101 protein-coding genes, 1 tRNA gene, 3 pseudogenes and 1 riboswitch (1 of these 106 cut by a window edge) are annotated in these 113,080 nt (G+C 62.3%); of the genes and pseudogenes, 54 read left to right on the forward strand and 51 right to left on the reverse strand.

The features are described 5' to 3' along the window. On the forward strand, positions 1-1,434 hold a 1,434-nt coding region (locus tag NKI05_RS20490), incomplete at its 5' end, for a type I secretion system permease/ATPase (protein WP_352793029.1). Beyond that, the gene (locus NKI05_RS20495; protein WP_352793031.1) at positions 1,421-2,734 is read left to right on the forward strand and encodes an HlyD family type I secretion periplasmic adaptor subunit; all 1,314 of its coding nucleotides are present in this window, start codon (positions 1,421-1,423) and stop codon (positions 2,732-2,734) included. The genes NKI05_RS20490 and NKI05_RS20495, both read left to right, overlap by 14 nt. Before the next feature lie 277 nt (positions 2,735-3,011). On the opposite strand, the gene NKI05_RS20500 is transcribed toward NKI05_RS20495, so the two are convergent. After that, entirely contained in the window at positions 3,012-3,242 is a 231-nt protein-coding gene (locus NKI05_RS20500; RefSeq protein ID WP_031202508.1) for a hypothetical protein, read from the reverse strand. A 534-nt stretch (positions 3,243-3,776) separates the two neighbouring features. On the opposite strand from NKI05_RS20500, the pseudogene NKI05_RS20505 reads away from it, so the two are divergent. From NKI05_RS20505 to NKI05_RS20515, 3 genes and pseudogenes are all read left to right on the forward strand, one after another. Next, positions 3,777-4,004 (forward strand): annotated as a pseudogene (locus NKI05_RS20505) (helix-turn-helix domain-containing protein); the annotation flags it as partial. 75 nt (positions 4,005-4,079) lie between these two features. Further along, a complete protein-coding gene (locus tag NKI05_RS20510) occupies positions 4,080-4,316 on the forward strand; it encodes a hypothetical protein (protein WP_023687371.1) in 237 nt (78 codons plus the stop codon). Between the two features lie 23 nt (positions 4,317-4,339). After that, positions 4,340-4,804: a PIN-like domain-containing protein gene (locus NKI05_RS20515; RefSeq protein ID WP_352793034.1), complete on the forward strand. Its 465-nt coding sequence runs from the start codon at positions 4,340-4,342 to the stop codon at positions 4,802-4,804. Between the two features lie 14 nt (positions 4,805-4,818). Here NKI05_RS20515 and NKI05_RS20520 read toward each other — a convergent pair whose 3' ends face one another. Further along, entirely contained in the window at positions 4,819-5,187 is a 369-nt protein-coding gene (locus tag NKI05_RS20520; protein WP_084566736.1) for a sunset domain-containing protein, read from the reverse strand. Between the two features lie 779 nt (positions 5,188-5,966). Here NKI05_RS20520 and hxsD point away from each other — a divergent pair. From hxsD to NKI05_RS20540, 4 genes are all read left to right on the forward strand, one after another. Next, positions 5,967-6,299: a His-Xaa-Ser system protein HxsD gene (gene hxsD / locus NKI05_RS20525; protein ID WP_023672253.1), complete on the forward strand. Its 333-nt coding sequence runs from the start codon at positions 5,967-5,969 to the stop codon at positions 6,297-6,299. Then, a complete protein-coding gene (gene hxsB / locus NKI05_RS20530) occupies positions 6,292-7,749 on the forward strand; it encodes a His-Xaa-Ser system radical SAM maturase HxsB (protein ID WP_352793037.1) in 1,458 nt (485 codons plus the stop codon). The genes hxsD and hxsB overlap by 8 nt, the downstream gene beginning before the upstream one ends. Before the next feature lies 1 nt (position 7,750). Further along, positions 7,751-8,917, forward strand: coding sequence for a His-Xaa-Ser system radical SAM maturase HxsC (gene hxsC / locus NKI05_RS20535; RefSeq protein ID WP_352793038.1), 1,167 nt, complete (start codon positions 7,751-7,753; stop codon positions 8,915-8,917). A gap of 112 nt (positions 8,918-9,029) precedes the next feature. Further along, positions 9,030-9,584, forward strand: coding sequence for a PH domain-containing protein (locus tag NKI05_RS20540; RefSeq protein ID WP_023672256.1), 555 nt, complete (start codon positions 9,030-9,032; stop codon positions 9,582-9,584). Positions 9,585-10,245: 661 nt separating this feature from the next. On the opposite strand, the gene NKI05_RS20545 is transcribed toward NKI05_RS20540, so the two are convergent. From NKI05_RS20545 to NKI05_RS20555, 3 genes are all read right to left on the reverse strand, one after another. Further along, complete coding sequence (locus tag NKI05_RS20545) at positions 10,246-10,482, reverse strand: hypothetical protein (RefSeq protein ID WP_352793040.1); 237 nt, start codon at positions 10,480-10,482, stop codon at positions 10,246-10,248. Positions 10,483-11,846: 1,364 nt separating this feature from the next. Next, positions 11,847-12,038 (reverse strand): hypothetical protein, encoded by a 192-nt coding sequence (locus tag NKI05_RS20550; protein ID WP_031202512.1) that lies wholly within the window; start codon positions 12,036-12,038, stop codon positions 11,847-11,849. A gap of 135 nt (positions 12,039-12,173) precedes the next feature. After that, positions 12,174-12,383: a hypothetical protein gene (locus NKI05_RS20555; protein ID WP_023672260.1), complete on the reverse strand. Its 210-nt coding sequence runs from the start codon at positions 12,381-12,383 to the stop codon at positions 12,174-12,176. 58 nt (positions 12,384-12,441) lie between these two features. On the opposite strand from NKI05_RS20555, the gene NKI05_RS20560 reads away from it, so the two are divergent. Beyond that, on the forward strand, positions 12,442-12,627 hold the full coding sequence (locus tag NKI05_RS20560; RefSeq protein ID WP_023687381.1) for a Y4oE-related protein: 186 nt from the start codon (positions 12,442-12,444) through the stop codon (positions 12,625-12,627). 529 nt (positions 12,628-13,156) lie between these two features. Next, positions 13,157-13,309 (forward strand): GNAT family N-acetyltransferase, encoded by a 153-nt coding sequence (locus tag NKI05_RS20565; protein WP_352496840.1) that lies wholly within the window; start codon positions 13,157-13,159, stop codon positions 13,307-13,309. Between the two features lie 377 nt (positions 13,310-13,686). On the opposite strand, the gene NKI05_RS20570 is transcribed toward NKI05_RS20565, so the two are convergent. Continuing rightward, complete coding sequence (locus NKI05_RS20570; protein WP_156935977.1) at positions 13,687-13,917, reverse strand: DUF3072 domain-containing protein; 231 nt, start codon at positions 13,915-13,917, stop codon at positions 13,687-13,689. On the opposite strand from NKI05_RS20570, the pseudogene NKI05_RS20575 reads away from it, so the two are divergent. The 4 genes and pseudogenes from NKI05_RS20575 to NKI05_RS20590 form a co-directional block, all read left to right on the forward strand. Beyond that, positions 13,840-14,549 (forward strand): annotated as a pseudogene (locus NKI05_RS20575) (NADP-dependent oxidoreductase); the annotation flags it as partial. The gene NKI05_RS20570 and the pseudogene NKI05_RS20575 sit on opposite strands and share 78 nt — an antisense overlap. A 207-nt stretch (positions 14,550-14,756) precedes the next feature. Next, positions 14,757-14,987, forward strand: a complete 231-nt coding sequence (locus NKI05_RS20580) for a hypothetical protein (protein ID WP_352793043.1) — start codon at positions 14,757-14,759, stop codon at positions 14,985-14,987. A gap of 118 nt (positions 14,988-15,105) precedes the next feature. Further along, the gene (locus NKI05_RS20585; protein WP_352793092.1) at positions 15,106-15,216 is read left to right on the forward strand and encodes a hypothetical protein; all 111 of its coding nucleotides are present in this window, start codon (positions 15,106-15,108) and stop codon (positions 15,214-15,216) included. 154 nt (positions 15,217-15,370) lie between these two features. Further along, a complete protein-coding gene (locus NKI05_RS20590) occupies positions 15,371-15,655 on the forward strand; it encodes a PilZ domain-containing protein (RefSeq protein WP_084566741.1) in 285 nt (94 codons plus the stop codon). Positions 15,656-16,052: 397 nt separating this feature from the next. On the opposite strand, the gene NKI05_RS20595 is transcribed toward NKI05_RS20590, so the two are convergent. Beyond that, the gene (locus tag NKI05_RS20595; protein ID WP_352793094.1) at positions 16,053-16,799 is read right to left on the reverse strand and encodes a Crp/Fnr family transcriptional regulator; all 747 of its coding nucleotides are present in this window, start codon (positions 16,797-16,799) and stop codon (positions 16,053-16,055) included. A 479-nt stretch (positions 16,800-17,278) separates the two neighbouring features. On the opposite strand from NKI05_RS20595, the gene NKI05_RS20600 reads away from it, so the two are divergent. Continuing rightward, positions 17,279-17,608: a patatin-like phospholipase domain-containing protein gene (locus NKI05_RS20600; RefSeq protein WP_023687386.1), complete on the forward strand. Its 330-nt coding sequence runs from the start codon at positions 17,279-17,281 to the stop codon at positions 17,606-17,608. Positions 17,609-18,147: 539 nt separating this feature from the next. Here the strand turns inward: NKI05_RS20600 and NKI05_RS20605 are convergent. Both NKI05_RS20605 and NKI05_RS20610 read right to left on the reverse strand, forming a co-directional pair. After that, positions 18,148-18,879 (reverse strand): DUF3616 domain-containing protein, encoded by a 732-nt coding sequence (locus NKI05_RS20605; RefSeq protein ID WP_023816207.1) that lies wholly within the window; start codon positions 18,877-18,879, stop codon positions 18,148-18,150. Beyond that, on the reverse strand, positions 18,846-19,232 hold the full coding sequence (locus NKI05_RS20610; protein WP_023816206.1) for a hypothetical protein: 387 nt from the start codon (positions 19,230-19,232) through the stop codon (positions 18,846-18,848). Before NKI05_RS20610 ends, NKI05_RS20605 begins: the two co-directional genes overlap by 34 nt. Positions 19,233-19,591: 359 nt before the next feature. Between NKI05_RS20610 and NKI05_RS20615 the strand changes: the two genes are divergently transcribed. After that, on the forward strand, positions 19,592-20,731 hold the full coding sequence (locus NKI05_RS20615; protein ID WP_023816205.1) for a glycoside hydrolase family 25 protein: 1,140 nt from the start codon (positions 19,592-19,594) through the stop codon (positions 20,729-20,731). A 70-nt stretch (positions 20,732-20,801) separates the two neighbouring features. Here NKI05_RS20615 and NKI05_RS20620 read toward each other — a convergent pair whose 3' ends face one another. Continuing rightward, a complete protein-coding gene (locus NKI05_RS20620; RefSeq protein WP_023703408.1) occupies positions 20,802-21,059 on the reverse strand; it encodes a DUF982 domain-containing protein in 258 nt (85 codons plus the stop codon). A 497-nt stretch (positions 21,060-21,556) separates the two neighbouring features. Between NKI05_RS20620 and NKI05_RS20625 the strand changes: the two genes are divergently transcribed. Then, positions 21,557-22,015, forward strand: coding sequence for a hypothetical protein (locus tag NKI05_RS20625; protein ID WP_023669674.1), 459 nt, complete (start codon positions 21,557-21,559; stop codon positions 22,013-22,015). Positions 22,016-22,104: 89 nt separating this feature from the next. Here the strand turns inward: NKI05_RS20625 and NKI05_RS20630 are convergent, their stop codons facing one another. Continuing rightward, positions 22,105-22,314, reverse strand: a complete 210-nt coding sequence (locus NKI05_RS20630; RefSeq protein ID WP_023669673.1) for a DUF768 domain-containing protein — start codon at positions 22,312-22,314, stop codon at positions 22,105-22,107. Between the two features lie 28 nt (positions 22,315-22,342). Then, a complete protein-coding gene (locus NKI05_RS20635; RefSeq protein ID WP_023669672.1) occupies positions 22,343-22,504 on the reverse strand; it encodes a hypothetical protein in 162 nt (53 codons plus the stop codon). 148 nt (positions 22,505-22,652) lie between these two features. On the opposite strand from NKI05_RS20635, the gene NKI05_RS20640 reads away from it, so the two are divergent. Next, positions 22,653-23,405 carry a pseudouridine synthase gene (locus NKI05_RS20640; RefSeq protein ID WP_023816204.1) on the forward strand — a complete coding sequence of 251 codons (753 nt, stop codon included), beginning with the start codon at positions 22,653-22,655 and terminating at the stop codon, positions 23,403-23,405. Between the two features lie 22 nt (positions 23,406-23,427). Here the strand turns inward: NKI05_RS20640 and NKI05_RS20645 are convergent, their stop codons facing one another. Together NKI05_RS20645 and NKI05_RS20650 are read right to left on the reverse strand one after the other, a co-directional pair. After that, entirely contained in the window at positions 23,428-24,009 is a 582-nt protein-coding gene (locus NKI05_RS20645; RefSeq protein WP_023703410.1) for a histidine phosphatase family protein, read from the reverse strand. 138 nt (positions 24,010-24,147) lie between these two features. After that, the gene (locus NKI05_RS20650; protein ID WP_023816203.1) at positions 24,148-25,482 is read right to left on the reverse strand and encodes a dicarboxylate/amino acid:cation symporter; all 1,335 of its coding nucleotides are present in this window, start codon (positions 25,480-25,482) and stop codon (positions 24,148-24,150) included. Positions 25,483-25,712: 230 nt separating this feature from the next. On the opposite strand from NKI05_RS20650, the gene NKI05_RS20655 reads away from it, so the two are divergent. The 3 genes from NKI05_RS20655 (at position 25,713) to NKI05_RS20665 (ending at position 29,450) form a co-directional block, all read left to right on the forward strand. Continuing rightward, a complete protein-coding gene (locus NKI05_RS20655; protein ID WP_023816202.1) occupies positions 25,713-27,572 on the forward strand; it encodes a sensor histidine kinase in 1,860 nt (619 codons plus the stop codon). Next, positions 27,569-28,918, forward strand: coding sequence for a sigma-54-dependent transcriptional regulator (locus NKI05_RS20660; RefSeq protein ID WP_023669667.1), 1,350 nt, complete (start codon positions 27,569-27,571; stop codon positions 28,916-28,918). Before NKI05_RS20655 ends, NKI05_RS20660 begins: the two co-directional genes overlap by 4 nt. Positions 28,919-29,102: 184 nt before the next feature. Then, complete coding sequence (locus NKI05_RS20665; protein WP_032885862.1) at positions 29,103-29,450, forward strand: hypothetical protein; 348 nt, start codon at positions 29,103-29,105, stop codon at positions 29,448-29,450. A gap of 17 nt (positions 29,451-29,467) precedes the next feature. On the opposite strand, the gene ggt is transcribed toward NKI05_RS20665, so the two are convergent. The 3 genes from ggt to NKI05_RS20680 all read right to left on the reverse strand — a co-directional run bounded on the left by ggt (position 29,468) and on the right by NKI05_RS20680 (position 34,850). Next, positions 29,468-31,207, reverse strand: a complete 1,740-nt coding sequence (gene ggt, locus NKI05_RS20670; RefSeq protein ID WP_023726816.1) for a gamma-glutamyltransferase — start codon at positions 31,205-31,207, stop codon at positions 29,468-29,470. 140 nt (positions 31,208-31,347) lie between these two features. Further along, positions 31,348-32,640, reverse strand: coding sequence for an L-rhamnose catabolism isomerase (gene rhaI, locus NKI05_RS20675; RefSeq protein WP_023726817.1), 1,293 nt, complete (start codon positions 32,638-32,640; stop codon positions 31,348-31,350). Positions 32,641-32,747: 107 nt separating this feature from the next. Continuing rightward, positions 32,748-34,850, reverse strand: coding sequence for a bifunctional rhamnulose-1-phosphate aldolase/short-chain dehydrogenase (locus NKI05_RS20680; protein ID WP_023703415.1), 2,103 nt, complete (start codon positions 34,848-34,850; stop codon positions 32,748-32,750). 182 nt (positions 34,851-35,032) lie between these two features. Between NKI05_RS20680 and NKI05_RS20685 the strand changes: the two genes are divergently transcribed. The 7 genes from NKI05_RS20685 (at position 35,033) to NKI05_RS20715 (ending at position 42,162) form a co-directional block, all read left to right on the forward strand. Beyond that, a complete protein-coding gene (locus NKI05_RS20685) occupies positions 35,033-35,836 on the forward strand; it encodes a DeoR/GlpR family DNA-binding transcription regulator (RefSeq protein ID WP_023669662.1) in 804 nt (267 codons plus the stop codon). 48 nt (positions 35,837-35,884) lie between these two features. Next, positions 35,885-36,880 (forward strand): rhamnose ABC transporter substrate-binding protein, encoded by a 996-nt coding sequence (gene rhaS, locus NKI05_RS20690; RefSeq protein WP_023669661.1) that lies wholly within the window; start codon positions 35,885-35,887, stop codon positions 36,878-36,880. Between the two features lie 84 nt (positions 36,881-36,964). Next, complete coding sequence (locus tag NKI05_RS20695; protein WP_023736115.1) at positions 36,965-38,506, forward strand: sugar ABC transporter ATP-binding protein; 1,542 nt, start codon at positions 36,965-36,967, stop codon at positions 38,504-38,506. Further along, positions 38,503-39,480, forward strand: coding sequence for an ABC transporter permease (locus tag NKI05_RS20700; RefSeq protein ID WP_023745314.1), 978 nt, complete (start codon positions 38,503-38,505; stop codon positions 39,478-39,480). Before NKI05_RS20695 ends, NKI05_RS20700 begins: the two co-directional genes overlap by 4 nt. Then, complete coding sequence (locus NKI05_RS20705; RefSeq protein WP_352793052.1) at positions 39,477-40,472, forward strand: ABC transporter permease; 996 nt, start codon at positions 39,477-39,479, stop codon at positions 40,470-40,472. Before NKI05_RS20700 ends, NKI05_RS20705 begins: the two co-directional genes overlap by 4 nt. Further along, the gene (rhaM, locus tag NKI05_RS20710) at positions 40,472-40,789 is read left to right on the forward strand and encodes an L-rhamnose mutarotase (RefSeq protein WP_023715347.1); all 318 of its coding nucleotides are present in this window, start codon (positions 40,472-40,474) and stop codon (positions 40,787-40,789) included. The genes NKI05_RS20705 and rhaM overlap by 1 nt, the downstream gene beginning before the upstream one ends. Continuing rightward, entirely contained in the window at positions 40,786-42,162 is a 1,377-nt protein-coding gene (locus NKI05_RS20715) for an FGGY-family carbohydrate kinase (RefSeq protein WP_023816199.1), read from the forward strand. The genes rhaM and NKI05_RS20715 overlap by 4 nt, the downstream gene beginning before the upstream one ends. On the opposite strand, the gene NKI05_RS20720 is transcribed toward NKI05_RS20715, so the two are convergent. Next, positions 42,163-43,989 (reverse strand): alanine racemase, encoded by a 1,827-nt coding sequence (locus NKI05_RS20720; protein ID WP_023816198.1) that lies wholly within the window; start codon positions 43,987-43,989, stop codon positions 42,163-42,165. Positions 43,990-44,135: 146 nt separating this feature from the next. Between NKI05_RS20720 and NKI05_RS20725 the strand changes: the two genes are divergently transcribed. Beyond that, complete coding sequence (locus tag NKI05_RS20725) at positions 44,136-44,345, forward strand: hypothetical protein (RefSeq protein ID WP_023745309.1); 210 nt, start codon at positions 44,136-44,138, stop codon at positions 44,343-44,345. 7 nt (positions 44,346-44,352) lie between these two features. Here NKI05_RS20725 and NKI05_RS20730 read toward each other — a convergent pair whose 3' ends face one another. Together NKI05_RS20730 and galE are read right to left on the reverse strand one after the other, a co-directional pair. Next, the gene (locus tag NKI05_RS20730) at positions 44,353-45,603 is read right to left on the reverse strand and encodes a D-amino acid dehydrogenase (protein ID WP_023816197.1); all 1,251 of its coding nucleotides are present in this window, start codon (positions 45,601-45,603) and stop codon (positions 44,353-44,355) included. Between the two features lie 104 nt (positions 45,604-45,707). Continuing rightward, entirely contained in the window at positions 45,708-46,703 is a 996-nt protein-coding gene (gene galE / locus NKI05_RS20735) for a UDP-glucose 4-epimerase GalE (RefSeq protein ID WP_023816196.1), read from the reverse strand. Positions 46,704-46,982: 279 nt separating this feature from the next. Between galE and hemA the strand changes: the two genes are divergently transcribed. Next, the gene (gene hemA / locus NKI05_RS20740) at positions 46,983-48,260 is read left to right on the forward strand and encodes a 5-aminolevulinate synthase (RefSeq protein WP_023699526.1); all 1,278 of its coding nucleotides are present in this window, start codon (positions 46,983-46,985) and stop codon (positions 48,258-48,260) included. 18 nt (positions 48,261-48,278) lie between these two features. Here the strand turns inward: hemA and NKI05_RS20745 are convergent, their stop codons facing one another. Together NKI05_RS20745 and mscL are read right to left on the reverse strand one after the other, a co-directional pair. Next, positions 48,279-49,445: a pyridoxal phosphate-dependent aminotransferase gene (locus NKI05_RS20745; protein WP_023806884.1), complete on the reverse strand. Its 1,167-nt coding sequence runs from the start codon at positions 49,443-49,445 to the stop codon at positions 48,279-48,281. Between the two features lie 159 nt (positions 49,446-49,604). After that, positions 49,605-50,024 (reverse strand): large conductance mechanosensitive channel protein MscL, encoded by a 420-nt coding sequence (gene mscL, locus NKI05_RS20750; RefSeq protein WP_023681933.1) that lies wholly within the window; start codon positions 50,022-50,024, stop codon positions 49,605-49,607. 251 nt (positions 50,025-50,275) lie between these two features. Here mscL and NKI05_RS20755 point away from each other — a divergent pair, with 251 nt between their 5' ends. Then, positions 50,276-53,779: a PAS domain-containing hybrid sensor histidine kinase/response regulator gene (locus NKI05_RS20755; RefSeq protein WP_023806885.1), complete on the forward strand. Its 3,504-nt coding sequence runs from the start codon at positions 50,276-50,278 to the stop codon at positions 53,777-53,779. Positions 53,780-53,883: 104 nt separating this feature from the next. Here NKI05_RS20755 and NKI05_RS20760 read toward each other — a convergent pair whose 3' ends face one another. Then, positions 53,884-54,543 carry a response regulator transcription factor gene (locus NKI05_RS20760; RefSeq protein ID WP_023806886.1) on the reverse strand — a complete coding sequence of 220 codons (660 nt, stop codon included), beginning with the start codon at positions 54,541-54,543 and terminating at the stop codon, positions 53,884-53,886. A gap of 133 nt (positions 54,544-54,676) precedes the next feature. After that, a complete protein-coding gene (locus NKI05_RS20765; protein ID WP_023816195.1) occupies positions 54,677-55,111 on the reverse strand; it encodes a hypothetical protein in 435 nt (144 codons plus the stop codon). A 105-nt stretch (positions 55,112-55,216) separates the two neighbouring features. Between NKI05_RS20765 and NKI05_RS20770 the strand changes: the two genes are divergently transcribed. Then, on the forward strand, positions 55,217-55,567 hold the full coding sequence (locus tag NKI05_RS20770) for a DUF952 domain-containing protein (protein WP_023669645.1): 351 nt from the start codon (positions 55,217-55,219) through the stop codon (positions 55,565-55,567). Then, positions 55,564-56,634 carry a quinone-dependent dihydroorotate dehydrogenase gene (locus tag NKI05_RS20775; RefSeq protein ID WP_023740731.1) on the forward strand — a complete coding sequence of 357 codons (1,071 nt, stop codon included), beginning with the start codon at positions 55,564-55,566 and terminating at the stop codon, positions 56,632-56,634. Before NKI05_RS20770 ends, NKI05_RS20775 begins: the two co-directional genes overlap by 4 nt. On the opposite strand, the gene NKI05_RS20780 is transcribed toward NKI05_RS20775, so the two are convergent. Then, positions 56,631-57,968 carry an MATE family efflux transporter gene (locus tag NKI05_RS20780; RefSeq protein ID WP_023746699.1) on the reverse strand — a complete coding sequence of 446 codons (1,338 nt, stop codon included), beginning with the start codon at positions 57,966-57,968 and terminating at the stop codon, positions 56,631-56,633. The two genes, NKI05_RS20775 and NKI05_RS20780, sit on opposite strands and share 4 nt — an antisense overlap. A 217-nt stretch (positions 57,969-58,185) precedes the next feature. Here NKI05_RS20780 and NKI05_RS20785 point away from each other — a divergent pair, with 217 nt between their 5' ends. Beyond that, a complete protein-coding gene (locus tag NKI05_RS20785) occupies positions 58,186-59,088 on the forward strand; it encodes a histone deacetylase family protein (protein ID WP_023816194.1) in 903 nt (300 codons plus the stop codon). 67 nt (positions 59,089-59,155) lie between these two features. Here the strand turns inward: NKI05_RS20785 and NKI05_RS20790 are convergent, their stop codons facing one another. Then, on the reverse strand, positions 59,156-59,419 hold the full coding sequence (locus tag NKI05_RS20790) for a DUF6460 domain-containing protein (protein ID WP_023696688.1): 264 nt from the start codon (positions 59,417-59,419) through the stop codon (positions 59,156-59,158). A 180-nt stretch (positions 59,420-59,599) separates the two neighbouring features. On the opposite strand from NKI05_RS20790, the gene NKI05_RS20795 reads away from it, so the two are divergent. Then, positions 59,600-59,673, forward strand: a tRNA-Gly gene (locus NKI05_RS20795). 4 nt (positions 59,674-59,677) lie between these two features. Here the strand turns inward: NKI05_RS20795 and NKI05_RS20800 are convergent. Next, the gene (locus tag NKI05_RS20800) at positions 59,678-60,685 is read right to left on the reverse strand and encodes a LysR family transcriptional regulator (protein ID WP_023681942.1); all 1,008 of its coding nucleotides are present in this window, start codon (positions 60,683-60,685) and stop codon (positions 59,678-59,680) included. 289 nt (positions 60,686-60,974) lie between these two features. Here NKI05_RS20800 and chvE point away from each other — a divergent pair, with 289 nt between their 5' ends. The 4 genes from chvE (at position 60,975) to araD1 (ending at position 66,210) form a co-directional block, all read left to right on the forward strand. Next, positions 60,975-62,045 (forward strand): multiple monosaccharide ABC transporter substrate-binding protein, encoded by a 1,071-nt coding sequence (gene chvE / locus NKI05_RS20805; RefSeq protein WP_023681943.1) that lies wholly within the window; start codon positions 60,975-60,977, stop codon positions 62,043-62,045. Between the two features lie 152 nt (positions 62,046-62,197). Next, positions 62,198-63,730 carry a multiple monosaccharide ABC transporter ATP-binding protein gene (mmsA, locus tag NKI05_RS20810; RefSeq protein WP_027049369.1) on the forward strand — a complete coding sequence of 511 codons (1,533 nt, stop codon included), beginning with the start codon at positions 62,198-62,200 and terminating at the stop codon, positions 63,728-63,730. After that, positions 63,727-65,013, forward strand: coding sequence for a multiple monosaccharide ABC transporter permease (gene mmsB / locus NKI05_RS20815; RefSeq protein ID WP_023669637.1), 1,287 nt, complete (start codon positions 63,727-63,729; stop codon positions 65,011-65,013). Before mmsA ends, mmsB begins: the two co-directional genes overlap by 4 nt. A gap of 201 nt (positions 65,014-65,214) precedes the next feature. Then, a complete protein-coding gene (gene araD1, locus NKI05_RS20820; RefSeq protein WP_023669636.1) occupies positions 65,215-66,210 on the forward strand; it encodes an AraD1 family protein in 996 nt (331 codons plus the stop codon). Positions 66,211-66,253: 43 nt separating this feature from the next. Here araD1 and NKI05_RS20825 read toward each other — a convergent pair whose 3' ends face one another. Further along, positions 66,254-67,024, reverse strand: a complete 771-nt coding sequence (locus NKI05_RS20825) for an ABC transporter substrate-binding protein (RefSeq protein ID WP_023669635.1) — start codon at positions 67,022-67,024, stop codon at positions 66,254-66,256. Between the two features lie 101 nt (positions 67,025-67,125). Further along, on the reverse strand, positions 67,126-68,220 hold the full coding sequence (locus tag NKI05_RS20830) for a 2'-deoxycytidine 5'-triphosphate deaminase (protein ID WP_023681946.1): 1,095 nt from the start codon (positions 68,218-68,220) through the stop codon (positions 67,126-67,128). 140 nt (positions 68,221-68,360) lie between these two features. Next, a riboswitch (SAM riboswitch) is annotated at positions 68,361-68,438 on the forward strand. Positions 68,439-68,495: 57 nt separating this feature from the next. Between NKI05_RS20830 and NKI05_RS20835 the strand changes: the two genes are divergently transcribed. Continuing rightward, positions 68,496-69,686, forward strand: a complete 1,191-nt coding sequence (locus tag NKI05_RS20835; RefSeq protein ID WP_023669633.1) for an O-succinylhomoserine sulfhydrylase — start codon at positions 68,496-68,498, stop codon at positions 69,684-69,686. Positions 69,687-69,697: 11 nt separating this feature from the next. Here NKI05_RS20835 and NKI05_RS20840 read toward each other — a convergent pair whose 3' ends face one another. Further along, a complete protein-coding gene (locus NKI05_RS20840) occupies positions 69,698-70,849 on the reverse strand; it encodes a ceramide glucosyltransferase (RefSeq protein WP_023669632.1) in 1,152 nt (383 codons plus the stop codon). Positions 70,850-71,070: 221 nt separating this feature from the next. Here NKI05_RS20840 and apaG point away from each other — a divergent pair, with 221 nt between their 5' ends. After that, a complete protein-coding gene (apaG, locus tag NKI05_RS20845; protein ID WP_023669631.1) occupies positions 71,071-71,463 on the forward strand; it encodes a Co2+/Mg2+ efflux facilitator ApaG/CorD in 393 nt (130 codons plus the stop codon). A 185-nt stretch (positions 71,464-71,648) separates the two neighbouring features. On the opposite strand, the gene NKI05_RS20850 is transcribed toward apaG, so the two are convergent. From NKI05_RS20850 to NKI05_RS20860, 3 genes are all read right to left on the reverse strand, one after another. Continuing rightward, the gene (locus tag NKI05_RS20850) at positions 71,649-72,680 is read right to left on the reverse strand and encodes an Hsp33 family molecular chaperone (RefSeq protein ID WP_031195623.1); all 1,032 of its coding nucleotides are present in this window, start codon (positions 72,678-72,680) and stop codon (positions 71,649-71,651) included. Positions 72,681-72,788: 108 nt separating this feature from the next. Further along, positions 72,789-73,700, reverse strand: coding sequence for an ornithine carbamoyltransferase (gene argF, locus NKI05_RS20855; RefSeq protein ID WP_023669629.1), 912 nt, complete (start codon positions 73,698-73,700; stop codon positions 72,789-72,791). A gap of 18 nt (positions 73,701-73,718) precedes the next feature. Further along, positions 73,719-74,918 (reverse strand): aspartate aminotransferase family protein, encoded by a 1,200-nt coding sequence (locus NKI05_RS20860; RefSeq protein ID WP_023681950.1) that lies wholly within the window; start codon positions 74,916-74,918, stop codon positions 73,719-73,721. Between the two features lie 358 nt (positions 74,919-75,276). On the opposite strand from NKI05_RS20860, the gene NKI05_RS20865 reads away from it, so the two are divergent. Next, a complete protein-coding gene (locus NKI05_RS20865) occupies positions 75,277-75,795 on the forward strand; it encodes a GcrA family cell cycle regulator (protein ID WP_023669627.1) in 519 nt (172 codons plus the stop codon). Positions 75,796-75,892: 97 nt separating this feature from the next. Here NKI05_RS20865 and NKI05_RS20870 read toward each other — a convergent pair whose 3' ends face one another. The 3 genes from NKI05_RS20870 to NKI05_RS20880 form a co-directional block, all read right to left on the reverse strand. Continuing rightward, a complete protein-coding gene (locus NKI05_RS20870) occupies positions 75,893-76,900 on the reverse strand; it encodes a magnesium and cobalt transport protein CorA (protein WP_023692534.1) in 1,008 nt (335 codons plus the stop codon). Between the two features lie 93 nt (positions 76,901-76,993). Beyond that, positions 76,994-77,716 (reverse strand): phosphate signaling complex protein PhoU, encoded by a 723-nt coding sequence (gene phoU / locus NKI05_RS20875; protein ID WP_023696693.1) that lies wholly within the window; start codon positions 77,714-77,716, stop codon positions 76,994-76,996. A gap of 115 nt (positions 77,717-77,831) precedes the next feature. Further along, entirely contained in the window at positions 77,832-79,097 is a 1,266-nt protein-coding gene (locus NKI05_RS20880) for an ATP-binding protein (RefSeq protein WP_023726832.1), read from the reverse strand. 102 nt (positions 79,098-79,199) lie between these two features. Between NKI05_RS20880 and ppk2 the strand changes: the two genes are divergently transcribed. Next, a complete protein-coding gene (gene ppk2 / locus NKI05_RS20885; protein WP_023711408.1) occupies positions 79,200-80,105 on the forward strand; it encodes a polyphosphate kinase 2 in 906 nt (301 codons plus the stop codon). 201 nt (positions 80,106-80,306) lie between these two features. On the opposite strand, the gene NKI05_RS20890 is transcribed toward ppk2, so the two are convergent. Continuing rightward, positions 80,307-80,945: an acyl-homoserine-lactone synthase gene (locus tag NKI05_RS20890; RefSeq protein ID WP_023681954.1), complete on the reverse strand. Its 639-nt coding sequence runs from the start codon at positions 80,943-80,945 to the stop codon at positions 80,307-80,309. 275 nt (positions 80,946-81,220) lie between these two features. After that, positions 81,221-81,952 (reverse strand): helix-turn-helix transcriptional regulator, encoded by a 732-nt coding sequence (locus tag NKI05_RS20895; RefSeq protein WP_023669621.1) that lies wholly within the window; start codon positions 81,950-81,952, stop codon positions 81,221-81,223. Between the two features lie 296 nt (positions 81,953-82,248). On the opposite strand from NKI05_RS20895, the gene NKI05_RS20900 reads away from it, so the two are divergent. Continuing rightward, positions 82,249-83,064, forward strand: coding sequence for an ABC transporter substrate-binding protein (locus tag NKI05_RS20900; protein ID WP_050586840.1), 816 nt, complete (start codon positions 82,249-82,251; stop codon positions 83,062-83,064). A gap of 59 nt (positions 83,065-83,123) precedes the next feature. Here NKI05_RS20900 and NKI05_RS20905 read toward each other — a convergent pair whose 3' ends face one another. Beyond that, positions 83,124-83,537: a tellurite resistance TerB family protein gene (locus NKI05_RS20905; protein ID WP_023688697.1), complete on the reverse strand. Its 414-nt coding sequence runs from the start codon at positions 83,535-83,537 to the stop codon at positions 83,124-83,126. A 156-nt stretch (positions 83,538-83,693) separates the two neighbouring features. On the opposite strand from NKI05_RS20905, the gene NKI05_RS20910 reads away from it, so the two are divergent. Beyond that, entirely contained in the window at positions 83,694-85,343 is a 1,650-nt protein-coding gene (locus NKI05_RS20910; RefSeq protein WP_023732412.1) for a lysine--tRNA ligase, read from the forward strand. On the opposite strand, the gene NKI05_RS20915 is transcribed toward NKI05_RS20910, so the two are convergent. The 8 genes and pseudogenes from NKI05_RS20915 to NKI05_RS20945 all read right to left on the reverse strand — a co-directional run bounded on the left by NKI05_RS20915 (position 85,306) and on the right by NKI05_RS20945 (position 94,740). Further along, positions 85,306-86,178, reverse strand: a complete 873-nt coding sequence (locus tag NKI05_RS20915; RefSeq protein ID WP_023688698.1) for a thermonuclease family protein — start codon at positions 86,176-86,178, stop codon at positions 85,306-85,308. The genes NKI05_RS20910 and NKI05_RS20915 overlap by 38 nt on opposite strands. Before the next feature lie 8 nt (positions 86,179-86,186). Beyond that, positions 86,187-86,837, reverse strand: coding sequence for a S24 family peptidase (locus tag NKI05_RS20920; protein ID WP_023681959.1), 651 nt, complete (start codon positions 86,835-86,837; stop codon positions 86,187-86,189). A 304-nt stretch (positions 86,838-87,141) separates the two neighbouring features. Beyond that, positions 87,142-87,302, reverse strand: a pseudogene (locus tag NKI05_RS32270) (thioesterase family protein); the annotation flags it as partial. A gap of 11 nt (positions 87,303-87,313) precedes the next feature. Beyond that, on the reverse strand, positions 87,314-89,533 hold the full coding sequence (locus NKI05_RS20925) for a 3-hydroxyacyl-CoA dehydrogenase NAD-binding domain-containing protein (protein ID WP_023681960.1): 2,220 nt from the start codon (positions 89,531-89,533) through the stop codon (positions 87,314-87,316). Positions 89,534-89,556: 23 nt separating this feature from the next. Continuing rightward, positions 89,557-90,765: an acetyl-CoA C-acetyltransferase gene (locus NKI05_RS20930; RefSeq protein WP_023669613.1), complete on the reverse strand. Its 1,209-nt coding sequence runs from the start codon at positions 90,763-90,765 to the stop codon at positions 89,557-89,559. A gap of 31 nt (positions 90,766-90,796) precedes the next feature. Further along, positions 90,797-91,966 (reverse strand): acyl-CoA dehydrogenase family protein, encoded by a 1,170-nt coding sequence (locus NKI05_RS20935; RefSeq protein ID WP_023681961.1) that lies wholly within the window; start codon positions 91,964-91,966, stop codon positions 90,797-90,799. A 232-nt stretch (positions 91,967-92,198) separates the two neighbouring features. Further along, on the reverse strand, positions 92,199-94,007 hold the full coding sequence (locus NKI05_RS20940) for an acyl-CoA dehydrogenase (protein ID WP_023726837.1): 1,809 nt from the start codon (positions 94,005-94,007) through the stop codon (positions 92,199-92,201). 274 nt (positions 94,008-94,281) lie between these two features. Further along, a complete protein-coding gene (locus NKI05_RS20945; protein WP_023669610.1) occupies positions 94,282-94,740 on the reverse strand; it encodes a MerR family transcriptional regulator in 459 nt (152 codons plus the stop codon). A 479-nt stretch (positions 94,741-95,219) separates the two neighbouring features. On the opposite strand from NKI05_RS20945, the gene NKI05_RS20950 reads away from it, so the two are divergent. From NKI05_RS20950 to NKI05_RS20965, 4 genes are all read left to right on the forward strand, one after another. Next, positions 95,220-99,206 (forward strand): peptidoglycan-binding protein, encoded by a 3,987-nt coding sequence (locus NKI05_RS20950; protein WP_023816192.1) that lies wholly within the window; start codon positions 95,220-95,222, stop codon positions 99,204-99,206. 193 nt (positions 99,207-99,399) lie between these two features. After that, positions 99,400-100,323 (forward strand): sulfite exporter TauE/SafE family protein, encoded by a 924-nt coding sequence (locus NKI05_RS20955; protein ID WP_023669608.1) that lies wholly within the window; start codon positions 99,400-99,402, stop codon positions 100,321-100,323. Further along, complete coding sequence (locus tag NKI05_RS20960) at positions 100,323-101,114, forward strand: TIGR02186 family protein (protein WP_023688703.1); 792 nt, start codon at positions 100,323-100,325, stop codon at positions 101,112-101,114. Before NKI05_RS20955 ends, NKI05_RS20960 begins: the two co-directional genes overlap by 1 nt. 174 nt (positions 101,115-101,288) lie before the next feature. Next, the gene (locus NKI05_RS20965; RefSeq protein WP_023816191.1) at positions 101,289-102,545 is read left to right on the forward strand and encodes an Hsp70 family protein; all 1,257 of its coding nucleotides are present in this window, start codon (positions 101,289-101,291) and stop codon (positions 102,543-102,545) included. Positions 102,546-102,549: 4 nt separating this feature from the next. On the opposite strand, the gene NKI05_RS20970 is transcribed toward NKI05_RS20965, so the two are convergent. Beyond that, positions 102,550-103,449, reverse strand: coding sequence for a LysR substrate-binding domain-containing protein (locus NKI05_RS20970; protein WP_023699495.1), 900 nt, complete (start codon positions 103,447-103,449; stop codon positions 102,550-102,552). A 279-nt stretch (positions 103,450-103,728) separates the two neighbouring features. Between NKI05_RS20970 and NKI05_RS20975 the strand changes: the two genes are divergently transcribed. The 3 genes from NKI05_RS20975 to NKI05_RS20985 are packed head-to-tail and all read left to right on the forward strand — an operon-like array spanning position 103,729 to position 108,326. Continuing rightward, entirely contained in the window at positions 103,729-106,659 is a 2,931-nt protein-coding gene (locus tag NKI05_RS20975) for a molybdopterin oxidoreductase family protein (RefSeq protein ID WP_023816190.1), read from the forward strand. Next, positions 106,656-107,384 (forward strand): 4Fe-4S dicluster domain-containing protein, encoded by a 729-nt coding sequence (locus tag NKI05_RS20980; protein ID WP_023681970.1) that lies wholly within the window; start codon positions 106,656-106,658, stop codon positions 107,382-107,384. Before NKI05_RS20975 ends, NKI05_RS20980 begins: the two co-directional genes overlap by 4 nt. Before the next feature lie 3 nt (positions 107,385-107,387). Further along, complete coding sequence (locus tag NKI05_RS20985; RefSeq protein ID WP_023816189.1) at positions 107,388-108,326, forward strand: dimethyl sulfoxide reductase anchor subunit family protein; 939 nt, start codon at positions 107,388-107,390, stop codon at positions 108,324-108,326. 12 nt (positions 108,327-108,338) lie between these two features. Here the strand turns inward: NKI05_RS20985 and NKI05_RS20990 are convergent, their stop codons facing one another. Further along, positions 108,339-109,217 carry a LysR substrate-binding domain-containing protein gene (locus tag NKI05_RS20990; RefSeq protein WP_023816188.1) on the reverse strand — a complete coding sequence of 293 codons (879 nt, stop codon included), beginning with the start codon at positions 109,215-109,217 and terminating at the stop codon, positions 108,339-108,341. Positions 109,218-109,311: 94 nt separating this feature from the next. Here NKI05_RS20990 and NKI05_RS20995 point away from each other — a divergent pair, with 94 nt between their 5' ends. Beyond that, complete coding sequence (locus NKI05_RS20995) at positions 109,312-110,283, forward strand: quinone oxidoreductase family protein (protein WP_023726842.1); 972 nt, start codon at positions 109,312-109,314, stop codon at positions 110,281-110,283. Positions 110,284-110,287: 4 nt separating this feature from the next. Here the strand turns inward: NKI05_RS20995 and pdeM are convergent, their stop codons facing one another. Both pdeM and NKI05_RS21005 read right to left on the reverse strand, forming a co-directional pair. After that, positions 110,288-111,004, reverse strand: coding sequence for a ligase-associated DNA damage response endonuclease PdeM (gene pdeM, locus NKI05_RS21000; protein WP_023816187.1), 717 nt, complete (start codon positions 111,002-111,004; stop codon positions 110,288-110,290). Then, positions 111,001-113,080, reverse strand: the 3' portion of a protein-coding gene (locus tag NKI05_RS21005) for a ligase-associated DNA damage response DEXH box helicase (RefSeq protein ID WP_245261941.1). Its footprint extends 425 nt past the window's final position; the window shows 2,080 of its 2,505 coding nt (coding positions 426-2,505); its start codon lies beyond the right edge, outside the window; it ends in the stop codon at positions 111,001-111,003. The genes pdeM and NKI05_RS21005 overlap by 4 nt, the downstream gene beginning before the upstream one ends.

Genomic DNA, 113,080 nt, shown 5'->3' on the forward strand with positions numbered 1-113,080 from the left:
GGGCTCGTCGTGCTTGCTGCGGGGCTTTATGCGTTCCAATGCCTGCTCGACATTTTGCGCGCCCGCGTGCTGCTGCGGATTGGCGAGCGTTTCGACGGACAGTTTTCCGGACGCGTTCACGATGCGATCGTTCGCCTTCCGCTTTCAACGCGCATGCCGGGCGACGGCTTGCAGCCGCTTCGCGATCTCGACAATGTTCGCGGCTTCTTAGGTGGAAACGGTCCGACAGCGTTCTTCGATCTGCCATGGATGCTGTTTTATCTTGGCATTTGCTTCCTCCTTCATTTCTGGATCGGCATGACGGCACTTATCGGGGCGGTCGGTCTCACATCTCTGACACTCCTTGCCAACACTCTCTCGCAAGGGCCGATAAGCGATACCGTTGCCCACAACATGGCACGCAATGGCCTGCTGCAAGCAGCGCGATGTAATGCCGACTTGCGCCTGCAGGTGCAATCGGCCATTCTTACCGTCGGTGCGTACCTTGTCGTCAGGCAGGAGGCTACGGCCGGGGTCATGATTGTCAGTTCGATAATGATGGGGCGTGCGCTGGCTCCGGTCGATCTGGCCATTTCAAGCTGGAAACCCTTCCTCATTGCGCGCCAGAGTTGGGCGCGGCTGGAGGACCTCTTGGAAAGGGTTCCTGAAACCGCTCCTGTTGTGCCTATGCCTGCACCTGAACGCGAACTGCGCTTGGAAGGCGTGACAATCGTTCCGCCCGGCGAAAGCAAGCCGACCGTGACCGGCATTGCGTTTGCCATTCAGGCGGGAAGCGCACTCGGGGTCATCGGTCCATCGGGTTCGGGCAAGTCGACACTCTCGCGCGCCATCGTCGGCGCATGGACGCCGGTCGCCGGGAAGGTTCGCATTGACAGCGCAAGCCTCGATCAATGGGACCGGGAAGCACTAGGCCGTCATATCGGCTATCTACCACAAGGTGTTGAACTGTTCGACGGCACCATTGCCGAAAACATTGCTCGTTTTGAACATGATCCTGACCCTGAGGCTATTGTCGCCGCGGCAAAAGCAGCGGGCACGCACGAACTGATCCTCCGATTTGAGCACGGATACGAAACTCCGATTGGTGAGGTCGGATCGGCACTTTCCGCCGGGCAGCGCCAGCTTATCGGTCTTGCCCGTGCCCTTTATCGAGACCCTTTCCTTGTTGTGCTGGATGAACCCAATATCCATCTCGACGCGGAAGGCGAAGCTGCAGTCGCTAAGGCGATCGCCTCCGTGCGCGAGCGCAAGGGCATTGCGGTTGTTGTCTGCCATCAGCCGAGCGTCATCCGCGCCGTGGATTTGGTGTTGGTGATGGAAGGTGGACGGCAGCGATCATTCGGTGCGCCTTCCAAAGTCCTGAAGGCCATCGAGTCTACGCAGGATAACGTGGCAGAGCGCGCTGACATGGAGGATACCGGTGTCCGGCATTGATCAGAACAATGACGTTTCAAGCTCCATTCGCCGCCACCTGGTGGCGGGCCTTCTGGCGAGCGTGATCTTTGTGGGAGGAGCCGGAGCCTGGGCGACCTTCACGAATCTCTCCGGTGCGGTTGTAGCGTCCGGACACTTTGTCGTCGTTTCCTATGTCAAGAAGGTGCAGCACCCGACTGGCGGGGTGGTGGGAGAAATCCTTGTGCGCGAAGGCGATAAAGTAAAAGCCGGCGACATCCTCATGCGGCTCGATGCCACCCAGGCGCGCGCTAATCTCGCCATAGTCACCAAGCGGCTCGATGAGCTGGCCGCCTACCTGGCAAGACTCGATGCTGAGCGTGACGATCTCGCGGAAATCCCCTTCCCGGACTGGCTACTCGCCCGAAGAGATGTTCCGGACGTAGCTTCGGCAATAGATAGCGAGACGTTGCTGTTCGAATTCCGCAGGCAATCCCGCGACGGGAAGCAGGCGCAATTGGCGGAACGCATTACTCAATATCACCACGAGATCGAAGGACTCAAGGCGCAGGAAATTGCTTGTGAAAAAATGATCCAGGTTCTCCAAAAGGAAATTGCTGTTCTAAGTGGGCTGCGCAACCAAGGCATTGTCTCGGACCAACGGTTGAACAGCCTGAAGATCCAGGTTGCCACTTTCGGTGGCGAACGCGGTGAGAAGATCGCAGATCAGGCACAGACGGCAGCCCGCATAGCCGAAACGCGCCTCCAGATCCCGCAGATCGATCAGGATTTCAAGTCGGAAGTGGGCCAGGAGCTCAGAGAGGTTCAGGCGCAGGTCGGGGAGTATGTTGAGCGCAAGGTGGCGGTTGAACAGGAACTGCGGCGGATCGATATCGTCGCGCCGCAGTCAGGCACCATTCAACAACTCGCAGTTCATACGGTCGGCGGAGTGATTACGCCCGCCGATCCGATCATGCTAATCGTGCCGGAAGGCGACGATCTTGCGCTTGAAGTACGAATCACCCCGAAGGACATCGACCAAATCCAGCTTGGTCACAAGGCCGTGCTGCGGATGTCAGCCTTCAATCTGAGAACCACGCCGATATTGAACGGATATGTCAGCCGGATCGCAGCGGATCTGGCGACGGATGAAAAAAACGGCATTTCGTACTACCTGGTGCGCCTGTCGGTTCCGCAGGCGGAACTGACGAAGCTCAAGGGCCTGACGCTCGTGCCCGGTATGCCGGCCGAAGCAATGGTCCAGACGGGCGAGCGTACGGCGCTTTCCTATTTCGTGAAGCCGCTGTCGGACCAAATCAGTCGGACATTCCGGGAGGAATGAAATAACCCACCAGAATATATTGTTGGTATTTCTGTTGGTTGTCCGCAGGCCATGTGCGTGGTAAGATCTGAAAGCACAGACATTTCCTACTTGCCCCTGGGCACCACTTGTTTCTGTAATATTCAGCTCATGTTACACCATGTAGCAACTGAGTATCCTTGGTTTCCGACGGTTTTTACTGATGCGCGGCTGATGGACGCGACATGAAACGCGACATGAAAAACCCGCCACCAGCAGCAGCGGGCTGTTCGTTTCTCTTCTGCGGAATGAAAGTCAGTCAGTGCCGCGTGGCTGACATCGCCTCGAACATATCCCAAGCCGCATCTCGGTTTCGGTGCTTGCCGGGAATGGGGACCCAGCACTGCTTCGCAAAGATCCGAGCTTCTAGATCGTCGTCAGGATGCGTATCGGTGACAAGCGCCGCCCAGTCCCACTTCCGGGCTTCGCGGCGCATCACGTCGACCACAAACCAGCCGGAAGGCGGTCGATCACGTTCGGTCGTTCGCATGGCAGTTTCCTTCTGAACGAAAGATCATTGCCGTTCACTCAGCGGCCTGAAGTCAACGCCGACAGTCTGCAAGACGAGCAGCGCACGCGTGGCTGGCGAGGGCACCGTTTCCCATGTCGGGCTATAACTCTCGGTCATCGTAGCGGGAAATGGTAATGCGCCGCAAGAGTGTTGCAGGGCACGAGGGCTGTTTGGCGGTAGGGGTTGCGCTCGCCAGGGTAGATGTCGCGCATAAGCAGCAGACGTTCGAAGAACAGCCACTCACTGTAGGCTTGCAGCAGTTCCTCCTGGGAGGGCAGAGGCGCCGGTTGCGGCGAGACATGCGCCGCGGCCGCGCCTCTTATGCCCGGAATAGAGGCGATGGCACCGAGCAGGGCGCGGGAAAATCTTCTAAGGGAAGGCAGCGGCCATAGCTTCGCCGGCCTCCAGAAGAGGGGTGTTAGGCATTTGGGTCTGCATTTGCGATAACGTTGCACTAATGGTATAAGGCTGCACGTATCGTACAGTCGCACTTTAATGTAAGGTTTAACTAAAATGAAAATTTCGCCATCTCAATGCCGGGCAGCCCGGGCGCTTGTTGGATGGTCGCAGGATCAGCTGGCAGCGGCCTCCCAGGTGGCCAAGACGACCATTGCCAATTTCGAAGCTGGCAAGCGGACGCCATACGACCGCACGTTGGTCGACCTGCAGGCCGCTCTGGAGGCTGCCGGGGTTGAGCTCATTCCGCAGAATGGAGGAGGCGCCGGCGTGAGGCTCGCAAAGCCGTAGCCGGGCCGGCGCTTGCGTTCGCGCTCAACCGGCGCGAAGCTGCCTTTTGAGGAACGGGAGGGCATACGTATGGCAATCAGCTATCGGGCGACGACAACGATCCGGCTCAACACGGATGGCATATGGGGTGCTTGGATGTTGATCGTGTCTCCGCTGGTGCAGGCGATTAGCTGGTACTACTATTTTGCGAAGCCGGACTATGGATGGCTCGGCCTTATTGCCCTCACCAGCGTGACAGTGCCCTGCGGCTTCGTGCTGCTACTGATCGGCCGCGACTATGACAGTATCGTCGGCGAGACGAACTGACGCCTCGCCGATGGATCGGCGCGATGCCCAAGGACAATACGTCTGGCATGCAGCGGGGGGAGGAAGACCTAGGCTGGCGCGTCCCGATGGGCTTTGCCGCGTCGCTCTGGCTGCATTCCTGCTTGGAAGGCATTGGCCCGACTACTCGACGATCTGCCGAGATGGCCAAGGCGGCGCCATTTGCGCCGGAGAATGGGATCGGCGCGGATGTGGCCTGGATCGGCCAGCTGAGCACGGAGGGGCGTTGGATCGTCATCTCTGGTGATCGACGCATTACCCGGAACAAGGTCGAATATGCTGCATTTCGAAGCTCTCGGCTCGTCGGGTTTTTTCTTTCGAAGGGCCTCTACAAGGCTCCGGTCGTCAAGCAAATGGAGCGGCTACTCGCCCTTTGGTGCACGATCGAAAAGCAATCGGAAATTGTCGCGGGCGGCGCGATGTTCGAACTTCCAATAAAGAGCACGCGCATCGAGCAACTGAAGGTGTAGTCTAAAGGCAATCGCTACACTTTCGCTTTCCGCCAGCCCGCCCACCACGCTTCCCATTGTGAGCAGAACCAGCGCTCTCCTCGAGCTGGGTTGACGCGCGTAGCAGAGTAATATTCCTGCCCCGGCATATGGTAGATATGCTCGCCGCGCTCGTTAATGTTGCCCTTGATATCGCAGCCCGCCTCGCGGACAGCCGCGTTGCTGGCCGACGAATCGCCGCCATGGTGAACGCGCGGCAGCTCGTGCCGATCGTCGCCGACTGCAAGATAGCCCGCGGAAGTCGCCCCGAGCATCACCAGAACGGCGGCGAGACGATAGCGGAAAAGCGAGCGCCACCAAGGCCGTCGCCTCTCCAACCTCCTGGCGTGAACAGAATTGCCCATGATCCCTTCCCCGAGGCGAGAATGCATCGTCTGAAGCCCGGAGTCCAGTATCAGGCCGCAGCGCTGTAGCCCGCTTCCTTGATGCGGCGCCCGAGACGCTACAGGCGCGAGACATGGTCGGCATGACCGCTTCCCTCCTGATGGTGGCGCTTGGCGCCTGGCCCTATCGCTCCCGTGAGAGTAGGCCAGGAGGTCAGGAAGCGTGGCATGTAGGACTATGGTCCGCGTTGCGGCGAACCCCACCAAGCGGAGATCGCCAATGGCCCAGAACCAAACCTTCCGAACAGCTTTCTCGGGCTGAAATCCGAGCGCTTTCTGGCGGCAGCCGAAGCGGCTGCAAAAGAGCATCGTCGGGCCGCTTCTGCGATCGATTGCGCTCAGAAGACGGAAACCCGTCAACTCCACAATACAAGTATTTGGCCCGGAACATTAGTGGTCCCTTAAGCACTTCTCCACAATCGGTACTTGTCCGGCTTGGCGCGTTTTGCTAATGAGTCCGTACAAACGGGGGTTTGGATAATGTCGAAACGCAATTTCCTGTCACCAATGGCCTTGTCGGCCACGATGATTCTCGGCGGCCAAGTTCAGGCTGCAGTCCTTGTCGAATCGGCAAATCAGCCTTCGACCAAGCTCGCTGAAGCTGGCACTGTCCCGGCGGACCTCGGCTACGGTGAGGTGCTAGACCGCTCAAATGGTACGGACGTTATCATGGCGTACCACACCAGCCATTCGAGCCATGCTAGTCACGGGTCTCACTGCTCTGGCTACAGCTATTGTTGATGGCGGACACCCCTCGCGAGAGCGAGCTCGTCCAGACTGCCCAAGTCAAGTTTGATCTGTCAGTCTTCAGCCTCGACTGTGTAAAGCGCGCAGCGTATCGGGTAACCGGCAACGCTGCGGTTGAGATCACGATCGAGGGCGGCTTCGCAGTATGCACGATCAACTTCAGCAAGGCGGCCGCGCGAACTTCGGCCGACGCAGCGGTAGAAAGACTGCGGCTAGAGGTCTTGGATCAGGACCTGCGTAGCAGCATCGCCGCCGAAACCGCCACTGTTAGAAACGCGATACTGGCGCTTGCGTTTTCCAGATCGGGCCTGCAGTCCGATGACTAAGTTTGCTCCGGCAACTGAGTTCCAACGACCGTTGGACGACACTTATCAGCTCGCGTACTTCCGTTTTTCCCAGTTGGACGACGAGCGGTATGTGCTGACCAACCAAGCGGGCGAATATCTGGTATTGCCGCGCGCCGTGCTGGCTTCGTTTATCAGGCACGAGCTTCCCAGCACACACCCCGCCTACTCCCGCCTGCGCAGCAGGCAGTTCCTCTTTGATGCATCCTCCAATATCGGCAAGGAGCTGCTGGCGCTGAAGGTTCGGACCAAGGCAAGAAGGCTTGAGAACTTCACCTCCCTTCACATCATGGTCGTGTCTTTGCGGTGCGAGCACTCCTGCCCCTACTGTCAGGTATCTCGCCAAAGCGAAGATCGTTCAGCCTTCGATATGTCAGAGGAGACTGCCGAGAAGGCGTTGGCGCTCATTTTCCAGTCTCCAAGTCCGGCTATCAAGATCGAGTTCCAAGGCGGCGAGCCGCTTCTGAATTTCCCGTTGATCCAACACGTCGTGCATCGGGCTGAAGCGATCAACAAGGTCGCCGGGCGGTCGCTGCAATTCGTCATCACGACGAATCTCGCCGTCATCACCGACGAAATCTTGGAATTCTGTCGCGAGCACAGGATTCTAATTTCAACGTCGCTCGACGGACCGGCCACTCTTCACAATGCGAATCGACCGCGCCCGGGAAAGAACAGCTACGAATTGGCTGTGGCAGGTATCCACAAGGCCAGACTGGCTCTCGGCCATGAACGCGTCAGCGCACTTATGACAACGACCAAAGCCAGTCTTCCACTGGCGCGCGAGATCATTGACGAATACGTGCGGCTAGATTTCCCCGGAATATTCCTTCGGCCGCTTTCCCCTTACGGCTTCGCGGTCAAGACGAAATCCTACGCAGCCTATGACGTGGACCGCTGGCTCGATTTCTACTTCGACGGGCTGAATTACATCCTGGAACTGAACCGTAACGGCATTCCTTTCAAGGAGTTTTACGCGGCCACCATCCTTACAAAGATGCTCACGCCTTTCGAGCCAGGATATGTGGATCTTATGAGCCCGGCAGGCATCGGTATCTCCGCCGTTGTCTATAACTATGACGCCAGCGTCTACGCGTCCGACGAAGCACGAATGTTGGCCGAAATGGGCGACAAGACATTTCTGCTCGGGAATGTCCACGAAAACACGTACGCGGAGATTTTCGGGTCCGACGCTCTCCTCGATCCTATCGAGCAATCTTTTGCAGGCTCCGTACCGATGTGCGCCGACTGCGCTTACGAGCCGTTCTGTGGCTCCGATCCAGTATTCCATACCGCAACGCAGGGCGACTTTGTTGGCCTCAAAACGCGGTCGGGATTCTGCAATCGCAATATGTCGATCTTCAAGAGGCTGATCGACCTTATGGAGAGGGACGTTACCGCCCGAGAACTCTTTCTAAGTTGGGCGAATTAGGATGTTGCGACTGAGTGGCTTCGCTGCGTCAGCAAGCGTCGGTGATTTCTCACAGCGAGTGGCACTTAGGCTCGTGACGGGCCAAGCTGACCAAGCGCCTAACCGAGAACATGATGCGTATCTTTTCAAGGGGCAGACGTTTCATCCTGAATGCCAGTGGGTTGTCACCTTTGAGGAGCATCGGCCGGAAGCTGAGCGACTGTTTTCAGACCGACGACTAGTCGTTCTGCCCCACGAGTTCGACTACCTTAGCGAAGGAGACGTCATCCGCTTTGTGCCGGATCGGAAGGCAGTGCGTGTCCTGTTCAGAAAGGATGCCAACGCGAACTATTTCCTCGTAACGGAGCGGTGCAACCACCTGTGTTTGATGTGCTCCCAGCCACCCAAAGACGTTGATGATCGCTGGTTGGCGAGGGAGATTTTGGATGTGCTGCCCCTGCTGCCCGTAACGACCCCGTTTCTCGGGATCACTGGCGGTGAGCCAACGCTGGTGGGTGAGGACTTTTTTGACATTTTGTCATCAGCTCGTGACCACCTTCCGTCTACGCCGGTTCATATTCTTTCCAATGGCCGGACATTCAAGGATCGGCAATTCGCAGAGCGCTATCAAGGGATTGGACATCCTAGTCTTTCGGTCGGCATACCGATCTATTCCGCCGACCCGGAAGTTCACGACTACGTGGTTCAGTCCAAAGGCGCCTTCGATGAGACCGTCCGCGGGATCATGAACCTGAAGGCCGTCGGGGCTGAGGTTGAGATACGAGTTGTCGTTCACAAGCAGACCTATGAAGGTCTCGTCGACCTGTCAGATTTCATTTTTAGAAACCTCACCTTCGTAGACCACGTGACGTTTATGGGACTGGAGATCACTGGCTTCACAAGGGCAAATATGGATAAGCTCTGGATGGACCCGTACGACTATCGAAGTGAGTTGCGGGCGGCTGTGCAATATCTGGCTGCGGCTAGGATCAATGTTTCAGTCTACAATCACCAGCTCTGTCTTCTTGATGGCTCTATCCACAAGTATGCAAAGCGATCGATTAGTGACTTGAAAAATGCGTACATGAACGAGTGCACAAGCTGCTCCAAGCGCGCCGAATGTGGTGGCTTCTTTTCATCTAGCCACCTTGCACGAAGCTCCCATATCTCGGCGTTTCAAACAAAATAGAACATCAGATTGGTTGAAAATTACCAAAGCCGTTCGCCCGGTGGGATAACCTAGCCTAAATCTTAGAAATACAATCTGTGCGCTGCTGACTCGGATAGCGATTGGAGAGAATATGACCTTCGATTTTAAAAATGCGTCCAAGGCGGAGCTTCGAATTGAGTATAAACGTATCGCCGATGAAATCGGCGACGATCAATTTTTTACAAAGAAAGAGCTAAATCACCTTCCGGAGATTCTTTCAGACGGTGAGCAGGTATTGGCATTCACTTCTGGGCTCATGGACGGCGACACGTGGCTCATCACCCTGACAGACCGACGTATCATCTTTCTCGACAAAGGAATGATCTACGGCCTGAAGCAGGCCAGCATAGGCCTTGACAAGGTAAATGCTGTTAGCGGCAAAACGGGGCTCATCTTTGGTTCGATCACCATCGAAGACGGAGCTTCGCAGCGGCACATCAGCAACGTTTGGAAGAAGACTGTTGTCAAATTCGTCAATAAGGTTAGGGATGCACTGGAGCAGAGAAGGCAGCCAGCTCCAGTCTACAATCAACCGCAGGGTACCGACGTGGTGTCAATGCTTGAGCGTCTCGGCGCTTTGAAGGCGAACGGAATCATCACAGATCAAGAATTCGAACAGCAAAAAAGAAAAATACTGGCGGGATAATGGAATTTATATGGGTCGTTGTCGGGATTATACTCTTCGTCTCTATTTATTTTTGCGTCGGCATCACCCTGCGCGTCATTTGGGAGTGGTGGATACTCGTTATGTCGACCCCATCGCTTTTTGCGGCAGCTCTGCTGTACGGGTGGATTGGTGCACTTGTATCCATAAGCCTTTGGGCCTGGACGCTTACCTTGAATAACTCGTGGCACTCGAGTGCGGTATATTTCAGAGGCGCAGATTGGCTTGATAGGCGGTTTAATTTCAAGGATACCTAGCCGCTGCGGTTCCTTGCGCCCAGAGCCGTTATGACTGTTGGCGGGGCTTTAGTTTTTTTGTCGAGGAAATTCAATGAAAGTAAACGTCATCGGATTGACGGCAGCATTTCTACTCGGCTGCACCGCTTCCGCATACGCTGATTGCTTGGGTGAAAGCGACTACAGGGTCTGCACAGATTCCTATTCCGGTACGAATGGGGATCAACATGTGAGATCGTACGATACCGAAGGGAATAACTATTCGATTGACACCGAAACTCTTCGCTTACCGAACGGAGGCCAAGAGGTCACCAGTAGCGATAGCGAAGGAAACTCCTACTCCATTCGCTCCTGGACAGACAGAACCGGAACTCATTCCGTGGACACTGAAGGCAACGAATGCACCATCACGCCATCAGGTACGATGATTGGATGCGGGGAATAGGTGCGATGCGATGAAGAAGTTCGGCGTCTTTGGCTGCACTGGTTGCGTAGCCGCCATTGTCATAGCGTGGCTGCTCGGTGTGCGCATATTGGTAGTTCAACCGATCGGAGCCATTCCTGAGGGTGTAACTGCCATAGTATATGGGGTTCCGGATCTGCATCTCGTTGACAGTCCGGATGCCATCTGCCAACGAACCCAAGGGGGCGTCAGTCTCCTATGTAGAGGAATGACAGCTGCGGCAATTGCCAACCACGGCAAGATCCTTGCTCGGCTACCCTACAGCGAGATGCTTTTTCGTCTTAGCGGCGCTCCCGTTCTTGACCGGTAAGCCGGACGGCTTTCGATTTGCGCATATGTTGTTGTTGCACATCAGGGTATACCTGGAAGTGACACCAAAGCGTCGGGTTCAGCAGGGTTGCGCTGGGCAGCCCGGTCAGCGTCCGACACTTGCGGACGCTCCGTTATAAGACATTCCCTCTTCCTCTCGGGGGCGCGCGCGCCACTGTTCGACCCGCTCGTCGACCCATCCTACGGATGGAGGCCAGGACTTCGACTTGCTGGCCGTTTATGGACCGGCCGCTGGGTTGCTTTTCGGCATCGGCACACCAAGAAGCTTTGGACGCCTACGAGGTAGTGGCAGCTCGCTGAAGCGCCTAGCTCGCCTAATCACTTCGGATAAGATCGTCGTAAAGCGAGAGATATACGAAGCTCCGCCAAACGGGGGGTGCGGCTCGCAGCAGCAACAAATTTGCATCAGGCTTCACGGAAGCTCTTGAAAAGATTGCCGGGCGCAAAGACCATACCCCGCCGTGGGACATGGCCGTGCAGTTGGGGGGTGCTTGTGAGGCCCCACTCTGCCTAAGATATAGGCATATTAGCAAACGAGCAAATTATCTCGCAATGCCACCTTGAAGGCTCAACCGCGAAGCCAACTTAATTCCGAGAGAGCGGACGGAACTGGTGAGCGCTTTGTCGAACCCCGGAAGCAGTGAGCATCTTTGGGCTTCGGACCTTGCCGACCTGCGCAAGGAGTTTGGAAAGTTTCGTCAAGAGCGCGGGACAACGCCCCTTGAGTGGGACGAGCACACCAAGCTGTTCCTTGAAGAACGACGGGAACGCCGCCGGGAACCGGATTTGTCCGAGCCGTTGGGGAATGGCTAGGCTAGCGTCGCGATCATCATTCACCTTCCGACGTGGGGGTCTTGTTGTCAGCCCTATGCACACACCCCCCCGGAACTTTTGCCGGGTCGCCGTGTTCGTTGGTGATGACGAAAATTGTTGACCTTGGACCGCCTAAGCCCGGCAAGCCACATGACGCTGACTGGCCGGAGCATTTCCATGCGTGCCCCATCTGCGGCCAGCAGGTCGACCGACACGACTTCCGGCAGGTGATGTGACACGAGCAGCCCGATCACGAGCCGCTCGATCTCAACCAATAAAAAGCCTGCCGCCCTTCCGGCCGCGCGGGCGGACGACAGAGACGTCACACCGCAAGCCTCACCAGCAATGGAACAATCGGCCATCACCGTCGCGGCCCTGAGGGTACCCAGCCGCAGGAGGGTCCTAAAGCCGCACAACCTTGTCGAGATGCAGGCGTATCCGCTGGCCTTCCGCGAAGGCCAGTGCGAACGATTCCAGGGCAAATGAGCGTGAAATTTCCTGGTCAGTTTCAATGACGCGGACGACCCATTCGCCACTGGCTCCGACCACTTCCACGCAAGGCGCGGCCTTGCAGATTGGCACCACGTTGCCCATCACGTCCTCCCTACGAAAAGCAATGGCGAGTCGACTTAAAACCGTCGTAGCCGGTAGATCTATAACAAATTGCATGTTCGGATCGGAAGAACCAACCTGGATGGGCAATACGACCGGGGGCTAATGCCACTTCGGTCAGGCGAACCCTCCGGGGAACCTCCCGTGAGATAGCCTCTGCTTCAGGTCGTTGGCATTCAGGATGGCGGCCAGCTCTTCGGCATACTCCATGTCGGGAAGGTCGACAGATGGGTGGCCCGCTACAATAGCCGGCAGCCCGGTGAACACGTCGAATACCGTCCACGTCCCATCCGGTTCCTGCCTTTCGTCGTACCGCAGAGTTGCCATGAGGGGATCATATAGTCACCCTTAGGTGTTGGGAATATTTGGTCCACGGAGGCTCGCGATGCGGAGCGCTGAGTTCGCCGCTTTGAAGATTGCCAATCTCGTCGACAGAGATCAGGCCGCTCAATCTGCGATCGAACTTTATGGGATGGAAGCACCGACCGCCGTGGCGCACTGCGCTTTGGAGGCGCATTTCGACGGTCGACCAGATGACTACCGCTTTTGGTGCGATGTCTTTCCCAACTGAGAAAACCAAACTGACGGAACTTTGCCGCAGCATCTTGTTCGGTCGCGCATGGCTAGAATAGCCGACCTTGGACCGCCTATCCCCGGCAAGCCACACCAACCGCAGGACGGTGACTATCGATTTCACGCATGCCCGATCTGCGGTCAGCAGGTCGACAAACGCGATTTCCGCCAGGTGATGTGGCACGAGCGACCAGATCACGATCCGCTTGAACTGGATCAGTGAGGCAGGAACAACTTGGCAGCCTTCAGGGCCACGTCACACTAGGAAGGAAAGGCCGGACCCTTTGCCGCCGGCCGGTGAACCTTGTGGTTCCAAATTCGTCCTCGACCTTCGCAGTGGCTGCATCGCCCGTAATGTCGAGCGATGCGACTGCCCAGTTGGGGCTGGTGTTCGGCGGCAAGGCCGCACTCATCACCTCGCCGACATAGGCATCGACACTCAGCCATGGAGCTCGAAGAGATCGCGGCTATCTACCCGTTCTATCAGCAAACCGGGTATGGGCGGAAAGTGGGCGTAGGCCGACCATGTGGTTGTCGACGCCGAGATGCGCAGTGCTGGTATCGGCGCCAAACTGATGGGGCGGATCGAGAAGGAAGCAGCGCGTTTCGGCTGCGACATCACCCGCATCTCGATACGAGCGCACACACAAATTCTACAGCCTAAACGGTTAGGCCGATGATGCGCTCGTTCTGGTCAGCCACTGAGTGCGTGGGCCGAGGCAGAGTTCCCACAATATGCTGCGCACAAAGTAGCGACAGAGCGGGCCTAGAAGCGACATAGCGCCGGGTGTGAACGCGAACGCAGCCGGCGCCCGAATGCGTTCAGCGAGCGCCGTCGCGTCCACCTTGCCTTTCTTTGACGGCCCTGTGTTCAGCTTCCCACGGCAACGCGTGGAAGTCGGGCTGGTGCCCCGCTTCACGGTAGCCAGCCTGAGTGAGTAACTTGCTTTGTCCCGCTCCACAACGCAAACAAACGGCGGATTCCCCAAGCACCTATAAACGCCTACAGCTTTTTCCATGCGACAGGTGTGCTGCGGGTGCTCGAAGATGTCGTCCTTCATTGCGATGACAGAACAGGGAGCGAGGACAACTCTTTTTTTGATTGCAGAGAGAGTCTGGGCGGGCTTCTTAGCGCGTCGATTCGCTTCGAGGCCTCGGCTTTGCTTAGATCTTCGGCGTAGCTTCTGTCGTCGCCCGCCTGCTCACATCTGGTGTGGTCACTGCGCTCGGCTACGGCACCACGGGGCTTTCTATAGGTCAGCGGGTGTTCGGCCTCGCGGACTGGCATCGCGACGGCACCCTCGCCGAGTATGTTGCCATGGAGGCCCGTAACCTCGCGCCGCTGCCCGGCGATGTCGACTTACGGTGGGCGCTAGCCTGCCGATCTCCGGCCTAACTGCATGGCAGGGGCTGTTCCAGCATGGCCGCATCAAGGCCGGGCAGAGCGTTCTCGCGCATGGCGCTGCCGGTGCCGTCGGTTTGATGGTGGCGCAGCTTGGCAGGGAGGCTGGAGCCTATGTGATCGGCACCGGGCGTGCTGCCGACCGCCAGAAAGCGCTCGACTTCGGTGCAAATGAATTCCTCGACCTCGCAAAAGACACGCTTGAAGATGTAGGCAGCGTCGATCTGGTGTTCGATGTCATCGGCGGCGATATCCAGAAGCGATCCGCAACGCTCGTCCGCGTCGGAGGTATCCTTGTCACAGTCGTCGGACCATCGGACATTCGAGCTGCCGATGGCCTGACCGTTGACTTCGTCGTCGAGGCTGATCGCCCTCAGCTCTCTGAGATAGTGCAGCGGATCCGCGATGGACGACTGCGGACGAACATTGGCAAGGTTTCGAGCTTGGATGATGCCATCGGCACCTTCAACTCAACGGACCGACGCGCAGGAAAGACGGTTGTCCGCGTTCGTCCGTGAGAACTTGGGAGAGGAGGCCGGTCCTCTCTCCGTATGGCCGCCTCTGGCAGCTGACACGGTGAGGTGCAAATCAGCGCCTGTCGCGGGATTTAGCCATCGTAGGGCGGTGTTTGCGGGAACCTGCTTTGTACGTTTCCGACTCTTGCCTTTTTCGGAAAGTGACCCACAGAATAGCTGATTGAGGTTCTATCTCTCTGGGAGGATGGGATGGACATTCAAGCACCTGTTCGGCCTGCGCAGCAAACGGCCAAGGAGCTGGTCCGCGAGGTCCTGTTGGGCTCTCAACCCGGCGACATTATTTCCGTCAAAGCGACCATTGTAGCGGTCCGTGAGCGCGGCGGCGATCTTCTCGAAACTGACTGCCAGTTAGTCGAAATGATCGTCAAATCAGCCTCCGTTTGCGGACTGTTCATCGCCTTTGACGTTCGAGAGGCGTGATGCCCCACCGTTGGTTCAACCCTCCAGTTTTTGTGAAGACTGAGCGCCCGGGGCTTACCGGGTTGATGCCGCCGCCGAGGAGCTCCTAAAGTGGTCCAATCGTGGCCCCAAGTGGCGGCTGGCGGCCGAGGCTTGCCTATCTGCGATGGATGGCAAAATGCCGGGTAATGACTTCCGGCTGCTGTTCGAAGCCGCGGCTGATGAAGAGGAGATGCTGCTGCCGGATTAACAACGCTATACGACGAGACCATTCGGGTCTGTTCGCGTTGCGAATTCACCGGCAACGGGCATCTATGCCGTCCGGCTACCGAGCGACGCCCCAGATGGACAGTTGTTCGCCGGTGGGCGTACCATAGGGCCGGGGGGTGACCGATGGAGGTCACATGGTTGATGAAGAGCATCGCCGCGAACGGAGGCAGCGGGTGCTTAAAGGCGCCTCAATCATCAGCGGAATTACAAACTCCGAGATCAGTTGCACCATTCGGAACCAAAACAGTGGCGGAGCTGAGCTCAAAGTCCCGGTGGAATCGCGTGTCCCTGAGCGGTTCGTGCTTTACGTGCCGACCGACGGCGTTGCCTACCAAGCAGTCCTGCGGTGGCGCAGGAACGACCGAATTGGGGTTCAATTTACAGGAACGTTGCCAAAGCCGCGTCTCCACTATGGCTAAAGCGGATGCCCGGGATGCACAGACTCGGGAATTTGGACTCCGGCGCTCCACACGTGTTCCATGGCAGTCATACTTTAGAGGTTACCCCCCGGCGAACCTTCGCTTCAGGTCGACATGGTCAGAAGGCTGAAGATCACGGGAATATTCCTCGTCCAGATAGTTAGCCAGACGCCCACGCGCTGCGGGGGTACCCAGTGAAGACATCAAACACCGTCCCGCTTTCGGCGGGTTCCTTCCTCAGGTCGTAGCTTTGGGAAGCCATGCCGTCACTAGGTAAGTCTGCGGTCCAGTTCTCAAGCAGTGATCGACATTCCTGTTGGAATGCGGGTTCTACAGCAGATTCGGTTTCAAGGATCGCGAGGGGTTGGCTCAATGCATCATGAACGACCCAGCATTCTCAGAAACCGGCACCCGTCTGCGCAGCCTTATCGTGCAGATAGGTAGAGTCAAAATCTGCGGCGCGAACGAGCCCTGCCCAGTCGGGCGCATGAAAACGCGAGCCAAGGGTAGATATCAGACCGTCGCGTCGAAGGTCCTGAAGCACTCGGTTCACGTGCACGGAGGAGAGGCCTAGTGCGTCGCCAAGTGCAGCCTGCGTTATCGGGAGATAGGCCACATTATCTTCAATGCGACCGACCGAGCGAAGGCGGACAATAAGTTCGCAAAGAATGTGAGCCATACGCGAGTAGGCGTCGCGCCTTCCGACGTTGGTGACCCACTCTCGATAGATCGCCGCGTCGATCACAGTGGAGCGCCAAAACACTCTCGTTATCGAAGAGTGCTGGTCGCAAATGGCGCGAAGATCGTCGTGCCGCATGAAGCCCACTCGAGAGGGCATCAGAGGGGTGAACGTGCAATCCATGACCGACAAATGCAAACCATGCAGGTCGGGAATGTCGCCCGGAACAAAAAAGGAGGATATCTGACGCTTGCCCTCCCCGGTTAGTTTGGTCGACCCTATCAAGCCGTCAAGAACGACGAAGGAAAGGCTCGGCTTATCGCCCTCGCGCAGAATGTCTTCGTTGGCCTGATATCTCTTCTCCTGAATCGAGATGTTCCCCAAGGTCGCAATGTCTGATTCTGCGAGTTCCGAGATGGCTTGGAGCTTGCGGATCAACATTTTGAAAGAAGGATCATGTGCCATCAAGAACCTGTTCGTGTTTGCTCTCAACTTTTAGTTGGCGCTAATGTTCCCGCTGCCTAGGGAGACGAAGGCCAATGGTCAGTGCGTCGATGATGCAGGCAAAGTTCAGCTGTCCTCAATCCTTTTCGCCTGCCGCACCCTGTTCGAAACGGCTGGATCACAACCTGCTTTCCACCGGATTAACGAGTGCTATTGCGCGCCAGGAACCTTAAGAGTTCGCAGCCGTTCAACTGATGGGGCGCACGAAGCAGGCTTTCAATGTCATCGGGTTCCGTGCTGTTCGTGGAGACGTCGAGAACTCTCCGGGAGGCCGGGTTCGAGGTGGTCGCCGGCTTAAGGGGCCTTGAAGCGATTGGGACTTTCGGTCGTGAGCCGGAGCGAGTTGTGGCTCTCCTGACAGATATCAGACTTGGGGACGGCCCAAGCGGGTGGGATGTGGCCCGGCACCTCCGAGGCGCCGATCCTACTATGCCAGTTATATGACAGCGTTGGTCGATGCCATGGCCTGCTACGCAATTGACCGACATCAAATCGACATCCTGTCTCTCGGCTGCGTTGAATTGGAGTTCGCCTTCACCAAGGGCCAAATCGCCAAGGGCGGTATCAGGCACTGGCGCGAGATCATTTCTGCCGCCATGCGCCTGCAAAGCCAGAATGCACTGGGCCAAGCTGGGCTGCTGGTAGGACGAGACCGTCTACTACGCGTCGACGGAGCACCTATGAAGTCTAATCCGATCGACCTCGACGACTACACCCGGTCCGCCGCAGAGTTACCTGTTTATTGCTGCCTCACTGGTCAAGCAACATGAGGAACGGCTGGCGGCGCTTTTCGCTGCGCCGCGTCCACCCTACAAAGCGGTGTATGGGCCAAGGTCTCAGGACCCGTAAATAGCCACCTGTTCTTCGCACGATGTCGGCTTTCAGAAACCGCCTAAAGCGATCCCGATATTGGGCGCAATGGCCATCCGTTCTGATTAAGTCGTCTTGGCCAGCCGTGGTCTTCACTCGACCCCGCATGATGAGGTATGACCAAGAAGGATGTAGACTCAACCGGAAGAGACAAGGTGCAGGTGCAAGGCATTGAGAGAAATAGCAGGAACCGAACCAATCCACAGGAATATTTTGTTGGTATTTATGTTGGTAGCAGATGCGGAAACATTCCCCTAAGTATCTGAAAGCAAAACGGGATTTTCTTCACTTGAATTCCGCCTCTGGGCACCATCACCCTAGGGTCCATTCCGGACACATAGCTGAGCAATGCCTCCGCGCTGCACATCGCGGTGTCAGCGCCGCCAGTGAGTTGAACTCCGCCTGCAGCCATCCGAAACGCCGCGCCGATTAGCGCCGGTTATTTCAGTCCGAACTCGACCGGCGTCGGCTGACCGCCGGCCGGCCCATCGAACAGCAGAAGCGCGCGCAGCCTGCCATCGGCCTCGCCGAGCGGCAGCAGCGCTTCCGGCTTGATCTCGGCGCCATAGCCTTCGAGATCGAGAAGCTTATCGGCCTGATCGCCATCGGAGAACACTGAGTAGTCGCCGAGCTTGATGGGCTGGCCTTCGGGCGGGTCGTTGACGGGACCGGCGAGCACGAGCAGCTTTCCCTGATAGGCGAGAAGATCGCGCACGCCGCGCGCATGTCCCTCGCCGTCGACTCCGAGTTCCAGCTTCAGCAGGGTCGCGCCGCCCGGCCCGTGATCGAACAGCATGCCGAGCGGCACCGACAGGATGACGGCCCGGTTGCCCTCCAGAACCGGCCCGCGCAGCCCCGCCAAAAGGGCGCCGTCGCGCACCGCCACGCCCTCTATGGTGAGGCCGTTTTCCTCAAGCGGGCTTTGGGCGAAGGGCGCGAGCTCGGGCTGGGCGCGCACGATTGCCGGCAGTTCCGTCGATCGCCTCTTTTCCGGCTCGGCCATGAGCTTGCCGGTCGTCATATCGATCGAATCGGGCGCAAAGCGAATGCGGAAAATCTCACTGCTCGCCATGACCCTCGCCTCGACCTCGGCGGCGGCGTCGACGCCGGATTCATGGCGCGGCCGGCCATGTGAACCTATGACATAGAAGGCTCCGCCGGCGAAGGCCACGCCCTCGGCGTCCAGTTCGAGAGGCTTGCCGACGAAACTTCGTCGATCAGCCGCACGAAATCCCCGGCGATCAGCTTACCGTCCTGCAGGATGATGATCTGTGCCCCTTGCGTCTCGTCATCGGCAATGAGGCAAAGCCGCGGGAAGCCACTTTCCGTCGCGCAGGCAATGCCGCTCACATCCTTGGAATTCTTGCTCTCCGATCCCTCGAGATTCTTCGGCTTGCCTGTCAGCTTGCCCTGGATCGTCCAAGGTTGCGGAGCCTGCGCAAGCGCCGCTCCGCTCCAGCCAACCGCCAGGCACGCAGCCACAAGCGAGGCGCTTAGTTTGCGAGAGTCAATCGACCATGTCATGGCGCTCAATCCATCCGCCCGCCCGTCAAGAACATGCCAAACGCGCGATGCGGCACAGCCGTCGGGAACGGGTGGAGCAGACGATTGACTTGCTTTGTCCGTTTTGAACAGCTTCTTCCGAGCGCGTCGTATTTAAACGGGATCCTGCGACGCACTTCAAGTCTTTGTCTCGATACACGCTCAATTCCTTCCATGGCATTCAGGTATTTTCGAAGACGCTGAAATAGCCACTGGATTTTTACAATAGATCAAAGTAACCTTCTCCTGTCGGCTTCTCACTTTTGAATGATCGTTGTCTATTTTCGTGCGGCGCAGTAGCACTGTGCTGGGCAAATTCTGATATTTATGGAGGCACTGGCATGTCAGGCATTGTGCGCGTGTGGATTTTTGGAATGTCGGTGCTTTTCCCGATCGCCATGAATTCGCCGAGTGCCGCGAAATCGCTCGAATGTACCTATGAGGGGCAGGCTGGCGTCGATGGCAGCCGGCTTATCGAAATCAACACAGAGCATTCGAACTATTCTTACCAGATGGTCGCATCAAACCCCGAAGATCTTGAGGCAGAGGGCAGCACTTCCTCTGACGCCACATTCGTTGAACTGGACGGCGCCCTCGCCGCTCTCGTTCATGTGAAAGGTTTGATGCAAGCGGGCGAAATCACCACCGAGACGCCGGCCCTCACAATTTTTTACGCCGGAGCGGACGGTAAGTTCGTGGAGGTGACGGACGGGGCCATCGCCAAGGGTACCTGCGTGGCCGGCAATGGCGAGGAGGCTGCACGGCAAGAGGCGCCTTCCGATACTTCTGATCCTTTTTCAGCGCCTTGGGAAAATTCGCAGAACGCAATCGTGCTCGATCCGTTCAAGGGCAACGGCATCGTCTGGCACAAAGTAAAGACGGACCGGCGCGTCGCCGCGATTATTCACAAGGCGACGCAGGGGCTCGGCAGAGATTCCGCATATGCCACCCGCAAAGGCGAGGCAAAGGCGCTCGGTCTCAAATGGGGCTCATACCACCTCCTGACAAAAAGCGACGTTGACCGGCAGATCAGCAACTACCTCCAGGTGGTCGGAAACGATACGACAGAGACCCATGCCGTTGATGTGGAATGCCTTTCCACGTCCTCAGACTGCCAGGATGGAACGTTCAAGGTCACTTTCGTGCAGATCGAGAGCGCGCTTCGCAGGATGAAGTCGGAGACTGGACGGTTTCCGCTGCTCTATGTGAACCATTCCGTCGCCAAAGAGCTCTCCCGCCACTGGCACGGCTCGACCGAGTTCGGCGGCGTCCCGCTTTGGTATGCACGCTTCAAGCGGCACGTAACCGACTTCCCCGAAGGGCCTTGGCACGGCTACACGCTCTGGCAATTCTCCAGCGAGATAAACTGCTCTGCTGCTTCCTGCCCATACCGAGTACCGGGGACCGACCCTGACATGGACCTAAATGTCTACGGGGGGACCGTTGCGGCACTTCAGGCAGCGTGGCCTCTCGATCATTGAGTAGGCCGGGAAGCCACGGCCTGTGCCCCACAGCACGATTTGAACTGACTTGAGCGGTGGCCGCTCAAGCCTAGGCGTCGCGTTCAACGAGGATATCGGCCTCGATCGCCGCATTGACGAAGGCAGCGCGGGCATAGTGCGCCTCTTTCAGGCCTTCGAGAACGCCGAGGCAGGCCTTGCGGGCGGCGACGTGATAGCGGCCCGTCTTCGCGGGCCAGCGGTTCATCAGGATGTCGGCGGCCTGCGCCACGCGCTCCACCTTGTAGATGGTGTTTCCGGACCTGCCGAGCGCCACGCGAACCGGCTCATCGACATGCTGGTCTTGCATGCTTCCCCTCCCGAACGCGATCGCGAGTCAATTCGGCATGCACTGAAATGGTTCCAGAAACGAAAGAAGCCCGCCAGCCTGAGCCAGCGGGCTTTCTGTTGATCAGCAAGTCTCGCGCTCAGTGGAGGTCTATATCAAGTCTCGTCAGTGGATGGCGGAACGTCAATGGTTCCGCCGCCACCTGACGTAGGCGAAGCAACATGCGCCGCAAGTTTGCCCTTCCGGTGCAGGACCGGCTTTTCGTATACTTCTTTCATTGAAATATGCCCCAAGGCCCAAACGCCCGGCGCAACCCGCGCCTCCATCAGCCCAATGTCAAGCAAATACGAAAACCGGCGCAACGCGAATGACAGGCTTGCAGCGATAGGAGATGGCGGCGTCCAACATTTGCCGCCCAATGAAATCACTTTGCGCCCATCGGCCAAATGGCGGATTCGCTTTGCTTGGTGATCCCCTCCACCTAGGGCAAACTGCCTGCCGGGGCTGCAGGAGGAGAAATGCGAGCACGCGCAGCTACGATCGGCGATCTCGAAAGTGTCTTCCGTGATCTGTCCACGCGGATGTCGGACGAGTATGTGGCCGCCGGCAAGGACAGCAAGGTCGCCTACGACAATCTGATGATGAATTTGAAGGAAGGCCGAGCGCACGCGCTGGTCGAGGGCGACAAGACGGTGGCGATCGTCGCCTGGCACGAGAACAGCGACGCCGCCGACACGCTGTTTGCCGCGCAGGAGGGTTTCTTCAGCGCCGCGACGGTCCGCTTCTGCAGGCGCCACATCCGCCACATTCAGGCGCTGGCCGGCAACCTTCCCATCCACTCGCGCAGCTGGCTGCAGCGGGCCGACGTCGGCAAATGGTTCCGTGTCATCGGTTATGTCGAACGCGGCCGAGAGAACGGCGCCACTGTGTTCGAATTGCCGCCGGCACGGGGAGCGTCAGCTGCGCGGGCTGCCTAGGGCTGCGCACCCACGGATGCCATCACGGAAAAGCCCCCGCCAGGATGGCGATGGGCCAATATCGCCTGCAATGGGCTCATATCGGGGGCTCAGATATCGGGCTGATCCAGCGCCTCGAAAATCACCCGTTCCAGCGGACCGAGATCCTCTTCGATCTCGCTGACCTCAAGGCCTAAATGCCGAGCATCCAGGGCAGCTCGCGTGGTTAGGGTTCGAGCCGTTGCCTTGTCGGCAGGCAGTTCGCCCGGCAGGTGCTCGTGGATCCAGCCCTGCAGGAAATCAACGCCGCGCTCGCTCATCGATTTATCCCTTCCCTTATCTGGGGGATCATTCCCCCAGAATGACCCCAGAAGCGACGATCTGAGCCGTCAGGCTGGTGAGCCTGCCTCGCTTCACGAGCGTCGGCTTTTGGTAGATTTTCTTCATGGCGGTGCCTTTCGCGACAAATCGCTCGTCGGCAACAACGTCCGTCGCGGGGCAGCGTTCCATGGCGGGCTGTTGAGCCCGACCCCCTGACACATCGTATTTGAGAACAGCCCCGCTCCCGCGACCCGTGATGTTGATGCCGCGGCAGGTTGCGAAGCCAATGCGGGGCGTGGCATTTGTCGATGCCGATCATTGGGATGGCAAGCAGGACATGGCACGGCCACCAGACATCGCCCGACACCAGGCCGCCAAGGCAGGCGTTAGCCTGAACCGGGCGCTTTCCAAACTCGGCCTGTGTTCGCGCAAGCAGGCCGAGCTGCTGATAGCCGAAGGGCGCGTGCGGGTTGGCGGCAAGGTGGTGCGCGATCCGTCGCTGCGTGTCGATCTCGGCCGCGACCGCATCGCTGTCGACGGCGAGCAGATCGTCGGCGAGGCAAAAGTCTACCTGATGATCAATAAGCCGCGCGGACAGGTCACCACGCGCGATGACCCGCAGGATCGTGGCACCGTCTATAACTGCCTGGTGGAACTGGAGTTGCCTTTCGTGTCGCCGGTCGGCCGCCTCGACAAGGCCAGCGAAGGCCTGTTGCTGATGACCAACGACACGCGCTGGGCCAACCGCCTGCTCGATCCGGCCTCGCATGTCGCCAAGACCTATCATGTCCAGATCGGCACCGCGCCCGACGAAGCGATGCTGGCGCGCTTTCGCGACGGAGCGATCGTCGACGGCGAACTGCTGACCGCAAGTTCGATCGAACTGCTGCGCAGCGGCGGCCGCACTGCCTGGCTGGAAATCGTGCTCGACGAGGGCCGCAACCGCCAGATCCGCCGCCTGCTCGGGGCATTCGACATCGAGGTGCTGAGGCTGGTTCGGGTGGCGATCGGCGGTTTGCAGCTCGGCGAACTCGCCAAGGGCAAGGCGCGGCATCTGACATCGGAGGAATTGGCGGTGCTCGCGCGTTAAGAGGCAGGCTTGCCGCGAAACCCTACTTCTGGTTCCACCTGCGTATCACCGGCTCGCTCAGATCGTGCTCATAGCCGAGGATGCTGAGGCTCGCGGTATCAAGTACGAAGTGCGCACCGCCTTCGGGTGGCAGACCGAGCCAGCGCGCGGCCAGCACGCGCAGGAAATGCGAGCTTGAAAACACCAGCACATTGCCCTCGATTGCCCGCAGCCCGGCGATGATCCTGTCGGCCCTGGCGCCAACATCCGCTACCGACTCGCCGTCGGGACAGCCGTCACGGAACAATTGCCAGCCGGGGCGCTGCACAAGAATCTCCTTGGTCTTAACGCCCTCATAGGCGCCATAGTCCCATTCCTGCAGGTCGTCCTTCTTGACGGCAGCAGCGCCGAAGCCGGCAAGCGTGCAGGTGCTGAAGGCGCGCTGCGACGGGCTCGACCACACCGCCTGGAAGGACAGATCCTTGAGCCGGTCCGCCACGCCGCGAGCCGCCGCCTCGCCCTTTGGCGTCAACGGTATGTCGGTGCGGCCGGTGTGTTTTCCCGAAGCGCTCCACTCCGTCTCGCCGTGACGGACCAGATAGATCTCGGGGTATGCACTGCTCATTCGCCGGCCTTTCGGTTGAAAACCGCCGACATCCTAGCCGGGAAGCTTTGGCCAACACCAGCCGCCATGCGCGCCAAAACAAAAGGCCGCAACGGGCGAACCGGCTGCGGCCTTGTGGCGAACGTCTGCGTTCAGTAATCAGGCGGGCTGCAGATCGCCCGACAGCGCCAGGTCGGCTTCCTCGGACAATGTGCCGGCCATGGCGGCGGCGAACTTGGTCTGGTCGAGTTCGCCTTCCCAGCGCGCCACAACGATCGTCGCCACTGCATTGCCGACGAAATTGGTCAGCGCTCGGCATTCCGACATGAAGCGGTCGACGCCGAGGATCAGTGCCATGCCGGCAACGGGTACCGTAGGCACGACAGAGAGCGTGGCGGCCAGCGTGATAAAGCCGGCGCCGGTGATGCCGGCGGCACCCTTGGAGCTCAGCATGGCAACCAGCAGCAGCAGGATCTGGTCGCCATAGGTGAGCGGCGTGTCGGTCGCCTGGGCGATGAACAGCGCCGCCAGCGTCATGTAGATGTTGGTGCCGTCGAGGTTGAAGGAGTAGCCGGTCGGGATGACCAGGCCGACCACCGAGCGGTTGCAGCCGGCGCGCTCCATCTTGGCCATCAGGCCGGGAAGAGCGGCTTCCGAGGACGAGGTGCCGAGCACCAGCAGCAGCTCTTCCTTGATGTAGCGGATCAAGGCGAGGATCGAGAAGCCGTTGTACCAAGCGACAGCGCCGAGCACGACCAGCACGAAGAGCAGCGACGTCAGGTAGAAGGTGCCGATCAGAAAGGCGAGGTTGGCAATCGCGCCGATGCCGTATTTGCCGACGGTGAAGGCCATGGCGCCGAAGGCGCCGATAGGGGCGGCCTTCATCAGGATGGCGACCAGGCGGAAGATAGGCGAGGTCAGCGCCTGCAGGAAATCGACGACCGGGCGGCCGCGCTCGCCGACCAGAGCGAGAGAGATGCCGAACAGCACCGAGAAGAACAGCACTTGCAGAATGTCGCCTTGCGCGAAGGCGCCGGTGATGGTGTCGGGGATGATGTTGAGCAGGAAGCCGACGATGGTCGTGTCATGCGCCTTCTCGGTGAAGGTGGCGACCTTCGAGGGGTCGAGCGTCGCCGCATTGATGTGCATGCCGGCGCCCGGTTGGACGACGTTGGAGACGACCATGCCGACGACCAGCGCCAGGGTCGAAAAGACCAGGAAATAGATCATCGCCTTGCCGGCGACGCGGCCAACCTTTTTCAGGTCGGAGACGCCGGCAATGCCGGTGGTCACCGTCAGGAAGATGACCGGCGCGATCACCATCTTGACCAGCTTGATGAAGGCATCGCCGAGCGGCTTCAGCGAAGCACCGAGTTCGGGATAGAAATGACCGAGCAGCACGCCGGCGGCGATCGCCGTCAGGACCTGCACGTAGAGATGACGGTAAAAGGGTAGCTTGCCGCGCGGTTCGGCGGCAGCGAATGCTAGCTGCATGACGTCCTCCATGGCGCCCCGATCGAAAGCTCGACCTCCCGGGGCAGTTGTTTTCCGCAGCCTTGCGACTGCTGTATTGGTCACTGCAACTGCCGTGCCAGACTGTGCGGCATACCGCAGCCATTGATTTTGTTGGGTATTCGTCCGATCGAGGCTGCTGCCGCTCAACGCAAGTGCGGACATCCGCATGACTGAATTGTGCTTTGTGCGAAATCATGCACAAATAGGGAATGCTGCAACGCCCTGCCGCGGTCCTGTCGCCGACGCCCGAGCAACTCGGCAAACGCGCGCGTCGCGCCTGGCTGCTGTTTGCGGCGATCGCGCTGGTGATCGTTGCCACGGCGCTCACCGGCGCCGGCCTCTACGCGCGCCGCGCCGAGGTCGCGGCACTGGCGGCGCAAGGCCGCACCGATGCCAATCTGAAGGTTGCGTTGCTGCGCGCCGTGCTGGAAAGCCCGCGGGCGCTGCCGCTGCTCTTGTCCGAGGACCAGCAGGTGCATGACGCCCTGCAGAACAAGGGCGCTGTCACGATCGACGTGCTCAACCGCAAGCTCGAAGGGCTGGTCTCCGGCACCAAGGCTTCGGTGCTTTACGTCACCGGCGTCGACGGGTTTGCGATCGCCTCCAGCAACTGGCGCGAAACAACCAGCTTCGTCGGCAACGACTATGGTTTCCGCGCCTATTTCTCCGGCGCCATGCAATCGAGAACGGCCGAATATTTTGCGCTGGGCAACATCAGCAAGCGCCCGGGCCTCTATATTTCGCGTCGCGTCGGCAATGCGGCGGCACCGCTCGGCGTCGTCGTCGTTAAGATGGAATTCGACCAGCTTGAAGCCGACTGGCATGAGGCCAACCGGCCGGCCTATGTCAGCGACGACCACGGCGTCGTGCTGATCACCAGCGTGCCGTCCTGGCGCTTCATGACCACCGCGCCGCTGACCGGCCCGGTGGCTGCCACCATCCGGAGCAGCCAGCAATTCGGCAACGCGCCGCTGATCCCCTTGCCGATCACACGCCCCGAGGCATTGAGCCCTGACGTGTCGATGGTGCATGCGATAACACCGGGCGGCAGCGATGCCGAATATCTCAGGCTTTCGACACTGGTCCAATCGACGCCATGGCGGCTCGATTATCTCGTGCCGGTCGAAGCGCCGATCGCGGCTGCGGTGCGTGAGATGCGGCTGCTGGCGCTGGGCGTCGTGGTGCCGTTGCTGGCGCTGGCCGGCTATCTCCTGTGGCGCCGTCAGTCGGCGCAGATGCGCATCGCTGCCGAACAGGCAGCGCGCATCGAGCTTGAGCGCCGCGTCGTCGAGCGTACGCATGACCTCAGCCTGGCGCGCGACCGGCTGCAGGCCGAGATCACCGATCACCGCAGCACCGAAGCCAAGCTGCAGGTCATGCAGCAGGAATTGGTGCAGGCCAACCGTCTTGCTACCCTCGGCCAGGTTGCCGCCGGGGTCGCGCATGAGATCAACCAGCCGGTGGCGACGATCCGCGCCTATGCCGACAATGCGCGTGTGTTCCTGGAGCGCAAGCAGACCGCCTCGGCCGAGGAGAACCTTGGCGCGATTGCCGCGCTGACCGAGCGCATCGGAGGCATCACCGAAGAGTTGAAGGTCTTTGCCCGCAAGGGGCGCACGGCAGCCGAACCGGTCGAATTGCGCGGCGTCATCGAGGGCGCCGTGGTGCTGCTCAGAAGCCGCTTTGCCGGTCGGCTGGACGCACTCGATATCACGCTTCCGCCGGTAACGCTCAAGGTGATGGGCAACCGGCTGCGGCTCGAACAGGTGCTGATCAACCTGTTCCAGAATGCGCTGGAAGCGCTGGACGGGCGCGACGGCGCCAGGGTGCAGGTGTCGGCCCAGGAGACGGCCGACGGCGTGGCGCTTGCCGTCGCCGACAATGGGCCGGGCATTTCGCCTGCCATCCTCAAGTCATTGTTCACGCCGTTCAACACCTCGAAGGAAAAAGGCCTCGGGCTCGGCCTCGTCATCTCGCAGGACATCGTCGCCGACTATGGCGGACGCATCGAGGTGGCGAGCGACCAGGCCGGCACGCGCTTTACCATTCACCTCGCCAGGGCAGCATGATGGACACCGCACCGGTCGTATTGATCGACGACGATAGCGAATTGCGGAGGGCCACGCGGCAGACGCTGGAACTCGCTGGTTTTTCCGTCTCGGCCTTTGCGGTGGCGAACGAGGCGCTGGCCGGGCTCGACGCCAATTTTCCCGGCGTGGTGGTGTCCGACATCCGCATGCCCGGCATTGACGGCCTGCAGCTCTTCGACCGCGTCTTGCAGCTTGATGCCGACATTCCGGTAATCCTGGTCACCGGGCATGGCGACATCGCGGTTGCGGTCAAGGCGATCAAGGATGGCGCCTACGACTTCATCACCAAGCCTTTCGCCGCCGACCGGCTGGCGCAAAGTGTGGCACGGGCGGCGGAAAAGCGCCGGCTGGTGATGGAGAACCGCGCCTTGCGCGAAAGCGCCGAACAGGCGCAGGACGGCCTGCCGCTGATCGGGCAGACGCTGGCGATGGAGCGATTGCGCCGGACGCTGCGGCAAATCGCCGATACCGATGTCGACGTTCTGGTGACCGGCGAGACCGGCTCCGGCAAGGAGGTGGTGGCGAGCCTGCTGCATCGCTGGAGCCGCCGCGCCAGGGGCAATTTCGTGGCGCTGAATTGCGGCGCGCTGCCGGACACGGTCATCGAAAGCGAGCTGTTCGGCCATGAGGCCGGCGCCTTCACCGGCGCACAGAAGAAGCGCATCGGCCGGATCGAGCATTCGAGCGGCGGCACGCTGTTCCTCGACGAGATCGAAAGCATGCCGGCCTCGACCCAGGTGCAGATGCTGCGGGTGCTGGAAATGCGCGAGGTGACGCCGCTCGGCACCAATGAAATCCGGCCGGTCGACCTGCGCGTCGTCGCCGCCGCCAAGGTCGATCTCGGCGACGCCAGCCGGCGCGGCGCCTTCCGCGAGGATCTCTACTACCGGCTCAATGTGGTGACGATCTCGATCCCGCCGCTGCGCGAACGCCGCGACGACGTCGCCCTGCTGTTCTTCTACTTCGCCGAGCGTGCAGCCGGCCGCTTCCGCCGGCAAATGCCAGCCGTGCCTGCCTCAGTGCACCGCCATCTGAGCCAGCACGACTGGCCGGGCAATGTGCGTGAACTCGCGCATTTCGCCGAGCGTTTCGTGCTGGGACTCGAGGAAGCGGCGCAAGCGCCACCTTCCGCCCCGGCGGAGCCGGATGACGCCAGCTCACTGCCGGAACGGCTGGAACGCTATGAAGCCAATGTCATCCGCGAGGCGCTTGGCCGCAATGACGGCGATGTCCGGCGCACGATTGAAGCGCTCGGCATTCCGCGCAAGACCTTCTACGACAAGCTGCAGCGGCACCGCATCGTGCGCAGCGATTTTTCCAGGTAATTCATTTTCCAGGTATTCAGGCGTGTGGACCCGAAAGCAGGGTAGATTTTGTGAACCGGCGCAAAAAAACCGTGGCAAGTCGGCATCAGAAAGTGTTGAAGACCGCATCGGCGGCCTTCGGCACGGCGCGATCCGGTTGCGCTCGGCAGATGTTGATGATTTGTTGCCGGTCAGCGGAGAATGAATGATGCGAGAACCTGTCGGTCAAGATGAATATGGATCGACCAACCCGTTCGATCCGGACGATCTGACGAATTTGAACGCGATCGGCCCGGCCATGGGCGGCGGCAACGACTTCGAGAAATACGCCGTTGCCGTGATCATCGTCTTCGGCGCGCTGATCATTGGCGGGCTGATGGCCGCTTCCATGACCTTTGGTCACCGGAACGGCTTCCTGTTTGCGCTTGGCGGCGCAACCGCGGCCTGGATATCGGGCAATGCGCTGCTCCTCGACCGTCCCCGCATCTACGCGGCGTTCGTCGTGATCGCGGCGCTGATGCTCGTCGGGTCGACGCTTACGCTCGTCCTCTGATCAATCTCTTGTTTTGATCAGTAGCCAATCGCCTCGCCGGATGCGGCGCGGCTGTCGATGGCGCCGTTGTAGCGGGCGCCGCCGCCCTTCTCGATTTCCGCCAGGCTCTTGCCGCCGACAAGAATGCCGGCCGCCTGACCCCAGGTAGAATCCGCGAGATCGAGGTGGTAGCCCATGCCGGCCAGCAGTTTTTCAGTGTCGGGCGACAGGCCGAACGGTTCGACATAGATCGTGTCGGGCAGCCATTGATGGTGGATGCGCGATGCGTCGATCGCCTCCTGGATGTTCATGCCGTGGTCGATGACGTTGACGATGGTTTCCAGCGTGATGGTGATGATGCGCGAGCCGCCGGGGCTGCCGATAACCATGAACGGCTTGCCGTCCTTGGCGACGATGGTCGGGCTCATCGATGACAGCGGCGTCTTCTTCGGCTGGATGGCATTGGCCTCTCCCTGCACGAGACCGTAGAGGTTGGGCACGCCAGGCTTCTGGGTGAAATCATCCATCTCGTTGTTGAGCAGGATGCCGGTGCCGTCGGCGACCACGCCGGCGCCGAACGAACCGTTCAGCGTATAGGTGACCGCGACCGCATTGCCGTCATCGTCGATGATTGAATAGTGCGTCGTTTCCTTCGACTCGCCGAAGCCCTTCGGCATCAAATCCTGCGAGACGCCGGCGCGGAACGGGTCGATCTTGTCGCGGATCTCCTTGGCGTAACCCTTGTCGAGCAGTTTCGAGACCGGATTGTCGACGAAATCGGGATCGCCGAGCGCCGAGTTGCGGTCCACATAGGCGTAGCGCATCGCCTCGACCATGACATGCACGGTCTCGGCCGAGCGGGCGCCGAGATAGGACAGCGGGTAGCCCTCCAGCACGTTGAGGATTTCGCAGATGATGACGCCGCCGGAGCTTGGCGGCGGCGAGGACGTGATCTCATAGCCCCGATAGGTGCAGCTCACCGGTTGCAGCTCGCGTACCTTATATTGCTCGAAGTCTGAGTTGGCCAGAATGCCGCCCCTGGCGCCGCTCGCCTTGACGAGGGCGCCGGCGATGGCGCCTTTGTAGAAGGCGTCGGCGCCTTTTTCGGAGATGGCGGCGAGCGAGGCTGCAAGATCGGGCTGGAGGAGACGCTCGCCGGCGCCATAGGGTTTGCCGTCCGGCTTCAGGAAGATGGCGGCGGCGGCAGGGTCCTTCGCCAGCCGTGCGGCATTGCTTGCGAATGAAGCAGCGTCGCCCTGGTCGAGGATGAAGCCATCCTTGGCATAGGCAATTGCCGGCGCCATCAAATCCTGGCGTGGCAGCGTGCCATATTTTTCACGAGCCATCTCGAACCCTGCCACGGAACCCGGTACGCCGACCGCAAGGTAGCCATCAAGGCTGGCGCCCTTCACCGGATTGCCGTCCTTGTCGAGATACATGATCTTGGTTGCCGCCAGCGGCGCGCGCTCGCGGAAATCGAGGAAGGTCGATTTGCCGTCCTTGAAGCGGATGGTCATGAACCCGCCACCGCCGATATTGCCGGCATTAGGGTAGACGACGGCGAGCGCATAGCCGACGGCGACCGCCGCATCGACGGCATTGCCGCCCTTCTTCAGCACCTCGACGCCGGCTTCCGACGCCAGATGCTGGGCAGTGACGACCATGCCGTGCTCGCCCTTCGCCGGTTGAGGCGAGGCGGCATGGAGCGCGCCGGATGGCGCGAGCGCAATTGCGAGCGAAAGGGTGACGCCAATCAGCGTCCGGCGGGTCAAGGGCATGGCGGTGCTCCAAGTGCGGTGTGCCTAGAAGAGCTACATGGAGCGGCCGAGTCCATCATCAATATGAGCGAACACATATTGGTGTTCGCCTGCCGGCAGAGGCAAGCTGATCTCCCCCCTGTGGTGGAGATTAGCCAATCTCAAACAATCCCGCCTGAACCGCCCACAACCGCCGGCCGTTCCGCCGCGACCTTCGCCCGGTAGCCCGCCGCGCGATATGCGGCGACTGGATCGATGGCGCCGCCTGTGTTCAGCCGCGCCATGGCAAGGATCGGCTCGACATCGGTGCGGTAGGCAGCTTTCAGAGTCTGCGTCGCCATCAGCGCATCATTGCCGTCTTGGAAACCCTCGAGCGCCTTGCGGTCGACCAGCAGCGCCTGCGCATAGGCGCGCTGCACCTCGACTGCCGACAGCATCAGGCTTTCGATCGGGTCGGTGACGTTGTGGCTCTGGTCGAGCATGTGGGCGGGATCGAAACCCTCGGCGCCGGAAAGCTCTGCATCAACCAGTTCGTTGAAGACCAGGAACAGCCGATAGGGATCGATCGAGCCGGCATCGAGATCGTCGTCGCCATACTTCGAATCGTTGAAATGGAAGCCGCCCAGTTTTTTGAACTGGATCAGCCGCGACACGATCATCTCGATGTTGACATTGGGCGCATGGTGGCCCAGGTCGACCAGGCAGAACGCCTTGTCGCCCAGCTCCTTGGCGATCATGTAATTGGTGCCCCAGTCCTGCACGACCGTGGAGTAGAAAGCCGGCTCGTACATTTTGTGTTCGGTGAACAGTTTCCAGTCGGCGGGCAGTCCGGCATAGATCTCCTTCATGGCGTCGAGATAGCGCTCGAAGGCTTTGGCGAAATTGACCTGGCCGGGGAAATTCGAGCCGTCGCCGATCCACACTGTCAGCGCCCTGGACCCCAGCGTCTTGCCGATCTCGATGCATTCGAGATTATGCTCGACGGCCTGGCGGCGCGTGCCGGCATCGGCATGCGAAAGCGAGCCGAATTTGTAGGAGAGCGTCTGATCCCTGGCATCCGAAAAGGTGTTGGAGTTCATGGCGTCGAAGCCGAGGCCGAAGCGCGAGGCGGCCTGCTTCAGCCGGTTCGGATCGGCCTTGTCCCACGGGATGTGCAACGAGACGGTCGGTGTCGCCTGCGTCAGCTGGCTGATGACGGCGCAGTCCTCGATCTTGTCGAAAATGTCGCGCGGCTCGCCGGCGCCGGGAAAGCGGGCAAAGCGTGTGCCGCCGGTGCCGACGCCCCAGGACGGAATGGCGACGGCGAATTTCTCGACCTTGCCGCGGATGGCGTCGATGGCGATGCCGCGACGATCGAGGCGTTCCCCGAGCGAGGCGTAGTCGCGTTCGAGGTCGGGTTTGCGCTGGGCGTTGTGGCTGGAGACGAGATCGGCGGCGATGATGGTTTCGGACAAGTGCTATTCCTCCCAATGCGTTCAGTCAGCGCTGCCCCTCATCCGGCCCTTCGGGCCACCTTCTCCCCGTATAGTGACGGGGAGAAGAGAAGCGCTCCGCCCTTAACTCAGCGCGTAAAGCTCTGCGCGTTGCCGGCGTCGACGTTGATGATGTTGCCGGTGGATTTGGCCGACATGTCGGACGCCAGGAAATAAATCGCTTCGGCAATGTCTTCCGGAAACACCGAGCGCTTCAGCATCGAGCGCGAGCGGTAGTGCTCTTCGAGGTCGTCGGTCGACATCTTGTAGGCGGCGGCGCGCTGTTCCTTCCACTCGCCGGTCCAGATCTTCGAACCGCGCAACACGGCGTCCGGATTGACGACGTTGACGCGGATCTGGGCTTCCGCGCCTTCCAGCGCCAGGCAGCGGGCGAGATGGATTTCGGCCGCCTTGGCGGTGCAATAGGCGGCGGCGTTGGGTGACGCGGCAAGGCCGTTCTTGGAGGCGACGAAGACGACATTGCCGCCGATCTTCTGGGCGCGAAACAGCCGGAAGGCTTCGCGCGAGACCAGGAAATAGCCGGTCGACAATATGTCCATGTTCTTGTTCCACAGCGCCAGCGTCGTCTCCTCGATCGGCGCCGAGGAGGCGAGGCCTGCGTTGGAGACGAGAATATCAATGCCGCCGAACTCGACGGCTGTCTGGGCGAAGCCGGAAATCACCTGCTCCTCCGCGGTGACGTTGATCAGCACCGGCCGGACGAAGTCCTTGCCATAGGCTTTCGCCAGTTCGTCATTGGCGCTGGCAAGTGCGGCCTCGTCGATATCGGCCAGCACCACGCAGGCGCCTTCGCGCAGCAGCCGGCTGGCGGTGGCGCGGCCGATGCCGCCGGCGCCGCCGGTGACCAGCGCGATTTGGCCGGCGAGCGACTTCGGCTTCGGCATGCGCTGCAGCTTCAAATCCTCGAGCAGCCAGTATTCGATGTCGAAGGCCTCCTGCGCCGGCAGGCCGACATAGGACGAGACGGTCGAGGCTCCGCGCATGACGTTGATGGCGTTGACGTAGAATTCGCCAGAGATGCGGGCGGTGGCCTTGTCGCCGGCGAAGGTGAACATGCCGACGCCGGGCATCAGGTAGACCACGGCATTGGGGTCGCGGATCGGGGGCGAGTCCGGATGCTTGCAGCTGTCGTAATAGGCCTGGTAGCCGACACGGTACTCAGCAATATCGTCGGCGAGGCGCGCAATCACGGCTTCGACGTCGGGCTTCGCTGGGTCGAACTCGATAACCAGCGGGCGGATTTTTGTGCGCAGGAAATGATCCGGGCATGAGGTACCGAGTGCCGCCAGCGGGCGCAAATCCCTGGAGTTGACGAATTCGAGCACAGCGGCGGAATCGTCGAAATGGCCGAGCTTGTGGCTCTTCTCCGAAATCAGGCCGCGGATCCTCGGCATCAGTCTCGCCGCGATGGCGCGGCGCTCAGCGGCGTCTAGCGATTTGACGACTTCGCCGCCGAAGATGGCGAGACCCTCGGAGCGGCGCTCGAACCATTCGATCGCCTGGTTGATGACCGAGATCGTCGTCTCATAGCACTCCTTGGGTGTGTCGCCCCAGGTGAACAAGCCGTGGCTTTCGAGGATGACGCCCTTGGCCTCGGGGTGTTCGACGCAGAATTTCTCCAGCCAGAGGCCAAGTTCGAAGCCCGGCCGCTTCCACGGCAGCCAGCCGATGGCGTCACCGAATATCTCCTTGGTCAACGCCTTGGAATCCTTGGCCGCGGCAATCGCGATAATGGCATCGGGATGCATGTGATCGACGAACGGCTTCGGCACATAGGCGTGCAGCGGCGTGTCGATCGAGGCCGCGCGCGGGTTGAGATTGAAGGTGCAGTGGGGAAGATAGCCCACCATCTCGTCCTCATGCGCGACGCCGCGATAAAGGCCTTTCAGCGCCTGCAGTTTGTCCATGTAAAGCGTGGCGAAACCGTCCAGCTTGATCGAGGCGCTGTCGCCGCCCGAGCCCTTGACCCATAGCACTTCGACTTCGGCGCCGGAGAGCGGGTCCTTCTGCCGGATCTTGGACGAGGTGTTGCCGCCGCCATAATTGGTGACACGCTTGTCGGAGCCGAGCGTGTTGGAGCGATAGACCAGAAGCTCAGGCTCGCTCAGCCCCTTGGCTTTAGCATCGTCCCAAAGGTTGGCAAGGCGCGAGCCGGAGCGCTTGTCGAGCATGATTATCCTCCCTGGACGCAAAAGGCGCGGTCCATTTTGCCGGAAATGTCTACGCAAGCATCTCGGTTGTCAATCATAAACGATCAAGATCGATCATATTGCACTGCACAATGAAATTATATGAGCGGAAATGATTGACACTGGTGGTTTTCTAGTGCCTCATGACCATGCAGGGAGGAACCATGCACGAAAAAGAGCGCCACAGGATCATTCTGTCCGCCGTCCAGGAAAAGCCTGTGGTGACGGTGCAGGAGATGGTCGACCTGACGGACTCCTCCGAGGCGACGATCCGGCGCGATATCGCGGCTCTTCATGTGCAAAAGCGCCTGCGTCGCGTGCGTGGCGGCGCCGAGGCGATCTCGCCACCGCAGTTCATCGGCCTCGCCGGCCGGCCCTTTTCCGTCAACGAAACGCTTAACGCTTCGCAGAAGCGCGCGATTGCGCGCGAAGCGGTGGAGCTGTGCAAGGACGGCGAACCGATCATCATCAATGGCGGCACCACCACCTTCCAGATGGTGCATTTCCTGACCGGACGCCGCATGCCGATCTTCACCAATTCGTTCCCCATCGCCGAGCACCTGCTCAAGCATTCGAAGAACACCGTCATGCTGTCGGGCGGCACCATCTACCGCGAGCAGAACATCATCCTCTCGCCCTTCGACAATGACGTGACGCGTAATTTCTACGCGCGCCGCATGTTCATGGGCGCTCAAGGGCTCGGGCCTCTTGGCCTGATGGAAGGCGACCCGCTGCTGATCCAGGCGGAGCAGAAACTGATCGACCAGGCCGACGAACTGGTGGTGCTGGTCGACTCATCGAAATTCCGCCAGCGCTCGAGCCTGATCCTGTGCGGGCTCAAGCGCATCGCCACCGTCATCACCGATGACGGCATCGAGGATCGCGAAGCCAACATGCTGGAGGCCGCGGGTGTGACGCTGATCGTCGCCCGCAAGTCGGCAAAGGAAGAATCCTCGCTGCAGGCCTGAGGCCAACCGCAGCGACGATGGAATGCAACGCTCAAGGGAGGAAATACGATGAGCTTTCTGAAGAAATTGATGGTGACGGCCGCGTTCTCGGCCGCCATGTTCGTGAATGCCGCCTATGCCGAGAACGTCAAGATCGCGCTGGTGGTGAAGTCGCTCGGCAACGGCTTCTTCGACGCCGCCAATAAGGGCGCCGAAGAGGCGGCCAAGGAACTCGGCGATGTCGACATCATCTACACCGGCCCGACCAAGGCGACCGCCGAAGCGCAGATCGAAGTGGTCAATTCGCTGATCGCGCAGAAGGTCAACGCCATTGCGATTTCGGCCAATGACGCCGACGCGCTGGTGCCGGTGCTGAAGAAGGCCATGGAGCGTGGCATCACCGTCATCTCGTGGGATTCGGGCGTCGCCAAGGAAGGCCGCCAGCTGCATCTCAACCCGTCCGACACCGGCCTGATCGGCGAGACCATCATCAAGCTGGCCGCCGACTATCTGCCGGAAGGCGGCGAAGTCGCCATTCTGTCGGCTTCGTCGACCGCGACCAACCAGAACGCCTGGATCGACGCGGCCAAGAAGATCCTGCCGGAGAAATTCCCCAAGATCAAACTCGTCGCCACCGTCTACGGCGATGACGATTCGGCCAAGAGCACCGACGAAGCCAAGGGCCTGCTGAAATCCTATCCGAACCTCAAGGCGATCATCGCGCCGACCACCGTCGGCGTCGTTGCCGCTGCCCAGGTCGTCACCGACGCGAACCTGATCGGCAAGGTCAATGTCACGGGTCTGGCGCTGCCGTCGGAGTTCAAGAAGTTCATCGACAACGGTTCCAGCCAGGCGGTTGCCCTCTGGAATCCGATCGACCTCGGCTACTCCGCCGTCTACCTCGCTCATGATCTGGCGGTGAAGAAGGAAGAGGCAAAGCCGGGCGCAACGCTGTCGATCGGCCGCGTCGGCAAGGTCACGCTCGATGACAGCAACTCGGCTGCGATGGCTCCGCCCTTCCAGTTCGACAAGTCCAACATCGAAAAGTTCTCCAAGATCTATTGATCTCGGACGTCTCGGACCAAGCGCGGCGGGACCAAAATCCCGCCGCGACTTTAAACGGACCTTGTTTCAGGGCTTGATACGGATATGGACACGACAGCCCAGCACGGCATTGCGAAGGAGGAGCCCACGGGTCCTGCCCCGCGCCTGACGCTGTCCGGCGTCTCCAAAAGCTTTCCCGGCGTGCGCGCGCTGCACAATGTCAGCCTGTCGCTTTACCCCGGCCAGGTTACGGCGCTGATCGGTGAAAACGGTGCCGGCAAGTCGACGCTGGTCAAGATCATGACCGGCATCTACCAGCCCGACGCCGGCACGATCAGCATTGACGGCCAGGCCGTCACCCTGCCCAGCGCGCATGCCGCCTTCGGCCACGGCGTCACCGCCATTCATCAGGAAACCGTGCTGTTCGACGATCTGAGCGTCGCCGAAAACATTTTTCTCGGCCATGCGCCGCGCACGCGGCTAGGCACCATCGACTGGCGCACCATGCGAAAACACGCGCGCGAAGTGCTCGACACCATGCATGCCGGCCATATCGACGCCGATGCGCGGCTGAAAGACCTCGGCATCGCCAACAAGCATCTGGTAGCGGTTGCTCGCGCGATGTCGATCGATGCGCAGATCGTCATCATGGATGAGCCGACCGCAGCCCTTTCGATGAAAGAGATCGAGGAGCTTTTCCTGCTGATCGAATTCCTCAAGGAGGAAGGCAAGGCGATCCTGTTCATCAGCCACAAGTTCGACGAGATCTATCGGATCGCCGATCGCTACACCGTGTTCCGCGACGGCGAGATGGTTGGCGAGGGCCTTATCAAGGATACCGGCCAGAGCCAGATCGTGCGCATGATGGTCGGCCGCTCGGTCGATCACATCTTTCCGCAACGCAAGGCCGAGATCGGCGCGCCGGTGCTGTCGGTCGCTGGCCTTTCGCACCCGACCGAATTCAACGACATCGGCTTCGAACTGCACAAGGGCGAGATCCTCGGTTTCTACGGCCTTGTCGGCGCCGGGCGGTCAGAGGTGATGCAGGCGATATCGGGCATCACCCGCATATCGGGTGGAACGATCACGCTGGAAGGCAAGACGATCACGCCGAAATCGGCGGCGGATTCCATCGAAGCCGGCATCGTCTACGTGCCGGAGGAACGCGGCAAGCAGGGCGTGGTGATCGGCCTGCCGATCTTCCAAAACGTCTCGCTTCCCTCGCTCAAGCGCACCTCCAAATCCGGCCTGCTGCGATTGTCGGACGAATTCGCGCTCGCCCGCTCCTACACCGAGCGGCTAGACCTGCGCGCCTCGTCGCTGAGCCAGGATGTCGGCACGCTGTCGGGCGGCAACCAGCAGAAGATCGTCATCGCCAAATGGCTGGCGACGGCGCCCAAGGTGATCATCCTGGACGAGCCGACCAAGGGCATCGACATCGGCTCCAAGGCCGCCGTGCACGGCTTCATGGCCGAGCTCGTCGCGCAGGGCCTGTCGGTGATCATGGTGTCGTCGGAACTGCCGGAGATTCTGGGCATGTCCGACCGCGTCGTCGTCATGCGCGAAGGGCTGGTTGCGGCGGTCTACGATAATAAGGGGCTGGACGCCGAAACGCTGGTCCGGACGGCAGCGGGGATCGCGGCATGAAGGCTCTCCTTAAATACCGCGAGATCTGGCTGGCAGCGGCGATCGTCGTTTTGATTGCTCTGATCTCGACGCGTTTCCCGGCCTTTGCCGACCCCGGCAATCTCGCCCAGGTGTTCAACGACACCTCGATCCTGATGATCCTGGCGCTGGGACAGATGGTCGTCATCCTGACCCGCTCGATCGACCTGTCGATGGCCTCCAACCTGTGCTTCACCGGCATGGTGGTGGCGATGCTGAACGCCGCGCATCCGGCGATCCCGATCCCGCTGCTGATCGTCATTGCGCTGGCCGTCGGACTGGTGCTCGGCGCCATCAACGGCCTGCTGGTGTGGCGGCTGAACATCCCTTCGATCGTGGTGACATTGGGCACGCTCACCATCTATCGCGGCGCCACCTTCGTCCTCTCCGGCGGCGCCTGGGTCAATGCCGACAAGATGAGCCCGGACTTCATCGGCTTCCAGCGCGCAGCTTTCCTGGGCATTCCGGTTCTGTCCTGGATCGCCATACTGGTCATCGCGCTGTTCTTCGTGGTGATGACGCGAACCGCGCTTGGCCGTTCGATCTATGCCATCGGCGTCAACCCGACGGCGTCGGTCTATGCCGGCATCGATGTCGGCCGAACCAAATTCATCGTCTTCTGCATTTCCGGCATGATCGGCGGGCTCGCCGGTTATCTCTGGATTTCTCGTTATGTCATCGCCTCGGTCGAGGTCGCCAATGGCTATGAACTCAATATCATCGCCGCCTGCGTCATCGGCGGCATTTCGATTGCCGGCGGCATCGGCTCGGTCGGGGGCGCGGTGTTAGGGGCGCTGTTCCTCGGCATCATCTCCAACGCACTGCCGGTCATCAACATCTCGCCCTTCTGGCAGATGGCGATTTCAGGCAGCGCCATCATCCTGGCCGTCGTGCTCAACGCGCGCGGCGAACGCCAGCAGGGGCGGATCATTCTGAGGAAGGCGGAGGCGGCATGACCGACACCCCCGCCCCGCGCCACATTCCCGACCGGCTCGACAAGCCGCTCTCTTCAGCGATCTTTTCCTGGGAAGCGCTGCTGGTCGTCGTGGCGGTCGCCATCTTCGCCATCAACAGCTTCGCATCGCCCTATTTCCTCGATGCCTATTCGCTGTCGGACCTGACCTTCAATTTCACCGAGAAAGGCCTGATCGCCTTCGCCATGGCGCTGCTGATTATTTCGGGCGAGATCGACCTGTCGGTCGCCGCCATCATCGCGCTCGCCTCGACCATGATGGGCATGGCGGTACAGGCCGGCGCCGACACGCCGGTGCTGGTGGCTATCGGCATCGTCGTCGGGCTCGGTTGCGGCGCCTTCAACGGCCTGTTGGTGACGAGGCTCGGCCTGCCGTCCATCGTCGTTACCATCGGCACGATGAGCCTGTTTCGCGGCATTGCCTTCATCATCCTCGGTGACCAGGCCTACAAGGGCTATCCCGAGAGTTTTGCTTTCTTCGGCCAGGGCTATGTCTGGTGGGTGGTGTCGTTCGAACTGGTGCTCTTCCTCATCGCGGCCGTCGCCTACTGGTTCCTGCTGCATCGCACCAGCTTCGGCCGCCGTGTCTTTGCCATCGGCAACAATCCGGTCGCGGCACAGTTTTCCGGCGTTCGTGTCGGCCGCATCAAATTCATCCTGTTTTGCCTGACCGGGCTGATGGCCGGCATGGCCTCGGTGCTGATCACCTCGCGGCTCGGCTCGACGCGGCCGTCGATCGCGCAGGGCTATGAGCTTGAGGTCATCACCATGGTGGTGCTGGGCGGCGTCAGCATTCTGGGTGGCTCCGGCAGCATTGTTGGCGTCGTGCTCGCCGCCTTTATCATGGGGCTGGTGACCTTCGGCCTCGGCCTGCTCAACGTGCCCGGCATCGTCATGTCGATCTTCATCGGCCTGCTCTTGATCTTCGTCATCGCGCTGCCGATCGTCTGGCGACAGCTGCGTGGTAACAGCTGATGCCTGAGAAATACGCCTTCAAGATGCAGCTCAAACCCGGCATGAAAGCCGAGTACAAAAAGCGCCACGATGAGATCTGGCCGTCGCTGGTGGCGCTGCTGAGAGAGGCCGGCGTCGCCGATTATTCGATCCATCTCGATGAAGACACCAACATCCTGTTCGGCGTGCTGTGGCGGCGCGACGACCATGGCATGGCCGACCTGCCGAAGCACCCGGTGATGCAGCGCTGGTGGGCGCACATGGCCGACATCATGGAGACCAGGCCGGACAACCAACCGGTGGCCATCCCCCTGGAAACAATGTTCCATTTGGCATGAGTGGGCTGCGCCATATCGCCGTCATCGACATCGGCAAGACCAACGCCAAGGTCGCGCTGGTCGATCTCGTCACGTTGAGCGAAGTGGGGTTGCGCCGCATGGCTAACGCGCCGCTGCGGCAAGCGCCCTACCCGCATCACGATGTCGAGTCGCTGTGGACGTTTATCCTCAACAGCCTTGCCAGCCTCAACCGCGATCAGCGTATCGACGCGATTTCGATCACCACGCATGGTGCGACCGGCGTGCTGGTCGACGCCGCGGGCGAACTGGTGCTGCCTGTCCTCGACTATGAGTTCGACGGCCCCGACAGGCTGGCTACAGAGTATAGTGCGATCCGTCCGCCCTTCATTGAGACCGGGACGCCGCGCCTGCCGCTCGGCCTCAATCTCGGTGCGCAATTCTTCTGGCTTGAGAAGCGTTTTCCCACCGAATTCGCCAGGGCCGCCGCGATGCTGATGTATCCGCAATACTGGGCGCTGCGCCTGACCGGCGTTGCCGCCAACGAGGTGACCTCGCTCGGCTGCCACACCGATCTGTGGAGCCCTTGGGAGGCGGACTTTTCCTCGATGGTCGACAGGCTGGATTGGCGCAGGCTGACGGCATCGGTGCGGCCGGCCAGGGACCAGCTCGGCCCGATCCTGCCGGCGCTTGCCGCGCGCACCAGGCTCGATCCGCAGACCCCGGTTTTCTGCGGACTGCACGATTCCAACGCCTCCCTATTGCCGCATCTTCTGTCCGACGAGCCGCCCTTCTCGGTCGTCTCAACCGGCACCTGGGTGGTATCGATGGTGGTCGGCGGCAGAGAGATTGCGCTCGATGCTGCGCGCGACACGCTGGTCAATGTCAGCGCGCTTGGCGCTCCCGTCCCCTCGGCGCGGTTCATGGGTGGCCGCGAATTTTCCCAGCTGACCAAGGACAAGCCGCAGGACTGCAGCGGCAGCGAGGTGCTGGCCGTTCTGACCGGAAAAATGCTGCTTTTACCTTCTACGCAGCAGGGGTCGGGACCGTTCCCGCACCATGCCGCGGAATGGCTTGATGCCGACGGCATCAGCAAAGGCGAGCGGTTCGCCGCCATTTCCTTCTATCTGGCACTGATGACGGCGACCTGCCTCGAGCTGATCGGCGCCGACGGCCCGACCACCGTGGAAGGACCGTTTGCTCGCAACCGGCTCTTTGTCGGCATGCTGGCGGCAGCGACCGCGCGCATCGTCATCGCCTCCGAGGCGGCCACCGGCACCAGCATCGGCGCGGCACTGCTCGCATCCGATCAGCCAGTGACGCACGGCAAGGGCGAAAGAATTGAGCCGCAGACCGACCCGGTCTGGGCGGCCTATGTCACCGCGTGGCGCGCGGCAGTCGACGCGCAAGGCTGATCACAAAATCCGCTTCCCAAAGGCCGACATGACGAAGTTGACGGCGTCGGCGCCGATCCGCGGCTCCAGACCGGCGGTCAGTCCGGAAACATCCATCGACAGCAGACCGCCGGACAGCGAGATCGCCTCCATTGCCTGATGCGTCTCGCGCACCGTCAGCCCGCCGGAGCCCGCAGCCCAGCCGGCGAATTCGGTCGCCGTCGGCGAATAGCTGAGATGGAAGCCTTGCGTGCCCGAGGTGGCGATGCGGATCGCCTCGTGCATGAGGTCGCGCATGCCCATGGCGTCGATGTCGGTCATGGTGAAGGCCGAGACACGCGAATCCTTGAGCACCCTTGCCTCCGCCGGATCGGCATGGCGCAGGCCGACGATGACGACATTTTCCGGCGACAGCTGCGGCTGCAGCGCGCCGGGCTTGTGATCGAGACCGAGCGCGCGGGCCAGCACCGAGACTTCAGGCATGTCTTCGGCCTCCTCGTACTCGGGCATCAGGGCGGCGATGGAATCGATCCAGATCAGGCCGAAGGAATGCGTCGCGCGCGCCGTTGCGGTCAGCGCCTTGTGGGCGATACGGCGATCGGCGCCGGCAGCGAGCCGGATCAAGCCCGAGGGCGGCCGCTCGACGTCGGCGAGTTCGACCACGTCGAAATTCATCGCCTCCAGACGCGCGCCGGTTCCCTCGCGGGCGATAATCCCGCCGGCTTCCGGTTCGGCCGAGATCGACACCATCTTGCGGCCGGAGAAATCCGCGACGTCGTGCATCGGCGCCTTCTCGACATATTCCGAGGTCATCGCCAGAAGCATGGCGCCATAATTCATGCGGAAGGCGACACGGTCGCCGACGGTAGGTCGCGGATCGGCATCCTGCACATCGAGCAGCAGATGGTCGCTGGAAGCGCCGAGCACCCTCACCCCCTTGGCGATCGGCGTCAGCCCTTCGACCAGCACGTCCTCGCGGCCTATATTGGCGATGGCGCGCAGCCGGTCGCCCTCGTCGGCGAAGACCGGCTGGTTGCCGAAGGCGTCGTAGCCGGATGTGCCGATCGGCCGCGAAGGCTTGAGTTTGACCTCGATGATGTCGCTGGTCAGCCGGCAGGCATCGGGTTCGAGTTCGGGCCACGGCACGTCGCGAAAGGTTTCGACACCGCCTTGCAGGATCGCCTCGCCCACGCGCAGATTGTTGATGCCGGGCGGCAGCTTGCCTTCGAGCAGCAGCGTCAGCGACGACGAGGCGCCGCCGGAAATGAAGTCGAGGCTTTTGCCGGACAGGCGCTCGGTCTTGTAGGCATGGGCGACGAGTTGGCCAAGGTTCTCCGGCGTCGGCATTATGGCGCCGAAGCAGCCGAGATTGGTGCCGATGCCGGCGATGCGCACGCCCTTGAATTCCAGGATCTGCTCGACGGTGGGGATCAGGTCGCTTGGCCAGATGCCTTCGCGGAGATCGCCGAGATCGATCATCAGCATGATATCGTGGACGCGGCCCATGCGCTCGGCAATGCGCGATATCTCGCGGATGGTGGTCAGTTCCGACTGCAGGCTGATGTCGACGGTGCGCACGACCTCCTCGACGCGCGCCATGGGCGGGCTACGCAGCAGCATGACCGGCGCATTGATGCCGCTGTCGCGCAGCCGGCGGATGTTTTCGAAGCGCGATTCCGCGATGCCGGCAACACCGCCGCGCAGCATGGCCCGCGCCACTTGCGGCATGCCGCATGTGCCCTTCGTAACTCCGAACACCTTGATGCCGGACAGCGCGCAGCGCTCGACGATGGTGCGGGCGTTGCGCTCGATGCGGCCAAGGTCGATAGCGACTTGCGGTCCCGACATTTCGTCACTCAGGGTTTGTAGAATCTGTCAGCCAGATGCATCTTCCAGATCGTCGTACGATATTTGTCAAACTTTGCGCAGTGACGGCCTCAATGTTGGAAACCAGAGCAATTGTATGTGGGCACGTCTTTCGATCGGAGAGGCCGGTGACGCTGGTCGTTCATCATTTCGATGGTGAGTGGCAACTGACCTGCGGCGAACATGATCATCCTGCGGACTGTGGAGATTTCGAAGTTATCGGTCTCGGCCATTTGACCGCCAGGCAGGAAAACTTGGCACAGATTGGCCAGCTTGAGCGCGGATGGCTTGCCGAATGGGTGCACGGCGAATGGACTCGATGCCAACACGACGACTAGAGCTCCCTCAGTTCCCGTAGACCAGCCCTTGCGGGTCGATCTCCGGCTTGCGGCCGGCGACGAGGTCGGCCAGGAACTTGCCCGAGCCGCAGGCCATGGTCCAGCCGACATGGCCGTGGCCGGCGTCGAGGTAAAGGTTCTTGTATTTCGCCTTGCCGATGACCGGCACCGAGTTGGGCATCATCGGCCGCAGACCTGCCCACAACAGCGCCTTCTTCTCGTCGAAAGCGCCAGGGAAAAGGTCTTTGCCGGTGCTCAGCATGGACTTGAAGTCGCTGGGCTTGAAGCTGCGGTCGAAGCCGGTGAACTCGGCTGTCGAGGACATGCGCAGGCGGTTTCCGAGCCTGGAGTAGCCAACCAGCCGGTCCTCGTCGGCGCCGCCCATGGTCGGTCCCTTGCTCTCGTCCTCCAGCGGGATGGTCGCGCTATAGCCTTTAACCGGATAGACGGGCAGGTCGATACCGTAGCGGCGACCGATCAGGCCGCTCTCGGGGCCCATGGCGATGACGACGGCGTCGCCCGTCACCGGGCCGGCCGATGTCATGACCGCACGTACCCAGTCGCCCTCTATGTCGAGCCCCTCGACCGTGGTGTCGAACAGGAATCTGACGCCAAGCTTTTCGGCAGCATAGGCGGCGAGCCCGTCGACGAATATCCTGGAATCCCCGGTCTGGTCGATCGGCGAATAAACGCCGCCGGCGATCTTTTCCTTCACGCCCGCGAGCCCGGGCTCAAGTTCGACCAGCCGGTCGCGGCCCACGATCTCGATCGGCAGGCCATGCTTCGCCAGAAACTGGTAGTTGTCGGTGCCGGTGTCGAGGCTGTGCTGCGAGCGGAAGAAATAAAGAATGCCCTTCTTGCGCTCGTCATAGTGGATGCCGGTGGCGTCGGAGAGCGCGTTGATGCAGTCGCGCGAATAGAGCGCCAGGCGCAGTTTGACCTGGCTGTTGGCGCGCAGGCGCGCCACCGTGCACTGGCGCAGGAAGCGCAGGCTCCAGGCGAGGAAATAAGGATCGAAGCGCAGCCTGACCTTGATGCCGAGATCATGGTTCCAGAGCGCGCGCAGGAAGGTCTTCAGCGCCGCTGGCGAGGCCCAGGCGGTGGCGTCGCCCGGCGACACCAGACCGGCATTGGACTGGCTGGTGCCGCGCGCCGGCGCCGGATGGCGCTCGATAACGGTGACCTCATGGCCGTCGGCGGCCAGATAATACGCGGCCGCGGTGCCGACAACACCGGCTCCAAGCACCGTTATCTTCATGCCACCCCCCAAAGCTCTTCGCGGCGCAGCGCCTCCACGCCGCATCGCCAATGCCTTCAATAGCGCTTCGCCGCGCGCCTTGCGAGCCCTCGGAAGTGCCCGGCTCAACCCCGCGCGGAGTTCTTGCCGGTGAGGATACGCTCCCAGGCGAGCGCATCGGCGACGATCTGGTCGAGGTCGTCGCGTTGCGGGGTCCAGCCGAGTTCGGCGCGTGCAAGGTCCGAATTGGCAACCACGGCGGCGGCGTCGCCGGGGCGCCGGTCGCCCATCTTGACCTCGAAATCCCGGCCGAAGGCGCGCCGCACGCTGTCGATGACCTCGAGCACCGAATAGCCGTGGCTGTAGCCGCAATTGGCGACGAGGCTGCCGCCGCCGGCGCGCAGGCGCTGCAGCGCCAGCCGGTGCGCCGCAGCCAGGTCGCTGACATGGATATAATCGCGCATGCAGGTGCCGTCCGGCGTCGGATAATCGGTGCCGAACACCTGCATGAAGGGGCGTTTGCCGAGCGCGGTCTCGCAGGCGACCTTGATCAGATGCGTGGCGCCAGGCGTCGACTGCCCCGTCCGGCCCCTGGGATCGGCGCCGGCGACGTTGAAGTAGCGCAGCGCCGTGTAGCGCAAGGGATGCGCAAGCGCTGCATCGCGCAGCATCCATTCGCTCATCAGCTTGGACTGGCCGTAGGGCGATTCCGGCGCCAGGCGGGCATCCTCACGCACCGGCTCCAGGCCGGCGCCGCCATAGACGGCGGCGGTCGAGGAGAAGATGAAATGCGGCACGCCCTCGCGTACAGCGGTTTCGATCAGCGTACGGGTCTTGGAGGTGTTATTCTCGTAATAGGCGAGCGGATCGGCAACCGATTCCGGCACCACGATGGAACCGGCGAAGTGGATGATCGCGTCGACCTTGTTATCCCGGATGATCTGGCCGACCAATTCCCTATCGGCGACATCGCCGACGACCAGCTTGGCCTCCGGCGCCACCGCCCATTCGAAGCCCGTGGAAAGGCGGTCGAGAACGACGACGCTCTCGCCGGCATCCAGCAGTTCCCAGACCATGTGGCTGCCGATATAGCCGGCGCCGCCCGTTACCAAAACCGTCATCCGCGTCCTCTTTTACTCGTAATTTGTCGGAAACTGTCTCAATCACCGCCTTACTGGAAAGCCTGCGGCAAGGCCATTAGAAACGCCTGAATGTTAAATCCGTAACAGTCTCACCGGCCTGTGGCATCGTACGGACACAAAATTGATCCACATCAAGGGAATAGGCCACGATCTGGCATCGTTAGGAACAGGCTTGGGGCGTGGCATTTTGACCAAAACGGCCCGGTGGACGACGAATGGGCCAACGATTATGATCCCGCGCAAAACTGGGAAGGCGACATGAACTATCAGCGGTTCTTCGAGGAAGCGATCGACCAGCTCCACGCCGAGCGGCGCTACCGGGTTTTCGCCGATCTCGAGCGCATTGTCGGCAAGTTTCCGCGCGCCATCTGGCGTTCAAACGGCCGCGCCGAGGAAATCACCGTCTGGTGCTCCAACGACTATCTCGGCATGGGCCAGAACCCCGATGTCATTGCCGCGTTCCAGAATGCAGCCGGCAAGATGGGTTCGGGCGCCGGCGGCACCCGCAACATTTCCGGCACCTCGAACCCGCTCGTCGAGCTCGAGCTGGAACTGGCCGACCTGCACGACAAGGAAGCGGCGCTGGTCTTCACCTCCGGCTTCGTCTCCAACGAGGCCTCGATCTCGACCATTGCGCGGCTTTTGCCCAATTGCCTGATCATTTCGGACGAGTTGAACCATGCCTCGATGATCGAAGGCGTACGGCGCTCGGGCGCCGAAAAGAAGATTTTCCGCCACAACGACGTCGCGCATCTCGAAAGCCTGCTGCAGGTGGCGGGCCGCGAACGCGCCAAGCTGATCGTGTTCGAGAGCGTCTATTCGATGGATGGCGACATCGCGCCGATCAAGCAGATCGTCGAACTGGCCGAACGCTACAACGCGATGACCTATATTGACGAGGTCCATGCCGTCGGCATGTACGGACCGCGCGGCGGCGGCATCACCGAGCGCGAGGGGCTGGCCGACCGTATCGACATCATCGAAGGCACGCTGGCCAAGGCGTTCGGCACGCTGGGCGGCTATATCGCCGGCAACAGCGCCGTCATCGACGCGGTGCGCTCCTATGCTCCGGGCTTCATCTTCACCACGGCGCTGCCGCCGGCGATCGCCGCCGCCGCCACCACGTCCATCCGTCACCTCAAGCGCTCGCAAGCCGAGCGCGATGCGCAGCAACAGCAGGCATCGCGGACCAAGGAGGTTCTTTCTGCAGCCGGCCTGCCGGTGATGGAATCACCGACGCATATCGTGCCGGTGCTGGTCGGTGACCCCGAACTCTGCAAGATGGCCAGCGACCGTCTGCTCGGCGTGCACGGCATCTACATCCAGCCGATCAACTATCCGACCGTGCCGCGCGGCACCGAGCGGCTGCGCATCACGCCGACGCCGTTCCATACCGATGCGCTGATTGCGGGACTTCAGGACGCGCTGGTCGAGACATGGGATGCGCTCGGCATTCCCTATGGCTCCGCAGGGCGGCCCACTGTCGCCAAGAGCGACCGGATTGTGCCGCTGCTTGTGCCGAAGTCGGGCGGCTGAAGCCGCCGCCCATTTATCTCAAACCGTCCTCATCCATCCCGCCAAGCGATGTGCCGCTTCCTCGAGCTGGTCGAGGCGGCGGTGGAAGCACAGGCGCAAAAACGCCTCTCCGCCAGGGCCGAAGGCGGTGCCCGGCGCCAGGCCGACATTGGCCTTGTCGACGATGTCGAAAGCAGCCCGGCGCGGATCGGTGATGCCGTCGACCGTGAAAAACAAATAGAACGCGCCTTGCGGCACGGTGAAGCGCGCTTTGCCGGTTGCGCCTAGAATATCGCAGACCAGGTCGCGCGCCTTTCGCGCCCGCTCAACCTGTTCGACGATGAACGCATCACCGTGGTCCAGCGCCGCGACGGCGCCGCGCTGCATGAACTGGGCGACGCCTGAGGTCGAATACTGGATCAGGTTCTCGAACACCTGCTGCAGCTCGGGATGGGTCTTGATCCAGCCGACGCGCCAGCCGGTCATCGCCCAGTTCTTGGAAAAGGAGTTGACGAACAGGATGCGGTCTTCCGCGGTCGAAATGTCGAGGAAGGACGGCGCACGGCCGTGGCCGTAGTGGAACAGCGAATAGATCTCGTCGGCGATGATCCACAGGCCCTTTTGGCGGGCGAGATTCAGGATCGCCTGCAGCGTTTCCTTATCGGCCGTCCAGCCGGTGGGGTTCGATGGCGTGTTGACGAACAGCGCCTTGGTGCGCGGCGTCACCGCAGCTGCAATCTTGTCGACATCGCAGGACCAGCCATTGCCCGACTGGTCGAGCGTGACCGCAACCGGGGTAGCGCCGGAAATACCGGCGGCGGCGGCGAAATTCGGCCAGGCCGGGGAGAGATAGACCACCTCGTCGCCGCTGCCGGCGACCGCGGCTAATGCCAACTGAATGGCATGCATGCCGGAACCGGTGGCGATGAATTCCTCTTCGGCGAAGCTCTTGCCGAAATGCCTGGCATAGTAGCGAGAAAGCGCTTGCCTCAGCTCCGGAATGCCTTTCTGCCAAGTATAGAAGGTCTCGCCATTGGCGAGCCCCTTGGCGGCGGCTTCCGAAATGAAGGCAGGCGTCGGCAAATCGCCTTCACCGGCCCAGAGCGGGATCATGCCCTCGCGCGTACGGCCGTAATTGACGACGGCGACAATGCCGCTTTCGGGGGCGGCCACCGCTTCGCCGCGCAAGCTATCGATCAGGGTCATGGACAGATCCGTTTTGATGTCTGCTTTGATGCATGTCGTTATCCCAGAACCGCTGCACACTTCTGGGCGACATGCATTGGCGGATGCTCTTAGCAGATGCGGCAACAGAAAACCCCGGCCGCGAACGACCGGGGTTTTGGTCCAGAAATCTGGCCTTGTCTATTTCCTGGCGAGGAGATCGCGAATTTCGGTGAGCAGTGCGACGTCAGCCGGCGGCGGAGCCGCAGGTGCGGCCGGCTTCTCCCGCTCGAGCCGCTTGCGCATGTTGTTCACGGCCTTGACCATCAGGAAGATGATGAAAGCCAGGATGACGAAATTCAGCGCCACGGTGATAAAATTGCCGTAGGCGAACACCGCGCCTTCCTTACGCGCGTCGGCAAGATTGGTCGAATGCACTGTTGATGAGAGGCCTATGAAGTAGTTGGAAAAGTCGACGCCACCAAGTGCGCCGATGAAAGGCATGATGATGTCGTTGACAAGAGAATCGACGATCTTGCTGAAGGCCGCGCCGATGATGACGCCGACCGCAAGGTCCATCACATTTCCTTTGGAAATGAATTCCTGGAATTCTTTCAGCATTCGACCCTCCTTGTCATGACGGACCGCGCTGCCGCCGTCCCTCCGGCGTCGGCCCGTGCGCACCATAACAAAAACCTGCGGTTGCAACAGAAGCAAAAGTTGGAAAACACCGCTTTCTCCTTACCTTGGTTCACGGTTCGACAGGGCAGCGTCGCGACCATGCGCCGAAAGCCGCGATGGACTTGACCTTAGAGCTGTGATTGCCTCTGGGCAGGCCGGGGTGAAAGCTGGCCGAGGAGGATTTTCGGGCCGTGCAGGGCTGGTTCATCGTCATCATTGCCGTCGCCTATGTGACGCTGCTGTTCGCCATCGCTAGCCTTGGCGACCGGCGGTCGACGGCGTCGGGACCCGGCCACGCCCGGCCCTTCATCTATGCACTCAGCCTCGCCATCTACTGCACCTCCTGGACCTTTTTCGGCTCGGTCGGCCTGTCCTCCGAGCGCGGCCTCGAATTTCTCGGCATCTATACCGGCCCGGTGCTGGTGTTCGTGTTCGGCTTTCCGCTGCTCAATCGCATCGTGCGGCTGGCCAAGAGCGAGAAGATCACCTCGATCGCCGACTTCCTGGGCGCCCGCTATGGCAAGAGCTTTGCCGTCTCGGCGATCGCCACGCTGATCGCCACCATCGGCGCGGTGCCCTATATCGCACTGCAATTGAAGGCGATCTCCGGTTCGGTCGGCCTGATGGTCGAGCATTATACGGGATCGCCGCCCTCCTTCGATCCCTTCGTCAGCGACATCTCGCTGGTGGTGGCCATGCTCTTGGCGCTGTTTGCGGTGCTGTTCGGCACCCGCCATGCCGACGCCACCGAGCACCAGGACGGGCTGGTGCTGGCGGTGGCGGTCGAAACGGTGGTCAAGCTCGCCGCCTTCCTGGCGATCGGCCTGATGGTCACCTTCCTGATCTTCGGTGGCCCGGGCGACATGATCGACAAGCTGGCCGAAAACAGCCAGGTGCGGCAAGCCATGGGCTACAACACCTCGCTCGCCACCTGGCTGGTGCTGACTTGCCTGAGCGGCTTTGCCATTATCATGCTGCCGCGCCAGTTCTACGTCACCATCGTCGAGAACCGCGGCGAGGCCGAACTGCGCACCGCGACCTGGGTGTTTCCGCTCTATCTCGTGGCGATAAACCTGTTCGTGCTGCCGATCGCCTTCGCCGGCCTGGCGCTGGTCGGCGCCAAAACCACCAGTGACCTCTATGTGCTGGCGCTGCCCTTGTTCGGCGGCCATGACTTCCTCGCCATGGCCGCCTTCATCGGTGGGCTGTCGGCGGCGACCGCCATGGTGATCGTCGAAAGCGTGGCGCTGTCGATCATGATCTCCAACGACCTCGTCATCCCGCTGTTCGTGCGCCGCCTGCTCAAGACCACGACCTCTGAGAATGAGGATTGGTCGACGCTGATCCTCAACGTGCGGCGCGGCGCCATCTTCATCCTGTTGTTCATCGCCTTCCTCTACTACCGCGAAAGCACCAACTCGGCGCGGCTGTCGTCGATCGGCCTGATGTCGTTCGCGGCAATCGCCCAATTCGCGCCGGCGCTGATCGGCGGGCTGATCTGGCGCGGCGCCAATGGCCGCGGCGCGGCCCTTGGCATGGTCGCCGGCATCCTCGTCTGGGGCTATACGCTGCTTTTGCCGTCGCTCTCGGCAGCCGACGCGGACATCGTCGTGCAGGGGTTGTTCGGTTTCGAGGCGCTGCGGCCGCAGGCTCTGTTCGGCACCGTCGCCGAACCGTTGAACCACGGCGTGCTCTGGAGCCTGTCGGTCAACACGCTGTTCTTCGTGCTCGGCTCGCTGTCGCGCGCGTCAGTGCCGCTGGAGCGGATCCAGGCGTCGATCTTCGTGCCGCGCGAATCCGGCCCGATGCCCAGCCTGCGCCGCTTCCGCACCGCCATCACCGTCAACGTGCTGAAGGACACCATCTCGCGCTACCTCGGCGTCGAGCGCACCGAGCGCTCCTTCCAATCCTTCGAGAAAAGCAATGGCGTCTCGCTGCACGGCAATGAGCAGGCCAGCATGGATGTCATCCGCTTTTCCGAGCAGCTGCTGGCGAGCGCGGTCGGCTCGTCTTCGGCGCGGCTGATCCTGTCGCTGCTGTTTCGCCGCAACGACCGCGAGTCCAAGGACGCCTTTCGCCTGCTCGACGACGCCACCGAAGCGCTGCAGCACAATCGCGACCTGCTGCAGATCGCGCTCGACCAGATGGAGCAGGGCATCACCGTATTCGACCGCGATTTTCGTCTGATCTGCTGGAACAGACAATATCGCGCGCTGTTCGACCTGCCCGACGAGATGGGCCAGGTCGGCGTGTCGCTCGACCGCATCCTGCGCCACCTCGCCGAGCGCGGCGATATTCCGGCCGACCAGCGCGTGGCGATGCTCAACCGGCTGACCAGCTTCGTCAGCCCATGGCAGATGGAGTTGAAGACCAGTGGCCGTATCCTCGAACTGCGCTCCAACCCGATGCCGGACGGCGGAATCGTCGCCACCTATGCCGACATATCAGGACGCGTCGAACAGGATTTGGCGCTGAAGCGGGCCAATGAATCGCTGGAGCAGCGGGTCAAGACGCGGACCATCGAACTGACTAGGGTTAACGAGGAGTTGACCCGGGTCAATGAGGAGCTGGCGCAGGCGCAGATGCTGGCCGAGGAGGCCAATCTGGGCAAGACGCGCTTCCTCGCCGCCGCCGGCCACGACATCCTGCAGCCGCTGAACGCCGCCCGTCTCTACTGCTCGTCGCTGATCGAAAAGGCCGGCAAGGGCCCGGCCGGGAAGGCTGCTATCAACATCGAATCCTCGCTGGAATCGGTCGAAACGATCCTGGGCGCCGTGCTCGACATTTCCCGCCTCGACGCCGGCGCGATGAAACCCGATGACAGCGCCTTCCGCCTGGACGGGCTGCTGCGCCAGATCGGCAATGATTTTCAGCCGCTCGCCGCCGAAAAGAAACTCGATCTGACGATCATAGCCTCGTCGCTCAGCGTGTTGACGGACCGCAACCTGCTGCGCCGGCTGATCCAGAACCTGGTCTCCAACGCCATCAAATACACCCCCCATGGCCGCATCCTGGTCGGCGTGCGACGGCGCGGCGAACTCGCCGAAATCCAGGTGATCGACACTGGCATCGGCATTGCCGGCGACAAGCTGAACACGGTCTTCAACGAGTTCACCCGGCTGGACGAAGGCGCGCGCGAGGCCGAAGGTCTCGGCCTTGGCCTGTCCATCGTCGACCGCATCGCGCGGGTGCTGCGGCTCGAGATCCAGATCTTTTCCAACCCGGGCAAGGGTACGCGCTTTTCCGTTATCCTGCCGGTTGCGGCGGTTGAGGCGCCGCGGCGCGAGGTCGAGCCGAAGGCGCCTGCCCGCACCGCGAATTCGCTGGCCGGCCTGCGCGTCATGTGCATCGACAACGACGCCCGCATCCTCGACGGCATGCGGCTTCTGCTCGAGGGCTGGGGCTGCAGCATCGGCACGTTTTCGGGTTCGGAGGATTTTGGCAGGGCCGATCGTCCCGACATCGTGCTTGCCGACTATCATCTCGATGGCAGAAGCGGCCTCGACATCATCGCCCGCCTGCGTGACATCCATGGTTCGGACCTGCCGGCCGTGCTGGTCACCGCCGACCGCTCCACCGAGGTCCGTGCCGCTGCCGCCGCCCTGGACGTGCCGGTGATCAACAAGCCGCTGAAGCCGGCCGTGCTGCGTTCCATGATGGCAAGGGTCAGGCCGCTGGCATCGGCGGCCGAGTAGGGTTCAATGCATGTCGCCCAGAAGTGTGCCCCGGTTCTGGGACCACGACATGCATCGAACAAGAGCTAAAGCGGGTCGCATGAATCCGTTCAGCGCGATGCGCTTTAGCCTGCTGGCTGCAACGGATCGCTGCCGATCTTGGACAGCTGGATCACCGCCTGGGTGCGGCTGTCGACGCCGAGCTTTTGCAGGATGGCCGAGACATGCGCCTTGACCGTCGCTTCGGAGACGCTGAGTTCGTACGCGATCTGCTTGTTGAGCAGGCCTTCGGCCAGCATGCCGAGGACACGCGTCTGCTGCGGCGTCAGCGCCTGCAGCCGCTTGATCAGGTCGGATATTTCGGGGTCGCGCTCGACGCCGAGGTCGATGCCGACGGGTGCTGCGATGTCGCCGGCCAGCACCGTCTGCACGGCGCTGCGGATTTCCTCCATGCTGGCCGATTTGGAGATGAAACCGGACGCGCCGAGATCGAGCGCGCGCCGGATGGTCACCGGGTCGTCGTGCGCCGACACCACCACCAGCGGCACCGCCGGGTGGATGCCGCGCAACGCGATCAGACCGGACAGGCCGCTGGCGCCCGGCATCGACAGGTCGAGCAGCACCAGGTCGACATCCTCATTGGCCACGACCAGGGCCTTGGCGCTTTCGAAATCGCCGGCCTCGTGAATGGCGGCGACATCGCCGACGCCGGCAAGCGCCTCTTTCAAGGCGCCGCGGAACAGCGGATGGTCGTCGGCAATGACGAAGGTGTAGCCCGACGGCAAATGTTCCTCCCCAAATCCCGTTGTTGCCCAAACTTCGTTATCGATTGACGGCTTTTACGGGATCGGACGATTATGCGGCGAAGCGCTTTGTTTTCAAGCGGCAATGGCCGGACGGCACTTTGCGCCGGGCAGCTCAGGTCTTTTGCGAGTTGAGCTTGGCGCCGTCGCCATTGTCCTTGTCCATCTCCTTGACGATGCCCATGAAGCCACGCAGCATGCGCTCCATATAGCTCATCGTCTTGTCGAAATCCTCTTCGCTCGGCAATTTCGACTCGAGACGGGCCGACAGCGAATTCTCCAACCTGGCGACGCGTTCGTCCATTGCCTTCATCGAGGCCTGCAAACGGTCGACTTCGTCCTGGAAGGCGGCGCGTTCGTCGGCGGCCATCTTGCAGACGAGCTGGCCGGAGCGCTCCTCGCAGATCGACATGGCGCCGGTCCGGGTATCCATGCGGACATAGCCGTTGGCCGTTTTCTCCAGCCGGTAGCGGTCGGTCTCTTCGGACCAGGCCGACGCCGCGACCAGCGAGACCAGTGCGGCGGGGATCAGTATGTGCTGCAGACGCATGTTCCATCCTCCACGAGCCAGTATGCGCAACCTATCACAGCTTTGCGCCGTAAATGCGGACGAGTTGCCCTTCCCCGCATGATCGGTTCGGATTATAGCGCAACCATGTCTCAGATTATCTACAAGATCGCGCCCGAAGCGCTTTGGCGCGAGGCCGAGAAAAACGGCCGTTTCACCGGCGCTCCGATCGATATCGCCGACGGCTTCATCCATTTCTCCACCGCTGATCAGGTCAGGGAGACGGCGGCGAAGCATTTCGCCGGCCAGATGGATTTGCTGCTGATCGCCATCGACGGGGCGCTGCTCGGTGACGCGCTGAAATACGAGGTCTCGCGGGGCGGCGCGCTGTTCCCGCATCTCTATGGCGTGCTCGATATGAGCGCCGTGCTGTGGGTGCGGCCACTGCCGCTCGGGGCCGACGGCGCCCATCAATTCCCGGCGCTGGAGGCCGAATGATCGTGTTCGATCGCATCGGCCAGAAACTGCTGTTCACCTTCGATCCGGAAACGGCGCATGGCATGTCGATCGCGGCGCTGCGATGCGGTCTGCCGGTCGGCGCGCGGACGGTGCGCGACGACAGGTTGAAGCTCAGCCTCTGTGGCATCGCCTTCCCCAATCCGCTCGGCATGGCCGCAGGCTACGACAAGAACGCCGAGGTGCCCGACGCGCTGCTTGGCCTCGGCTTCGGCTTTGCCGAAGTCGGCACCGTGACGCCGCTGCCGCAGGCCGGCAATCCGAAGCCGCGCATTTTCCGGCTGACGGAGGATGATGCGGTGATCAACCGCCTGGGCTTCAACAATGAGGGCCACGAGGCGGCGGAAAAACGCCTTGCCGCGCGCCAGGGACGCGGCGGCATTGTCGGCGTCAACATCGGCGCCAACAAGGACAGCGCCGATCGTGTCCGTGACTATGAGTTGGGCGTTTCCCGTTTTGCGAAATACGCCAGCTATCTCACCGTCAACATCTCGTCGCCCAACACGCCCGGCCTGCGCACCATGCAGGCGCGCGAACAGCTCGGCGAACTGTTGTCTCGGGTCATGTCGGTGCGTGCAGCAGCTTCGGCGCAGCCGCCCCTCTTCCTCAAGATCGCGCCCGATCTGGTCGAGGCCGAGCTTGAAGACATCGCCGCCGAAGTCAGCGAGAAGCAGATTGACGGCGTCATCGTCTCCAACACGACGCTGGCGCGAACCGGATTGCGTAGCACAAGCGGCGAGACCGGCGGTCTCTCGGGAAAACCGCTGTTCGAGCGTTCGACCATCGTGCTGGCCAAGATGCGTCGGCTGCTCGGGCCGGAGCGCGCCGTCATCGGCGTCGGCGGCGTCGATTCCACTGATGCCGCGCTGGAGAAAATCCGCGCCGGCGCCGACCTCGTGCAGCTCTATACCGGCATGGTCTATGCCGGGCCGGCGCTGCCGGGGCGCATCCTTGCCGGGATGGTGCGATTTGCCGACAAGGAGCGGCTGAAATCATTGCGCGAACTGCGCGACAGCCGGCTCGATCAGTGGGCTGCCAGGCCGCTCTAAAACGCCGTGCGCAACCGGAGCCGCAGGATGGCCAGCAGGCTGAAGCCGCGCACCAGCAGGAAGACGTGCAGCGCCGCCCACAGGCCGTGATTGCCGAGAGACGGCGCCAAGCTGAACAATGCGGCGCTGAAGGCCAGGAACGACACCAGCATCATGTTGCGCATCTCGCGCGACCAGGTAGCGCCGATGAAGACGCCGTCCATCTGGAAGGCCAGCACGCCGCTCAGCGGTGTCAGTGCCGCCCACGGCAGATAGATGTCGGCAACAGCACGAACATCCGGCGACGTGGTGATCAACGAAATCAGGCCGGCGCCGCCGAGCCAGAAGATCAGCGTGGCGGTTCCGGCGAGGCCGAACCCCCAGAATAAGGTCAGACGTACCGCCCGGCGGAACGCCGTCTCGGCACGTGCGCCGATCGCGCGTCCCGCCAACTGTTCGGCCGCGGTGGCGAAACCGTCGAGAAAATAGCCGGCGACGAGGAAGAAGTTCATCAGCACGGCATTGGCGGCCAGCGTCAGCGTGCCGAACTGCGCGCCCTGGCGGGTGAACAGCGCGAAAGCGGCGAGCAGCGAGAACGAGCGGATCATGATATCGCGGTTGAGCGACAGCATGCGCAGGAAAGCGGGCATGTCGAGCAGGCGATGCCGCGGCAGGCGGGGTGCGGCCCGGAAGCGCCAGACAACGATGGCGAGACCCAGCAGCATGGCCAGACATTCGCCGGTGACGGTCGCCCAGGCCACGCCGGCGACGCCCCAGCCAAGCTTCAGGCCGAGCAGGATGCAAAGCACGATGTTGATGCCGTTGAGCACCGCCTGCAGCATCAGCCCAAGCCCGCCCTCGCCGCGTCCAAGGACATAGCCGAGGATGGCGTAGTTGATCAGCGTGAAGGGGGCGGCGAGCATTCTGATGTGGATATAGACGCCCATCGCCTCGCCGACGCGCGCTTCGCCGCCGATGAATTTCTGGCCGGCGATGGCAATCAGCGGCGCAAGGACGACAAGCACGATGCCGGCGGCGACCGCGATCAGCACGGCGCGCCAGAACACCGCCTGCTCCTCGGTTTCGTCGCCGCGCCCAAACGCCTGGGCGACGAGGCCGGTGGTGCCGGAGCGCAGGAAATTGAAGGTGCTGAAGACGACGTCGAAGACCAGGGCCCCGGCCGCCAGGCCGCCGAGCAGGGCGGCATCGCCGAACTGCCCGACCACCGCCGTGTCGACGATGCCGAGCAGCGGCGTCGTCAGATAGGCGAGCGTCATCGGCACGGCGATGGCGAGCACCGAACGGTTGGTGACGGCGAAGGGTCTCGCGTCGGCTGGGGTTGCACCCGTGTCCAGGGGATTGCTGCCTTGCTGGTTGCGGCTTGATCGAACAGCCGATGTGCCCCATTTTCCCGCCACCGCGCAATCACTCTTGCCGTGACGGCCAACCGAAATGTTCTTCTGGCGCGAGCCCGCCGGATCCCAGTACTGGTTTTAAGCAATTCCCAAAGGGAAGCGCTACGCGCTTCTCCCGGGAAAACCGCTGCACACTTTTCCTGGAATTGCTTTAGCCATGCCCCTGCAGATCGTCCATCATCCCGACTACGATGCCGGCTTCGCCGTCAATCATCGCTTTCCGATGAGCAAATATCCGCTGCTGATGCAGGCCTTGCATATCAGGGGCCTGATCCATGCCGGGGCGCTGTGGATGCCCGAGCCGGCGCCGGCCTCCTGGCTGAAGCTCGCCCATGCGGCTGATTATGTCGACCAGGTCATCACGTGTTCAGTGCCTGAAAAGATCGAGCGCGAGATCGGCTTTCCCGTGGGACTGCGCGTTTCGCTCAGGGCGCAACTCGCCGCCGGCGGCACGGTGCTGGCGGCGCGACTGGCGCTTATCAATGGCATTGCCTGCAACAGCGCCGGCGGCAGCCACCATGCGCGGCGCGCGCAAGGCGCGGGCTTCTGCACCTTCAACGATGTTGCCGTCGCTTCGCTGGTGCTGCTAGCCGAAGACGCGGTGAAAAACATCCTGATCGTCGATCTCGATGTGCATCAGGGCGACGGCACGGCGGATATACTGAGAGACGAACCACGCGCCTTCACCTTCTCCATGCATGGCGGACGCAATTATCCGGTGCGCAAGATTGCCTCCGATCTCGACGTTGCCCTGCCGGACGGCACCGGCGATGGCGCCTATCTCGAACGGCTGGGTGTCCTCCTGCCGGAGCTCTCGGCCAAGGCGCACTGGGACATCGTCTTCTACAATGCCGGTGTCGACGTGCATGCCGAGGACCGGCTCGGCCGGCTATCGCTCAGCGATGACGGCGTGCGTGCCCGCGACGCCATGGTGATCGGTCATTTCCGCGCGCTGGGCATCCCGGTCTGCGGTGTCATCGGCGGCGGCTATTCGACCGATGTCGCAGCGCTCGCGGCGCGCCACGCCATCCTGTTCGAGGTGGCGTCGGACTTTGCCTGAGTGGCCTTTGGTTTGAGCACAATCTTTTCCGAAAACCGGTTTCCACTTTTCGGGATCGTGGTCCGCTTCACTTCCGGTAGTTCGCGAGCCTGAGCAGGATGAACACCGGCACGACGATCGCGGCGCCGAGCAGGATATAGCCCAAGAAGCGATAGACCGCGTTGAAGCCGAGGTTCCAAAGATCGATGAAGAAACCCTGGATGCGGTAGAAGACGTCCATCGGCGTCCAGCCGAACGCATTCATGACCAGGCCGACCAGGAACGACACGACCAGCAGCTTGACGATCACCCTGACGGGCGAGTCACCGAGAAAGCGCGTCACTGTGGACAAGGGGCCTGCCTCCAGATTGGTTTGCCCGGATTCGGGGTACAAACCCACGAATACGCACTTGCTGCGCCCGCATCAAGGCGGGCGGACGGCGCAATCGGTCGGGTTTCCAACAGCCGTTTCCGAACAGCTGTCCAAGGGCGATTGCCCGAAGCACGCCCATCATGATATCGAGAGGCCGACGCGGGTATGATGTAATGGTAGCTTGTCAGCTTCCCAAGCTGAACGCGAGGGTTCGATTCCCTCTACCCGCTCCAGTTCCTATCCCACTTCCCGCAAGATAAAATCGTGCAGCATCTTGGCTGCCGGCGACAGCACGCGGTTCTTCACCGTGATCAGGCTGTAGGGGCGGACCTCGATGTCGAACTCGGTCTGGACGACATCGATGGCGCCGGCGAGACCGTCGGGGTTCTGGATGAATTTTGCCACCTGGATCGACACCGGGGCGATGGCGTCGGACTGCGCCACCATGACCAGTGTGAGCAGCAGCGACGAGGTGTTGAGGATGCGGTCCGGCAGGGCGATGTTGCGGTTCAGGAAATTGCTCTCCATCGCCTGGCGCAGCGGCGACCCGCCCGACTGGAACACCCAGTCGAAGGCGGCGGTGTCCTCCAGCCTCACCGCCTTCCCATTGTTTAGAGGATGGCCGTTGCTCAGCGGGTGGCCTCGGCGCACGATCAGGCAGGCCTTCTCGACGCCGATGACGCGCGATTCGAACAGGCGCGGATTGAGGTCTTCGGGGACACGGGCGATGATGAAATCATGGCGCGTGGCGATCAGTTCGCGCGCCAGCACATTCGACGTCTCGACCTGCATGGTAATCTCGATGCGCGGATAGAGGCGGCGTATCTCGCGGATCGCCGGGACCGCCAGTTCGATCGCCGGCGCCGTCACCGCGCCAAGGAACACCGAGCCGCCCTTGCCGGCCTTGAGCTCCGATATTTCGCGGTCGGCCTCGCGCATTTCGAGCAGGATCGAGCGCGCGCGCCGGGCCAGCGCCTTGCCGTAAGGGGTGAGCGTGATGCCGCGCGGCAGCCTTTCGCAGAGCTTCACCTCGAGCACCGCTTCCATCTCGGAAATCATGCGCGAGGCCGCCGGCTGCGAGATGTTCATCACCTGGGCGGCAGCACTCACCCGACCGTGATCGTCGAGTGCTGCGATCATGCGCATGTGACGCAGGCTCAAGCCGCTACGCAGAAGTGTCTCGCCATCGCCCGGCAATTCATCGTAACCGCTTGAAATTCCCTGAGGACCTCGTAAAGCCGCCATGCCTTTTCCCGCTTCCGCCACTGTTCCAGCCCGGTTTAGTCATATACCGGTTTTGGTATAGCAACCACCGAAGATCGCATTTGACAGTTATGGCAAAGGGTCACACTTTCGCGCGTCCTCAAGACTTGACGGTCGATGACGAGCAAAATCGTATCGATTTAAATCTGAGGGCCGATTGGGAGGATACCGGAGATCGATTATGACGGCGGCGGCGCTTTGGCGCATCCGCCCGACTGCGCGGCCCGCGAAGCCCCGAGGTGTCGCGTCCATCAACCAGGGAGAGTTTTACGTGAAAATCATCAAGACACTGGCCGCCGTCGCGGCCCTTGGCATCGCTGCCATGACCTACTCGGCGCATGCAGCCGACAAGGGTCTTGTCGGCGTGCTGATGCCGACCAAGACCTCGCAGCGCTGGATCAATGACGGCGATGCCGTCAAGTCCCAGCTCGAAGCTCTCGGCTACACGGTCGACCTGCAGTACGCTCAGGACGACATCCCCAACCAGCTCAGCCAGCTGGAAAACGAAATCACCAAGGGCCCGAAGGCGCTGATCATCGCTTCGATCGACGGCACGACCCTGTCGGACGCGCTGCAGAAGGCCGCTGACGCCGGCGTCGTCGTCGTCGCCTATGACCGCCTGATCAAGAAGACCGCCAATGTCGATTACTACACCACCTTCGACAATTTCGGCGTCGGCGTGATCCAGGCGAACTCGCTGGTCAAGGGTCTCAAGGAGCGCTTCCCGAACACCAAGCCGTGGAACGTCGAACTGTTCGGCGGCTCGCCGGACGACAACAACGCATTCTTCTTCTACAACGGCGCAATCTCGGTGCTGCAGCCGCTGATCGATGACGGCTCGATCAAGATCAAGTCCGGCCAGACCGGCATGGACAAGGTCGGCACGCTGCGCTGGCTCGCCGCCACCGCCCAGGCGCGCATGGACAACCTGCTGTCGGCCAACTACTCGGACGGCAGCCGCGTCGATGGCGTTCTTTCGCCCTATGACGGCCTGTCGCGCGGCATCACCGCTTCGCTGCGCGCCGTGGGTTACGGCACCGACGCCCAGCCGTGGCCGATCGTGACCGGCCAGGACGCCGAGACTGCTTCGGTCAAGCTGATCATCACGGGCGAGCAATACTCGACCGTGTTCAAGGACACCCGCGAACTGGCCAAGGCCACCGTCGAGCTCGTCGACAAGGTGCTCTCGGGCGGCAAGCCGGACGGCCTCGACGAAAAGACCTACAATAACGACGTCAAGGTCGTCCCCTCGATCCTTTTGACGCCGCATGAGGTCGACAAGTCGAACTACCAGGCACTGGTCGTCGACTCCGGCTACATCAAGGCCGACGAACTGAAGTAATCCGTTTATAAAGACAGGGGTCCTGCGCGACGCAGGACCCCTGTCCGTTCACAAGCGACCCCGGTATTGTTTCTACCGGACTTAGTTTGCGTGCATGTCGTTGTCTCAAACCGCAAGCACTTTGGAGCGACATGCAACAGGAGGAGCTTGCCCTGATGACGACGATTTTGGAGATGCGCGACATCACCAAGACGTTCCCCGGCGTGAAGGCGCTGTCGAACGTCAACCTCAGCGTCGAAGAAGGCGAGATCCACGCCGTGGTTGGCGAGAACGGCGCCGGCAAGTCGACGCTGATGAAGGTCCTGTCGGGCGTCTATCCCGCCGGCACCTATGACGGCCAGATCATTTTTCAGGGTCAGGAATGCCAGTTCAAAGGTATCCATGACAGCGAACACAAGGGCATCGTCATCATCCACCAGGAGCTAGCGCTGGTGCCGATGCTGTCGATCACCGAAAATATCTTCCTCGGCAACGAAAACGCCCGATACGGCGTCATCGACTGGGATGCCAACGAGGCGCGCACCGCTGCCCTGTTGAAGAAGGTGGGCCTCAAGGAGGACCCCAAGACACTGATCACCAATATCGGCGTCGGCAAGCAGCAGCTGGTCGAGATCGCCAAGGCGCTGAGCAAGGACGTCAAGCTTTTGATCCTCGACGAGCCGACCGCGTCGCTCAGCGAGAAAGACAGCCAGGCGCTGCTCGATCTTCTGCTCGAATTCAAGCGCCAAGGCATGACCTCGATCCTGATCTCGCACAAGCTCAACGAGATCAACCGGGTCGCCGACAAGGTAACCGTCATCCGTGACGGGCGCACCATCGAGACGCTGGCCAAGAAGGATATCTCCGAAGACCGCATCATCACCTCGATGGTCGGCCGTTCGCTAGACGACCGCTATCCGCCGCGCGAGCCCAAGATCGGCGAAGTCGTGTTCGAGGTGAAGAACTGGTCGGTCTATCACCCGCTCCATGCCGAGCGACAGGTGATCAAGGGCATCGACATCAATGTGCGCAAGGGCGAGGTGGTCGGCATCGCCGGGCTGATGGGCGCCGGCCGCACCGAATTCGCCATGAGCCTGTTCGGCCGCTCCTATGGCCGCCGCATCACCGGCGAAGTGCTGCTCAAGGGCAAGCCGGTCGATGTCTCCTCGGTAAGCAAGGCGGTCCAACACGGCATCGCCTATGTCACCGAGGACCGCAAAACCTACGGCCTCAACCTTATCGACCATATCAAGCATAACATTACGCTGGCCAATCTCGACGGCGTGTCGCGCCACAGCGTGATCGACGACATGCGCGAGCTTGCGGTCGCCAACGACTATCGCAAGAAGACCAATATCCGTGCGTCAAGCGTCTATCAGATGACCGGCAATCTTTCCGGCGGCAACCAGCAGAAGGTGGTGCTGTCGAAATGGTTGTTTGCCGACCCTGACGTGCTGATCCTCGACGAGCCGACACGCGGCATCGATGTCGGCGCCAAATATGAAATCTACACGATCATCGCGCGCCTTGCCTCGGAGGGTAAGGCGATCGTGGTCATCTCGTCGGAAATGCCGGAATTGCTGGGGATTACCGACCGCATCTACGTCATGAACGAAGGGCGCATGGTGGGCGAAATGCCGGCGGCGGAAGCAAGCCAGGAAAAGATAATGCGCGCCATCGTCCGGGGAGAAGGAAAAGCAGCATGAGCACCGAAAGCGCCCCCGCCCCGCAGGGCAACGTCGCCGACGAACAGCGCCCGCGCATCGCCGTCTCGGCGCTGGCGACGAATTTACGCGAATACGGACTGATCATAGCCCTGATCGTCATCATGCTGTTCTTCCAGTTCACCACGTCGGGGACGTTGTTCAAGCCGGTCAACCTCAGCAATCTGGTGCAGCAGAACTCCTTCATCATCGTGATGGCGCTGGGCATGCTGCTGGTGATCGTATCGGGCTATATCGACCTCAGCGTCGGATCGGTCGCCGGTTTCATTGGCGCGCTGGCGGCAAACATGATGGTCATCTGGCAACTCGGACCGCTGAGCAATCCCCTGGTGGTTTCGATCGTCTGCCTGGTCGCGGGTGGCCTGATCGGCGCCGCGCAAGGGTATTGGATCGCCTATCACCGGATACCGAGCTTCATTGTCACGCTGGCCGGCATGCTGATCTTCCGCGGCATTTGCCAGGCGTTGCTTGGCGGCGGCTCGTCGGTGGGTCCGCTTCCCGACGACTTCAAGATGCTCAGCTCCGGCTTCATCCCGGATGTGATCGGCCCACTGACGCTCGTCCCGCCGGTCGTGAACGCAGCCGGCAAGACCATCATGGGCAGCGGCGTGACCCTGCACATGACGACGGTCGTGCTGGGGCTGATCGCCGTGCTCGCCTATGCCTATTTCGGGGTCCGCACCCGGCGCAAACGAGAACGCCATGGTTATGAGGCCGAGCCCTTCACCCTGTTCGTCGTCAAGACGCTGGTCGCCAGCGCGCTGGCGCTGTTCCTGGTCTATGAGTTTGCCAGCTACCGCGGCCTGCCCGTGGTGCTGCTGGTCATGGGCGTGCTGATCACGCTGTTCGTCTTCGTCACCAAGCGCATGACCATCGGGAGGCGCATCTACGCCATGGGCGGCAATCCCAAGGCGGCGCAGCTGTCGGGCATCAACACCGAGCGGCTGACGCTGATGGTGTTCATCAATATGGGCGTGCTGTCGGCGCTTGGCGGCCTGATCATCGCGGCTCGTCTCGGCCAGGCGGTGCCGGCGGCGGGTCTCGGCTCGGAGCTCGACGTCATCGCCGCCGTGTTCATCGGCGGCGCCTCGGCGATGGGCGGCGTCGGCCAGGTTATCGGGGCGGTCGTCGGCGGCTTCATCATGGGCGTGATGAACAACGGCATGTCGATCATGGGCGTCAATGTCGACTGGCAGCAGGTGGTCAAAGGCCTGGTGCTGCTCGGCGCCGTGATCTTCGACGTCTACAACAAGAACAAGGCCTGACAAGCTTCAGCGAGGCAAGCAGGAGGCATACGGTCGCGGCGCAGCCGGCAAGTTGTCGGCATAAGAAGTCCCCCGAGGGATGGAGCTCGCGAGCGCAATCCGGACGAAGAGTTCAACCCGTGGCGCGGCGAGGTCCGAGCCGCGCAGGTCAAGGTTTGCCAAGGGGCAACCCGGCCAAGGCACATGAGAGAGGATTTCATCATGCTAATCTCCCAGATCCTCGACGACGCCGAGACCATCCGCGTCGTCGCCCGCAATGGCGGCGGCAAGACCAGGATCATCAACGGCGCCCGCAGCGTCTATTCGCTGGCCATGGAAGCCGCGCGCACCGGAACGGGCCTCGCCGCGCTGATCGAGCGCAAGGGGTTCGGTGAAGCGATAGACCTCGACGCCGTCTACAAGAAGGGCCGGCTGGTGTCGCCGATCAACCATCCCGATCCTGCGCATCTGCATCTGACCGGCACCGGCCTGACCCATCTCGGCTCGGCGGCGACGCGCGATTCCATGCACAAGAAGCTCAGCGATGGCGGCGAGGAGCAGCTTACCGATTCCATGAAGATGTTCCGCATGGGGCTCGAAGGCGGCAAGCCGGCCAAGGGCCAGACCGGCGTGCAGCCGGAATGGTTCTACAAGGGCAACGGCACCATGGCGGTGGCGCCGGGCGCCGCACTGATGTCGCCGGCCTTCGCGCAGGACGCCGGCGAGGAGCCGGAAATCGCCGGCATCTATGTCATCGGCGACGACGGCGCGCCGTTCCGCGTCGGCTTCACGCTGTCGAACGAGTTTTCCGATCATGTTACCGAGCGGGTGAACTATCTGTTCCTGGCACATTCCAAACTGCGCAACGCCTCGTTCGGGCCGGAAATCCTGATCGGCGACCTGCCGGCCGACGTCAGGGGCTCATCGCGAATCTATCGCGACAGCAATTTGCTGTGGGAAAAGCCGTTCCTGTCGGGCGAAGCGAACATGTCGCACACAATCGCCAATCTCGAACATCATCACTTCAAATATTCGGCCTTCCGCCAGCCGGGCGACGTGCATGTGCACATGTTCGGCACGGCGACGCTGTCCTTTGCCGACGGCATCAAGACTCAGGCCGGCGACGTGTTCGAGATCGAGGCCGGGGATTTCGGCCTGCCGCTGCGCAACCCGCTGGAGATCGAGCAGCCGGTGAAGGTGGCGGTGAAGGCGCTTTGAGACGTAATCTCCCCTTGAGGGGGGAGATTGGCAGCGCCCACCGTCAATAAATATCGAAGTCGAAATACTTGGCCTGGATCTTCTTGTAAGTGCCGTCGGCGACGATGGCGTCTATCGCCGCATTCAGCTTGTCGCGCAGCGCCGTGTCTTCCAGGCGGACAGCGATGCCGGCTTGCGTCTCGGTGCCCTTGACGTCGCCGACAAGCTTGCAGCAGCCTTCGCTCGCCTTCTTCAGCCAGTCCATCAGCACGAACTTGTCGGAGATGACGGCGTCGAGACGGCCGTTCTGCAGGTCGGTGATCGCCTCTTCCTGGGTGGGGTAGAGTTTCGCCTCGGCGCCGGCCTTGCCATAGGCGTCCTGCGCATAGTCGGCCTGGGTGGTCGAGGCCTGCGCGCCCACCGTCTTGCCGGCAAGGGCTGCCGGTTCGGTGGAAGTGAGGTCGCTGTCCTTGGGCGCCACCAGCGCCAGCGGCGTCGTGTAGTATTTGTTGGTGAAGGCGACCTGTTTCTTGCGCTCCTCGGTGATGCTCATCGAGGCGATGATGGCGTCGAACTTTTTCGCCTGCAGCGCCGGGATGATGCCGTCCCAGTCCTGGGTGACGATCTCGCACTCGACCTTCATCTGCGCACACAGCGCATTGGCAATGTCGATGTCGAAGCCCTCGATCTTGCCGTCCGCGGTGATGGTGTTGAAGGGCGGATAAGCGCCCTCGGTGCCGATCTTCAATTTCTCCTGCGCCTCAGCCAGCGAGCCGGCCGATATCACCAGCATGGCAGCGCCCGCTGCCGATATGATCCATCTTGAAATCTGCATTTTGGTTCCCCTTGCGCGCCGTTCTCTTGCCGGCCACCGAAAGGCAGCCAAGCATGGTGAGGCAGCGCAGGCAAGTATTTTGCCTGACGGTGATCGAAGGTTCAGCCGGCGGGGCGGAAATGCTTGGAGAGCTTGAGGCCTTGCGCCTGGTAATTCGAGCCGAGATCGGTGCCGTAAAGCGCCTGCGGCCGCTTCAGCATGTGTTCGTAGACCAGCCGGCCGACGATCTGGCCGTGGTCGAGGATGAACGGCACTTCGTGGCTGCGCACTTCGAGCACCGCCCGGCTGCCGGTGCCGCCTGAGGCCGAATGGCCGAAGCCCGGATCGAAGAAGCCGGCATAGTGAACACGGAATTCGCCAACCAGCGGATCGAAGGGCGTCATCTCGGCGGCGTAGAGCGGCGGCACGTGCACGGCTTCGCGGCTGACCAGGATGTAGAACTCGTCCGGGTCGAGCACCAGTTCGCCGGCGCCGCTCTTATAGAGCGGCTCCCAGAAATCGACGGCATCCTGGGCGGCGCGCTTGTCGACATCGACCAAGCCGGTGTGATGCTTGCCGCGATAGCCGACCAGGCCGTTCTGGTCGCCGTCAAGATCGATCGACAGCGCAATGCCGCCGCCGGAAATGTTGGGCGGCTCGGTCGCCACCAGCATCTCGGCGCGGTGCAATTCGTTCAGTTCTGCCTCCGACAACAGCGCGTTGCCGGTGCGAAAGCGGATCTGCGACAGCCTCGATCCGGCGCGTACGACGATCGGGAAGGTGCGTGGACTGACTTCGAGATAAAGCGGCCCGTGATAGCCGGGGGCGATCTTGTCGAACTCATGGCCGCGATCGGTCATCACCCGGGTGAAGATGTCGAGCCGGCCGGTCGAGCTCTTCGGGTTGGCCGAGGCCGACACGTTTGCGGGCAGCGCCAGGCTTTCGAGCAGCGGCACGATGTAGACGCAGCCGGTTTCCAGCACCGCGCCCTCGGCGAGACTGAACTCATGCAATTTCAGCCGGTGAAGCTTGTCGGCCACCAGATGATCGGGACCCGGCAGGAAGGAGGCGCGCACGCGAAAAGCCTTGTTGCCGAGCCTCAGATCGAGGCTCGCCGGCTGCACCTGGTCGACATCGAGCGCGCGCGGCGACTCCAGCGCGCCGGACTGAAACAGCGCGGAAATGTCCTGATCGGGAAGAATGCCTGTCTGCCGCAAAAGGCTGGCTCCGCTCCAAGGTCGGTCTCTTTGTGGCAGGTTCTTGCCGCAAAACCGCTGGATATTATTGCGGAACCTGCCTGGTACAAACCTCTTAATGAAGCCGGCAATTGACGCAAGCGCAGGTGAGGTCTAAAGGGTCGTTATCCCGTGGTGATTTGGCCGGTCGGCTTGCAGCCACGTTAAACAAGTCGCTAAAGGACCGTCGGGCCGCAAGGCCATATGGACCGGTTGCGACTTTCGCGGCCGGTTTTTTTGTGTCTGGAACAAAAGCGATGAGCACCAAGAAGCGTAACTGGAAGCCTCAGACCGCACTCGTGCACGGGGGAACACTGCGTTCACAGTTCGGCGAGACGTCGGAAGCGATGTATCTCACCCAGGGCTATGTCTATGAAACGGCGCAGGCCGCGGAAGCCCGTTTCAAGGGCGAGGAGCCGGGCTTCATCTATTCGCGCTACGCCAACCCTACCGTCGACATGTTCGAAAAGCGCATGTGCGCGCTGGAGGGTGCCGAAGATGCGCGCGCCACGGCGTCCGGCATGGCGGCGGTGACGGCAGCGCTCCTGTGCAGCGCCAAGGCCGGCGACCATATCGTTGCGGCGCGCGCGCTGTTCGGCTCCTGCCGCTGGGTGGTGGAGACGCTGGCGCCGAAATACGGCATCGAGGCAACGCTGGTCGACGGCACCGACATCGCCAACTGGGAAAAGGCGGTGCGGCCGAACACGAAACTGTTCTTCCTGGAAAGCCCGACCAATCCGACGCTGGAAGTGGTCGACATCGCAGCGGTGGCGGCGCTCGCCACCTCGATCGGCGCCAGGCTGATCGTCGACAATGTCTTTGCCACGCCCTTGCAGCAGAAGCCCTTGCAGCTCGGCGCCCATATCGTCGTCTACTCCGCGACCAAGCACATTGACGGCCAGGGACGCTGTCTCGGCGGCATCATCCTGTCGGACAAGAAATGGATCGACGAGAATTTGCACGACTATTTCCGCCACACCGGCCCGAGCCTGTCGCCGTTCAACGCCTGGACGCTGCTCAAGGGCCTGGAGACGCTGCCGGTTCGGGTGCGCCAGCAGACGGAAAGCGCGGCCAAGATCGCGGATTTCCTGGCAGGACGGCCGGAAATCGCCCGCGTCATCTATCCCGGCCGCGCCGACCACCCGCAGGCCGACATCGTCAAGAAGCAGATGACGGGCGGATCGACGCTGATCTGCCTCGACGTCAAGGGCGGCAAGCAGGCGGCCTTCGCCTTGCAGAACGCGCTCGACATCGTGCTGATCTCCAACAATCTCGGCGACGCCAAGAGCCTGATCACCCATCCGGCGACCACCACGCACAAGAACCTCAGCGACGAAGCTCGCGCCGAGCTTGGCATCGGGCCGGGAACGCTCAGGCTGTCGGTCGGTCTTGAGGATACGGACGATCTGCTGGAGGACGTTGCGCAGGCGCTGAAGGCAGCCGGATAGGCCGCGAGGCGTCACGCTCCCGACGAAACCTCTTCCAGTTCGGCCGTCTTGGTGCCGATGGTCATGGTGTTGCCGCGCCAGTCGACGGCGCCGCTCAGCCAGCCGCGCGCCCAGATGGCGGGAAGCATCATGTCGCGGACCATCATCGCCGGGACCATGCGCAGCGACAGATGCCAGCCCTTGGCCGCGGCCAGCGCGCATTCGGGAATGTAGGCCGCCGTCAGCACGGCCATCACCGTGGCCGGCAGGCTGATGCCGGCACTTGCGGCCGCCACCAGCGCCAACGCCAACGGCACGGCGACGCCGGTCAGGATCTCGGGTGCGAAAAACAGTGGGAAGGTGACGCGGCGCAACCGCGCCCAGCGCGCCTGGCGCGACCAGATGTCGGCAAGTCGGCGCTGCCCCAGTGGTTGCTCGAAAGGCGAGGCAACGAGATTGACGTGCAGGCCCAGTCCGTTGACCAGCTTGGTTGCAGCAGCATCCTCGGCGATCTCGGCGGCCAGCGCGCGGATACCGCCATTGGTATCGAGCATCGGCTTGTTCCACAGCATGCTCTTGCCCTGGGCAAAGCCGAGACCGAGCGCCTCGCCGGCATATTGCCAGCGCGCCTGCAGCGTGTTGAGGAACGCGCATTCGACCTCGGCCCAAAAGCCATCCGGCCGAGAGCCGATCGGCGTCGAGCAGATAAGCCCGGTATTGGTCCGCCAGGCCGCCATCAGGTGCTGGACGTAATCCCTTGGCATCAGCACGTTGGAATCCGCCAGAATAACCCAATGATAGCGCGCCGCTTCCCAGCCCTTGACGCAGTTGTTGAGCTTCGGGTTGCTGCTGACGCGGTCGTCGCCGATCAGCAGCCGGGCCGGCACGTTGGGAAACAGGACGATCGCCCTGTTTATCAGTTTGACGACGGGATCGTCGGCGTGAGCGACGCAGAAGATCAGTTCGTAGCGCGGCCAGTCGAGCGAGAAGGCTCGCTGCAGCGTCTCTTGTGTGAACGGCTCCACGCCGCGCGACGGCACGACGATCGAGACCGGTGGCTGCTCGCCGGACGGCGGAGGGATAAGGCGACGCGCTTGCAGTTTCGACGAAGCAAGCAGGATGCTGGCGAGATTGGAAAGAAGCAAAGCGGAGGAAGCGAAGGCGGCTGTGAGAGCTGGTTCCATCGAGATCTGGTCACTCCGGAAAGGCCGCTCGCGGCTGCTTTGTCAGTCGACAGATGGGCCTTGAGTCGCCGGCAAGGTTTGCGCACACCAACATTGTCATGTGTCACTTAAATGACATTGTTTGTCGGCACTGCGCTTTGAGGCTGGCAGGACATGCCGCTCTGCGCGTATCAAACCGCATGGCGCGACAAATGTTCCCTGCTGCGCAACGGGAGCAGCCCATGTACCGCGCCGTCACGCGCAACATCGAAGTGCAGGTCAGACCGTTCTACCTGGAGGACCGCTCGGACCCGGCGGAGAACCGTTATGTCTGGGGCTACCAGGTGACGATCGACAACCAGTCGGACGATTTCGTGCAGCTTATGGCGCGTTACTGGCACATCACCGACGGCAGCGGCCGGGTCGAGGAAGTGCGCGGCGCCGGCGTGGTCGGCGACCAGCCTGAGCTCAATCCCGGCGACAGCTATCAATACACGTCAGGCTGCCCGCTCTCGACGCCCTCCGGCTTCATGGTCGGCCACTACACCATGCGCAACAAAAAGGGCGAGACGTTCGACGTCGCTATTCCCGCGTTTTCGCTGGATCTGCCGGGGACCCGACGGACGGTGAATTAGGGGTTTTCTCCCCGTCACTATACGGGGAGAAATGCCCGGCAGGGCAATGAGGGGCAGCGCCAGAGTCATGAGGTTATCTTCCACGCACATGACCTAGGCTATGCGCGGCCATTCACCAAAGTTCGCGCTGCCCTCATCCGCCCTTCGGGCACCTTCTCCCCGTGAACGGGGAGAAGGAAGAGATGCTACTGAGTTGCAAACTCCGCCGGGTCGAAGTCGTACTGCTTCGAGCAGAACTCGCAGGCGACGTGGATGCCGCCATCTTCGGTGCTGTCCTTGATCTCCTGCGCGGAAAACCCCTCGAGGATGCCGCGTATCTTGTCCCTTGAGCAGGAACATTGGTCGGCGACCGGCACGCCGCCGAAGACGCGCACGCCATGTTCGTGGAACAGCCTGTAGAGCAGCCGCTCGGCGCCGATGGTCGGGTCGATCAGCTCGGTCGGCTCGATGGTGCCGAGCAGCGCCACCAGCTCGCGCCACGAATTGTCGGCCGGCTCCTGCGTCACGTCACGCGGATCGCCGTCGCCGCCCGAAATGTCGGGCACGCGCATGCGCTCGGGTGACTGCGGCAGGAACTGCGCCAGGATGCCGCCGGCGCGCCACTGCTCACGAGCGCCGCCGGGACCTGGCGTCAGAAGCTTGGCCACCGACAGCCTGAGGTCGGTCGGGATCTGCTCCGACTGGCGGAAATAGGTGCGCGCGGCGTCCTCCAGCGTCTCGCCGTCGAGCTGGACGATGCCCTGATAGCGCTGCGTGTGCGCGCCCTGGTCGATGGTCAGCGCCAAAACGCCGCTGCCCAGCAGCGTCTGCTGCGAGGTCTGGCCTGCGGCCACCAGGGCCTCCAGCCGGTCGGCGTCGAAACGCGCATAGGCGCGCAATGCCGAAGGCGTGGAGAAATCCGCGACCAGCATGTCGACCGGGCCGTCGGTGCGGGTCTGCAGGATGAACTTGCCTTCGAATTTGAGCGAGGTGCCGAGCAGCACCGTCAGCACACAGGCTTCCGCGAGCAGGCGGGCGACCGGCTCGGGATAGTCGTGACGGTTGAGGATGGCGTCGAGCATCGGCCCGAGTTGCACGGTGCGGCCGCGCACGTCGAGCGGGCCGACCTCGAAGGGTACGACATGATCGTCGCCGGCATAGCCGAACTCGCCGAGTTTGGGGTGATGTTCAGTCACTTGATGCGTTTCCAACATGACAAAGCTCCAGGGCGCGGCCATGCGGCCCGGAGGGGTGCATGCGTCCAAACGCGCTTGATTTGCGTGATGGGGCGCAAATAGGCATCGCGCCGCCCCGGATCAAGCGCTTGGAGATCAAGCGCCTGGAGATCAAGCGCCCAGACACCAGGCCAAAACCGCCTTCTGGGCGTGGAGCCGGTTCTCGGCTTCGTCGAAGACAACCGAATGCGGACCGTCGATGACCTCGTCGGTGACTTCCTCGCCGCGATGCGCCGGCAGGCAGTGCATGAACAGGGCGTCGGGCTTGGCCCTGGCCATCAGCGCCGCATTGACCTGATAGGGCGAGAAGACATTGTGGCCGCGGGCGCGGTGTTCCTGGCCCATCGACACCCAGCAGTCGGTGACGATGCAGTCGGCTTGGTCGACGGCTTCCTCGGGCGAGCGGGTGAAGTGCAGCTTGCCGCCATTGCTCTTCGACCAGTCGATATGCTTTTGCGCCGGCTCGCTGCCTTCCGGCACTGCGACGTTCAGGTTGAAGCGGAACCGCGCCGAAGCTTCGAGCAGCGAATGCAGCACGTTGTTGCCGTCGCCGGTCCAGGCGATGGTCTTGCCGGCAACCGGACCGCGATGCTCCTCGAAGGTCATGATGTCGGCCATCAGCTGACAGGGATGGGTGTCGTCGGTCAGCCCGTTGATGACCGGAATCGTGGCATTCTCGGTCAGCTCGAGCAGCCGCTCATGCGACGTGGTGCGGATCATGATGGCGTCGACATAGCGCGACAGCACCTTGGCGGTGTCGGCAATGGTCTCGGAACGGCCGAGCTGCATTTCGGTGCCGGTCAGCATGATGGTCTCGCCGCCGAGCTGTCGCATGCCGACGTCGAAGGACACGCGCGTGCGCGTCGACGGCTTGTCGAAGATCATGGCCAGCACCTTGCCTTCGAGCGGTTTGGTCCGTTCGCCGGCCTTGAGGCGCGCCTTGCGCACCACCGCATCGTCCAGCATCAGGCGCAGATCGCCTTCGGAAACGGCGGAAAGATCGGTGAAATGGCGAAGGCTCATCGGGAATGGTTCTCGGGATTACTTCGCGGCGGCCGCGGCGATGGCGTCGGTCAGGCCCTTGGCGCCGGCGCGGATGCGATCGAGCGCTTCGCCGATCTCGGCGTCGGTGACGGTCAGCGGCGGCAGCAGACGAATGACGTTGTCGCCGGCCGGCACCGCCAGCAGATGCTGGTCGCGCAGCGCCATGTTGACCTTGGTGTTGGGCATGGCGCATTTCAGGCCAAGCATCAGGCCGCTGCCCCTGATGCCTTCGATGACATCGGGAAATTCGTCGGCGACCGCCGCCAGGCCCTGCTTCATCAGCAATGCCTTGCGCTGGACGTCTTCGAGGAAGCCGTCTTCCAGCACGACGTCGAGCACAGCGTTGCCGACCGCCATGGCCAGCGGATTGCCGCCGAAAGTGGTGCCATGCACGCCTGCCGTCATGCCGACGACAGCGTCGTCGGTGGCGAGGCACGCGCCCATCGGGAAGCCGCCGCCAATGCCCTTGGCAATCGCCATGATGTCGGGCGTCACGCCGGTCCATTCATGCGCGAACAGCTTTCCGGTGCGACCGATACCGCACTGGACCTCATCGAAGATCAGCAGCAGGCCGTGCTGGTCGCAGAGCTGCCGCAGCCGTTTCAAGGATTGCGTCGGCACCGGGCGGATGCCGCCCTCGCCTTGCACCGGTTCGATCAGGATCGCGGCGGTCTCTGGTGTGATCGCCTTCTCGGCGGCGTCGATGTCGTCGAAGCCGACCTGGTCGAAGCCTTCGACCTTGGGCCCAAAACCTTCGAGATATTTGTACTGGCCGCCGGCGGCGATGGTCGCCAGCGTGCGGCCGTGGAAGGCGCCTTCGAAGGTAATGACCCGGAAGCGCTCGGGATGGCCCTTGACGAACTGGTAGCGCCGCGCCGTCTTGATCGCGCATTCGAGCGCCTCGGCGCCGGAATTGGTGAAGAACACCTTGTCGGCGAAGGTGGCGTCAGCCAGCCGCTCGCCGAGCCGGGCCTGCCCCGGGATCTCGTAGAGATTGGAGACGTGCCAGAGCTTGGCCGCCTGTTCGGTCAGCGCCGAGACCAGATGCGGATGGCTGTGGCCCAACGAATTGACCGCGATGCCGCCAGCGAAATCGAGATATCGCTCGCCCTTGTCGGTAACCAGCCAGGTGCCTTCGCCATGATCGAAGGCCAAAGGGGCGCGGGCAAAGGTCTCGTAAAGCGCCGAACCGCTCATTATATGCGTCTCCGGTACCGGAAAAATCAAAAAAGCCGCCAAAGCGGCGGCCTTTGCGGCTTATCGTGTTTTTCGGCCATGAAGTCAACGAAAACGTCGTGCAGAGGCGCGTGGCCAGCTCCCGACGAGACGCCGGCTCATAAGCGACCGGGCAAGTTGGGGAAAACCTAAAAAACCGATTCGTGTTGCACCTGGGACTCTTGTCACCGAGTCAACACATGAGGTAATTGTAGTCGGGAAATAACTAGATTTCGTGCGGCGGACCTAATCACCTAATATATGTGGTGTCTGCCCCGGCAAAGATTGCCGGGTCGGGAACGGATTCCGGCTGCCGCACACATAGCAGGAGCGCGGTCTCATGAACTGGACTGACGAGCGGGTCGAACTTCTCAGGAAACTGTGGTCGGAGGGCTTGAGCGCAAGCCAGATCGCCGCACAACTCGGCGGGGTCAGCCGCAACGCGGTCATCGGCAAGGTGCACCGGCTGAAGCTGTCGGGCCGCGGACGCTCGACCGCGACGCCGGCGCGTCAGAAGAAGACAACGCAGGGATCTTCGATCCAGAAATCGGTGCCTCGCGCCGCAACCACGCAGCGCCATGTCACGACTTCGATCGGGGCGAACGCACTGCAGGCGCAGTTCGACGCCGAGCCGGTGGCGCGCCACTACATCCGCCCGGTCGAAAACGTCGTCGTGCCGATCTCGCGGCATCTGCAGCTCACCGATCTCACCGAGCGCACCTGCAAATGGCCGAATGGCGATCCGCTATCGGAAGACTTCAACTTCTGCGGCAACGAGGCGGCTGAAACCGGACCTTACTGCAAGTACCACGCAAGGGTGGCGTTCCAGCCGGCTTCAGAGCGGCGCAGGAGCCGGTAGTTAGGAATAGGGATTGGGGACTGGGCAGTAGGGAATGGGGTAGCGCTCGTGAGGCGCTACCTTATTCTGCCTACTGCCTACTGCCTACTGCCTACCATCACAGCCACCCACTCTTCCGAAATCGCCAATACAAAAACGAGCAGATCAGCGCGATCGAGACCAATACGACGGGATAGCCGTATTGCATCTTCAGTTCCGGCATGTCGTCGAAATTCATGCCGTAAATGCCGGCGAGCGCCGTCGGCACCGCCAGGATCGCCGCCCATGAGGCCAGCTTCTTGGTGTTCGCGGTTTCCTGGCTCTGGCCGACCAGCAGGCTGGCTTCGAAAGCGAACGCCAGAACCTCGCGCAGGCTGTCGATCTTTTCCTGCACGGTCCGGATATGGTCGGTGACATCGCGAAACAGCGGATGCATTGCGGTATGGATCTGCGGCAGTTCGGCGCTGGTCAGCCGGCGGCAGACCTCGACCAGCGGCAGCGCCGCATTGCGCAGGCGCAACAGATCGCGGCGCAGCATATAGAGCCGCTCGATGTCGGGACCGGTCATCGGCTTCAGCAGCACCCTGTCCTCGATCGCCTCGACCTCGTCCTCGATCTGCTCTAGCACCGGCATGTAGTTGTCGACGATGAAGTCGAGGATGGCGTAGAGGACGAAATCCTCGCCCTTGGCCAGTGAGTGCGGACAGCTTTCCCAGTGCTGGCGCACGGCGGCGTATGAGGTCGAGGGACCATGCCTGACGCTGACGATATAGCCTGAGCCGACGAACAGATGCGTCTCGCCGAAGGTGACGCGTCCGTCGATCAGCTGTGCAGTGCGGGCAACGATGAACAGTGCATCGCCATATTGCTCGATCTTCGGCCGCTGGTGCGGATGTTCGGCGTCTTCGATCGCCAGTTCGTGCAGATGAAATTGCGCCTTGACGCGCAGCAGAAGCTCGCGGTCGGGTTCGAGCAGCCCGATCCAGACGACATGGCCCGACTTCTTGGCCCATTCGCCGGCTTCCTCGATCGGTATGTCGGCGATGCGCTTGCCGGCGGTGTAGACGCTCGACGCGATGATGCCGGACGATGCCGGCGCCGGCTTGAACTCTCGGACATATTCCATCGCAGCCTCCTGAGCGCCTGGCCTTGGCCAGGAACCGAGACGCTAACATCCGGGCAGTTTAGCGCAATATGATTAAGCGTTCGAGGGGCGCGATCACTTCACCGGCAGCACCGGCAGGGCAACCTTGTCGGTCTTGTCGCCCTTGGGACGCTCGGCCGGCAACTGCTCGCCGGTGACGATGTAGTAGATCGTCTCGGCAATGTTGGTGGCGTGGTCGCCGATGCGCTCGATGTTCTTGGCGCAAAACAGCAGATGCGTGCACGGCGTGATGTTGCGCGGATCTTCCATCATGTAGGTCAAAAGCTCGCGAAACAGCGAGGTGTACATGGCGTCGATCTGGTCGTCGCGGTCGCGAACGAAGCCTATTTTCTCGACCGAGCGCGAGGCATAGACGTCGAGCACTTCCTTGAGCTGGGTCAAAGCGAGTTCGGCAAGCGCCTCGAGGCCGCGAAACAGGCTGGTCGGCTGGCGGCCGTCAATGACGCTGACCACACGCTTGGCGACGTTCTTGGCGAGGTCACCGACCCGTTCGAGGTCGGCCGAAATGCGGATGGCGCCGACGATCTCGCGCAGATCCGTCGCCATGGGCTGGCGCTTGGCGATGATGACGATGGCTTTGTCGTCGATTTCGCGCTGGCCATCGTCAAGCACGATGTCGTCACGAATGACCTTCTGGGCGAGGCCGGGATCGGCATTGACCAGCGCCTGGATCGCCTGCTCGACCATGCGCTCGGCATGGCCGCCCATCGCAGCGATGCGCTTCGCCAGGTATTTCAGCTCTTCGTCATAGGCGCTGACAATGTGTACGGACTGCATGGGCGAAATGCCTTCCTTAAATCTTTGGCCTTTTGAGTCGTTTCCTCGACCCCTGTGCTGATACGCTAGCCGGATGACAGAAAGAAGAAACAGGCAGTTAGCAGATAGTACCGCCTCAGCCTGCCGGCAAATGGACCGTGAACGCCGCGCCCTTGCCAACCTCCGACTTGATCGAAAGCCGGGCGTTGTGGCGCGTCAGAATATGCTTGACGATGGACAGGCCAAGACCGGTGCCTTTCTGCGTGCGGCTGCTCTCCACGTCGACGCGATAGAAGCGCTCGGTAATGCGCGGTATGTGCTCTTCCGGGATGCCCGGGCCGTAGTCCCTGATGGTTACATCGATGCCCGGTTCCGGGCCGGCCTCGCCCCGCGCGATCGACACCGTGACGCGTCCGCCAGGCTGGCCGTATTTGCAGGCGTTTTCCAAGAGATTCTCGAACACCTGGAACAGCTCGTCGCGGTCTCCGGGCACGTCGAGCGGCCCCTCGGCGTAGTCGCGTTCGATGACGACGCCGTTCTCGCTGGCGAGCGGGCCTAGTGAATCGATGACGCTGTCGATGGTCTGGCGCAGATCGACCTCGGTTCCCGGCCTCAGGTAAGGCTTCATTTCAAGCCTCGACAGCGACAGGAGATCGTCGATGAGGCGCGCCATGCGGCCGGTCTGGTTCTGCATGATCTGCAGGAACTGCTCGCGCGCCGCCGGATCGTTGCGGGCCGGGCCGCGCAACGTCTCGATGAAGCCCGAGATTGAAGCAAGCGGGGTGCGCAACTCGTGGCTGGCATTGGCTATGAAGTCAGCGCGCATGCGGTCGATGCGGCGCGTCTCACTCTGGTCCTTGAATACCAGCACATAGAGATCGGTGGCGTGGCCGACCGAGGACGCGCTGACCCGGTAGGCCCGTTCAACCGGCAGCTTCTCGGTGTAGTCGACGGCATCGGAGGCGACGGTTCCCGACAGCACGCCGTCGAGCAAGGCCTGCATTTCCGGCGCGCGGAATTTTAGCGACAGCGACAGGCCGGGCGCGATACCGACAAAGGCGGCAAAGGCGGCGGCATTGGCGTGGACGATGGTGGCGGTGCGGTCGAAGATGATCAGCGGATCGGCAACGGCAGCCGCAAGATATTCGCCGGAAAGCCGCTGCAGCCCGCTCGCCTCGATCGTGGCAATGGTCTCAGCAGACCGGCTGGCGCCTCCGGTTGGCAGAAGCGCGGCGGCCAGCAGCACCGTCAACGCAGCCAGGACGACATAGGCGGAGATACCGGCAAAACCATAAACGGCCATGATGGCGATCGCACCGGCGGCAAGCAGCCATCGGCTGTTCCACAGCCGGCCGGCGACGGCCTGCCCCGTGGTTGTCCGCTCTGCGCCGGTGTCAGCCATTCGTGCTTTCCGTGCTTCTGCGCCGGTCCCGCCGAAACTTCCGCTGGACCGGGTTTGAGGCCCCCCATAGCATGAGTCCGCAAGCTGGAAAGGTTCGTCTCGATGAAAAAAGCCAAGGAAAGTCCCGCCGCAGAGCCGGCAGAGGGGCCGCTGAAGATCAAGGTGGACGGCAAGGAGCGGGAGTTCGACATCGAAAACCCCGAGCTTCCCAGCTGGATCGAGGACCACAAACTGACCGCAGGCGACTACCCCTACGACAAGAAAATGAAGACCGAGGAGTATGACGAGACGCTGGAGCGGCTGCAGATCGAACTGGTCAAGGCGCAGGCCTGGCTGCAGGCGACCGGCAGCAGACTGATGTCGCTGTTCGAGGGGCGCGATGCCGCCGGCAAGGGCGGCACCATCTCGGTGCTGCGCCAGTATCTCAATCCTCGAACCGCGCGCAATGTGGCGCTGACCAAGCCGACCCCAACCGAAGTCGGGCAATGGTACTACCAGCGCTACGTCGCCCATTTCCCGACATCGGGCGAATTCGTCACCTTCGACCGGTCCTGGTACAACCGCGGCGGCGTCGAGCCGGTGATGGGCTTCTGCACACCGGAACAGCATGCAAAATTCCTCGACGAGACGCCGCATTTCGAGCGGATGATCTCCAACGACGGCATCTATTTCTTCAAATTCTGGCTCAACATCGGCCGCGAAACCCAGCTCGAACGGTTTCACGACCGCCGCTGGTCTCCGCTGAAGAACTGGAAGTTCTCGCCGATCGATATTGCCGGCATCACCAAATGGGACGACTACACCAAGGCGCGCGACCAGATGGTCGAGCGCACGCACAAGCAGTTCGCGCCCTGGATCATCGTGCGGGCCAATGACAAGCGACGCTCGCGGCTGGCCGTCATGCGGCGCATCCTGTTGTCACTGCCCTATGATGGGCGCGATCTCGACGCCATCGGCAAGGAAGACAAAAAGATCGTCGGCGAAGGGCCGTCGTTTCTCGAGAAGTAGAGACTGGCCTCGATAGGCAGAGGCTGAAATTACAGAGCCCACCCCCACACGGAGGTGGGCTCTGTGGCCATTGTCTAAAGCGCATCGCATTTGAACGGATTCACGCGACGCGCTTTAGGTCTTTGTTTCATGCATGTCGTTCTCTCAAAACCGGGGCCACTTTGAGCGACATGCATTAAAGCGCGTCGGGTGAAGACAGTCTCACGACGCCTGCCGCATGCCGAGCATGTGGGGGGTGCCCCTGGCCAACACCGGGGCGTGATGGTTGCGGCGCGAACGCACGACATCCAGCGTATGCTCGTTGAAGGTCAGCAGTGTGGCGACGACCTGCTGGTTGCCATAGGTGCGCTGGTACCCGAGCGGCGTCGCCAGGAAGTGCAACTGCAGCGTCCGCAGCACCCACACCGGCTCGACCTCGATAATGACCTGATCGACATTGCGAGCAAGGCCCCATTCGACGAAGCCGGCGATCAGTTCGGTGCCGACCGTAGACACGCCGCGCTTGCCATCGCGAAAGCCTGGCGCCACCGCGTAACGGGTTAGCTCCCAGACATTCGGTCCCGAAGGGCGCTTTCCCTCGCAGAGTTCCGGCATCACATCGCTAAGGAGATGCGGCCGTGTGGTCGGCAGCATCCGATGATAGCCTGCAAGCTCGCCATTGCGTATGACAAGGTGGTGTTCGGCCTCATCATGGTCGAATTGATCGATTTCGAGGCCGTCCGGGCGATCGAGATCGGTCCACCGCATCTCATCGACGAAGACCTTGTAACGCAGGCGATGGACGGCCTCCCATAGGTCGGGACGTTCCATCAGTTGTTGAGTGGTAAGGGAAAATAGCATTAGCCGTCTCCTGGGCTTAAGAGGAAGATACGGCCGGGCTTTCCCGAAAAAATTGCGCGAAGGTGTTGGCAAGGATTTCCAGGCTGCCACAGCCGACATGGCTAATATAGCTGCGTCTAAACGCCTCCGCGATGGCGTGCACCCTGTTGGCGACGCCGAGTCTGCTTTTGGCGTTAAGAAAGCATTAGCCGTCTCAAGAGGACGACAGGGGCCGGTCTTTTCTGAAGATATGACGCCAACAATGCGGCCATAAATTTCGGGCCGCCAGAACCGGCCTAGCTGATATAGCCGTGCCTGACTGCTTCGGCGACTGCCTGCACACGGTTGGCGGCGCCTAGTTTGCTCTTGGCGTTGAGAAGGTGTTTCTCAGAGGTATGCTCCGAGATGCCGAGGATCTGCGAAATCTCCCACTCGGATTTTCCGACCGCCGCCCATTGCAGGCATTCGCGCTCGCGCGGCGTCAATTCAATGTGATCGATAGATTTGCCGGCCGTCGTTTGAAGCTGCATGGCGCGGCCGATGGCATAGGTGGAGGCCAGCGAGACCATTGCGAATTCGGCTTCGGACAGTTCGACCGCCTCACCGCCCAGCGAGACCAGCGCGATCTGGCCTTCGAGCGTGATCAGCGGGAAGGCGAGGCCGTCACGCAGCTTGAACTGGCGGGCGTCGCGCATTACCTCGGCGCTGCTCTTGTCGGCGGGCATGCTTTGAACGGCATCGCGCCATTGGAATGGCGCCCGAAACTGCTTCAAATGGCTGACGACCGGATCGTGGTCGACGTAGTTGCGCGATAAGTAACGCTCCAGCCATTCGCTAGGCCAATCGCAGAGCAGCACATGGTCCTTCGTCTGGCTGCTTGGTGTACCGGGCTGCGGCACCGTTGCGGCTATCAGGGCCGTCAATCCGAAATTCGAGGTGACACTAAGTAGCTGCTCGCACACCGCAGCCGACGTGTCGGCACGCTGCACCCGGTCAATATATTCAAGTGTCCGGTCAAAATAACCCATCGCAACATCTACCCCATGTTGCCTACCGCTCTTGAGACCGATGCTACGTGCCTGCCCCGCACTTAGCCATCAACCCCGGATTGCAAAGCCACATCCTTAGCTTTTCTAACGCCAGCGACCGCCAACCCCGGGCCGACTCTGTGCGGCTATTTGCAACCTCGCCAAAGCATAACCCGAAATTTGCCCTTTGAAATCAAAAACAATTGTGCCTGCGCCGTTTTCGTATCACAAGCCAACGGCCTAGACGGGCGGAGTTTTTTGTGACATCACGCTGGATAACCATCGCCTTGCTGTCGATGCTGATCGGAGTGCAGCCGTTTGCCGGCGCTGTGCGGGCAGCGGAACCGCAGGTGCCGGTGCTTTGGGATGCCAAGGAGCGGCTGCCGAAGCCGGACCTTGCGGCGCTGCCGAGGCTCAGGTTCCTCACCACAACCGATTTCCCGCCCTTCAATTTTCTCGACGGCACGGGCCGACTGTCCGGCTTCCACATCGACCTGGCGCGGGCGATTTGCGCCGAACTCGACATCGCCGACAAATGCCAGATCCAGGCGCTGCCCTGGGCCGAACTCGACGACGCGTTGCAGAAGGGCGAAGGCGAGGCGATCATCGCCGGCATCGCCGCAACGCCGGAGACGCGGGCGAAGTACAGCTTTTCGCGCTCCTATCTACAGTTTCCGGCGCGCTTCATCATGCCGAAGACCAAGGCCTTCGCCGAGCCGATCCTCGACAAATTGCGCTCGAAGCGGGTCGGCGTGCTGGCCGGCTCGGCGCATGAAAAGATGCTGCGCGATTATTTCGGCACCGTGCAGATCATCCGCTTTCAACGGCCGGAAGACCTCTACAGCGACTTGAAGAGCGCCAAGATCGATGCCGCCTTCGGCGACGGCATGCGCTTTTCCTTCTGGCTGGGCGGCACGGACGCCGCCGGTTGCTGCCGCTTCGCCGGTGGACCCTACCTGGCGCCGGAATATCTGGGGTCCGGCATGACCATTGCCACCCGGGCCAGCGACCCAGCGCTGGCCGCAGCCATGGACTACGCGCTGCAGGAGATATCGGTGAAAGGCACCTTCGCCGAATTCTACCTGCGCTATTTCCCGGTCAGTTTCTTCTGATCCGGTTCCCGGTCAGCTTTTTCTGATCCGGTCCCGGTCAGCTTCCTTTAGGGGCTGGATCAGGTCAGCGTGCGCAGGCGGGCCTTCGCCCCGCGCGCGATGGCTGCGGCGGTCAGCGTGTCGAGATCGAGCTCACGCCGGATCAACTGCAGCACCCGCAATTCCTCCATGCGCATTTCTAGATCGACGGCGGCAACCTCGAAGGCCGCGGCATAGGCGGTGTCGTGCAGCCGTTCGGGCAAAGTCTCGGCGACACGCTCGAGCACGCCTTCCAACCCATCCTTTTCATGCAGCATCTTCTGGCAGTCCTGCGCAATGGCGATCAGCCTGTCCTGCTTGAAATCCTCGAACACCGGCCAGCTGCGGACGACGTCGCCGATGCGCGCCAGTTCGATATCGGTCATGTCGCGATCGGAAGCCGAGGTGATGACCATCAGGTAGATCAGGGCTTCATGGGTGGACGGCAACGGCATTCAAAACTCCTTGATAGTGAGGGTCGAAGGTAGGGACGCCACGGCGCCGTCGCAACGAAAACGCCTGATATCGTTGACGCTCCGCCCTGTCGCGCCTAGAGACCCGGTTGAAAAATCTTACCAGCCGCGAAAGCCGGCCATGACTGGAACTTTGACATGACGGGATCAAACATCGCCGATCTCAACCCCGAAATGCTTGCGGCAGCCGCCGAAAGCAAGGCCTGGCCGTTCGAGGAAGCCAAAAAGATCATCGAGCGCTACAAGGGCGGCGACTTCCCGGAGATCGTCCTGTTCGAGACCGGCTACGGCCCGTCGGGCCTGCCGCATATCGGCACGTTCGGCGAGGTCGCGCGCACCTCGATGGTGCGCCATGCCTTTCACGTGCTGACCGGGAACAAGGTCAAGACCAAGCTGCTCTGCTTCTCCGACGATATGGACGGCATGCGCAAAATCCCCGACAATGTGCCGGATCGCGCAGCGCTCGAGCCCTATCTGCATATGCCCCTGTCGGCGGTGCCCAATCCGTTCGGCGGCGACTATCCGAGCTTTGGCGACCACAACAACGCGATGCTGTGCCGCTTCCTCGACACGTTCGGCTTCGACTACGAATTCGCCAGCGCCACGCAGTACTACAAGGCCGGCCGCTTCGATGCGATGCTGGTGCGCGCCGCCGAGCGCTATGAGCAGATCATGGCGGTGATGCTGCCGACGCTGGGGCCGGAGCGGCAGGCAACCTACAGCCCGTTCCTGCCGATCTCGCCGAAGAGCGGGCGCGTGCTCTACGTGCCGATGAAGCATGTCGACGCCAAGGCCGGCAACATCACCTTCGACGATGAGGGCACCGAGACCACGCTTTCGGTGACCGGCGGGAAGGTCAAGCTGCAGTGGAAGCCGGATTTCGGCATGCGCTGGGCAGCGCTCGGCGTCGATTTCGAAATGTTCGGCAAGGACCACCAGACGAACGCGGTGATCTACGACCGCATCTGCAACATTCTCGGCGGGCGCGCGCCCGAGCATTTCGTCTACGAACTGTTCCTGGACGAGAACGGCCAGAAGATCTCGAAGTCGAAGGGCAACGGGCTGACCATCGACGAATGGCTGCGCTACGCGCCGACCGAAAGCCTCGGCCTCTATATGTATCAGCGGCCAAGGCAGGCGAAAAAGCTCTATTTCGACGTCATCCCACGCGCCGTCGACGAGTACTACACCTTCCTCAACGCCTATCCGCGCCAGGACTGGAAGGAGCGGCTGGGCAATCCGGTCTGGCACATGCATGACGGCAAGCCGCCTTCCATCGACATGCCGGTGCCGTTCTCGCTGCTGCTCAACCTGGTCAGCGCCTCCAACGCGCAAAACAAGGATGTGCTGTGGGGCTTCATCTCGCGCCATGCATCTGGCGTGACGCCGGCGACGCATCCCGAACTCGACCAGCTGGTCGGTTTCGCCATCCGCTACTTCGACGATTTCGTGAAGCCGACGAAGACCTTCCGGCCGGCCGACGATGTCGAACGCGTCGCGCTGGAAGCGCTTGGCAACGCGCTTGCTGGCCTGCCGGCCGGCGCCGACGGCGAAGCGATCCAGAACGCTTCGCTCAACGTGGCGCGCAAGATCGAACGCTATCAGGACCATTCGAAGAAGAGCCCGGACGGCGGCCCTGGTGTCTCGGGCGCTTTCTTCCAGATGATCTACCAGGTGCTGATCGGCCAGGAACGCGGACCGCGCTTCGGTTCGTTCGCAGCCCTCTACGGCATCGCCGAAACCCGCGCGCTCATTGAGCGGGCGCTGGCTGGTCAGCTGGCGGCGTAATTTCCGTCCCGGCCAGCGGCGTGTCTATCGCCGGGGCATCGAGGATCGGTTGCGACGCCGTCGGTGCCACAACAGGCGTTGGCGCCGGTGGCAGGCCGCCAAGATCGGTCGCGGCGCCGAAGACGCCCTTCTTGGCGGCGCGCGCCTTGTCGCCCGCTTCGACATAGGGGCCGGCTGCCGTGGCGCGCGCCCAGCCGTTTTCGACCAGCCACTGGCCGACATCCAGCTTGCCGATGCGGCATTCGGCGGCGATCAGCGCACGGTCGGCCTCCGGCGGCACCTTGCAGGCAACGGCCCGGCCGCGCAGGAAAGACCGGAACGCGGTGCGCGCCCTGATACCGCAAGCCCAGGACTTGCCGCCCTCGGTGCAGGTCTCGTCTTGCCTGACGATGTCGATGCCGGAGACCGTCACGGAATAACCATTGGCTTCGATCAGGCCGGCGGCGGCCGCGACCGGCTGGAACAGTTTTGTTCCTCCCCAGTCGTCGACCGCTCTGCGCCCACGCGGCTTGGGCGGCCCGGCCAGCGCCAGGTCGCTCAGCGGCGCGCGTGGCTCAACCCGTTCAAGTTCTTCTACCGGCAGCGGCGGCGGAGCGATGGCCTCGGGATCGATCGCCCTCGAATGCACCTGAGGCGAGTGCATCGGAGGCTTGACGGGCCGGACCTCGGGGATCGCCGACGTCGCCGGCTCCTCGGGCACGGCCTCGGTGTCCGGGTCGATCTGGTCGACGGTGATGGCGGTGCTTTCGCGATGCAGCGCGCGACCGCCGGCGACGACAATGGCGACCATCACCGGGATCGCCAGGAGGGCTATGAGGATTTGAAGCAGACGCACCGCGAGACCTACTGGCTTGCCCAGACGATCCGCGCCACCCATTCGACATCGCGCATCGCGATGTCGCGGTCCGGGTGGTCGGGGTTGAGCGAAATCAGCACGATCGATTTCGTCGTCTGGCGGTCGAGCACCTTGGCCATGACTTCGCCGGCATTGGTCTTGACGACGACGCGGTCGCCCTTGCGGGTAGCGGCGCCCGGCTCGACGATCAGCACATCGCCATTGCGGTACAGCGGCAGCATGGAATCGCCCTGCACCTTCAACGCATAAGAGGTTTCGGTCGCCCGTGCCGGAAGCTCGACAAGGTCCCAGCCCTGGCCTGAGGGATAGCCGGCATCATCGAAGAAGCCGCCGGCGCCGGCCTGGGCAAAGCCGAGCAGCGGCACCGCCGAACGCTGCGCGGCTACCGAGCCCGAAGCGGCCTTGGCACGGCCTTCGACCAGCCCGGTGAATTCGTCGAGCGAGGCGCCGGTCGCCTCGATGATCTTCGCCAGCGATTCGGTCGACGGCCAGCGCGGCCGTCCATCCGAGGACAGCCGCTTCGATTTGTTGAAAGCGGTGGAGTCCAGACCGGCTCGCCGGGCCAGGCCGGAGGCCGACAACGAATAGCGCTCAGCGAGAGCGTCGATGGCTGCCCAAACTCGGTCATGCGAGAGCAATTCGCTCTCCTCAAAACAGGAAAAAATACCTTTTCCTTCTAACGCGCGGTCATCCGATTGTCCACCGGCGCGCGGCCCGATCCCCTAAAAAGCTGTGTGCGGCGAAGTCGTCATGGATGCCTCAAACTGCCTTGGCAAGGCTGCGCAATCCCTGGTCGGAGCTCATGAAACCCCGCTCGGCCTAGGTCGGCGGTCGCGGTTGAACGGAGCGGGCAAGCGTACTGTTGGACGCGCCAAGGACGCTGTAGCATTTTGATTTGGCGCATGACCCCGAAAATCGATTCCGATTTTCGGGGTCATGCGCGAGGTCGGCGAGCATCATGTAGCGGGCGTTGTTGAGATGGAGGTTGAAGTCGATCTCGGTCGGCAGGCAGCGAAAAGCCAGTCGGCTTTCGCTACCGACCGCATAAGGCCACGGCGCCTTGCCGTGGCCATCATGCGCGCAAGGCGCCCCCAGACGTACATGGGGCGCTAGCTCAAGCGGCCTTCTTCACCTCGCCTTTCGCATAGGGATCGAAGCGCTGGTAGAAGGTCTCGCCCTTCTCGGCCAGGTCGAGCAGCAGCTTTGGCGCCTTGAACTCGGCGCCGTATTTCTTCTGCAGGCCTTTGGCTATTCTGACGAACTCCCTGGCGCCGATGCCGTCAATATAGGACAGCGCGCCGCCGGTGAATGGCGCGAAACCAAAGGCGAGGATCGACCCGAGATCGGCCTCGCGCGGATCGGTGACGATGCCTTCCTCCATCACCCGGGCCGCTTCCAGCGCAATGGTGACCAGCAGGCGCTGCTGCAGTTCCTCATAATCGACCTTCTCGGCCTCCAGCTGCGGATAGAGATCCTTCAGGCCCGGCCACAGCTTCTTCCTGGCGGGCTTGGCGGGATAGTCGTAAAAACCCTTGCCGTTTTTGCGGCCGAAGCGGCCATGGGTGTCGACCAGCGTGTTGATCAACGCCATCTGCCTGGGGTCGACGGCCTTGTCGCCGAGGTCCCTGATGGTCTGCTTCATGATCTTCTGGGCAAGGTCGATCGCCGTCTCGTCGGTCAGGGCCAGGGGGCCGACCGGCATGCCGGCGGCCTTGGCGGCGTTCTCGATCATCGGCGCCGGAACGCCTTCGATCAGCATCTTGTAGGCTTCCGACATGTAGCGCAGCACGCAGCGGTTGACGTAGAAGCCGCGCGTGTCGTTGACGACGATCGGCGTCTTCTTGATGGCGCGCACGAAATCGATCGCGGTGGCCAGCGCCTTGTCGCCGGTCTTCTTGCCCAAAATGATCTCGACCAGCATCATCTTGTCGACCGGCGAGAAGAAGTGGATGCCGACGAAATTCTTCGGCCGCGCCGAATTCTTGGCCAGTGCGGTGATCGGGATGGTCGAGGTGTTGGAGGCGAAGATCGCCGACGATTTCAGCACGGCTTCGGCCTGCTCGGTGGCAGCCTTCTTGACGGCCGAATCCTCGAACACCGCCTCGACCACCAGATCGCAGCCGGCGAGATCGGCATAGTCGGCCGACGGCGTGATCAGCGACAGAAGTCTGTCCTTCTCCTCGGGCTTGACGCGGCCCTTCTTGACCTGATCGGAGATCAGGCTGTCGGAATGCGTCTTGCCCTTTTCGGCCGACGCCATGTCGCGGTCGAGCAGGACGACCGGGATGCCAGCCTTGGCGGTGACAAAGGCGATGCCGGCGCCCATGAAGCCGGCGCCGAGAATACCGATCTTCTTGAACTTGGTCTCCGGCACGCCGGCCGGGCGGCGGGCGCCCTTGTTGAGCTCCTGCAGCGAGACGAACAGCGAGCGGATCATCGCTGCTGCTTCCTTCGACTGCATGATTTCGGTGAAATAGCGCTGTTCGATCCGCAGACCGGTGTCGAACGGCACCAGCAGGCCTTCATAGACGCATTTCAGGATCGCCGCGGCGGCCGGATAATTGCCGTAGGTCTCGCGGCGCAGGATGGCGATGGCCGGCGGCCACAGATTGAAGCCGGCCGGCGTATAGATTTGGCCGCCAGGCAGCTTGAAGCCCTTCTCGTCCCAGGGCTGGACGGCTTTCAGGCCGTTCCTGATCATCGCCTTGGCGGTCTCGATCAGCTTGCCGGGTTCGGCGATCTCGTGGATCAGCCCCATCGCCTTGGCTTTCTGCGGCGACAGCGTCTGGCCGGTGGTCAGCATCTGCAACGCCTGCTGCTGGTCGGTCAGGCGCGGCACGCGTTGGGTGCCACCGGCGCCGGGGAAGATGCCGACCTTGACTTCCGGCAAGGCCATCTTGACCTTTTCGGAGTCAGCGGCAACGCGGCCATGACAGGCCAGCGACAGCTCGAACGCGCCACCCATGCAGGTGCCGTTGATCGCCGAGACCCAAGGCTTGCCCGACGTTTCGAGCTTGCGCCACAAGCCACCCATGCGGCCGGCATTGTCGAACAAAAGCTGTGCCGCCTTCTCCGGGTCCTTGGTCTTCTCCTTGGCAAATACGGCCAGCATCTTCTGCAGCATGGTCAGGTCGGCGCCGCCGGAGAAGCTGTCCTTTCCCGAGGTGATCACCGCGCCCTTGATGGCGGCGTCGGCCACCACATGGTCGATGATCTTCTCGAGCTCGTTCATCACCTCTTCGGTGAAGACGTTCATCGAGCGGTCCGGCATGTTCCAGGTGACCAGCGCGATGCCGTCTGCGTCGGTGTCGACCGTGAAGTTTGTATAAGTCATGTCTCTCTCCTTCCGGCCGAAAATCAGACGCGTTCGATAATCGTTGCGGTGCCCATGCCGGCGCCGATGCAGAGCGTCACCAGAGCGGTGTTCAAATCGCGGCGCTCGAGCTCGTCCAGCACCGTGCCCAGGATCATCGCGCCGGTGGCGCCGAGCGGATGGCCCATGGCGATGGCGCCGCCATTGACGTTGATCTTGTCGTGCGGGATTTCGAATGCCTGCATGTAGCGCAGCACCACTGAGGCGAAGGCCTCGTTGAGCTCGAACAGGTCGATATCCGACAGCTTCATCTTGGCGCGCTTCAGAAGCTTCTCGGTGACGTCGACCGGACCGGTAAGCATCAGCACCGGCTCGGAGCCGATGTTGGCAAAGGCGCGGATGCGGGCGCGTGGCTTCAGGCCCATCGTCTTGCCGGCCTTCTTCGAGCCGAGCAGTACGGCGGCCGCACCATCGACGATGCCGGACGAGTTGCCGGCATGGTGGACGTGGTTGACCTCTTCGACTTCCGGATGCTTCTGCACGGCGACCGCGTCGAAGCCGCCCATTTCGCCAGGCATGACGAAGGACGGGTTGAGCGAGGCCAGCGACTGCATGTCGGTCGACGGCCGCATATGCTCGTCATGATCGAGGATGGTGAGGCCGTTCTGGTCCTTGATCGGTATGACGGAGTTCTTGAAACGGCCATCGGCCCAGGCCTTGCCCGCACGCTTCTGGCTCTCGACCGCATAGGCATCGACGTCGTCGCGCGAAAAACCGTATTTGGTGGCGATCAGGTCGGCCGAAATGCCTTGCGGCACGAACCAGCCGGGCAGGCCGACGGACGGGTCCATGAACCACGCGCCGCCCGAGGCGCCCATGCCGACGCGCGACATCGATTCCACGCCGCCTGCAATGACGATCTCGTCGGCGCCTTGAGCGATCTTGGCGGCGCCGAAATTGATGGCGTCGAGGCCTGAGGCGCAGAAGCGCGAGATCTGCATGCCCGGCGCCTTGTTATCGTAGCCGGCCTCGAAGGCGGCGGCACGCGGAATGACGGAGCCGGCTTCGCCGACCGGATCGACGCAGCCGAAGATGATGTCGTCGACGTTTGCAGTGTCGAGGCCGTTGCGGTCGCGCAACGCTTCAAGCGTCCTGGCCGCAAGCCGCACCGCCGGCACCTCGTGCAGCGAGCCATCCTTCTTGCCCTTGCCGCGCGGTGTGCGCACGGCGTCATAGACATAAGCTTCAGCCATTTGCTTGCTCCTTGCTTTGCCGACGTCGCTCTCAGAGAGAGCGGCCGATCAGCAATTTCATGATCTCGTTGGTGCCGCCGTAGATGCGCTGGACGCGGGCGTCGCGGAACATGCGGGCGATCGGATATTCATTCATGTAGCCATAGCCGCCATGCAATTGAAGGCATTCGTCGACGACTTTTCCCTGCAGGTCCGAGAGCCAGTATTTCGCCATCGACGCCGTCACCGGATCCAGCCCGCCATTGATGTGGCGGGTGACGCAATCATTGTAGAAGACGCGGCCGATGGTGGCCTCGGTCTTCAGTTCGGCGAGCTTGAACTGGGTGTTCTGGAACTCGATGATCGCTTTGCCGAAGGCCTTGCGGTCCTTGACGTAGTCGATGGTCAGAGCAAGCGCGCGCTCGATCATGGCGATCGCGCCGGTGCCGATCTGCAGGCGCTCCTGCGGCAATTGCTGCATCAGCTGGATGAAGCCCTGTCCCTCTTCGTGGCCAAGCAGGTTCGAGGTCGGCACGCGCAGATCATTGAAGAACAGCTCCGACGTGTCGTTGGCCTTCAGGCCGATCTTGTCGAGGTTGCGGCCGCGTTCGAAGCCTTCGGCCTCGTCGGCCTCGACGACGATCAGCGAGGTGCCCTTGGCGCCTTTGGCCGGATCGGTCTTGGTGACGACGATGATGAAATTGGCCAGTTGGCCATTGGTGATGAAGGTTTTCGAGCCGTTGATCTTGTACTGGTTGCCGTCCTTCTCGGCGCGCGTCTTGACGCCTTGCAGGTCGGAGCCGGCGCCCGGCTCGGTCATGGCGATGGCGCCGATCAGTTCGCCGGTTGCCAGCTTCGGCAGCCATTTCTTCTTCTGCTCCTCGGAGCCGTAATGAAGGATGTAAGGGGCAACGATCGCATTGTGCAGGCCGATGCCGAAACCGTCGACGCCGACATGGCCGATCGCCTCGATGATGGCGCTCTCATGCGCGAAGGTGCCGCCGGAGCCGCCATATTCCTCCGGCATCGAGGCGCAGAGCAGGCCGGCGGAACCTGCCTTGCGCCAGCTCTCGCGGTCGACCATCTCGTTCTTCTCGAACTCGTCGTAGCGCGGCGCGATCTCTTCCGACATGAAGCGATGCGCCATGTCGTAGAGCATGCCGACTTCGTCCGCCGCCCAGGCGGGCTTCGGCAAGGAGAGCACTTCGGCTGGATTTGTCATGCCGTTTCTCCCGCGCCAACGTCCCCCTCCCCCTCGAGGGGAGGGTGGCCGCGAAGCGGTCGGGTGGGGTCGCCGATGACGTGCTCGACCTTATCTTCGGAATTGACGCGGGTTTGGGGCATTGCGATCATCTCCTACCAAAGCGCCAACCAGCCGGCGCACTGCACGCAAGGACCCCTCCCGGCCCTTCGGGCCACCCTCCCCTCAAGGGGGAGGGGGACGCCAGCCATTTCTAGAACGCTTCCGCAGGCAGCGCCATTAGCGTGTCCGCACCACTGGAAATGCGGGCGAGATGTGCCGATGTCTCGGGCATGATCCGCTCCATGAAGAAGCGCGCCGTCACCACCTTGTTGTCGTAGAAAGCCCCATTTTCGTGGACAGATTGGGAGCCATTGGCGCCGGTCTTGCCGAGCGCGGCCTTGGCCATCTGCGCCCACATGTAGCCGAGCGCCACAAGGCCAAAGAGATGCATGTAGTCGGTGGATGCGGCGCCGGCATTGTCGGGCTTGGCCATGCCGTTCTGCACCAGCCACATCGTCGCCGCCTGCAGATCGTTGAGGCCCTTCTTCAACGCCTTGGTGAACGGCGCCAGCTTCTCGTCGGCACGGTTCTCCTCGCAGAACTCGCCGACGTCCTTGAAGAAAGCCTGCACTGCGCGGCCGCCATTCAGGCCAAGCTTGCGGCCGACGAGGTCGAGCGCCTGGATGCCGTTGGCGCCTTCATAGATCATGGCAATGCGGGCATCGCGCACGAACTGGCTCATGCCGTGTTCTTCGATGTAGCCGTGGCCGCCGAACACCTGCTGCGCCATGACGGCATGGTCGAAGCCCTTGTCGGTGAGCACGCCCTTGATCACCGGCGTCAGCAGGCCCGTATAGTCGTCGGCCGCCTGGCGATCCTTGTCGTCGGCGGAGCGGTGGGCGATGTCGGACTTGATCGCCGTCCACAGCGCCAGCGCGCGGCCGGCCTCGTTGAAGGCCTTCATGGTCATCAGCGAGCGGCGGATGTCGGGATGCACGATGATCGGATCGGCTTGTCTGTCCGGCGCCTTGGCGCCAGACAGCGAGCGGCCCTGCAGCCGGTCCTTGGCGTAGGAGACCGCGTTCTGGTAGGCGATCTCGGACAGCGACAGGCCCTGCAGGCCGACGCCGAGCCGGGCTTCGTTCATCATCGTGAACATCGCCTTCAGGCCGCCATTGGCCTCGCCGAGCAGCGTGCCTTCGGCCTCGTCATAATTCATGACGCAAGTCGAATTGCCGTGGATGCCCATCTTCTCCTCGATCGACCCGCAGGAGAGCGTGTTCTTCTCGCCCGGATTGCCCGAGGCATCGAGCTTCAGCTTTGGCACGATGAACAGCGAGATGCCCTTCACGCCTGCCGGCGCGCCTTCGATGCGGGCCAACACGAGATGAACGATGTTTTCCGACATGTCGTGCTCGCCGGCCGAGATGAAGATCTTCTGGCCGGATACCTTGTAGGTGCCGTTGCCGTTCGGCACCGCCTTGGTGCGCAGCAGGCCGAGATCGGTGCCGCAATGCGGCTCGGTCAGGTTCATGGTACCGGTCCAGGACCCCTCGACCAGCTTCGGCAGCCATGTCGCCTTCTGCTCGTCGGTGCCGTGTGTGATGATCGCCGCGATCGCGCCTTGCGTCAGGCCGGGATACATCATCAGCGCCATGTTGGCCGAAACCATGTATTCGGCAACCGCGGTGTGCACGGCATAGGGCAGCCCCTGGCCGCCGAACTCGATGGGCGCCGCCAGTCCCATCCAGCCGCCTTCGCGATACTGGTCGTAGGCTTCCTTGAAGCCCTTCGGCGTCGTCACCGAGCCGTCCTCATGGCGCACGCAGCCTTCCATGTCACCGACGCGGTTCAGAGGATGCATAACGTTTTCGGCGAGCTTGGCGCCTTCGGCGAGGATCGCCTCGACAACGTCGGGCGTCGCGTCGGCAAATCCGGGAAGGTTGGAGTAGCGCTGATAACCCAGCACCTCGTTGAGCACGAACAGCGTGTCCTGGACCGGCGCCCTGTAGATCGGCATGTGTTTCCTCCACCATGCGGGTCTTGGCCGCGAGATCGAGCCCCGAAACATGAGGTTGGGGCGGCATGCGGGCCAATGTTGAAAGCGGGATAGCAAAAATTGACGTTTGCGTAAACGTCAATTTTGTCGCCGGGACAAAATTTACCTATGCCAGCCTATCGGCACGAGCGGTGCATGGCTTTGTGCAAAGCGAGGGGGGTCAAACAAAAAGAGCCGCGCGGGCGGCCGCGCGGCTCTTAAGTTCAAAGCTTTCGCCGGGAGCTGCGGAGCAAAATCAGCTGGCGGCGCTGGCCGGGGCCGAACGCTCGGACAGCATCTGGCGCACGGCCGACATCGAGCCGCTCAGCTCGTTGATGGCGTCGTCGATCAGCGCGCGCTGCTTCTGCAGGCGGGCTAGCTGCTTCTCCGACTTGTCGAGAGCCAGCCGCAATTGCTTGGTGTTGGATCCCGTGGGATCGTAGAGATCCATCATCTGCTTGACGTCGCGCAGCGAGAACCCGACCTTGCGGCCGAGCAGGATCAGCTTCAGCCGCGCCTTGTCGCGGCGCGTGTAGAGGCGCGTCGCCCCATCGCGCTTTGGATTGAGCAGGCCCTTGTCTTCATAGAAACGCAGCGTGCGCAGCGTCACGCCGTATTTCTTGGCCATCTCGCCGATGCGCACGAGCTCCTCACTGGCTTCGGCAGACATATTGTTGGTGTTGGCCGCGGCTTCGCCGGGCGAAACAAGTTTCATAGTCACTGGCTTTCCCCTGTCGTGGCATCGCGGTCTCGGACCTTGCAACGCCTGAGTGGAAGCGGGGGCATGCTTCCAGTCGTGGTTTCAACTAATTCATCGCAAAAGGCACGAACGGCGCCCCTCTTACGTTTACGTCAATTCTATAACGATAGCCGTCGCATGACGCAAGGGCGTTCTGGGATTGCGAAACCTTATGCCGCACCCCCGGCGCCGGGTCCGAACGGGCACCGCCTGTATTTCAGCAATGCCGTAACTTCTTAAGCTTGGTTAACACCTTGTTTACCACGATGGGTGAAATGTGCGGATGTCGGTCACCCGTGTTTATCCTGTAGCGAATTTTTCACGGTTTTTCGGAGAGCGGGCCTGGCCCGGGAAGCTCGTCTTCCGCCGCAGCAGTGCCGCGCGGCCGCCTTCGTTCCCGACAAGGACTTGGGAAACTGGCAGCAAGCCGGCCATTCTGAAAAACGGACGCATCGATGAACAGCAAGCGGTCCTATCTCGATACACTCAACGCCGGCAGGCCGCGCAGGCCGAACACCACGCTTGACGAATTGAACCGCTCGCTGGAAACGCTGGAGCAGCGGCTGGAGCGCAAGCGCGAGGACGCCGCCGAGCGCTTCGATCCGCGCCGGCCCGCTCCGGAGCCGCGCTACGCAAGTGCCCAGCCCTACGCCCCGCCGCCGCGCTGGTACGAGGACCCGCAGCCCGCGCCGCGGCCGAAAAGCCCTGTGACGGCCGGCTTCGACCAGAACTATCAGGCGATCGCGCGCGACATCGACCGCGTGCGCGGCCAGGAAGACAGCGTCGCCGTGGTCGGCAAGATCGCCGGCGAATTGCGTGGCCTGCGCGAGGAACTGCGCCATCAGATGACGGCCGGCCTGCAGCGCGAATTCGCCGCGTTGCGCAAGGACATCGAACGGGCCTTCCAGGCGAGCAACCAATCGGGTGGTCAGGCAGGCGGCTTGCCCGGCAAGGGCAGCGCCGAACTCGGCGTCGAATTCGAGCGGCTGTCCGGCGCCATCCAGACGCTGGCCGAGAAGAGCGACGACCGAAGCGTCAACATGCTGCGGCTCGAGCTCGAGCAGGTAAAGACGGCGCTCGACACATTGGCGCGCGAGGAAAGCGTGCTGAAGGTCGACCGCCGCTGGGACGATTTCGACCGCCGCTGGAGCGCGTTCGAGGACCGTGTCGACGCCGACCAGCGCAACCGCGCCGACGGCCCCGGATTTTCGGCCCTGACCGACCGGCTCGAACAGATCAGCAATGCGGTCCACAATCTGCCGGAATCGCTGTCGCTGCGCTCGATGGAAGAAAAGGTGCGCACGCTTGCCGGCGCCGTCGATCATTTCGTCAGCCAGCAGAGCAACCGCGGCGGCGACACGCTTGGCCTGATCGACGAACGGCTCGATGAGATTTCGCGCGCCATCGTCGCCTCCACCGTCGCCGCACAGGCCAATTCCTTCGACCCCGAACCGTTCGAGCGCATCGAGAAGCGGATCGCCTCGCTGGCGCAGCAGATCGAGGAAGTCGTGCAGGTTCGTCCGAGCGGCGAGGTTCTCGACCGTCTCAGCACGCTGTCGAACAGGGTCGACGAGCTTGCCGGCCGCGCCAATCTGCCGGAACAGGCGATGGAGCGCCTCGGCAAGCAGATCGCGATGATCGCCGACAAGATCGACCGCGCCCCGGCGATGCCCGACGCCGACTATATCTTCCAGGGTCTGGAACAGCGCTTCGACGTGCTGTCGGGCATGATGGAACGCCGGCAGGGCGACGCCATCGAACAGGGCAACATGCTGTTTCGCGATCTCGAGCGGCGGCTGGACGAGGTTGCCGACCGGCTGGACCAGCGCCAGCCGCAGGCTGACAGCGCCGGCATCATGGACGCCATCGACGCACGCTTCACCGCGCTCGCCCAACGCATGGAGACGCGCATTCCCGATCCTGCCAACGAGGCGGCGATCCGTGGCCTGGAAAGCCGGCTCGAAGACATTTCAAGCAGGCTGGAATCGTCGGCCGCGCAGGTCGCCGGCATCGATCCGGCACTGATCCGCAGCCTCGAGGCGCAGGTCTCCGGCCTATCGGCGCATCTGTCGAAGCCCGGCACGCCGCTGCCGGAATTCGAGGACATCAGCCCGCGCCTCAACGAAATCGAGAAGTCGCTGGCCGGAACCCGCGAATCCATCATGGGCGCGGCACGGGAAGCGGCCGAGAGCGCCGTGCGCTCGCTAGCAGATTCCAACGCCAACACCGCGGCCGTTACCGGCCTTGCTCAGGATCTGAAGACGCTGGAAGCGCTGACGCGCCGTTCGGACGAGCGCAATTCACGGACATTCGAGGCTATCCACGACACGTTGCTCAAGATCGTCGATCGTCTGGGCTCGCTGGAGACCAGCGAACCGGCCGAGGCGGTGAGCGAGCTTCTGGATGCCCAGGCCGAGCCGGCGCGGCGGGCCCGCGCTGCACGCGCCTCCAAGATTTCGGTGCAGGACGCGCCATCGATGGATATCGACCAGCCGCTGCCGCTGACCGGAGACATGGCCGATCTCGACGGCCGCGCCGCCGCCATCATGCGCAGCGAGCCGGATATGCGCGCCGACCCGGGTACGCGTAGCGACCCGGTCATGGGCAGCGAACCCGTGCGGCGCTCGCCAGCCGAGGCTGCCGCGGCCGCTGCCCAGGCAGCGCTCGGTTCCGACAGGATTGCCGAGAAAGGCGAAGCCACGGCCAAGAAGTCGCTGTTCGGTGGATTTGCGCGCGCCTTCAGGGGCAAGAAGCCGGCTGACATGCCGCCGCTTGCCGGCTCGGGGCCCAATGTCGACATGCCGAGCGTCGATCTCGACGAGCCGCTCGATCCGAAGCTCGCCAACCGACCGTTGGAGCCGGGCTCCGGCGCGCCCGACCTCAACGCCATCATGAAGCGCGTGCGCGACGAGCGCGGCCCGCCGGTGCGCCAAAACTCCGGCGATGCGTCGAAATCCGACTTCATTGCCGCGGCCAGGCGCGCGGCGCAGGCCGCGGCCGCCGAGGCCGACGCGCTGAAACGCCAGTCCACCATGAAGGGCCCGGTCAAGGCGCTTCGTATCGGCGACCTGCTCAAGGCGCGGCGCAAGCCGATCCTGATGGGAGCGGTCGCGATCATGCTGGCGCTTGCCGGCCTCCAGTTGGGCAAGGCCTTCTTCGCCGACCCGGTCGAGGTCGCAAGCAACGATACAGCGCCGATCGTCGCCTCGCAGCCGGTCGAGACTGCCTCGGTCAACGCTGCCAGCCAACCCAAGGCAGAACAGCAGGTGGCCGTTCAGGACGTGCCGGCCCGGATCGTCAGGCAGGCGGAGCCCACGGAACCGGCAGCTGGCAATGATGCGCCAATGAATGCGGCCTCGGTCGCTGGGCCCGAAGTGCCGGCGGTGGAGCCCGCGCCAGCGCCGATGGCTTTGGCCGATCCGGCCCCCACGCCAAATGCAATGCTGCCGACCACCGCCACTGCGGAACCGGCGGCTGCCGACGCGCAGCCTGCGGCCGCCGTCATGGCGCCCTCGGATACGACGGCCTCGGATACTACCGGCGCCGTTCCGCCGGCTGATGCTGCGGTAGCACCTGTCGTGGCCAAGATAGACGTTCCGGCCGATGCAGGCCCGCAAGCCTTGCGCGACGCGGCTGCCGGCGGTGACGCCAAGGCGCTGTTCGAGCTCGGTTCGCGCTATGCTGAATCGCGCGGCGTCAAGGAAGACATGGCGGCAGCGGCCAAATGGTACGAAAAGTCGGCCGAGCTCGGCTTCGCACCGGCGGAATACCGCATCGGCAATTTCTACGAGAAGGGCATCGGCGTCACGCGCGACGTCAAGAAGGCAAAGACCTTCTACCAGCTCGCCGCCGCGCAGGGTAATGCCAGCGCCATGCACAACCTGGCCGTTCTGTTTGCCATGGCCGCCGACGGCGTGACCGACAATGAATCGGCCGCGCACTGGTTTCAGGCGGCGGCCGATGTCGGCGTCAAGGACAGCCAGTTCAATCTCGGCATCCTGGCGGCAAAGGGCGTCGGCATGAAGCAGAGCCTGGAGGAATCCTACAAATGGTTCGCGCTCGTCGCCAAGACCGGCGACAAGGATGCGGCTGCCAAGCGCGACGAAGTCGCCACTGCGCTGCGCCCCGAACAGCTGGAGCGGGCCCGCGCCGCCACGGAACTGTGGAAGCCGAAGCCGCTCGACCCGGCGTCCAACTCGGCCGATATTCCTGAATCCTGGCAGGAAGGCACGCCGCAGACCACCGCCAGCGTCGACATGAAGAAGGCGGTCAAGAACATCCAGCTCATCCTCAACAAGAACGGCTACGATGCCGGCGGCGCCGATGGCGTGATGGGCGGCAAGACCAAGACCGCAATCATGGCTTTCCAGACTGACAACAAGATGCAGGCGACCGGCGAAATCGACGAAAAGCTGGTGAAGGCGCTGCTGGCGCACAAATAACGGCAGATGCGTCGCTAACGCGACGCCCTTGCCATACATTTGCCTGTTAACTGCTTGAGATGTTTTTTGTTTCGGTAGGGCGGCGGGGTTTGATCCCACTGCCCCGGCGGTGCAAGAAAGAATTGGCTTTTCGGTGCGACAATGCCCTGGAATGGCTGCAATCGCCGACAGGCAAACTGATCGAGACTGACGGGTGGGCATCTATCTCCCGATCGCGGAAATTTCCGTCAACGTCTTCGTGCTGCTGGCAATGGGCGCGGCGGTGGGTTTCCTGTCGGGCATGTTCGGGGTCGGTGGCGGCTTTCTGATCACGCCGCTCTTGATCTTCTACAACATCCCGCCGGCAATCGCCGTTGCTACCGGCGCCAACCAGGTTATCGCCTCCTCCTTCTCCGGCGCGCTGTCGCACATGAAGCGCGGCACGCTCGACTTCAAGCTCGGCGGGGTGCTGCTGGCCGGCGGCATCGTCGGCTCGACCGGCGGTATCTTCGTCTTTGCCTTCCTGCGTCGGCTCGGCCAGCTCGATTTGTTTATCTCACTGCTTTACGTCGTGCTGCTTGGCACCGTCGGCGGGCTGATGCTGGTCGAGAGCGTCAATGCGCTACGCGCGACGCGCAGCGGTGCGGCGCCGGTCTTGAAGAAATCCGGCCAGCACAACTGGATCCACCGGCTGCCGCTGAAGATGCGCTTCAGGGCCTCGAAGCTGTTCGTCAGCGTCATTCCGGTGCTGGGGCTCGGCGCCGGCATCGGCTTCCTGTCGTCGATCATGGGTGTCGGCGGCGGCTTCATCATGGTGCCGGCGCTGATCTATCTCTTGAAGGTGCCGACCAACGTCGTCATCGGCACCTCGCTGTTCCAGATCATTTTCACCTCGGCCTACACCACGCTTGTCCACGCCACCACCAACCAGACGGTCGACGTCATGCTTGCCTTCCTGCTGATGGCGGGCGGCGTTGCCGGCGCGCAATATGGCGCCAAGGCAGGACAGAAGCTGCGCGGCGAACAGCTCAGGGCACTGCTGGCGCTGCTGGTGCTGGCGGTCGCGATCCGGCTTGCCATCGATCTCTTCGTCACGCCGCCAAACCTCTATTCGCTGACCGCCGCGGGCCTGAACTGATGCTGCGGTGGGGGATTTTTTCGGCCGCCGTTTTGCTTTTCGCCCTCGCTCTGCCGGCGGCAGCGCAATCGCCGAACCCCTTGCCGGAAGGCATCCAGATCGGTCTCTCCACCGACGCGGTGTCGATCACCGCCGGCTTTTCCGGCGCCGACCTGACCATTTTCGGTTCGCTGGAAAACCCCGACCCGCTGGTCGCGCGGCAGGGGCGCTATGACGTCATCGTCGTGCTCGAAGGGCCGCCGCGGCCGGTTGTGGTGCGCCGCAAGGACCGGGTGCTCGGCGTCTGGGTCAACCTGGAATCCGAGACCTTCGAGAACGTGCCGGTCTCCTACTCCGTCGCCACGACACGGCCGCTGCAGGACATCACCGAACCCAACAGCTACAAGCAGCTGTCGCTCGGCGCCTCCAACCTTTACATGCAGCCGGCCGACGTAACCGACAGTCCGGCGACGATCGAGGAATTCACCGTGGCGCTGCGCGAGCGCAAGGCGGCGATCGGCCTCTATAGCGAGAATGTCGGCGGCGTGCAGTTCCTGTCGCAGAACCTGTTTCGCGCCACGGTGCGGCTGGCGCCCAACGTCCCGGTTGGAACGCATAAAGCCCGCGCGTTCCTGTTCAAGAGCGGCCTGTTCCTCAAGGAAAGCTCGGCCCAGCTCGAAATCCGCAAATCGGGTTTCGAACAGTCGATCTTCCGCGTCGCGCATGATTACTCCTTCCTCTACGGCGTCTTCTCCGTGTCGCTGGCCATGATCACCGGCTGGCTGGGCAGGCTGATCTTCCGCAGGGATTGACGCGCACGACCCATTTCCGGGGAAAGGGGGTTCCCCTTTTCTCAGTCTTGCGATAGACCGCCGCCTCCCAACCCTCGGGTTACACGCACAATCATCGGCAGAACGGTCCGGCCTCTGGACGGCGCGCGTCTTGCGACGCCTGCCACAGCGACGACCCAATGACAGGAGGCTGCAATGCACCAGGCATTTGGCGGCATCGATTTCGGCACGTCCAATTCTACGGTGGGAGTGATCCGCAACGGCCAGGCACGGCTGGTGGCGCTGGAAGGTGAACAGCCGACATTGCCAAGCGCGGTTTTCTTCAACTTCGAGGACGGTCACACCTATTTCGGCCGCCGCGCCATTGCCGACTACACCGATGCCATCGAAGGCCGGCTGATGCGGTCGCTGAAGAGCGTGCTCGGCAGTTCGCTGGCGCATGAGAAGACGCGGATCAAGGCCCGGCAGATCGGTTTCATCGACATTGTCGGCATGTTCGTCGGCCATTTGAAGAAGCGGCTTGAGGAAGATGCCGGCGCTCCGGTGGAGAACGTTGTGCTCGGCCGGCCGGTGCAATTTGTCGACGACGATGTGGAAGCCGATGCCAAGGCGCAAAGCGAGCTTGAAAAGGCGGCGCGCGCGCAAGGCTTCAAGCACATCGCCTTCCAGTTCGAACCGATCGCGGCAGCGCTCGACTATGAGCAGGACGTGAAGCGCGAGGAACTGGCGTTGATCGTCGACATGGGCGGCGGCACGTCCGACTTCTCGATCGTGCGCGTTTCGCCGCAACGCGCCCGCTCACGCGACCGCAAGGACGATATCCTGGCCAACCGCGGCATCCATATCGGCGGCACCGATTTCGACCGGCTGCTCAGCATTGCCCATGTCATGCCCAAGCTCGGCTATCTGACGTCAACAAAAGACGGCAAGCGCAACCTGCCGGCGAGCTATTTCATTGATCTCGCGACGTGGCAACGCATCAACCTCGTTTACACCGCCAAGGCGATGACGCATCTGAGGCAGATCCGCTTCGAGGCCGTCCGCGCCGACCTTGTCGACCGCTTCATCCATATTGTCGAGCACCGTTACGGCCATGCGCTGGCCGGCCTGGTCGAACGAGCCAAGATCGCGCTGACAGATCAGGCTTCGGCTGATGTGACGGTGGCGCTGCCCGGCGCACATTTCGCCGCCGAGATCACGCGCACTGGCCTGGAGGAAACGATTGCAGCCGAGATCAAGCGGGTGTCCGCTACGGTGCGGCAGACGATTGCCGATGCCGGCATAACGGCGTCTGCGATCACCGCCGTATTCCTCACCGGCGGTTCGACCGCGATCCCGCTGGCACGGCGTGAAATCCTGTCGCTGGTGCCGCAAGCCGCCGTTATCGAGGGCGACATGTTCGGCTCGGTCGGCCTTGGCCTGGCGCTGGATGCGCAGCGGAAGTTCGCCTGATCGCTTACGCCGGATTGCTGACGGCTTCAGCGCCGAGATGCGCCTTGAGCGCCATCTGGGCCAGGCTTGCCTGGCGGTCGCGATGGGTGATCATGGCGAAGTCGCGCTTCGGCAGTTCGAGCGGCACCGACCGGAGACTGCCCTCGGCGACGGCGCGTCCGACGACGAGGTCCGAGATGATGGTGGCGCCGGCACCGGCCTCGACCGCCTGGCGAACCGCCTCGTTGCTCGGCAGCACCAGAAATATCTGCAGGTCGCCAAGCGATATCCCCTCGCGGCGGGCCAGGTCCTCCAGCACCTCGCGCGTGCCCGAACCACCCTCACGGATGATCCAGCGCAGCCCTCTGATATCCGGGCGGCCCGGCGCGATCTCGGCGATTTCCGGATGCGAGGCGGCGACGACCAGCATCAACCTGTCGACGTCGACCTTGGTGCGGCGGAGGATGTCTGACTCGGTGCGCCCCTCGACCAGACCGAGATCGGCGGTGCCGTCGAGCACATTGGCCTCGACCTGCCTGGTGTTGCCGATGCTGACGCTTAAGCGCACCGCGGGGTAGGCCTCGTGGAAAGAGGCCAGCCTGCGCGGCAGCCAGTAGCTGGCGATGGTCAGGCTGGCGGCGATCGACAGGCTGCCGGCGACCGTCTGCGAGACATGCTCCAGCACATTTCGGGCGGCGGCGGCGCGTTCCAGCACCGCCTTGGCCTCGGGCAGGAAACGGTGGCCGGTCTGAGCCAGCTCGATGTTGCGGCCGACACGGTTGAACAGATGAACGCCATGCTGCTCTTCCAAAGCGCGGATGGCCGCCGACGCCGCCGACTGGGAGATGCCCAAAAGCTCCGCCGCCTTGGTCATATGGCCGCGTTCGGCAACGGCAACGAAAATGCGCAACTGGTCCAGCGTCATGCGTGCATTAAGAACCAATTCCGATCGAATTTACAAGAACAACTGATTAGACGGATCGAATAGCTTTATTCTACTTTTTCAGTCGAAGTTAGAAAAAATTCGCCAACAAATCGCGGCCAACAAAATGATCGGGCGGTTCAGATCCCTTTTTGCGCATTGGACCCGTGGCCTCAGGCGGCGGCTGGCCGGCGATCGATATCATCCTGAAGAACACTATATGCGTGGCCCCGGACCGAAGACGCGGGCCAAATTCGCAGGTAGCAAAAGCACGCCGGCATCATGAACCCAGCTGCGCCGCGCGGAGCCAATTCCGCACCGTCGCAACGGCCGCTTGGCGATACACGCGCGCCTGATGAAGGCGACGGCGTCGACACCTCGCCCGCTATCTCCGACAGCATCGCCAAGACCACCTGTTATATGTGCGCCTGCCGGTGCGGCATCGACGTCCACATCAAGGACGGCAAGGTGCGCTACATCAACGGCAACAAGGACCATCCGGTAAACCGCGGCGTGATCTGCGGCAAGGGCAGCTCCGGCATCATGCAGCACTACAGCCCGGCGCGGCTGAAGAAGCCGCTGTTGCGCAGCGGCCTGCGCGGCTCGGGCGAATTCCGCGAGATCGAGTGGGAGGAAGCGTTTTCGATTGCGACCGGGCGGCTATCGAATATCCGCCGAACCGATCCGAAAAAGCTCGCCTTCTTCACCGGGCGCGACCAGTCGCAGTCGCTGACCGGCTGGTGGGCGAGCCAGTTCGGCACGCCGAACTTCGCCGCCCATGGCGGCTTCTGCTCGGTCAACATGGCGGCCGGCGGGCTCTACACGATCGGCGGCTCGTTCTGGGAGTTCGGCGAGCCGGACTGGGACAATACGAAATACTTCATGCTGTTCGGCGTCGCCGAGGACCATGATTCCAACCCGATCAAGATCGGCTTGGGTAAACTCAAGGCGCGCGGCGCCAAGGTGGTGTCGATCAACCCCTGCCGCACCGGCTACAACGCCATTGCCGACGACTGGATCGGGATCCGGCCCGGCACCGACGGCCTCTTCGTCTTCGCCCTAATCCATGAACTGCTGAAGGCAGGCCGCATCGATCTCGATTATCTGCTCCGCTACACCAACGCCCATGTGCTGGTCATCCAGGAGCCGGGCGCGGTCGATGACGGGCTGTTCCTGCGCGACAGCGACAACAATCTTCTCGCGTGGGACAGAGTGGCGAAGACAACCGTCAACGCAGCCGATGCGGATGCGAAGCCGGCGCTGACCGGCAGCTTCACGTTCGCCGGCCGCCGCTGCGTGCCGGTGTTCCGGCTTATCGCCGACCGCTACATGGACGACAGCTACGCACCCGATGCGGTCGCGGCACGATGCGGCATTCCGGCCGACACCATCCGCCGGATCGCCGCCGAACTCGCCCACGTCGCCTTCGAACAGACGATCGAACTGCCGGTTGCGTGGACCGACTGGGCCGGACGGCGGCACGAGACGATCAAGGGACGGCCGGTGTCGATGCATGCCATGCGTGGCATCTCGGCCCACTCCAACGGCTTTCACTCCTGCCGCGCCATCCACCTGCTGCAGGTGCTGCTCGGCACGGTGGACGTGCCCGGCGGCTTCCGTTTCAGGCCGCCCTACCCGCGCTCGGCGCCGCCGGGACCGAAGCCGGCCGGCAAGGTGGTCAGGCCGATGACGCCGCTCGACGGCATGCCGCTCGGCTTCGTCTGCGGGCCGGACGATCTCCTGGTCGACGAGGCCGGCACGCCTTTGCGCATCGACAAGGCTTATTCCTGGGATGCGCCGCTCGCCGCGCATGGGCTGATGCATACGGTCATCCGCAATGCGTGGGCCGGCGACCCATACCCGATCGACACGCTGATGATGTACATGTCGAACATGGCGTGGAATTCCTCGATGAACACCGTCGAGACCATTGCCATGCTCACCGACCATGACGAAGCGGGCAACTACAAGATCCCCTTCATCATCTATTCCGACGCCTATTATTCCGAGACGGTGCCGTTCGCCGACCTGGTGCTGCCCGACACCACCTATCTCGAACGTCACGACTGCATCAGCCTGCTCGACCGGCCGATCAGCCATGCCGACGGGCCGGGCGATGCCATCCGCCATCCCGTCGTCGAACCCGACCGCGACGTCAGGCCGTTCCAGTCAGTATTGATCGAACTCGGCGCCCGGCTTGGCCTGCCCGGCTTCGTCGAGGACGATGGCTCGGCCAGATATGCCGACTATGCCGACTACATCGTCAATCACGAACGCACGCCGGGCATCGGCCCGCTGGCAGGCTGGCGCGGCAAGGACGGCACTTCCGTCGGCAAGGGCGAAGTCAATCCCGACCAGTTGCAGCGCTACATCGGCAATGGCGGCTTCTGGCACCAGGATTTTGCTGAGGACCAGCGCTATTACAAGATGGCCAACCGCTCCTATCTCGACTTCGCAGAGCAGATGGGGTTCATCCCCAAGGCCGAGCCGATCGTGTTCCAGCTCTATTGCGAACCGATGCAGCGCTTTCGCCTCGCCGCGCGCGGTCATGGTCGCGTCCAGCCGCCCGAGAGCGAACGCCGGCGCATCGAGACCTATATGGATCCGCTGCCGTTCTGGTTTACCCCGTTCGAAGAGGCCGCCGTCGATCCGCATAAATACCCGCTGCATGCGCTGACGCAGCGGCCTATGCACATGTATCATTCCTGGGGCTCGCAGAATGCGTGGCTGCGGCAAATCACCAGTCAGAACCGCCTGTTCGTGCACCACAAGACCGCGGCAGATCTCAGTCTTGTCGACGACGACTGGGTGTGGATCGAAAGCATCAACGGTAGGGTTAAGGGGCAGATCAAGCTGGTCGACGGCGTCAATGCGGATACGGTCTGGACCTGGAACGCCATCGGCAAAAGGCGCGGCGCCTGGGGTCTGAAGGACAACGCTGCCGAGACCAACCGCGGCTTCCTGCTCAACCACATTATCGGCGACCAGACATCGGCTGACGCGAAAGGCAAACGCTATTCGAATTCCGATCCGGTGACCGGCCAGGCGGCGTGGTTCGACCTCAGGGTACGCATTGTCAAATGCTCTGATGAGGAAGCCGGCTTCACCGAACCGCAATTCGAGCGTTTCAGCCAGCCGCCAAATGTCGAGCCTTCGCCCGACATCCTTCGCTTCGGCGCCGAGTTCCGCGTCCATAGGGAAGCCGTGGAATGACCTGCCTTCCCGCCCATACAGACAAGAAGCTTGGCCTAGTCATCGACCTCGACACCTGCGTCGGCTGCCAGGCCTGCGTCACCGCCTGCAAGGAGTGGAACACCGGCGGCCACATGGCGCCACTGACCGACATCGACCCCTATGGCGGCCGTGTCGACGGCGTCTGGTTCAACCGCGTGCACAGCTACGAGCACACGACCGAGGCGGGCGGGCGCACGGTCAACTTTCCGCGCTCCTGCCTGCATTGCGAGACGCCTGCCTGCGTCACTGTCTGCCCGACCGGCGCGTCCTACAAGCGGGCGTCGGACGGCATCGTGCTGATCGACGAAAGCAAATGCATCGGCTGCAAACTGTGCAGTTGGGCCTGCCCCTATGGCGCGCGCGAATTCGATACCGACGTCGGCGTGATGAAGAAATGCACGCTGTGCGTCGACCGTATCTACAACGACAATCTGGCCGAGGAAGACCGCGTGCCGGCCTGCGTTGCCGCCTGCCCGACCAGCGCCCGGCATTTCGGCGACCTCGGCGATCCCACCTCGGCGGTATCGCAACTGGTGGCGGAGCGTGGCGGCGTCGACCTGATGCCGGAGATGGGTTACAAGCCGACCAACAAATATCTGCCGCCGCGCGCCCAGCGCGCCGCATCGGTGCCGGCGCCAAGGCTCGAGCCAGTCACGGTCGAAGGCGGTTTTCTTGGCTGGATCGACCGCATGCTTTCGAACTGACCAATGCATCCAGCCTTTTCCGTCGTTTTCTTCACCACTGCTACAGGAGCGGGCTACGGGCTGCTGGCGCTGCTCGGCGTGCTTGGCGGACTGGGTTTTATCCCGGCCCATTTCTGGCTCGGCCTTATCGGCATGGGGCTGGCGCTTGGCCTGATTGCCGCCGGCCTTTTGTCGTCGACCGGCCATCTCGGCCGGCCCGAACGCGCCTGGCGCGCCTTTTCGCAATGGCGTAGCTCCTGGCTGTCACGCGAGGGTGTATCGTCGGTCGCAACCTTCATTCCCGCCGGGCTGTTCGGCATCGGCTGGGTGTTTTTTGGCCGCACCGGAGGCTGGATGGCCATCGCCGGGTTTCTCGCAACTATCGGCGCAATCGTCACCGTCTGCACCACCGGCATGATCTATGCCTCGCTGAAGCCGATCGCGCAGTGGCATAGCCCGTATACGCTGCCGGGCTATCTCATCTTTTCGGCGATGACCGGCAGCGTGCTGTTGAACGCGCTGCTGCAGGCTTTCGCCATCAGCCCGACCGCCGTTGCGGTAGCCGCCCTGCTGCTGACCTTGCTCGGCTGGGGCTGGAAGCTGGCGACGTGGCGATACAATGACGCGCTGGAGATCGCGACCACCGCCAACACGGCGACAGGCCTCGCCGGAGGGACGGTGCGCTCGCTGGAATGGCCGCACACCGAGGAAAACTACCTGCTCAAGGAAATGGGCTTTCGGATCGCGCGCAAGCATGGCGCAAAGCTGCGGCTGATCACGCAGTTGCTGGCTTTCGCCTTGCCTGCCCTGCTGCTGCTTTCTGTCTTATTCGCTTTGCCCTGGCCATTCGCAGCGGTGCTGTCGGTGCTTGCGGCAATCGTCCAGTTCGCCGGCATGCTGGTCGAGCGCTGGCTGTTCTTCGCCGAGGCCAAGCACACCGTCACCCTCTATTACGGCCGGTAGAGCGTCCCGCCGTCAGGCGGCCCGTGCTCGTGGCGCCGCCGGCAAATCCTTAAGCAGGATTTCGATCGCGGCATCGATTACAGCTGTCCTGCGGTCGTGCGCGTAAAGGCCGTATTGGACCGTGAGCGGCTCGGGCAGGCCGGCTGACGTCTTCAGCACCCGCATCGAAGCGGTGCGCACGGATTCGGGCGGAAGCAGTCCAACGCCCAGTCCGTTCTCGATCGCAGCCTGAAGGCCGGTGACGCTCTGGCATGACAAGGCGATCCGGTGCTCCCGGCCGGCGGCGACCAGCGCCTCGATCATCCGCCTGCGCCAAGGGCAGGTTGCGCCGAAGGCGGCGAGATCGAGTGGCCGGTCATGGTCCAGCACATAATCCTGGGCGCAGACCCACTGCAGTTCGACGTTCCATGTCGTCACGGCATCGGCCGCGACGACGGATGTCGGGGCAATCATGACATCCAGCGCATCCTCGCTCCACAGCCGTCCCAGCGCGACGCTGTGCTCGACCATCGCGTCGAGGCTGATGTCGGGATAGGTGCGATGCAGCCGCCCAAGCGCGGCCGAAAGCGCGGCCGTGGTGACCTCTTCGGCAAGACCAATACGCACGCCGCCGCCAATGCTAGCCTGCTGCAGACGCGCCACTGCTTCATCGCTGAGAGCGAGGATGCGGGTCGCGTATCCCAGAAAGAGCTCGCCTTCCGCAGTCGGCACAACGCCGCGGCCGGTGCGCTGGAACAAGTGCCGTTGGAGCAGGCCCTCCAGCCGGCGCATCTGCATGCTCATCGCCGATTGGGTCTTGCCGGTCTGCGCGGCGACCCTGCTCAGGCTACCTTGCCGGCAGACCGCGACATAGGTGCGGAGAAGGTCGAGGCCGATCTGCTCAGATATCATTTTGTTTGAACTCTGATGTCATAGGTATCAGTCTACGATGATATCTCGCCACGCGCTATCTCACACTCAAGAGAACAGCGCAGGGGAGAAAACCATGAAAGCGATCCGTGTTCACCGCCATGGCGGGCCAGATGTGCTCGCCTACGAAGATGTCGACATCGGCCAGCCCGGACCGGGCGAGGTGCGCGTGCGCAACCGGGCGGTCGGTCTCAACTTCGTCGACATCTATTTTCGCACCGGCGAATACGCGCCGCCCGCTCTGCCATTCATTCCCGGCAATGAAGGCGCCGGCGAAATCGTCGCCGTCGGTGAAGGCGTCAGCGGCTTCGCGCCTAGCGACCGAGTCGCCTATGTCGAGACCCTCGGCGCCTATGCCGAAGAACGCATCGTGCCAGCGCATTTCGTCGTGCATCTGCCCGACGCCATCGATTTCGAGACAGGTGCGGCGATGATGCTGAAAGGGCTGACGGCGCAATATCTGCTGCGCCGCACGTTTCGCGTCGAGGCGGGCCATACCATCCTGGTGCATGCCGCGGCGGGCGGCGTCGGCCTCATCCTGACGCAATGGGCCAAACATCTCGGCGCGACCGTCATCGGCACGGTCGGTTCACCCGAAAAGGCCGAACTTGCGCGCGCCAATGGCTGCGACCATGTCATCGACTACAGCAAAGAGAATTTCGCCGCACGGGTGAAAGAGGTCACCAACGGCGAAGGCTGCCACGTCGTCTATGACGGCGTCGGCAATGCGACCTTCCCCGCCTCGCTCGACTGCCTGCGGCCGTTCGGCACCTTCGTCAGCTACGGCACGGCGTCGGGGTCGATCCCGCCATTCGACATCATGCTTTTGATGCAAAAGGGTTCGCTGTTCGCCACCTGGCAGTTGCTGTTCCATCATCTCGCCAGACGTGAGGACGTTGTCGCCATGAGCGAGGATCTGTTCAGCGTCGTCCTCAGCGGCGCAGTGAAAATCCCGGTGCACACAAGCATGCCGCTTGCCGAAGTGGCGGAGGCGCATCGCCGGCTCGAGGCACGGCAGACGACAGGCGCAACCGTGCTTATACCGTAGAAACTTAGCCCGGCCGCAGCATCGAACCGGAAATGGCGAAGATGCGCGCGGCGCCCATCATATAGGCCATCAACGTCTCGCGGCGGAACAGGCCGGCATAGGCGTGGTCGAGCACGTTGAGCGAGCCGGTATAAGCGCCGAAGGCCGGCATGATCATGCGGCCGCCATCGCCGGCAAAGCAGCGCCGCCGCACCGAGCGGCCCTGCTGGACGATGCGGGCGCAAGGGTGAAGATGGCCGGCAACTTCGCCCTCGGTTCTTATCTTCGACGGCTCGTGGCGGAACAGCAGCGAGCCGATGGCGAGTTCGCGCACCGTCTCGCCGGGCAAATCCGCCGGCGCTTCCGGGTCATGGTTGCCGGCGACCCAGAACCAGTCGCGGCCGGCCATCAATGCTTCCAGCCGATCGCGGAAGGTTTGATGCATGCGCTCGGCGCCGCCGCCGTCGTGGAAGGAGTCGCCCAGGCTGATGACGATGGCCGGCTGATAGTCCGCGATTACCGCCTGCAGCCGGAGCAGAGTGGCGCCGGTATCGTAGGGCGGGATCAGTGCGCCGCGCCTGGCGAAGGACGAGCCCTTTTCCAGATGCAGGTCGGAGACCGCGAGCAGCCTCAGATCGGGGAAATAGAGCACGCCGCGCGAATCACAGATCGCGCGCTCGCCCGCGATGCCGACAAAGTCGGCCTCGGCGATCAGCGATGCCCGCGCCAGCGAAAAATTCATTCCTCAACCATCCCAGGACCCATGGCTTCCTCGACCAAAGTCGCGGCATCCATCAGCAGCGTTTCGTCGGCCTCGCCGTTCACCGGCATCTTGCCGATTTCGAGCATGATCGGCACGGCCAGCGGCGATATCTGTTCGAGTGCCTTATGCACGATTCGACCCTGGATACGCGAGAGCATGTCGGCAAGTCTGCTGACATCGAGCAGACCGGTCGCCGCGTCGGCGCGCGTCGCCTGCAGCAGGATGTGGTCGGGCTCATGGCTGCGCAGCACGTCATAGATCAGATCGGTCGAGACGGTGACCTGGCGGCCGCTTTTCTCCTGGCCGGGGTGACGTTTCTCGATCAGGCCTGAAATCAGCGCGCAGTTGCGGAAGGTGCGCTTGAGCAGCCAGCTGTCGGCCAGCCAAGCCTCGAGGTCGTCGCCCAGCATGTCCTGGTCGAACAGAGCGCCAAGCGAAGGTTTCCGCGATTTGAACATCGCGCCCATATCGCCCAGCGACCAGATGGCCAATGCGTAGTCGGTGGCGACGAAGCCAAGCGGCCTGGCACCGGCCCTGTCCAGGCGGCGGGTGAGCAGCATGCCCAGCGTCTGGTGCGCCAGCCTGCCCTCGAAAGGATAAGCGACGAGATAGTGACGGTTGCCGCGCGGAAAGGTCTCGATCAAGAGGTCGTCGCGTTTGGGCAATACCGATTTCTCGGCCTGGTAACGCAGCCAATCCGACACCTGCTCGGGCAGCTTCTTCCAGCGCTGCGGGTCGTCCAGCATGGCGCGCACCTGCTCGGCGAGGTAGGTCGAAAGCGGAAATTTGCCGCCGCCATAATAAGGCACCTTGGCGTCGCTTCCCGGCGCATTCGAGACGAAGCATTCGTTCTCGCGGATGCCTTCGAAGCGCAGGACTTTGCCGGCAAACATGAAGGTGTCGCCATGCGTCAGCGTTTCAAGGAAGGCCTCCTCGATCTTGCCCAGAACCCGGCCGCCGTGCGAAGCCGAGCGTTTGCTGCCGGCCTTGACGTAACGCACATTGAGCGCCGGCACCTCGATGATCGTGCCGACATTCAGCCGGTATTGCTGGGCAACACGCGGATTGGAGACCCGCCACATGCCGTCCTTGTTGAGGCGGATTCGGGCGTAGCGCTCGTAGTTCTTCAGTGCATAGCCGCCGGTGGCGACGAAATCGATGACGCGGTCGAATGCCGGCCGGTCGAGGCTGGCATAGGGCGCTGCTGTCAGCACTTCCTCGTAGAGATCGTCGGCGCGAAACGGCGCTCCGCAGGCGCAGCCCAGCACATGCTGGGCCAGCACATCGAGCCCGCCATTGACCAGCGGCGGCGTATCCTGGGCGCCCAGATAGTTGGCGTCCAGCGCTGCCCGGCACTCCAGCACTTCGAAACGATTGGCCGGGATCAGGATCGCCTTCGACGGCTCGTCCATGCGGTGATTGGCGCGGCCGATGCGCTGCGCCAGCCGGCTGGCGCCCTTGGGCGCGCCGACATGGACGACCAGATCGACATCGCCCCAATCGATGCCAAGGTCGAGCGTCGAGGTGGCGACGATGGCACGGAGCGCGTTTTCCCCCATCGCCTTCTCGACGCGTCGGCGCTGGGCGACATCGAGCGAGCCGTGATGCAGCGCGATCGGCAAGGTATCCTCGTTGACCCGCCACAATTCCTGAAACAGCAGCTCGGCCTGGCTGCGGGTGTTGACGAACAGCAGGGTGGTCTTGTGGCGCTTGATCTCGCGATAGATTTCCGGCGTCGCATAGCGCGCCGAATGGCCGGCCCATGGCACGCGCTCTTCCGAATCGAGGATCGAGATTTCGGGCTTCGCGCCGCCGGTTACGACGATGAGTTCAGACATATCGGGACTTGCCAGGCCTTTGGGCGGATTCTGGCTCACCAGCCAGCGCCGCAACTCGTCGGGGTCGGCCACCGTTGCCGACAGACCGATCGTCTGCAGGCCGGGCACGATGCTGCGCAGCCGCGCCAGCCCGAGCGCCAGCAGATGGCCGCGTTTCGATGTCACCAGCGAATGCAACTCGTCGAGCACGACATAGCGCAGATCCTCGAAGAAGCGC

Source organism: Mesorhizobium sp. M0771 (assembly GCF_040320155.1).
In the GTDB taxonomy this organism is placed as follows: domain Bacteria; phylum Pseudomonadota; class Alphaproteobacteria; order Rhizobiales; family Rhizobiaceae; genus Mesorhizobium.

What these genes read in the sequence shown, in the direction of transcription:
- NKI05_RS20745 (WP_023806884.1), bottom strand. Translation starts at nt 49,445, where the DNA reads ATGACCCTGATCGATAGCTTGCGCGGCGAAGCGGTGGCCGCCCCCGAA.
- NKI05_RS20685 (WP_023669662.1), top strand. Translation starts at nt 35,033, where the DNA reads ATGCACGAAAAAGAGCGCCACAGGATCATTCTGTCCGCCGTCCAGGAA.
- NKI05_RS20510 (WP_023687371.1), top strand. Translation starts at nt 4,080, where the DNA reads ATGGCAATCAGCTATCGGGCGACGACAACGATCCGGCTCAACACGGAT.
- NKI05_RS20660 (WP_023669667.1), top strand. Translation starts at nt 27,569, where the DNA reads ATGATGGACACCGCACCGGTCGTATTGATCGACGACGATAGCGAATTG.
- NKI05_RS20895 (WP_023669621.1), bottom strand. Translation starts at nt 81,952, where the DNA reads ATGGGTTATTTTGACCGGACACTTGAATATATTGACCGGGTGCAGCGT.
- NKI05_RS20850 (WP_031195623.1), bottom strand. Translation starts at nt 72,680, where the DNA reads ATGGCCGCGCCCTGGAGCTTTGTCATGTTGGAAACGCATCAAGTGACT.
- mmsB (WP_023669637.1), top strand. Translation starts at nt 63,727, where the DNA reads ATGAGCACCGAAAGCGCCCCCGCCCCGCAGGGCAACGTCGCCGACGAA.
- NKI05_RS20890 (WP_023681954.1), bottom strand. Translation starts at nt 80,945, where the DNA reads ATGCTATTTTCCCTTACCACTCAACAACTGATGGAACGTCCCGACCTA.
- galE (WP_023816196.1), bottom strand. Translation starts at nt 46,703, where the DNA reads ATGACGGTTTTGGTAACGGGCGGCGCCGGCTATATCGGCAGCCACATG.
- NKI05_RS20520 (WP_084566736.1), bottom strand. Translation starts at nt 5,187, where the DNA reads ATGGGCAATTCTGTTCACGCCAGGAGGTTGGAGAGGCGACGGCCTTGG.
- NKI05_RS20870 (WP_023692534.1), bottom strand. Translation starts at nt 76,900, where the DNA reads ATGGAATATGTCCGAGAGTTCAAGCCGGCGCCGGCATCGTCCGGCATC.
- NKI05_RS20905 (WP_023688697.1), bottom strand. Translation starts at nt 83,537, where the DNA reads ATGCCGTTGCCGTCCACCCATGAAGCCCTGATCTACCTGATGGTCATC.
- NKI05_RS20785 (WP_023816194.1), top strand. Translation starts at nt 58,186, where the DNA reads ATGCCCCTGCAGATCGTCCATCATCCCGACTACGATGCCGGCTTCGCC.
- NKI05_RS20540 (WP_023672256.1), top strand. Translation starts at nt 9,030, where the DNA reads ATGACCTTCGATTTTAAAAATGCGTCCAAGGCGGAGCTTCGAATTGAG.
- hemA (WP_023699526.1), top strand. Translation starts at nt 46,983, where the DNA reads ATGAACTATCAGCGGTTCTTCGAGGAAGCGATCGACCAGCTCCACGCC.
- NKI05_RS20985 (WP_023816189.1), top strand. Translation starts at nt 107,388, where the DNA reads ATGCATCCAGCCTTTTCCGTCGTTTTCTTCACCACTGCTACAGGAGCG.
- NKI05_RS20705 (WP_352793052.1), top strand. Translation starts at nt 39,477, where the DNA reads ATGACCGACACCCCCGCCCCGCGCCACATTCCCGACCGGCTCGACAAG.
- NKI05_RS20825 (WP_023669635.1), bottom strand. Translation starts at nt 67,024, where the DNA reads ATGCAGATTTCAAGATGGATCATATCGGCAGCGGGCGCTGCCATGCTG.
- NKI05_RS20840 (WP_023669632.1), bottom strand. Translation starts at nt 70,849, where the DNA reads ATGGAACCAGCTCTCACAGCCGCCTTCGCTTCCTCCGCTTTGCTTCTT.
- phoU (WP_023696693.1), bottom strand. Translation starts at nt 77,716, where the DNA reads ATGCAGTCCGTACACATTGTCAGCGCCTATGACGAAGAGCTGAAATAC.
- NKI05_RS20940 (WP_023726837.1), bottom strand. Translation starts at nt 94,007, where the DNA reads ATGCCGATCTACAGGGCGCCGGTCCAGGACACGCTGTTCGTGCTCAAC.
- NKI05_RS20980 (WP_023681970.1), top strand. Translation starts at nt 106,656, where the DNA reads ATGACCTGCCTTCCCGCCCATACAGACAAGAAGCTTGGCCTAGTCATC.
- NKI05_RS20765 (WP_023816195.1), bottom strand. Translation starts at nt 55,111, where the DNA reads ATGCGTCTGCAGCACATACTGATCCCCGCCGCACTGGTCTCGCTGGTC.
- NKI05_RS20580 (WP_352793043.1), top strand. Translation starts at nt 14,757, where the DNA reads ATGGACATTCAAGCACCTGTTCGGCCTGCGCAGCAAACGGCCAAGGAG.
- NKI05_RS20600 (WP_023687386.1), top strand. Translation starts at nt 17,279, where the DNA reads ATGACAGCGTTGGTCGATGCCATGGCCTGCTACGCAATTGACCGACAT.
- NKI05_RS20860 (WP_023681950.1), bottom strand. Translation starts at nt 74,918, where the DNA reads ATGAGCGGTTCGGCGCTTTACGAGACCTTTGCCCGCGCCCCTTTGGCC.
- NKI05_RS20715 (WP_023816199.1), top strand. Translation starts at nt 40,786, where the DNA reads ATGAGTGGGCTGCGCCATATCGCCGTCATCGACATCGGCAAGACCAAC.
- mscL (WP_023681933.1), bottom strand. Translation starts at nt 50,024, where the DNA reads ATGCTGAAAGAATTCCAGGAATTCATTTCCAAAGGAAATGTGATGGAC.
- NKI05_RS20570 (WP_156935977.1), bottom strand. Translation starts at nt 13,917, where the DNA reads ATGCCAGTCCGCGAGGCCGAACACCCGCTGACCTATAGAAAGCCCCGT.
- NKI05_RS20835 (WP_023669633.1), top strand. Translation starts at nt 68,496, where the DNA reads ATGAGCACCAAGAAGCGTAACTGGAAGCCTCAGACCGCACTCGTGCAC.
- NKI05_RS20965 (WP_023816191.1), top strand. Translation starts at nt 101,289, where the DNA reads ATGCACCAGGCATTTGGCGGCATCGATTTCGGCACGTCCAATTCTACG.
- NKI05_RS20590 (WP_084566741.1), top strand. Translation starts at nt 15,371, where the DNA reads ATGGTTGATGAAGAGCATCGCCGCGAACGGAGGCAGCGGGTGCTTAAA.
- NKI05_RS20550 (WP_031202512.1), bottom strand. Translation starts at nt 12,038, where the DNA reads ATGGGCAACGTGGTGCCAATCTGCAAGGCCGCGCCTTGCGTGGAAGTG.
- NKI05_RS20630 (WP_023669673.1), bottom strand. Translation starts at nt 22,314, where the DNA reads ATGAGCGAGCGCGGCGTTGATTTCCTGCAGGGCTGGATCCACGAGCAC.
- rhaM (WP_023715347.1), top strand. Translation starts at nt 40,472, where the DNA reads ATGCCTGAGAAATACGCCTTCAAGATGCAGCTCAAACCCGGCATGAAA.
- apaG (WP_023669631.1), top strand. Translation starts at nt 71,071, where the DNA reads ATGTACCGCGCCGTCACGCGCAACATCGAAGTGCAGGTCAGACCGTTC.
- NKI05_RS20800 (WP_023681942.1), bottom strand. Translation starts at nt 60,685, where the DNA reads ATGGCGGCTTTACGAGGTCCTCAGGGAATTTCAAGCGGTTACGATGAA.
- NKI05_RS20930 (WP_023669613.1), bottom strand. Translation starts at nt 90,765, where the DNA reads ATGGCTGAAGCTTATGTCTATGACGCCGTGCGCACACCGCGCGGCAAG.
- NKI05_RS20500 (WP_031202508.1), bottom strand. Translation starts at nt 3,242, where the DNA reads ATGCGAACGACCGAACGTGATCGACCGCCTTCCGGCTGGTTTGTGGTC.
- NKI05_RS20680 (WP_023703415.1), bottom strand. Translation starts at nt 34,850, where the DNA reads ATGCTCGACAAGCGCTCCGGCTCGCGCCTTGCCAACCTTTGGGACGAT.
- NKI05_RS20700 (WP_023745314.1), top strand. Translation starts at nt 38,503, where the DNA reads ATGAAGGCTCTCCTTAAATACCGCGAGATCTGGCTGGCAGCGGCGATC.
- pdeM (WP_023816187.1), bottom strand. Translation starts at nt 111,004, where the DNA reads ATGAATTTTTCGCTGGCGCGGGCATCGCTGATCGCCGAGGCCGACTTT.
- NKI05_RS20515 (WP_352793034.1), top strand. Translation starts at nt 4,340, where the DNA reads ATGCCCAAGGACAATACGTCTGGCATGCAGCGGGGGGAGGAAGACCTA.
- NKI05_RS20910 (WP_023732412.1), top strand. Translation starts at nt 83,694, where the DNA reads ATGACGGGATCAAACATCGCCGATCTCAACCCCGAAATGCTTGCGGCA.
- NKI05_RS20995 (WP_023726842.1), top strand. Translation starts at nt 109,312, where the DNA reads ATGAAAGCGATCCGTGTTCACCGCCATGGCGGGCCAGATGTGCTCGCC.
- araD1 (WP_023669636.1), top strand. Translation starts at nt 65,215, where the DNA reads ATGCTAATCTCCCAGATCCTCGACGACGCCGAGACCATCCGCGTCGTC.
- NKI05_RS20720 (WP_023816198.1), bottom strand. Translation starts at nt 43,989, where the DNA reads ATGTCGGGACCGCAAGTCGCTATCGACCTTGGCCGCATCGAGCGCAAC.
- NKI05_RS20615 (WP_023816205.1), top strand. Translation starts at nt 19,592, where the DNA reads ATGTCAGGCATTGTGCGCGTGTGGATTTTTGGAATGTCGGTGCTTTTC.
- argF (WP_023669629.1), bottom strand. Translation starts at nt 73,700, where the DNA reads ATGAGCCTTCGCCATTTCACCGATCTTTCCGCCGTTTCCGAAGGCGAT.
- NKI05_RS20775 (WP_023740731.1), top strand. Translation starts at nt 55,564, where the DNA reads ATGATCGTGTTCGATCGCATCGGCCAGAAACTGCTGTTCACCTTCGAT.
- NKI05_RS20770 (WP_023669645.1), top strand. Translation starts at nt 55,217, where the DNA reads ATGTCTCAGATTATCTACAAGATCGCGCCCGAAGCGCTTTGGCGCGAG.
- NKI05_RS20945 (WP_023669610.1), bottom strand. Translation starts at nt 94,740, where the DNA reads ATGAAACTTGTTTCGCCCGGCGAAGCCGCGGCCAACACCAACAATATG.
- NKI05_RS20880 (WP_023726832.1), bottom strand. Translation starts at nt 79,097, where the DNA reads ATGGCTGACACCGGCGCAGAGCGGACAACCACGGGGCAGGCCGTCGCC.
- NKI05_RS20900 (WP_050586840.1), top strand. Translation starts at nt 82,249, where the DNA reads ATGCTGATCGGAGTGCAGCCGTTTGCCGGCGCTGTGCGGGCAGCGGAA.
- hxsD (WP_023672253.1), top strand. Translation starts at nt 5,967, where the DNA reads ATGGCGGACACCCCTCGCGAGAGCGAGCTCGTCCAGACTGCCCAAGTC.
- NKI05_RS20865 (WP_023669627.1), top strand. Translation starts at nt 75,277, where the DNA reads ATGAACTGGACTGACGAGCGGGTCGAACTTCTCAGGAAACTGTGGTCG.
- NKI05_RS20990 (WP_023816188.1), bottom strand. Translation starts at nt 109,217, where the DNA reads ATGATATCTGAGCAGATCGGCCTCGACCTTCTCCGCACCTATGTCGCG.
- NKI05_RS20975 (WP_023816190.1), top strand. Translation starts at nt 103,729, where the DNA reads ATGAACCCAGCTGCGCCGCGCGGAGCCAATTCCGCACCGTCGCAACGG.
- rhaS (WP_023669661.1), top strand. Translation starts at nt 35,885, where the DNA reads ATGAGCTTTCTGAAGAAATTGATGGTGACGGCCGCGTTCTCGGCCGCC.
- hxsB (WP_352793037.1), top strand. Translation starts at nt 6,292, where the DNA reads ATGACTAAGTTTGCTCCGGCAACTGAGTTCCAACGACCGTTGGACGAC.
- NKI05_RS20650 (WP_023816203.1), bottom strand. Translation starts at nt 25,482, where the DNA reads ATGCAGCTAGCATTCGCTGCCGCCGAACCGCGCGGCAAGCTACCCTTT.
- NKI05_RS20950 (WP_023816192.1), top strand. Translation starts at nt 95,220, where the DNA reads ATGAACAGCAAGCGGTCCTATCTCGATACACTCAACGCCGGCAGGCCG.
- NKI05_RS20665 (WP_032885862.1), top strand. Translation starts at nt 29,103, where the DNA reads ATGATGCGAGAACCTGTCGGTCAAGATGAATATGGATCGACCAACCCG.
- NKI05_RS20645 (WP_023703410.1), bottom strand. Translation starts at nt 24,009, where the DNA reads ATGAGCAGTGCATACCCCGAGATCTATCTGGTCCGTCACGGCGAGACG.
- NKI05_RS20970 (WP_023699495.1), bottom strand. Translation starts at nt 103,449, where the DNA reads ATGACGCTGGACCAGTTGCGCATTTTCGTTGCCGTTGCCGAACGCGGC.
- NKI05_RS20925 (WP_023681960.1), bottom strand. Translation starts at nt 89,533, where the DNA reads ATGACTTATACAAACTTCACGGTCGACACCGACGCAGACGGCATCGCG.
- NKI05_RS20655 (WP_023816202.1), top strand. Translation starts at nt 25,713, where the DNA reads ATGCTGCAACGCCCTGCCGCGGTCCTGTCGCCGACGCCCGAGCAACTC.
- NKI05_RS20640 (WP_023816204.1), top strand. Translation starts at nt 22,653, where the DNA reads ATGGCACGGCCACCAGACATCGCCCGACACCAGGCCGCCAAGGCAGGC.
- ggt (WP_023726816.1), bottom strand. Translation starts at nt 31,207, where the DNA reads ATGCCCTTGACCCGCCGGACGCTGATTGGCGTCACCCTTTCGCTCGCA.
- hxsC (WP_352793038.1), top strand. Translation starts at nt 7,751, where the DNA reads ATGTTGCGACTGAGTGGCTTCGCTGCGTCAGCAAGCGTCGGTGATTTC.
- NKI05_RS20935 (WP_023681961.1), bottom strand. Translation starts at nt 91,966, where the DNA reads ATGACAAATCCAGCCGAAGTGCTCTCCTTGCCGAAGCCCGCCTGGGCG.
- NKI05_RS20960 (WP_023688703.1), top strand. Translation starts at nt 100,323, where the DNA reads ATGCTGCGGTGGGGGATTTTTTCGGCCGCCGTTTTGCTTTTCGCCCTC.
- NKI05_RS20620 (WP_023703408.1), bottom strand. Translation starts at nt 21,059, where the DNA reads ATGCAAGACCAGCATGTCGATGAGCCGGTTCGCGTGGCGCTCGGCAGG.
- ppk2 (WP_023711408.1), top strand. Translation starts at nt 79,200, where the DNA reads ATGAAAAAAGCCAAGGAAAGTCCCGCCGCAGAGCCGGCAGAGGGGCCG.
- NKI05_RS20595 (WP_352793094.1), bottom strand. Translation starts at nt 16,799, where the DNA reads ATGGCACATGATCCTTCTTTCAAAATGTTGATCCGCAAGCTCCAAGCC.
- NKI05_RS20560 (WP_023687381.1), top strand. Translation starts at nt 12,442, where the DNA reads ATGCGGAGCGCTGAGTTCGCCGCTTTGAAGATTGCCAATCTCGTCGAC.
- NKI05_RS20555 (WP_023672260.1), bottom strand. Translation starts at nt 12,383, where the DNA reads ATGGCAACTCTGCGGTACGACGAAAGGCAGGAACCGGATGGGACGTGG.
- NKI05_RS20695 (WP_023736115.1), top strand. Translation starts at nt 36,965, where the DNA reads ATGGACACGACAGCCCAGCACGGCATTGCGAAGGAGGAGCCCACGGGT.
- NKI05_RS20635 (WP_023669672.1), bottom strand. Translation starts at nt 22,504, where the DNA reads ATGGAACGCTGCCCCGCGACGGACGTTGTTGCCGACGAGCGATTTGTC.
- NKI05_RS20730 (WP_023816197.1), bottom strand. Translation starts at nt 45,603, where the DNA reads ATGAAGATAACGGTGCTTGGAGCCGGTGTTGTCGGCACCGCGGCCGCG.
- NKI05_RS20610 (WP_023816206.1), bottom strand. Translation starts at nt 19,232, where the DNA reads ATGACATGGTCGATTGACTCTCGCAAACTAAGCGCCTCGCTTGTGGCT.
- NKI05_RS20625 (WP_023669674.1), top strand. Translation starts at nt 21,557, where the DNA reads ATGCGAGCACGCGCAGCTACGATCGGCGATCTCGAAAGTGTCTTCCGT.